Below are 99,557 nucleotides of genomic sequence, written 5' to 3' on the forward strand. Positions count from 1 at the left end.
ACACCGCCAAAAGCTAATATATCTGCAATTTTCAAGGTTCCGATGGAGCCATTTTTTCAGCTCCATTTTTTCATAGACTACTTTACACTACCTGGTTGGATCTTTTCTTACTTTTCCGATGAAAATCAAGCTTCGCACTGCTGCCATAATATCAATAGAACCAAGTCCTCGATAAGTGCTCTGTGTTCCGGAAGATTTATTCAGATGTCCGATCAGCACAATGGCACATCCGGTCTTCTCGGCAATCATTCCCAGTTTTCGGAACACCGGACGCACTTCATTTGCCCGGTTCATATCCACATCTGCTCCAATAAATGCCTGTACCGGATCAATGATTACAAGCCGCACTCGATTCTGTCTGACTGCTTTTTCAATTCGATCATCAGATAGGGTTAATGCTTCTTCCGTATCATCAATTACCATAACCCGGCTCAGATCTGCTCCTGCTTCTATCAGTCTTGGCTTGATAGTGTCACCCATACCGTCCTCTGCTGTCTGATAAATTACATTGAACGGTTCAATATCTTCCATATTAGGAAATAACTTTCGATTGGTACAAGCTGCCGTCAGCATCATTGCAAAATAAGTTTTTCCTTCTCCCGGATTGCCCTGAATGATTGTCAGTTTTCCAAATGGAATATAAGGAAACCACAACCACTCCACACTGGTCTGCTTAATATCTTCATAACATAACATCGGCACCAGTTCTTCTGCTTCTGGTACTTTTATTGTGATTGTTTCTGCGATTGCTTTCTTTCTGTCAGTATTTTTATCACAGAGGATTTCATTCCAGTCTTTTCGCGATGGTTTCAGACGAATTACACTGTATCCTTCTGAGATTTCTCCTGCCAGTTTCTCACAAGCCTCATTCCCTGCCTGGTCATTATCCAGGCACAGGAAAACAGAAGTAATCTGAGGGCGTTCAGAAAGAAAGGTCATCAGTGCCACACTGGAGACTCCACCCAGACTCAGGTAGCTGCGTTTCTTCCAGTCTTTGGGAAACAACTGAATAAAAGAGAGCAGATCAATGGCTGCTTCAAACACAAACAACTGATTATCCGTTCCTCTGTGGCAAAATCCAAAAGCTTTATCAGAACCGGCTACATCTCCACGATATTTCATTTCACCAGTTCCACGGCAATGTGCATATCTTGGAATACCATCTGCATCTCTGCCGATAAATACAACATTATGATGCTTCTTTTCTTCGTAAATATCTCCTCTGACAATCCATTCCATCACCAGATTTTTCTCAAGCTCTCTGCTTTCTGTCAGATACTTTACAATCATTTCATTATCTTTATTTTTCTCCGGTAATCGGAAGTCTTTTGACGGGGCGGGGCAGGACTTCTGCCTGCCTTCGCCTTCTTCCCCGATCAGCATTTTCACTGCTTCCGGGAATGTTGCATAATAAAATTCCATTACAAAATCTACCGGATAACCTCCTTTACTCTGACTATGCCGATACCATCGGTTTCCGGATATCGTTACACTGTCATGCTTTTTCCAACGGTATTCTCTGCCACTTTTTACCAACTGTTCTCCCTGTTCGTTCAGGAAAGAAACAAGATCGGTCTGGTTTGCTCTTGCAATCTGTTCTTCTGTATACTGCATTTTCATCATCCTTTCCTATCTGTCCTGTTGACAGACTGTTATAAACTCATCTCATGGTTCCGTTTTTCCCTCACTGCCTGTTGTTTTGCATCACGCTCTGCACACTCTTTCTTCTTTTCATCCAATTTTCTCAGAAGAGAAGTCTTCTTTTCTGGCTTCTTCTCCTGCTGATTCACCGGCTGTTGCTCTGCTTTACCGCTTTCTTCAAAAATATCTTCCGTCTGAGCTGCGTGAAATGCTGGGAACTTTGTCTGCTTCTCGCTTTTTTCTTCTGAACGCCCGGAAGTATCTGCTTCTGCCATTTCCCGGTCACGTCTGGCAATATCTGCACAGGTCTGTACTTTTTTCACAAAAGCCAACTCATCTTGATATGGCTGCTTATCTGCTTTCAGCTCTTCGATCGCTGTCCGGAGTTCTTCTTTTTCCCGTTTCCATCTGGCAGTTGGCACTTTTCCATTTTTATCCAGATGCTGTTTCAGCTCCCGTTCACATTTGCGATAGTAATTGATTTCTTTCTTATGCTGCTGGTAATATTTCTCCCTTCTTTTCTGAAAATAGAAACGGTTATATTCATCAATCAATGGCTGGTTTATCTTTATTACTTCTGCCATCTTTTGTAGATTTTCCAGTTTCTTTAACTGATCTCGCTTTTCGGAAATCTCTTTTTTACTGACTGATACAACACCATTCAGTTCATCAATCCGTTCCTTCAAGTCATCCATTGTCTCTATCTGATGTGTCTGAAGATAATTGATAGACTTTGCAAACTCCTGTAAGTTGGAGAGATTCTTCCCTCTCCGTTTCATCTCCGCATAGAAATTTGGGAGCGGTAGTCTGCCCTGTGTCTTTTTATCATAATAATCTTGCAGGCTTTCCAGAAGTGTAGGGTTCTGTCTGCGATCCAGTTCTACCTTCATTTCTTCATAAGCTGTCTTCATCCACTGAATGGATTCTTTCAAAGAAATAAACATCTGATTGAACTGTCGAATAGCTCTGTTCAGTTCCCCGATGATTGTTTTAATCCCCTTTTTCTCCATCGCCCGAACTTCATATCCCTCATGTATGGTCGGAATCAAGTCAATTCCCTGCTCTTTGTAAGAACGGTGATCAATTCTGGCTGCCATGTGGCACTCCCGGAATTTTTCATTTACTTTCTCCGTCCACGCTCTTCTCCATTCCTTTAAAAGCTCCGGATCATTCCACCCGGTAGTGGAAACAGCATTGAATATATCCTTCCCTTTAGCATCTTTTATCCGGTTTCCATCTTCATCCAGAACATATTCCCGTTTCTGCTTGTTGCCCCATCTTCCATCTTCTGTAAAAGGACGGATTGGAGCAAGTACATGAAAATGTGGATTATCTGGTTCATCCTCATTCTTTGATTTTCCCTCATGAACTGCCAGATCTACAATCATGCCATGTGCTACGAACTGCTCCCGGCAAAACGCTCTTGCCAGTTCTATATTTTCATCTAGCGTCAGTTCATTTTGCAAAGCAATATCAAAAGAATAAGCTAACTGTGCCCGTTTACTTTTCTCCACCTTTTCTACCTCATTCCAGAGTGTTTCCCGATCAGTCAGACGTTCCGGCACATATTCCGGCGTCAGAATTTCTGTGAAAACTACTCCAGACTTTTTTGTATAGTCATGCGTCTGTCCATAATAATCGTTATAAAGCTTCTGCCCCGAAATATACGCTGCGGAATTAACCACTGTCTGACCTTTTCCTCTGGACACCTGCTTTACCGAAAAATGATACAATGCCATTAACTGTCATCTCCTTTTTCTGCTCTTTCAACTGCTTCTGCAATCTGCTGTTGCTCTTTGTGTAAGGCTGCTATGTAAACCTGTCGCACAATACTCTTGTTGTAACTACTGTTCTGCAACTGTTCCATAACATCCTGAACTTCTTCCTGTTCCAAATCTCTGGATAATGGAAATGCTTTTTCAAACTCTGCTCCTTTAACGATCAATCTGTGGGAACGTTCCTTTCGCTCCACTATCCTTTTCCTCTGTTCAAGAATATTTTTATTGTGGATCGCATGTTCCAGTTCCTTTTTACTTTTTTCCATGTTGGCTCTCAGTTCTTCCAATGACATGGATTCATATTTCGGATTTTTTGCTCTGCTCACTTTCCTGTCCTCCTTTTTCTGTAAACAAAAAGAACCGGTCTTCTCATAAATGCCGATTCCTGGATATAAAAAACAGAGGTCGTTGTTTCACAATAAAGAAATACTGACCTCCGCAATTTTAAAATAGATTAGTTATTACAATAGGATAGGCTTCTTGCCGCAAGGGGAAATTATCCCCTTGTACGAAATCTATGATTTCGCTATATTCCCGGATTGAAATTCTTCAAAGTCAGGAATGGCACCGCAGGTCGCACGATACAGGCAGATGTAATTGCCTGTATAGAAGTGCGCTCTTAGCTTTGCTAAGAGAATTATGCCGTATCCGGCTTGCTATCTTTAATCTGTAAATTCCATCATCTCGTCAATAGTACAATCCATTTTCTTACAAATTTTCTCGACTGTTTCCATTGATACATATTGATTTTTTCCCATCCGGGCAAGGATATTTGCACTAATCCCGGTGAGGTGTTGCATTTCTATTCGCTTCATATTTTTATCAATGAGCTGTTTCCACAATCTGTTATAACTTACACTCATAAATAACCTCCACATTTTTATTAGACAGATTTCTGCTTTTATTAGTCAAACGGATTTTCTCCATCCTTCGCTTCCATAAATCCGTCTTTATCTGTTTTCGGAGTTTCTGATGAATCTGCTCCAGCACCGCTGTCCTTGTTCTGGGCAAATTCATGTTCTTCCACAATCACATCTGTGGTATAAATCGTCTTTCCATCCTTATCCTTATAACTGCCAGTGCTGATGCGACCACCGATCACAATCCGCATTCCCTTGTGAAGATATTTCTGTGCAAACTCTGCACTCTTACCAAATGTTACACACGAAATAAAATCCGCTTCCTGTTCACCATCACGTTTATATTTTCTGTTCACTGCCAGTGTATATCTTGCTACTGCCATATCATTATCTTTTCCGGCATATTTGATCTCCGGATTCTTTGTCAGTCTTCCCATTAAAATCACTCTATTCATAGTTTTTACGTCCTTTCCGGGTATGATACCCTTTAATCATTGTTATTAGTTACTTGTTGCATCAGCGGTCTATTGTGCGTTTCCCTGTCACCTGCAGCCGTCTCAGACTGCCTCTGCCTGCATACACAGGTCACTGATCATAAGGCTTTGATCAACCGCCCATCATCGGGAGTGTCATTATGATTCCGCTTGCTTTCAGAAAAAGAAAGGTCATGGCAGAACTCCTGGTAGGCTTTCAGGGTGCACTTATCAATTGTCAAGGTTCAACAAAGGAACATTCCAAAACGTCCTCTAATTACTAAAGTCAAATGACTTTGCAAGATGCAAAAGATTCGTGATATTTTTTTACATTTTTATCATTTTTTCTTTTACTTTCGTTAGTCCCTTCATATACTCTGTATTGGGAGCGACAAAATCGGACATGATTTTGGGAAATTTTGAAAAATAATTATTCCTCTACCTATAAAGCGTTGGAAATGGTATTTACCAACCCCTTTTTGCAAGTTTTTTGTACATAAATGAAATACTTCTTCGCTAGTTGCATATTCCAGAGAACGTGAGGACATGGATTTTCTTGAAAAATCATTTTTCCACTAATCACATGTGGCAGAATGTATAAAGTCAGATGATTTTGAAAAAAAGCAAAAAAATAGGACGTGTGAAAAAACGAAAGTTTTTCATGCGTCCTTTTTCTTATAAATACAACAGTAGTTATATTTCACAAAAAAGCGTATAATCCCCCTTCCCCCATGAGAATGCCATTATGAATCCTATGCGGCAGTTGCAACTTTTTTTTGCTTGTTGTGATATTTATAAAGATTGTGTCCGATAGAAACAAGAAATACTTCAAGCAGGACGGATTTTATTCCTCTTCGCACAATTCTTTTGTACCAACGATCGTTTTTTAGGATACCAAATGTACCTTCTGCCTGAATGGATCTGTTCATCCTTAGAAGTGCTCCCTGGATACTTTCGAGATTTTTAACTACTTCCTGGTGCATCGCTGTAAGTTCACGGTTAATCCTCACAGTACGATTCTTATCCGTCTTTTTACATTGTTCTGCGTACGGACATTCAGAACAATCTTCACACTGATATACTTCTTCCTGACGACCATACTTGTTTCCCTTTACGTTTTTACGATATTGAAGATAAAATTTTTTCCCGTTTGGGCAACGCATGATTCCGTCTTCACCAATTGGAAAATTTACTGCTCGGAATGGATCTTCATGATACTTCCTGTCAGTAGTCTCTTTTTTGAACATGGTGAATTTCATATACTTTTCCATTCCATGCTGCTCACAAAAAATATAATTGTTGTAAGAACCATATCCGGCATCTGCCACTGGATACTTCGGATAAAAGCCATATGTAGTATAAAACTTGTTCATCAACGGAACAAAACAATCCATATCTGAGCGATACTGATTTACATCAACAACAGCAATGTATTCATCTGCAACACCAACCTGTACATTATAAGCCGGAAGCAGCTGGTCATTTCCCATGTAATCTGTCTTGATTCGCATAAAAGTAGCCGAATGATCTGTTTTCGAGTAGCTGTTACGATCCTCCCCACAGATTTTGATTTTTTCCATGTATTCTTCTAACTTAGCAGCATACTCCCTGAGTTTCTCATAATGCCGTTGCTGTGTAGTTTTGCGATGTCCCCTGCCATGAACAAACGCAGTTTCATCAATCTGCCAGGCTTCTGCATACTGTTCTGCAGCTCCTTTCAGATAATCTGGCGCATACTCACTATTGATACAAAGCTTTATCCCTGTACATGTCAGTTCTTCATTGATTTCCTCAAAAAGTGTAGTAATCTTATCGAAGAGACGGTATCTAGATTTTTCTGTTGATTTTTTCCATACCCAGGAATATTTATTTGCATTTGCTTCAAACTTGGATCCATCGATGTATAGGTGTTGGAGATCCACATGTTCTGTCTCGAAAATTTTTTTGTTTATGTCTTGAAATATCTCTTCAATGGAATCAGCAAGTACCTCGTTAATGAAGTAACCGAAGGTACGATAAGAAGGTGTTTGATGATCCATGAGATACATGAAGCGGAGATTGACTTTACACTGATCCTCCAGTTCACGTAATGATATATAGCCATTCGCCATAAATCCAAACAAAACTGTCTTCAGCATGCTGACCGGGTCATATCTGAGTCTTCCTGTATAATGTTGCGGAATATTTTTCAGATATTTCTCCAGTTCGATTCCTCCCATAAATCTGTCAAAAGTCAGCACTGGATCACAGATGTCCAGATAATCTTGAATTAGCATTGGCAAAATTGCCTGTTTTGGGTTAGAATAGATTATGTTATTATTTTTTGTCACAAATTAATTATAACAGAAAGAAAGACCTTGAGTTCAATATAAACTCTTGGTCTTTCTTTTTTTCGGGACTATTCTTTTTTCACAGCCCCCTTTGGGGTAATCATTATTTTTCTTTTGTCAATTTCTGATACATTCTCATTAATTCAGCAACACAGTCTGCTTCTGACATTTTAATGCTAAATCCATAAGCATGCATCACTGCTCTGTTATTTGCTTTATGTGCTTTCAGTAATTCTGTTGGCATTGTCAAAGGATCATAAAGATCTGCAAGATTGCTATCTGTATAAAGTGCTCTAGCATTCAAGATAGCCTGTGCCGTTTTTCTTATCTTTTCCTTTTGATCATTTGTTGGAGAAGGCCAAGGGAAATTATTATAAACAATCATATTAGAATAACTATAATCACTCTTTAGTCGACCACATACTGCTCTGGTCCATGCCATATGAACATTGGACATTAGTATTCCAAACTCGTAACTTGTGGCTGACGGCATTGTAAAAAGTTTATCGCCTGGAATTATTTCTCCTTCAAGATAATCCATCGGAATATATCTTCTGTTTTGCGAAGACACCTTTGGTATTGCAATATATGGCGAATACTGTGCAAGTTCTTTCCGTTGTCTTTCATCAAGCAAAAGTATCAACTTTTCTCCAATCTCTCTGCCGGATTCAGATATATCAAATACAGCTAATTTCTCATATTTTCATCTCACAATTAACCCTATATATTTGCTGTGCGACGTTTTTTTTTCTTTTGCCGTCGAGTGGCAGATGTTTTATACTATGTCACTTTCATAAAGTTCTCTTTATCCTTTATTACTTTTCTGTTTTGTCTGATTTAAAAGCAAGATAACCAAAACAGAAATAGCTATACTGCATAGAATGTATGTCCAATTCAAATATGATAGATTGATTAAATTCTGTGCTGATTGATTTTTAATGAAGTTTGTGTATGATGCGTTACTCTTAATCGCTTCCATAACTCCTAAAACATTTATCGGGCTTAAATTGTATAAGTACGCACCAAATAAATATATCGCTATTTTTTCAACAATGGACGGTATTAAAATAGCCGATGCAGAAAGCCATAATGGACATTGCTTGTGGGATTTCTGTAAATATACTGCCCCCAAAAGATATGGCAATACCGCAAGGCAACAGCCCAAAATGACAATATTCTGATGAAGCCCAAAGAGGGCGAAGAATACACGGATAAAAAGATATGTTCCAAATATAATCAACCAATCAATGAGCAAGCCTTTTATTGGTGTGCGCTCTTTTATTGTTTCGTTTTGTAACTGCATTTCATTACCTCCCAAATGGACGCTCCACTTTCGGGAACGTCAAGGTTACAGTTGTTCCACCGCAAGAATTGTTTTTTAGCTCCACCGTGATAGACAGGTCAGTTGCCATTTTCTGAACAAGGTATAACCCCATACCCGTAGAACGACTAAGGTAACTGCCCGTATCTCCAGTAAACCCCTTGTCGAAAACAAAAGGTAAGTCAGACAACGGTATGCTTGTGCCGTTGTCTTTCATAGATAAAGAAATCTGTTCATTATCCGCACTATCAGCAATGGAAAAGAGAAGTCGAGGAGCAGGATTGTTCCCCGTATATTTCACACTATTGCTGATTATCTGTCCTAAAATGAACATCAAACCTTTTTTGTCAGAAATCACTTGAGCATCGTTTTCGGTATATTCAACAGAAAATCCAGCTTCTTCAAGAAGCGTTAAATTATCTTCAACTGCTTCACGACAAATTTCAAGAATTGAAAGCGGCTCAAAAAAGTAATCCTTATGAGTAGCCCCAAGCCTTGAAAAGTATAGAATTTGTTCTATATCCTGTCGGGTATGGTCGCGTACATACAGCATACGGGTATGAACCAAAGGGGACATTTCATCTTTTCGATTGTCCAGTAGCAAGGTCATAAGGGATAGCGGCTTTTTGATTTCATGTACCCAATTTTCAATGTAGTGTTGATAATCTGTAACTGTAATTTTCTGTTCGTTGATATATTCCTGCTGCGTCCTCAAATGCTGCCCCAATTCACAGATATAAGGGCGTAATACTGCGGGAACAGCTTCACACAGTAAGTATTCGTTGGTATCGTCTGGCTCCAATAGAAAACGCCGAAAAATAGCGTCTGTCTTGTTGCGTTTTCTGATTGATATAGCAAGCGGGATAGCAAGTGTGGCAAATGATACGAAAATGATCAATGCAACATAATTGATAAAATAATCTGGATTAGCCAGCCAGGCAAGGAATATAAAGAATACGTCCAAACAGGCAAGTGTGATAATCCATACACGATTAGAGGAAATATAGGTTAAAAATATTTTTAGCTTCTTCATAATCGCACCTGCTCTTTCAAGCGGTAGCCTTGTCCGCGTACTGTTTCTATCCGTTCTTCAAGACCAAATTCACGGAGCGTTTTCCTCAATCGCGTAAAAGTTACTTGCAGCGCATTTTCGTCAATGCATTCTTCCGTTCCCCAAAGCACGTTGCACAGCTCATGTTTGGTAACAAGATTAGGGCTTTTCTTCAAAAGCGCAAGCAATATTTTTCCCTCATTGGGTGGCATGAGGGAAGAACTCTTCCCCACATAAATTGTAAAGGTGTTTGGGTCAAGTAAAAATCCGTTCCCGTCCAGTAAGCCTTGCCGTATCTGTTCCTCTTTGCGTCGTAATAAATTTTTAATGCGGGCAAGCAGGCGCTCTATATTACACGGCTTTGTTAAGTAGTCATCAGCTCCCAATCCTAATGCGTGAAGTTCGTCCTGCAATTTATCTCTTGCTGTCAATACCAACACTGTTCCAAGCTGCTTTGCTTTTAATTCTTTGCAGATTTCAAAGCCGGAATGAAATGGAAGATTTATGTCGAGTAAAACCAAATCGGGGGAATACTCTGTAATTTCCGGTATTGCGTTTTCAAAATCAAATAACGAGGCTGTTTCATACCCCGACTTTCTCAATAAATCCGTCAGTTCTTCCCGCATATAAACATCATCTTCAACTACCATAATTCGTGCCAATACGACCACCTCCTTTCACGTAAGCCTGTTATGAATTAGGCTTGTAATTTATTTTTCCGATTTCCCGTGTAGCTGTCCGCGCAACAGCCACACCGTAAATTGCCATAATAAGAACGACAGTAAATGCCATAATAATCAACAACGGATAAGATTGCCCGATCCTTGTGCTGTCAGAGTATAAATGCTGCTGCATTGCATAAAGACCAACCGTACCACTTATACAAGCCAACATTAGGGGGAGTAGAAAATACCATAAAACTTGTTTATAAATTGACCGTTTTATCTGTTCTCGCCTCGCACCCAAAATTGAGAGTGTCAAATATCTTGATTTTGTCGATTGCATTTGTGTTAGGAATTGCAAAGCAAGCAATGCACACGCGATAATCAATAGCATAAAGCCCATATATAAAGTCATGTAACTCCCGGAGATAAGATAAAATAGTTGCCGCCCGAAATTATCAAGATAGCTTTCGTAATACAGACCGGACGGCTTCAGCAAATCGCGTGCTTCCATAACGGACAGCATCAGTCCGTTTGCTTCTACAATCTCATTCGGAATACAGAAATTCCAATATACAGAACAGGTGTCCGGGTCTACATAGTTATGATATATCTCGTCGGAAACAATCAATGCGGTTACAATTTTAACATTTTCATCAGCAGTAAGTCCTTTCATCGGTACAGACGGAACAAGTGTAACTGACTTTTTGTCAATGGAAATCAACGCATTACCGCTTGTCTGTGCGTTCTCTGCAATCCTGTCTAACAGAGCAACGGTATCTTCCTGTTCATCTTCTAAAAAGTCCGGGTTGAGGTAAAAAACAGCTTCGTCATTTTCAAGATTTATTTGCTTTTCTCCTGCGGCTTCCAACAGGCGATTATATGATGAAACTGGGAGCATATAAGGAGAAACACTCCCCGTATCAATAAATCCAAGCAGATTAAGGGCTGCGGGTTGATGTGAACCAAATTCGTAACTGGCAGCTTCTTGTGTCGCAGGGTCTATTACACCCTCTGGCAAGTTTTGAACAATCTCTTTTCTTAATACAGACCAGTCAACAAAGGATTTCATTTCCCCGGAAGCAGGACGTTTCATGTTCCCTGTTTCCATACGGTTAAGATTAGCTACATAAACTCGCATTTGGTCGTCGGAAAGGTATTGCTCAACATTCTGTTCTTCGCCCATTACTGTAAAATCATAAACAGCAGAAGTTCTTGTTAATTCATTCCCATGCGACATAATAGTTGCAGAACCATTTGCAATAAACATAATGGTAAGCATCATCAGAATAGACGCAACACTAATTGAAATATATTTATAAACAACATTCTCGTGAAGCTGTCGCAAAGTAAATACATAAAGTCCATTTGTCGCTTTCCGTTTGTTAGAAGCAGCTACTATACTTAAAAGCCGGGCAATGCCTCGGATAAAAAGAATTGTTCCAACAATTCCAAGCAGGACAGCAACAAGCAGCATTACACCACCGCCAGTCATGAAGTGTTCTATGACAACCCAGTATGCAACAAGTAAAACTGCCGTACCAATTACAAGGGATAGCAAACTTCCGTGTGTGCTGCCCGTGTGTTGTTTTTTTCCCATTTCTCCATAAAGCAGTTGGTGGACTTCTTTCTTAAACAATTTTCCGCATAGTATAAACAACGCCACACATTGGATGATTAAAAATCCCAATATCGTAAAGAAAACTGCGCTTAATGAAAAACTTGATTGATGTGCAATAACACCGTGTCCGACTAAACGTGCCGTTGCAAGGCTGATAACTTCGGATAGAAAACCACCGCAGATAAGTCCACCCAAGAGGGCGACAAGTGAAGTGATAAGCCCCTCCGTCATAATTTGCGTAAATAATCGGGTCTTTGTCATACCAAACATCAAATATAATCCTAGTTCCCGGCTGCGACATTCGAGCTGATACTTATTTGCAAATACTACAAGGAAAAATACAAATAATAATGCACAAACATAGACAGTAGGTAAAAGGTTTGTAAGCAGCCGTTCCACGGCATCGCTTTCAAGGCTGCTTAAAAAGCGTATAACGTCCTGCGCTCCGAGAGAAAGCACAATGTAAAATGCCGCTACCGCCGTTACCATTGTCAGAAAGTAAATCAGATTTTCATTGCGGCTACGTTTGGAATTTCTCCATGCAAGGTTAAAGAACATTTGCGCTCCCTCCTCCCATTTGCGCCATTACCTGTAATATGCGCGCATAAAATTCTTCCCGTGTTTCTGTCGGAACTTTGCGACGCAATTCATGGAAAATAACGCCGTCCTGTATGAACAAAATGCGGGAACAGAAACTTGCTGCGTTAGGGTCATGCGTAACCATTAAAATGGTACGTCCTTGCACTTGGTTGACTTCCTGTAATTTTTCCATAAGCAACCGTGCAGCTTTTGTGTCTAATGCGCCTGTCGGCTCATCAGCCAAAATAATATCTGGATTAGAAATCAAACTACGGGCTGCGGCTACACGCTGCTTTTGACCGCCGGACATTTGCGCCGGAAACTTTGAAAGAACATCAGTAATTCCAAGAAATCCGGCTATATCATTTAGGTGCTTTTCGGCTATGGAACTATCTATATTGTGAATGGATAAGGGCAACAGAATATTTTCTCTGCCTGTCAAATTATCAAGCAAAGCAAAGTCTTGAAACAGATAACCAATTCTATTTCCACGGTATTCCGCTAACTTAGCACCGTCAAAGGCACTTATATTCGCCCCGGAGAGCAAAATTTGTCCAGAGGTAGGTTTAATGACCGTAGCAATACAATTTAATAATGTTGTTTTCCCGGAACCGCTGGCTCCCATAATTCCCAAATATTCGCCACTTAGAACATCAAAGGTAATTCCGTTTAGTGCTTTTGTGGGAACGCCCTCTTTGGAATATGCTTTGTGCAGGTCGCGTACTTCTAAAAGTTTTTTTGTATAATCCATTCTTAACACCTCTTTTTTGTTCATACTTTTTTACAATTAAAATTTTACTACACAAAGCATAAATACACCACTTACATTTGATGTAAGGTTCCTTTGTTTGAATTTCACCGCTATTCTTTATGCTGCTTTTCATCTGTCACCAGACATTCTATCTTCTACAAAATATTCACTATATATCATAGTCGGTTGACCGAGTAATAACAACACACTATTTACCATCTATCATATTTATCCGCATTAAAAAAGGACGCAGGATTTCTCCCACGTCCTCACATCTATCTGGCTTTATCTTCTCTTACTTTCGGTGCTTCCTTATGTGCCGCTTCCTGCTTCCACCGGATCATATGGTTGGTTATGATAAGTTTCAAATAATCTTCCCCACTCAATCCCACGCATTTCACTTTCCACATCACTAAATACACCAGAAATCCAGTCTATCACACTTGTAAAATATGTTTTCAATTCCTGTATGTCTGTATCATGACGGTGCTGGCTCATATATGCTTCAACATCTTCATCTACCCCTTCACTATTTTAAATATCTTCGGTAACTATCCAGAACTAAATCTGTAACACCGCTTTTATAGATTTTACGGATATCAACAATCTGTTCATCTTTCAGAAGTTTCAACCAATCCAGTAAATCTTTTCTGCTGTTTGCGAAATTGCAACATCTTCCATCAGCATATTCAATCCTGTATCTCATACGCTCCTCCTATACATATACCAATTCACTCAATACAATTTCCTGCACACGATTCTCGACATTATTACACTGTCGCACCCACTCCATAGGATTACATGCTTTTAATTCCTCTGTAACTCCCTCCGCACTTCGTATTTGTGCCTCAATCAATTCATACCGTTCCTGTGCCTGTTCATTCAGATCTGCCAGATAGCTGTCCAATTTCCCAGTCAACAGAAGATAAGAATACATACCTGATTTATAGTTTTTCATATATTCTTTTCGAAGCATTCCCCAGTACCCAATCGGTCTGGTTTCTTCCGGTAATGATAGCACTGGCAGGTAATAATCTCCTACCAACACATAATCTAATCCATTCCTGTCATCATGTAGTATTTTTCTCTGATTGCTCATGTTCTTCTCCTCCATCAAATCTTTCTCTTCTCTCTCAGATATGCTTCAAATATACTTCTTCGAATCAACACCTTTTTCCCAATTTTATATACTGCCCCTGCTTCATGTGCCATACGGACAACGGGTTTGATTCCCAGTCTGTAGTATTCGCACGCCATGTTATAGGTCACGTAATCATGGCGCATAAATTCCAGATCTTCATCATCGATTTCATCTGAAAACATCCATACATTACCGCTCATCCGTCTTCTTCTCCTTATCATTTCCTGTTGCCGGTTCATGAAAACGCTCCAGATAGTCATCAAAAATATCCCGGTTAATCAATACGGTTCCATCTATTCTGTAAATTGCACCTGCATCACTGGCGAGTTCAAAAAGTTTCTTATGAGAAATGCTGTAAATAATCTCTGCCTGTTGATAACGCAGATACTGTCGGCGTAATTTTCTAAGCTGCTCTGGTACTTCCTTCATACTTGTAATTGGTTTATAACTTTTACCCATGATGTTTTCCTCCAAAATTAGATTTGCTGTTTTACAGAAGCTGACTGCCGGGATATAACTTTCCAGGGCCGAATCATCAGACGCGCCACTGGCGCCTCTTTGATATGCAACGCAAAAAAGCACCTCTTAGATTAACTCTAAGAAGTGCTCTTACTTCATTGCCAAACCTGTGTCCTTTCACCTGAAATTCGTCATGCTTCATAACGATTCATTATTATCCCAAATTTTGTTGTCAAATTGTTGTCAAATGCGGTCTGACATCATGGTTTTAGACATTTAATATTTAATTTTAATACAGCTTTGCACCAGCCGGAATGTGGTTATCAACCATCAGAAGATGAAGTTTTTCTTCGCCCTCTTCCTCATGAATTGCACTGAGAAGCATTCCACAAGATTCAATTCCCATCATGGCTCTCGGTGGCAGGTTGGTGATTGCAATTAAGGTCTTTCCAACCAGTTCTTCCGGCTCGTAATAAGCATGAATACCGCTTAAAATCGTACGATCTGTGCCTGTTCCGTCATCCAGAGTGAACTGTAACAGCTTCTTGGATTTCTTAACTGCTTCACATGCTTTTACCTTTACAGCTCTGAAATCAGACTTGCTGAAAGTATCGAAATCAACCATTTCTTCAAATAATGGCTCAACTTTTACTTTGGAAAAATCAATCTTCTCAACTGTTTTTTCAGCCTCTGCCGGAGCTGCTTCGGAAGTCTTGGAAGCTTTCTTGTCAGCGTCCAGTGACTTCATTGTCGGGAACAGCAACACATCTCTTATCGCCGCGCTGTCTGTCAGCAGCATACACATTCTGTCAATTCCAAACCCAATCCCGCCTGTCGGAGGCATCCCAATCTCCAACGCATTCAGGAAGTCTTCATCAGTCGTATTCGCTTCTTCATTTCCCTGCGCCAACTGTTCCTCCTGATCTTTGAAACGCTCACGCTGATCGATAGGATCGTTCAGCTCTGAGTAAGCATTTGCCATCTCCCAGCCGTTCATAAAGAATTCAAAACGCTCCACATACTCCGGATTCTCCGGTTTCTTCTTGGTAAGCGGAGAGATTTCAATCGGATGGTCTGTTACAAATGTAGGCTGAATCAGATGCTCTTCTGCAAATTCTTCAAAGAACAGGCTAAGGATATCGCCTTTTTTATGTCTCTTCTCATATTCTACGTGATGTTCATCAGCAAGCGCTCTGGCCTGTTCCAAAGTCTCTACTTCATTCCAGTCTACACCTGCATATTTTTTAACCGCGTCTACCATGGTAATTCTTTCAAATGGTTTGCCAAGATCCATTTCTACGCCGTTGTAAACAATCTTTGTTGTGCCCAGCACTTCCTGTGCTACATGGCGGTACATATTCTCAGTCAGGTCCATCATTCCGTTATAATCTGTATATGCCTGATACAGTTCCATCAACGTAAATTCCGGATTATGTCTGGTATCCAGTCCTTCGTTACGGAATACACGTCCGATTTCATATACCTTCTCCAACCCGCCGACGATCAAACGCTTTAAATAAAGCTCCAGGGAAATGCGAAGCTTGAAATCTTCACCCAGTGCATTAAAATGTGTCTCAAACGGCCTTGCGGATGCTCCGCCTGCGTTGCTTACCAGCATCGGCGTCTCTACTTCCAGGAATCCCTGAGCGTCCAGGTATCTTCTGATAGAGCTGATGATATGGGAACGCTTGATAAAGGTATCTCTTACCTCTGGATTCATAATCAGATCCACATATCTCTGACGGTAACGTATATCTGTATTCGTCAGACCATGGAACTTCTCCGGGAGAATCTGCAGACTCTTAGATAACAGTTTTACGGACGACGCATGGATAGAAATCTCTCCTGTCTTGGTCTTAAATACTTCTCCTTCGATGCCAACAATGTCTCCAATATCCATTTTCTTGAAATCTTTGTATGCCTCTTCTCCAATGCTGTCTCTTGCCACATATGACTGGATATTGCCTGACTGATCCAACACGTTACAGAAAGAAGCTTTACCCATAACACGTTTCTGCATAATACGCCCGGCAACGGATACCTGTTTGCCTTCCATTTCTTCAAAATTCTCTTTGATGTCCATGGCATGGCAGCTTACGTCATATCGCATTATCTGGTATGGGTCTTTTCCATTCGCCTGAAGCTCGCTGAGCTTCTCACGGCGGACTTTCCTTAACTGATTCAAATCTGGTTCCTGTACATTCTTCTGCTGTTCAGACACTTTCTTCCACTCCTATCTTCTTTTTTCACAATGCCTTACATAGATCGCTCAATCTTTAACACCTTGTACTCAATTTCTCCTGACTGGGTTTCTACAATTACACTGTCGCCTACTTCTCGCCCAATCAGCGCCTTGCCCACCGGGGATTCATTGGATATCTTGCCCTGAAGACTGTTTGCCTCGGTAGATCCCACAATCTTAAAGTCTATTTCTTCCTCAAATTCCACATCGTATACCGTTACAGTGCAGCCTACGTTAATCTTGTCAAGATTGATTTCATCCTCCACGACTACTTCCGCATTCTTCAGAATCTTCTCTAATTCTTCAATTCTTGCCTCAATGTCACGCTGCTCATCCTTCGCCGCATCGTATTCTGCATTCTCAGACAAATCACCCTGTTCTCTTGCTTCTTTGATTTTTCCTGCTACTTCCTTACGCCTTACGACTTTCAGATTCTCCAATTCATCTTCCAGTGCCTTAAGCCCTGCATACGTAAGAAGTCTTTTTCTTTCTTCCATACCCTTTCGTCTCCTTATATCTTTCATTATGTCTCTATTTTTCAAGAGGAATCCCTCTTGTCAGGTCCTTAAATAAAGATACTTTCACAATTTCATTATTATAACCAAACAGGAGGATTGTGTCAATATTTTTCTTCCAGAAGCTGCTCCAGTTCTTGGTAAGATTCGACCTTATTTATCTCATCCCTCAACTTGGCAGAACCGGGCATGCCTTTTGTGTACCATGCCACGTGTTTGCGCATTTCCCGGATTCCCAGATATTCCCCTTTAAATTCGATTTGAAGCCTGGCGTGCCTTAACATCGTTTCCCGAATTTCCTGTTTATCCGGTCCGGGTAATATCTCCTTCGTATCTTGATACGTTTTCAGTTCCCGGAATATCCAGGGATTGCCCCGCGCGCCCCGTCCAATCATCACACCATCGCATCCGGTCTGTTCCTGCATCTGCGCGGCCTTTCCGGCAGACGTTACGTCACCATTTCCAATGACTGGAATCGACACGGCTTCTTTCACCCGGCGGATGATCTCCCAATCAGCCTTTCCGGAATAATATTGTTCTCTGGTGCGTCCGTGGACAGTAACCGCCGCCCCTCCGGCTTCCTCAATAATCTTCGCAATCTCCACTGCATTTATACAAGTATCGTCAAAACCTTTTCTGATCTTCACCGTCACCGGCTTATGAATTGCCCTCACCGTCTCATGAACAATCTTATACACCAACCCGGGATTTTTCATCAATGCAGAACCTTCGCCATTTTTCACTACCTTCGGAACCGGACAGCCCATATTGATGTCTAATATCTGAAATGGCAGCTCTTCAATACGTTTTGCCTGCTCACTGATAATTTTCGGATCAGAGCCAAAAAGCTGCAGGGATACCGGATATTCCTCCGGATGAATGGAAAGGAGCGCTTTCGTATTCTTGTTATTATATTGCAGCGCTTTTGCACTAACCATTTCCATACACAAAAGCCCTGCTCCCTGCTCCTTGCACAGCAAACGAAATGGCAGGTCTGTAACTCCTGCCATCGGTGCTAAAATGTACGGATACTCTATGTTTAAATCCTTAATTCTCATTTGGGTACACCCCTTTCGTCAATTTGGTACACCACATTTGTTAGTTGGGGACGTAGTAAAACGTCGTTTTACTACGTCCCCAACCGTCTGTTTTTTTCATAAATAATCCGCAATCCTTCCAGTGTCAAGATGGGATCGTAAATATCAATGCTATCGGTTTCATTTGCCAGAATATTACCAAGCCCTCCGGTGGCAACTACTTTCGCATCGGTATAACCGGATTCTTCTTTTAATTTGCTAATGATATACTCTGTCTGCCCGATATAACCATACACCAGCCCTGCCTGCATACTGGAAACTGTCTCCTTTGCCAGGATGGAAGCCGGTTTTTTTATTTCAATCTCCGGAAGCATCGCCGCTCCGCCCCACAGAGCACGGGCCGACGTTCGGATTCCGGGAGCTGTCACTCCCACTCCAAAGGTTCCATCCGGCTCTACCAAGTCGTAGGTAGTGGCAGTTCCGAAGTCTACCACAATCACAGGTCCGCCATACAGATAGTAGGCTGCCACTGCATCTACAATACGGTCCGGCCCGGTCTGGCGCGGATTCTCGGTTGCCACGCGGATACCGGTCTTAATTCCGGCGGAGACTACGATCGGCTTATGTCCGAAATATTTGATAATTGCGCTCCCGAAGGAATGCATGATATCCGGCACAACGGAGGCAATGATAACTGCGTCAATCTCTGCCGGGTCTTCCCCTTGGTTGCGGATCAGCTCCCGCAATGTAATTCCATATTCATCCGATGTGCGGGGCTGCTTTGTCGTCATTCTGAATTTACACACCATCTTCTCGCCCCGGAAGATTCCCAGTGTTATATTGGTATTACCCACATCTATCGCAAGTAACATACGCATTTCCTCCCATTATATTGTAACAGTTCAGCCATAACAGCTCGAATTAGCTGCTTCACTATATTACTCTGCATCCTCTCCCAGGAAAAATACCTTATAGTACATCTGCAGGGCTTCCAGAAGATCTCTCTTCTCTGTCTGGAGCTGCTTAATCTTTAAATGGCTTCCGATCTCGTCAAACATCGGATCCCCTTCTTTAGACGTCACTTCAAAACACAGTTCTCCGTTTTCTTCATATACAAGCGTAAGGATTCCCCCCACATCATGTACATAGAGTACGCACATAATCTTCAGTTCATTCTTCACCGAATCCGGAAGTTCACTAAAATCGGGATTCAGATAATACTTCTCTTCATAAGAATTTGCTCCGCAGAGCACGATTTTCTCATCATACATAGCCATATATTCCTCTCACAGATACTTCACCGGCATAAATTTCCTCAATGCTTCCGTCAGCTTTCCGCACAATAAGCTCTCCGGTCTCATTAATCCCCAAAGCCGTGCCTCCAAATTCGTGTCCCGGCTCCAGTACCTGGATCTCTCTGTCTTTGTTGACCAGAAGACGATTATACCTTTCCTGCAGCGGCTTCAGATCCTGTGCCTCTGCAAACATGTTATAATAGTTCTCAAAATACCTCATCACTGCTGCTGCCAAATCCGGGCGTTTCCATTTCTTACCTGTCTCTATCGCAAGAGAAGTTGCCGTTTTCTGGATTTCCTCCGGAAAACTTTCCGTATTTACATTAATTCCCACGCCAATAACAACATGGTTAATGTAATCGATCTCTGCGCTCATCTCTGTCAGTATGCCGCAGATTTTCTTCTTATTTAGTACAATATCATTAGGCCATTTAATTCCTGCCGCCTCCCCCGTCACTTCCTGCACGGCCTCGGCAACAGCAAGCGCCATAACAAGCGTCAGCATGGGCGCCTTATCCGGCAGAAATTCCGGACGCAGCAGAATGCTCATGTAAATACTGGCACCGGAAGGGGACTCCCATCCTCTGCCCCGGCGCCCTTTCCCGGCCGTCTGACGGTCAGACACCACCAGGGTACCATGCTTTCCCCCGGCTTCTCCAAGCTTCTTTGCCTGGATATTGGTGGAATCGGTCTCATCCATATATATAACCGGATTCCCGGCCCACTCTGTTTCAAGCCGGCTCTCAATCTCCGCCTGGGACATGACGTCCGGACTCTCTGTCAAATGGTATCCCTTATTGCGGACTGCCTCTATTTTATATCCTTCTTTTTTCAGCTGTTCTATTACCTTCCAAACTGCAGTGCGGGAGACGTTCAGCTTATCACAAAGCTGCTGCCCGGACACATACCCTTCATTTTCCCGCAATATTGTTAGAATCTCTGTTTTCATTTTCTGATTTTACCTGTTCCCGAGTGTTGCCACCATGATTGCCTTAATCGTGTGCAGGCGGTTCTCCGCCTCGTCAAATACCTTAGACTTCTCGCTTTCAAATACTTCCTCTGTCACTTCTTTTCCTTTATTCGCAGGCAGACAGTGAGAGAAAATTGTAGTATCCTTGCCAGTTTTCTTCATCAGCTCTGTATTGACCTGATACGGGAGAGCAAGCTTAGTTCTTTCCTGCTCCTTCTTCTCTTCACCCATAGAAAACCAAACGTCTGTATAGAGGATATCTGCGCCCTCTACCACATCCAGCTTATCGGTTACTTCAATTGTGGAACCTGCTGCCTTCGCGTATTCTTCACATTCTTTCACCAATTCTTCATCTGGCCACAGACGTTTCGGAGCTGCAACGGCAATATTTACCCCTACTTTTGTACAGCCCACCAGAAGACTGTTAGCCACATTGTTGCGTCCATCTCCCAGATACACAAGCTTCAGCCCTTTCAGGTATCCGAAGTTCTCTTTTAATGTAAGGAAAGTTGCAAGAACCTGTGTCGGATGCCACTGGTCTGTCAGCCCGTTCCACACCGGTACTCCACTATACGCTGCAAGTGCCTCCACGAATTCATGGTCAAAACCACGGAATTCTATTCCGTCAAACATACGTCCCAGAACACGCGCGGTGTCTTCAATACTTTCCTTCTCACCCAGCTGCAGCTCGGAACCTGCCAAGTACGTGGCTGTTCCGCCTTCATCCTGTGCTCCGATGGTAAATGCACACCTTGTCCTGGTTGACGGTTTTTCAAAAATCAGCGCAATATTCTTGCCCTTTAAACTGTCTCCCTTGATTCCCTGCTTTCTCTTTTCCTTCAATTCCTGTGCCAGATCCACCAGATAAAGAATCTCCTCCGGTGTAAAATCCTTTAGTTTCAAAAAGCTGCGTCCCTTTAAATCCATCTCATAATCCTTCCTTATCTCCATCAGCACATGGATAAAACGCGGCAGGTATGCCTGATTCTCCAGTGCCTCGTATTTTGCCTGAACTTCCGCAAGAAGTTCATCTACCGTATAGATCCGGTATTTCTGTACCCGCAAGAGCTTTGCGCCGGCTTCCAACATAGCGTAAAATAGCTCCTGCTCTGAAAATCTGCGGGGAAGCTGCAGGACAAATGCCATCTCGTTCTTCTCCCTCTCCGTCAGATTTTTTAATTTCTCTTCATAATACCACTCTTCGTGGGTTTCTTCAATATAATAAATTCTGCCGGACAAGCCATAAATCATCCGCATTGCATCATAATACCCGATTTTCATATTCTGACGGCTGCGCCTGGCATTAAAATCCAGAATATTTCCAAGCTTTACCCTGGGGGCTATCTCATACCTCACCGCTCCCTGGGGAAGCTTTACCTTCGGCTCACGCCCCGGTCCATAAATGCGGATAGCAATGATATTTTCACACCCTCCGTCCACAAGAGAACCTACCGGGAGATTGTTGAACATACCGCCATCCATATAGCGCTTCCCATGAAGCTCTTCATTCTTGAAGCCCAACAGATAAGCGCTGGCAAGAAGATAATCTTCCAAAAGCCCTTCTGGAATATCCTCCAGACTAAGATCCAGCTCTTTCTTGTCTGTCAGCGAAAAAGTCAGCAGATTAAATGCTATCCCCGACTCGCGGATTTTCTTTTCATCAATGCATTCATGGATTAAACGCCGCAGAGGCGTAACATCCACACCGCCTTCGCCTATGATTTTCAAAAATTCATGGAAAAGTTCTTTAAACGGCAATTTATTGTCCATGAACCGTTCCATCAGGCTGTCATCGACTTCCATAACGGCAGAATACGTCATCTCGCTCCAGATTCGCTCTGCCTGACCTAAATCCCCCATACAAATCAGGGCGCCATTCAGCGCCCCGACGGAAGTGCCAGCCACCGCGTTTATTTTCACACCGGCTTCCTTCAGCGCCTTCCATACCCCTATCTGATAAGCGCCTCTGGCTCCTCCGCCCTCCAGCGCTAATCCATATTCCTTCGATAAATCTATGACAGGTTTCATCCCATCATCTCCTTATCTTCTATTGTTCTTCCTTTGCAACCTCTGTCACTGATTTCACCAGGCCTGCGATTCCCTGAATCTCGGACGGGATAATAATCTTTGTCGCCTTGCCGTCGGCCGCCTTTTCAAATGCTTCCAGGCTCTTCATAGTAAGGACAGCCTCATCCGCACCGGCTTCTTTCAGGAAACGGATACCATCTGCATTCGCCTGCTGAACCTTCAGGATTGCTTCTGCCTGACCTTCTGCTTCTTTAATCATTGCCTCCTTCTGCGCTTCCGCCCGAAGAATTGCCGCCTGTTTCTCCGCCTCCGCGTCCAGGATGGCAGACTCTTTCTTACCCTCTGCCACAAGAATGGTAGACTTCTTCTCACCTTCCGCCTTAAGAATTGCCTCACGGCGCTCACGTTCTGCCTTCATCTGCTTCTCCATAGCATCCTGGATTGCCGCCGGAGGAATAATATTTTTAAGTTCCACGCGGTTTACCTTAATCCCCCACGGATCCGTTGCCACATCAAGAAGCGCCCGCATCTTGGTATTAATCGTTTCTCTGGAAGTCAGCGTCTGATCAAGCTCCAGATCACCGATAATATTACGAAGTGTTGTAGCCGTCAGATTCTCAATCGCCATAATCGGATTCGCCACTCCATAGCAGAACTGCTTCGGGTCTGTAATCTGATAGAACACCACTGTATCAATCCGCATGGTAACATTATCCTTGGTAATAACCGGCTGAGGCGGAAAATCTACCACCTGTTCTTTTAAATCCACTCTTCTTGCAACCCTGTCAATAAACGGCATCTTGAAATGAATACCAACGCTCCATGTTGCCTGATATCCTCCAAGACGCTCCACTACCAGCGCCTGTGCCTGGCGTACTACCTTCACACAGGAAATCAACACCAAAATTACAAATACCAAAAAAATCAATCCAATTATCGTTCCTATAGAAATGCCTAACATATCTAACCCTCCTCTTTTTCTTTGATAATGAGTTTTACTCCCTGGATTCCTTCAATCGTAACCACTGTATTTTTTGCAATGACTCCAGACGGTTCTTCCGTCTTCGCCGACCACTCCTGGCCGTTCACCTCTACCACGCCTTTGTTATGAAGCGTATCCACCTCTTCCAGAACCAGCGCCTGCTTTCCGATCAGGCTCTCTGCGTTGGTTTTCTGGCGTTCTTTATTAAAATACTTCAGAGCAATAGGGCGTGTGCTCACCAGAAGTACGATTGACACAATTGAAAAGACAGCAATCTGTACGCCTGTGCCGAAGCCTATGATTCCCATGATAAATGCGGCAAGCGCACCTCCGGCAAACCAAATGGTAGTCAGCCCCATCGTACCGATTTCAATCACCAATAAAACAATAAAAATAAGCAGCCAATACATTGTTTCCATCTCTTACCCTCCTAACGTCTCTGCCTTCCGGCTTCAAACATAAGAACCGCCGCCGCAATCGCCGCATTCAAGGATTCCACCTGCCCTGCCATAGGAATCCGAACCCAGGTATCTGCAAGCTCTGCCACTTCCTGCCGCAGTCCATTTCCCTCATTGCCAATCAGGAACGCCGTCCCTTCCCGGTACTCCGCCTCATCGTAAACGACCGTCCCTTCCAAATGTGCAGCATACGTATGAATTCCCTGCCGCTTAAGCTCCCTGACAGCTTCACAGATATCCTCCGCATACCACAGCGGCATCCGGTATACCGATCCCATGGTAGAACGAATCGTTTTCGGATTATAAACATCCACACAATCCGCACTCATCAGAATCCCCGTCACTCCGGCAGCCTCCGCCGTACGGATGACCGTTCCCATATTACCGGGATCCTGCAAGTTATCCAGAACAAGGAAAAACGGTTTCTGCTGCTCTTTTTCTATCAACCTTTCCCACTTCTTCGCTGTTTTATTCCTCTGTCTTACCACACACATCACGCCCTGAGGTGTTTTGGTATCTGATACATATGCAAATACAGTATCCGAAAGAACCTCTTGGCGGATCTTCGCCTGTCGGCAGAGTATGTCTGTCAGCTCTTTCTCTTTCTTATAAAATCCTTCTGTCACATAGACTTCCAAAAGCAAGTCTGTCGGTACTTCCCTGAACATCCGGATCCCCTCTGCCAGAAAAACTCCCTCGTCATCCCTTGCTTTCCTTCTTTTCTTAAGATTCACAAGCCTTTTGACCTTCGGATTTGAAGTACTTGTAATCATTCCTTTATTCCTTTCCAAATTCCCGCAGCGCCAGATTCGTCCCAATTAAAATCAATATCATTTCCTCCTGAAGCGGCATATCCGGATCCGGATTGACCTCTGTCTTGCCCTGAAGGGTATACCCGACCACACTCACATCATGCCGCTTCCTTACATCCAGCTCACGCAGTGTCCTGCCAACCCATTTCTTCGGCACCGCAGTCTCCACAACACTGCATTCCGGCGAGAGCGTAATCCAGTCTGCGAAATCTGCAGATACCAGATTCTTCGCCACCCTGGCTCCCATCTCCCGCTCCGGGTAGACAATGGCATCCGCTCCAATCTTTCGAAGAATTGTAGCATGTATCTCATTTTGCGCCTTGGCAAGCACATACGGAACGCCCTCTTCCTTCGCAAGCATAGTTGCCATAATACTCGCCTCCATATTTTCCGAAATTGCAATAATTGCTCCATCCAGATTTCTTGTACCGATAGAATGCATCAACTCCGGGTCCGTAATATCTCCCTTCACTGCATAAGATACGGAATCTGCGATTTCCTGAATACGTTCCATAGAACCATCCGCCACAACTACCTCGCAGCCCAGGTTCTGAAGCGTGATTGCCACACTGATTCCAAAATTCCCCAATCCAAATACTGCAAACTGCTTCTTCATACTTTCTATTACCCTTTCTTTCTCCGACAATCTCTATCCTACCATAATCCGCTGCTCCGGCAGCTCTCTTGCCCGCTCTTTCGGCTTCGACATGCCGCCAAACAAAAGCGCCAGAGAAATAGGACCGATACGCCCGATATACATCATCACAATCAATACCATATGACTCGCACTGCTAAGCGTGGGTGTTAAATCCGCCGTCAGTCCTACGGTTCCCACCGCGGAAAACGCCTCATACAGGATATCAATAAATGGAACCTGCGGTTCAAAAACCGTAATCGCAATCGTCCCGGCAAAAAGCACAGTGACTGCCGTCATAATAACGGCAAATCCCATACGGATATTCTTTCCGGAAAGCCTGCGACCAAAACACTCCACCTGCTCTCCGCCCCGAAAGACGCTCAAGCAAGTCAGCACCACCATCGCTACTGTTGTTGTTTTCACACCTCCCGCAGTTCCTCCCGGTGATCCTCCGATAAACATCAGGATACAGCTTAAGAATTTTGACTGTGTATAAAGCCCGGACTGGGATACCGTGGCAAATCCCGCCGTTCTTGTGGATGTTGAATGGAAGAAAGCTGCCATCCATTTCTCTCCGGTACTCAAATTCCCAAGCGTAGCCGGATTGTTCCGTTCCATCAGGAAAATACATACGGTACCGCCAATCAGCAGGATGAGCGTTGTTACAATTGCCAGCTTAGAATGGAGCCTCAGCCTGGTAAACCACCATTTATTCGGTATCTCCCTCCTGCGGATACGCCTTCCATTGGAAATCAAATCCTGCCACACTGAGAAACCAATACCGCTGACTATGATTAACAGAACCGTCGTAATGTTTATAATCGGATCGCCTACATATTTCTGAAAACTTGTATCTCCCAAAATATCAATCCCTGCATTACAGAACGCAGAAACCGCATGAAACACCGCGTACCAGATTCCGCGAAGCACACCGAATTCCGGTATAAAACGGAATGCATACAAGACAGCTCCTGCCGTCTCCACTGCCAGCGTTCCCTTAATTACCCGGAGGATCATTGCCACCATGCCGCCCGGCGCTTCCATATTATAGGTTTCCTGTATAACAATCCTTTCTTTCACCGTAATCTGTCTTCTCAACAGCAAAAGGAATCCAACTGCGCAGGCAATAATTCCCAATCCGCCAATCTGTATGAGGATCAGAAGGATTATCTGCCCCGCCAGCGTAAATTGTACAGCAGGAGTTACCGTCACAAGCCCGGTCACACACACTGCCGTCGTAGAAGTAAACAATGCGTCACTGAATGTAATCGGCTGCCTGTTACAAAAAGGGAGGGAAAGAAGTACGCCGCCTGCCAGAATAACTCCCATAAAACCAAGCGCAAGTATCTGCATTGTATTCCATCTGATATTTCTTTTCTTCATAAGCCCTATACTCTGAAGCGGTATCCAACGCCCCAGATTGTCTCAATATACTGCGGATTGGATGTATCCAGCTCTATCTTTTCACGAATTTTCTTAATATGCACCGTAACCGTGGCAATATCGCCTATAGATTCCATATCCCAGATTTCACTGAACAATTCATCCTTCGTATACACATGGTTCGGATGGCTTGCCAGGAAGGTCAGAAGATCGAATTCCTTTGTGGTAAAGGTTCTCTCCTCTCCATTTACCCACACTCTTCTTGCAGTAGTGTCGATTTTCAGCCCGCGGATTTCAATTACCTTATTCACCTCCGCCGCACTGCCAATCAGCCGCTCATATCTTGCCAGATGCGCCTTCACTCTCGCCACCAGTTCACTGGGACTGAATGGCTTCGTCATATAGTCATCCGCGCCAAGCCCCAGTCCGCGAATCTTATCAATATCATCCTTCTTGGCAGACACCATGATAATAGGCGTATTCTTTTCCTCCCGGACCTTACGACAAATCTCGAATCCATCCACTCCCGGCAGCATCAGATCCAGTATAACCAGATTATAATCTCCCCGCAGCGCTTCTGCAAGCCCGGCCTCGCCATCTTTGGCAACCTCCACGTCAAAACCGCTCAGTTCCAGATAATCCCGTTCCAGGTCAGCAATCGCCACTTCGTCTTCTACAATCAAAATCTTACTCATAATTTGGTACCTCCTGATATTTTCTAAGGACAAAATACATGGTCGTTCCGGTTCCTTCCCTACTGGTCGCCCAAATCTTTCCACCATGCTCTTCAATAATTTTCTTTACAATAGAAAGCCCAATCCCGCTTCCTCCTTTGGATGAATTTCTGGATGCATCCGTCCGGTAGAACCGCTCAAATATATTGGTCAGATCCTTCGTCGCAATTCCTTTCCCGTTATCCTCCAGCTCCACCTGTACGAAATCTCCCACATCCTTCACTCTCAGATTAATCTTCGCTTTTTCTTTATCCATATATTTCATCGAATTATTTACGATATTATTAATGACCCGCTTTAACTGCTCAGCATCGGCAATGATTTTCACTTCTGCATCCACATAATTGAAATATCCGAATTCCACACCCCTGGATTCCAGTTCCAGAGAAAGCTCATCTGCACAATCGTCAAAATATGCATTCACCGGTATGGTATTAAAATTATAAGGAATACGGTTCGTGTCAATCTTAGAATACAGCGTCAGCTCATTAATCAGCCGATCCATCTCGTTAGCTTTATTGTAAATCGTCCGGATGTATTTGTCCATCTTTTCCGGCGTATCTGCCACGCCATCCATAATTCCCTCCGCATAACCTTTGATTGCCGTCACCGGCGTCTTCAGATCATGGGAAATGTTACTAATCAGCTCTTTGCTCTCCTTATCGAACTTCATATTCTCTTCCGCACTATCCTTCAGGCGCTTGCGCATATCTTCAAAATCCTTACAAAGCTGGCCGAATTCGTCATCAGCATCCGCACAAAGTTCAAAATCCAGGTTTCCTTCTTTGATATTCTTCGCTGCCACCTGCATCTTGGCAAGTGGCTGCTTCACCGAGCGGTATATCCACCAAATCAGAATGCTCGCCGTCAATACCAGCACCATAACGATTACCAACGCAATGTCAACCGTAAATTGACGGATTTCCGGAATCACCGCCCCCACATCCGTCACAATAAAGATGCTTCCTTCCGATTCATCTTCGTAACGGAAGTCAACCTGCTTAATCAGCACCTGGGCATCCCCACCAAGATAAATCCCATTCTCCGAAGCAGTATCCATCTCTCCATATCCGGGAAGCTGATCAATAATCGCATCCACCCGGGCATCCGAATTTCCCAGATAAACTATTGTATCATCTTTTCTCACTAAAAGATAGGACTTCTTTTGCTCCAGCGAAGCATTGAACTGCTCCAGCCAGGTAGCGTCTTCTAAGTTCCGGGGATTACTTCGCGCCATCTCTGCAAGCTCATGAAAAGATTTCTCCGTAAGCTGTCCCATGAGTTTGGTCGGGTTGGAGAAGGACTCCACCGTCGTGCCCTTCAGTTCATAATTCTTCTCTATCATACTCAGCTGGTACTGCCCCAGCATAAAAATAAACAACGCCCCTAAAAGAATCGGAAATGCGATTACCGTCACAAAAGCTATGATTAAACGAGTCTTTAATTTCATACTTGTCCTCCGTACATCCGTTATTCTTTTCTTATTGTATCACGAAAAAGAGCGCTTCACATCAAAGCGCCCTAAAAAATTTCCTAAAATTTTCTAAAATCAGATTACAGGTATTTCTTCAGTTCCTCCGCCTTATCTAATTTCTCCCACGGAAGCTCTACATCCGTACGGCCGAAATGTCCGTACGCCGCTGTCTGCTTGTAAATCGGTCTTCTGAGATCCAGCATCTTAATGATGCCCGCCGGGCGGAAGTCAAAATTCTCACGGATAATCTCTACCAGCTTCTCATCCGGCAGCTTTCCGGTTCCAAAGGTATCAATCATGATAGAAGTAGGATGTGCCACCCCAATTGCGTAAGACAGCTGAATCTCACATTTCTTCGCAAGCCCTGCCGCCACGATATTCTTAGCAGCATAGCGCGCTGCATACGCTGCAGAACGGTCTACCTTCGTACAGTCCTTGCCTGAGAATGCGCCGCCGCCGTGCCGTGCCATTCCTCCATAGGTATCTACAATAATCTTTCTTCCCGTAAGCCCGCTGTCGCCATGGGGACCTCCAATCACAAAACGTCCTGTCGGATTGATAAAGAACTTCGTATTCTCATCCGTCATGCCTTCCGGGATTACCGCGTCAAACACATATTTCTTAATATCCTGATGAATCTGCTCCTGTGTCACTTCCGGGTCATGCTGAGTGGAAAGCACCACCGCATCCAGCCTTGTCGGCACGCCTTCTTCATCATATTCCACCGTTACCTGTGTCTTGCCATCCGGACGCAGATAGGGCAGCGTACCATTCTTTCTTACTTCCGTAAGCTTCCGCGCAAGCTTATGGGCAAGGGCGATAGGGTACGGCATCAGCTCCTCCGTCTCATCAGAAGCATAGCCAAACATCATTCCCTGATCCCCGGCGCCAATTGCCTCCAGCTCTTCCTCTGACATCTTATTCTCTTTTGCTTCCAGCGCCTTATCCACTCCGAGGGCAATATCGGCAGACTGCTCGTCAATTGCAGTAAGTACGCCGCAGGTATCTGCATCAAACCCAAACTTTCCGCGGGTATAGCCAATCTCCCGTATTGTGTCTCTGACAATCTTCTGGATATCCACATATGCATTAGTGGTAATCTCGCCCATAACCATAACCAGCCCCGTAGTGGTACAAGTCTCACAAGCCACGCGGCTCATGGGATCCTGTGCAATCAGCGCATCCAGAATAGCATCTGATATTTGGTCACACATTTTATCCGGATGACCTTCTGTTACTGATTCCGATGTAAATAATCTCTTCTCCATGCTTTTTCTCCTTTCTTCTGACGGATAGCTCCCGCCCGCCGGACTTTCTCTTTACAGGATTTTATGAAAAAGATTGCGCCGTTCAGGCGCTCAAAAAACGGTCCGCCATAAGCGGACCGTCACATACATAACCAATCCTCTTATTGTTCGATTGCTCGCTCAGGTTGGCACCTTCCAAACATTGGGGTTGCCGCAGCTTCACAGATCCTTTGTATCTCCACTGCTCTGAATAAGAGAAAGTCTGATATTTATTTGTTAATCTCCAAGTACAAATGCTACTTTACACCACCTGTACAAAGAAGTCAAGACATATCGTACAATTTACCACATCTTATCTCCAGAATCCGAAAGTTAGCTTTCTTCCCCATACTTCTCCATAAATCTCTGGATAATGATGGCACACTCCGCACGGGATGCATTCCCCTGTGGGTCAAGCCTTGTTCCATAATCCTTACCTGTAATAATTCCGCTTCCCACAGCCCACTGCATCGCTTCCCCTGCAAATTCACTGACGCTTGCCGCATCGGTAAACTGACTATAATCTGCCTTTTCACTGACATCGTACTTCCGGTACTTTGCATAACGGTACATCATAACTGCCATCTGCTCCCGGTTAATATAATCGGATGGCCCGAACAGCCCCGTATCCGTATAGCCATTTACTACCTTCGTATCGGCCGCCCAGATAACTGCTTTTGAATAAAACTGTCCATCCGGTACATCCGGGAATCTCACTTTGTATGTCACATCCGGCTTGCCGCTCAGACGATGAAGGATGACGGCAAACTGCGCACGGGCAAGATTCTCATATGGGACAAAATGGGTAGTATCCTTACCCGTCATAATCTTTGCAGTGTAGTTATAGTATACACCGTCATAAAACCAATCATTCTCTGCCACGTCTTCATAGGGAAGTTCAACCGGTTCCTGTGGTTCGGTTGGATCCGGTTTTTTCTCCAGAGCCTCCAACGCTTCATTAAGCGCCTTTACCGCGGCGTCTATCTCTTCCTGTGATGCTTTTTCGTCTGCTTCTACTTCTTTTGCCTTTGACAGAACCTCTGCATAAGCCGCCCAGCTTTCTTCTGTATATTTTCCCTTTTCCGTATCCGGAATCACATTTTTCAGAAGTTCCTGAAGCCTTGTCTTATCCGGTTTCTCTGGTTCAGGCGGAGTGGGCAGGTCTGGCTCCTTTTTCTCCTCCAACGCTTCCCGCGCTTCATTAAGCGCTTCCACCGCGGCATCTACATCTGCCTGTACCGCCTCTTCATCTGAGAGAATCTTTTTCGCATTCTCTAAAGCTTCTTCGTATTTTGTCCATGTCGTTTCTGTATACTTCTCTTTTTCTGCTGCATCGATTGCTCCATTAAGTGCCGCCTGGAGAGCTGTTTTATCCACAACTACCGGATCCGGTTCCACTGCCTTTTTCTTTACCGCCAGCCTGGCTGTCATATTTTTGCCATTACCGCAATAGTACTTATAAATGACCTCCTCGGCATCTTCATCTACCGTAAGAATGTTATCTGCCACACTTCCGCCCTGCCAGTTGTAAGCTTTCGATACATCGAAATTACCCGGAAGCATCTGAAGATCAAATGTACCATCCTCACTTAACTCAATGGTATAGGTATTATAATTATCCTTGCTTTCACCCTGGACTTTATCTCCATAAAAATCAAAAATCTCAAGATTACTTAAATCCAGCGATGTCAGATGATTTCCACTGCAGGAAAAAACATCCAACTGCCGTCCACTGCCAAGGTCAAGCACCGTAAGCGCATTATCACTACAGTTCAGCTGTACTAATTCAGGATTGTTGTTAAGTTCAAGTGCCGCAATTTTGTTGTCACTGCAGTTCAGCCATAACAGTTTCTTGGCTCACATCCAACGCAGAAAGCTGATTGGACGCACAATTCAGATCGGACAGCTCCGGATTCTGGCTCACATCCAGCACCGTAAGTTTATTAGACTTACACGCCAATCCCTGCAACTTCTTATTGCTGCTCACATCTAAAACCATAAGATCCGTATTATTGCAGGACAAAGTACTTAACGCCGCGTTTTTGCTGACATCCAATGCCTTAAGGTCATTATCCGAACAATCCAGGAAATACAGCGGCAGGTTATTGCCCACATCCAAAGCCGTCAATCCGCAAGAGCCGCAATCCAGCCTTTCCAATTCCGGATTCTTACTGACATCCAATGTTTTTAGCATATTATTATCGCACTGCAGCTCTTTCAATCCCGCATTTTTACTGACATCCAATGCCGTCAGTTTATTGCTGCTGCAAGATAGGGAAGCCAGCTCCTTATTTTTGCTAACATCGATGGCCGTTAATTCATTAAAAACACAATACAGAGTTTTCAGCTTTTGATTCCTGCTGATATCCAATGATGTGAGCTTATTATTCGAACAGTTCAGCTCCTCCAATGCCGAGAAGAATTCAATTCCTTTCAGGTCAGAAATATCACTAAAAGATACATCCATATCCTTTACAGCTTTTATTTCGTCCACACTCAGGCTTCCATTCTGATTCAGATCCTTCTCTTCCGCTATATATGCCCGGAATTTTTCATCCGGAAAATGGATCGCATCAATCGCAATCCCGTCTTTCGTATCATCGACATGGAGCGTCATTTCTTTATACGCCCCGTCACTATCGGTTACCCGAAGTATCAGATCCGGATTCGCCCCTTCAGCCCGCGGCGTCCCTCTTATAGTTCCGCCTGCTGAAACAATCAGCCAGTCAGGCCCGGACACTTTACTGAATGTATACGGCAGAACTCCGCCGGATGCAGCTTCTGCCACAGAATAAGGCTCAATCGGTTCGTTCACATAATTGATTCCGACATCAAAAACTTCATCCTTCACAAACCGGAGTTCGCCTTCTACGTAATCCTTTATGACAAGCTTCACTGTCATATTCTGATTATTTCCACAATCGTATTTGTAAAGCACTTCTTCTGCATCTTTATCCACGAACAGCGTATCTCCTGATACCATGCCTCCCACCCAACCGTATGCACGGGAACTGTCAAAACCATCTTCAAAACCGGAAAGATTAAAGCTATTTTCCTCATCCAAAGTAATAAAACGCCGGTTATAATTGTATTCTTCCCCATCTGCTTCTTTATCACTGTAAAAATGCTCTGTAACACTTGTATTCTTCAGTTCAAGCCCGGCCAGTTGATTACCGCTGCAGGATAATTCCGATAAATATCTGTTATTACTAAGGTCAAGAGCTGCAAGTTCATTGCTGCTGCAGTTCAGCTTCTGCAAATTCTCATTTTTACTCACGTCCAAAGCCGTCAGGATATTAGAATTGCAGTCTAAAGCCTGCAATTTCCCATTATTGCTTACATCAAGAACCGTAAGATTGTTGTCCCCGCACCGCAGCTCTGTCAGCTCGCCAAAAAACTCAATCCCCTTCAGATCCGTAATTCCCCTGGAAGGCACATCTATAGCCTGCACTTCTCTGATCTCGGCAGGACTCAGCTTTCCATCGTGATCTAAATCCTTCTCTTCCGCTATATATGCTCTAAAAGTCTCATCCGGGAAGTTCGTTCCATCAATCACTGCTTCTTCTGCTGTATCAGCAACGTGAATGGTAATTTCTTTATATGCGCCCTCTCCATCGGTTACCCGCACAATCAAGTCCTGGTTTTCCCCAACTGCCTGGGGCGTTCCGCTTACAATCCCCTCCGAAGAGACCTGGATCCAGTCCGGTCCTGCGCTTTTTGAATAAACATAAGGCAATACTCCGCCCTCCGCGGACTCCGCAACAGAATAGGCATCTATTGGTTTTCCTACGTAGTTTTCTTCTATATCAAACTCAGGGTTCTGGTCAAAAGTCAACGGCACCGGCAATGTGGTATCCACGACTAGTTTTACCATCATTGTACCAGCAGCGTTCTCTTTACAAGCATACCAATAGGTAACCTCATTACTATCCTCATCAACCACAAGTGTATAACGTGACGCAGTTTTTGTTACGCTTCCTCCTCGCCATCCACTTGCCCTTTTCACGTCAAAACCATCAGGCAAAGCTGCCAAATTGAACGTACGACTCGCAGTCAAAGGAATCCGATAAACATTGCCACTTGTTTTGACATATATTGAACTCATCTGCAATGAAGTAGTTTCACACGAAAGAGAGGTAAGTTGATTATTTCTGCAATCCAATTCTATCAAATTTATATTATTCGTCAAATCAAGGGTAACCAACTGATTATCATGACAATCTAAATATCGTAAAGCCGTATAATCGCTTAAATCAAGCGCCTTCAACTGATTTCCATAACAGAGTAATTGCTGTAAAGAAGACGCACTGTCAAGATTAAGCGTTGTCAATCGATTATCCATACAATTCAGTAGTTCTAAAGAATTATTATTACCCAATTCCAATGTTGTCAACTGATTATACGAACAATCAAGGCTTTTTAAACTTGTACTGTTCAGTTTCATAGACGTTAGCTGATTATTCGAACACCACAATGTCTCCAAAGCACTGTTTTGGCTAAGATCAAGTGTCGTTAGCTGGTTGTAATCGCAAGACAAATATGATAATGATGTAAAATATTCTATCCCCTTAAGATTAGAAATTTTACCACCCAGTCCAGCTGAATTACCATATATGTCCATTTCAGTTACCGCATTTATTTCAGCAGCACTCAGTTTTTTATTATTGTCCGTATCATATTGCTTACGCATTCTCTAAACACCGCATCTGGGAAATTCGTTTCATCAATCGCAATCCCTTCATCCGCCGCTGCTGCCGTTATAGGTATAATATTTATCACCATAGCCAGGCAAAGCAAAAAGCTCCACCATTTTCGCACTCTATGTTTCACAATAACCCTCCTCAAAAGCAATAAATTTTTATATTTTTATAATATACTGCTTTATTATTTAAGTCAACACTCACCGCGAAACATCCATTTGGCTTGTTTCCTCCTTGCAAATAAGTTTTTCTTAATTTCAAGAAAAAAAGACCTCTGTACTATTTCTAGTATAGAGATCTCAATTCCTTATCTTAACTTAATGACATGGGGCTTCCACCTCGTCCTGAACTTCCTAACTCACTTTAAACTTAAATTTCTGAATCTCTTTCTCACTTGCCACCCGCTCAATCACCGCTCCCAGGCTCTTAAGCTTCTCTTCAAACCGCTCATACCCTCTCTGAATATAGACGATATCATCTACGATGGTAATTCCCTCCGCCGCAAGTCCGGCAATACAGAGCGCTGCTCCCGCTCTAAGATCCGGCGCACTGACACGGGCTCCTGATAACTTGCTGACGCCTTCAATGGTAGCTGAATTTCCCTCTATCTTTGCAACACCGCCCATTCTTGCCAGCTCATCCAGATATTTGAATCGATTTTCAAATATACTTTCTGTTACAATACTTGTCCCCTGACACAGAGATAATGTAACGCCTATCTGCGGCTGCATATCTGTCGGAAATCCCGGATAAGGAAGGGTCTTTACATGAGTGCTCCTGAGCCTTCCTTTGGATACCACCCGGACAGCATCGTCAAATTCTTCTACCTCGCATCCAATCTCATTCAATTTGGCAATAGTTGCCTCCAGATGCTTCGGAATAACATTCATTACGGTAACATCTCCTCTGGTTGCCGCCGCGGCAAACATAAATGTACCTGCTTCAATCTGATCCGGTATGACAGAATATTCTGTCCTATGAAGTCTCTGCACACCTCGGATCTTAATCACATCGGTACCGGCGCCTCTGATATTGGCTCCCATACTGTTGAGGAAATTCGCCACATCCACTACATGTGGTTCCTTGGCAACATTTTCCATAATCGTAAGTCCATCCGCCATGGCCGCCGCCATCATCACGTTGATAGTAGCTCCCACCGTCACCACGTCAAAATAAATATGGCTTCCTTTTAAACAATCTGCCTCCGCAATAATCTTGCCATGCTCAATGTCCACATCTGCGCCAAGTGCACGAAATCCTTTCAAATGCTGGTCAATGGGACGGCTCCCGATATTGCATCCGCCCGGAAGCGCCACTTCGGCCTTGTTGTATTTTCCCAGCAGTGCTCCCAGCAAATAGTAAGATGCGCGGATCTTCTTAATATAATCATACTCTATATCAAAATCATGAATACCTTTTCCATTAATCCTTACCGTATGCCGATCGATACGGTATACATCTGCTCCGATTCCGGCAATCGCATCCAACATCACATTAATATCATTCACATCCGGAAGATTTTCTATCAGTACCGGCTCATCCGTCATAATCGCCGCTGCAAGAATTGCCAGAGCCGCATTTTTCGCTCCTCCTATCTCAACTTCACCGACAAGCGGATTCCCACCCTTTATAATATATTGTTCCATACTGCACCTCGATTATTTCGATTACTCTCAAACATCACAAATACTCAACCTAAGTAAATCACCAGTCATTATACCAGTAATTTACCCGTTTGTAAAACATTTTTTATCTTATCGTAAGATTTCTGTAACATTTCCCAGTTCCGGAAGCAAATCGCTATCTGCTTTCCAGCGCTTCCAACACTTTATCAATAGTTTGCGCTAATGTCAACCCATCTTCGCAAATTGTAATATCTGCATATTTTTCAAAAAGTGCTGTACGCTCATCATATAGATCCTTCAGAGTCTGCCCTTCCTTCAGCACGACTCCTCTTTGCCTGGCGTCGCCAATCCTCTCACTTATTGTTTGAAAAGAGACCTGCAAATATACCACCGTTCCGATTTCTTTAAAATGTTTCATGGCATTTTTACAGTATATGGCACTGCCTCCCGGTGAAATGATGGCATGTTCCGCTTCTACTGAGGCATTCACGCTGTCCTCAATGGCGAGAAATCCATCAATTCCCTTTTCTGCAATAATATCTTTTAATAATCGATTTTCCTGTTTTTGGATTAAAAGATCCGTATCTACAAATTCATACCCCATACGCTTTGCCGCCACAACACCTATTGTGCTCTTCCCCGCAGACGGCATTCCGATAAAAATGATATTATCCATACTCCTGGTTCCTCCTCTTTTGTTCCGGCCGGCTGTCTGACTGCAGTCCGGCCGTCCTCGCAAACAGTATAGCACAAAATGTCGAAAAAAGGGATTTATTTTGACATATTTATTCCCTGGAAATACTTTTTCCCGTATTTTCTCCTGTCACTCCTGCGCTTATACACCTCCTGGTACATCATAACCTGTATCAGATCCCGCAGCCATTCACCCGGATTTTCTTCCTTTTCCTTCGCCCTGTCATAGATTCTTTTTCCCATCAGGTTAAGCTGAAGCTGATCGGGATATTCATCATAAATCATACTGCAGTCATATTCCATGCGGTCGCATTCGTCTTCAATATATGGAAGAAGCCGCCGGGCTGTCTCCGGGTAAAGACTCTTCATATATTCAAAATCCCTGCGGTCAATCCGCTCGTCATCATACAAAAGAGGCATTGGGTACGCCATGTAATAAGGCAGTTTTGTATCCATTGGCACACACTCCTGGAAATTATACTTCTGCAATCAGTATATGCAGTGAGCGGAAATATGCTATTTTTGCTTATAAATTTCTTTCAAATTGTCAATAGCCATTGTAACATCAAGAGTATGAAAGCCAAGCCAACATTCACGCATTGTTTTAGCATCAGCCATTTTATATATTTCATGACTTTTTTCACCCGTGTAATAATGCCAATAACGGTAGATATACCCTATCCAGTACATTATTTCCGAAGAATACGTTGTACCAGCCTTTCTGAGTCCCCTGACTTCATCATTCAATTCATCAAGAATATATTCCTCGCCCGCCCATTGCAAGCGATCATAGACGTCATCAAGGGCGGCAGCAGTTCTGCTGTTCATAAAAGCTTCTATAAATGCCGGACAATCTAATCCATTTGTCAGAGCAAGTTCAAAGAACCGACCCTTCCGACGATATTTTCTGCAAATTTCCTCTGCCATTGCAACGCCTTTTGAACGGTTGGCCTCACTTTCTTGTTTTAGTTTATCCCGATCCTTCTCGCTAAGTACCTGCTCATCAAGGATTTTTATTTTTTTGCAAGCCTTTTCTGTTAAAGCCACATATTGCTTACCAAGCTTTAATGCTGAAAGACTATGAATCAGTGCCATATCCGTAATTTCTCCATTAAAAAAGCGATCCAGGACAACAAACATCCTGTCATTGGCAATATATCCAATAATCATGTCGCCCCAATCTAATCCCACTTCTACATCAAGAATTTTAAGATCAGATAAATCGACACTTAACGTATACATTTTGGCATTCGGATAATTGCAAATTAAAGTAAGTGGCTGCGTTCGGTCAGTTCCCATATAAAATCCTTTTCCAAAATCACAGCGTTCCCGGCTTATAGGGGCAATCGCACCACAAATCCCTGATTTTGAACCATGATAAAGCGTTACAATTTCATTGGTTTCCATAGTAACCTCCTTGAGTCGCAGTATACAGTATAACATTTGAACATTTAAATCATAACATATGAGATACCTGAATACAATAAAAAGCAGCGTAACCGCCTTTCGGAGATTACGCCGCTTCTTTAAAATTACATCTTCAATTTTTACGCTCTCTCGCTGTAATGATGAGCTTCTTCCAGCATCATATCCTTAACTTTCATCAGTCGGATCTGTGAGCTTCTTTCATTCTCATCCAGTTTCATCGTAATATATTTAATCGTCTCCTGCGCTTCCGGAATCGTCACATGTTCCAACGCATTTACACGGCGCCTGGTCTTCTCAATCTCAGCCGCCATAAGCTGACACGCTTTTTCTGTTTCCGCAAGCTTCAGCATATCCGGCAGAATATCCGCCAGGGACTTCACCGCGCCATCCAGGTCACTGGAGGTAAAGGCGAATCCATAAGAATAAATATCATTTGCATCCGCTGTCCTGGTCTTAGTCTGGAAAACCGGGACGTCTACGCTCATAACATTCCGCTGTCCTACCTCCAGGCTTACCTCCTGTTTCGGCGCCATCAATGCGGTGTTCAGTGTAGCCGCATCCATACCGGCTTTTGCAATGACAAAATTCTTATTTGCCGAAGAAATTCCGGCTTCTACCTTCTGCCGAAGCGCCATATTCTCCCGAACCAGTTCCAGGAACTGACGCATCAGCTCATCCCGCTTATCTTTCAAAAGCTTATGGCCCTTTCTTGCGGTAGCCAGTTTCTTCTTCGTCCGGGTAAGCTCCATACGGGTAGGAGTAATCTGCTTAGACGCCATTGCCGCACCTCCTTATCATAAATTTTCTATACATCTGCGCACGGCTTACTGCTTTCCGTAGTACATATCCAGGTACTTATCATCGATACGTTTCAGTTCTGCTCTCGGAAGCATAGACAGCAGTTTCCAGCCAATTTCCAGTGTTTCCTCGATGGAACGATCCGTATTGTACCCCTGGGATACGTATTCTTTTTCGAATGCATCTGCAAATTTTGCATAGAGAAGGTCGATATCTGTAAGGGCAGCTTCTCCAAGAATAGTCATCAGTTCTTTTGCGTCTTTACCACGGGAATATGCGGCAAATAACTGGTTCATGGTATTGGCATGGTCGGCTCTTGTCTTTCCTTCTCCAATACCTTTATCTTTCAATCGTGACAGAGACGGCAGTACGTCAATCGGAGGCTGCAGTCCTTTCCGGTACAATTCACGGCTTAAGATTACCTGTCCTTCGGTAATGTATCCGGTAAGGTCAGGAATCGGATGGGTCTTGTCATCCTCCGGCATGGTAAGAATCGGAATCATAGTGATACTTCCGCTCTTTCCTCTCTGCCGTCCGGCTCTTTCATACAGACTGGCAAGGTCTGTGTACATATATCCCGGATAACCGCGGCGTCCCGGGACCTCCTTGCGGGCTGCCGACACCTCACGGAGCGCATCTGCGTAGTTTGTAATATCCGTCAGGATAACCAATACATGCATATCCTTCTCAAACGCCAGATATTCTGCTGCTGTCAGCGCCATACGCGGTGTGGAAATACGCTCAACCGCCGGGTCATTTGCCAGGTTAATGAACAGCACCGTCCTGTCGATAGCCCCTGTCTCCTTGAAGGACTCAATGAAGAAGTTGGATTCCTCAAAGGTAATACCCATTGCGGCAAATACAACGGCAAAGTTCTCGTCTGTTCCACGCACCTTCGCCTGTCTCGCAATCTGCGCTGCAAGCTGTGAATGCGGCAGACCGGAGCAGGAGAAAATCGGGAGCTTCTGTCCACGGACCAGGGTATTCAGGCCGTCAATGGCCGACACACCTGTCTGGATAAATTCCTCCGGGTACACTCTTGCCGCCGGATTCATCGGCAGGCCGTTAATATCTCTTCTTTCCTCCGGCAGGATTTCCGGCCCGTCGTCAATCGGACTTCCCAGACCGTCGAAGACACGTCCCAGCATATCGCCGGATACGCCAAGCTCCATGCTCCTTCCCAGGAAACGGATCTTGCTGTTGCTCAGATTGATACCGCTGGCATTCTCGAAGAGCTGTACAACCACGTTATCCCCGTCTACTTCCAGTACCTTGCAGCGGCGTTTCTCACCGCTGGCAAGCTCAATCTCGCCAAGCTCGTCATATTTGACATCCTCCACGCCTTTTACCATCATCAGCGGTCCGGCAACTTCCTGTATGGTTCTATATTCTTTTGGCATAATTAGAAGTCCTCCTTCCCGAACGAACCTGCAATCTCTGCATGCAATTCACCCATAATCTTCTCATACTCTGTCTCAATATTTTCTGCCAGTGTATATTTATAACGTCCGATTCTTTCTCTTACCGCCATTCCAAGCAATTTCTGAAGAGACGCGCCCTTCGCCAATGCTTCCGATGACAGCTCATAAAAAGCAATTACCAATTTCATCATCAGATATTGTTTACGCAGCGGCGTATAGGTATCTACTTCATGGAAAGAGTTCTGGTGCAGGAAGTCCTCGCGGATAGAACGGGCTGCTTCCATCTTCAGCCGTTCTGTCGGGGACAGTGCGTCCATACCTACCATCTTAACAATTTCTTCCAGTTCTGCTTCTTCCTGCAAAAGGCTCATCATCTTCTGACGATCTTCCATCCAGTCCGGAGCGACTTCACTGTTGAACCAGCCCTGCATATTATCTACATATAATGAATAACTAGTCAGCCAGTTAATTGCAGGGAAATGTCTCTTATACGCCAAAGATGCGTCCAGTCCCCAGAATACCTTAACAATACGCAAAGTTGCCTGGGATACCGGCTCGGAAATATCACCGCCCGGAGGAGATACGGCTCCGATTACAGAAAGCGCTCCCTCTCTTCCGTCTTTTCCCAGGGAGATTACATGACCTGCGCGTTCATAGAACTCTGCAAGACGTGATCCCAAATATGCCGGATATCCTTCTTCACCGGGCATCTCTTCCAAACGTCCTGACATCTCACGGAGAGACTCCGCCCATCTTGAAGTAGAATCTGCCATAAGCGCTACGGAATATCCCATATCACGGAAATACTCTGCAATCGTAATACCTGTATAGATGGATGCTTCACGGGCAGCGAAAGGCATATCGGAAGTATTTGCAATCAGAACCGTACGCTCCATAAGAGAACGTCCCGTCTTCGGGTCTTTCAGTTCCGGAAATTCATTCAGAACGTCTGTCATCTCATTTCCACGCTCACCGCATCCGATATAAACTACAATATCAGCCTCAGCCCACTTGGCAAGCTGATGCTGGATAACCGTCTTGCCGCTTCCGAATGGTCCCGGAACCGCAGCCACGCCTCCCTTTGCAATCGGGAAGAATGTGTCGATTACTCTCTGTCCTGTCACAAGCGGTTTCTCCGGCGGAAGCTTCTTTACATAAGGGCGTCCTTTACGGACCGGCCACTTCTGCATCATGGTAAGCTCTTTTACTCCGTCCGCAGTCTCCACCACTACCACAACATCTTCTACCGTAAATTCCCCGGCTTTAATTTTCTTTACTTTTCCTTTCACTCCATAGGGAACCATAATCTTCTGCTGAACAACAGGCGTCTCCTGAACCGTTCCCAGCACATCTCCGGCTTCCACCTCGTCTCCGGCTTTTGCCACTGGAACAAATTCCCATTTCTTATCTCTCTTTAAGGATGCAACCTCCACGCCACGCTTCAGGTTATTTCCTGAAACTCTCATAATATCATCAAGCGGACGCTGAATACCATCATAAATACTTGCAATCAGACCAGGCCCCAGCTCAACAGACATGGGGGAACCTGTAGACACAACCGGTTCGCCCGGCCCCAGGCCGGAGGTTTCCTCATATACCTGAATAGACGCCTCGTCCCCGTGCATCTCGATGATTTCCCCAATCAAACGCTGATCGCTTACACGTACAACGTCGGACATGTTTGCATCACGCATACCGGACGCGATAACCAGCGGTCCCGCTACTTTTTTAATCGTACCTGTACTCATAACGAACGAATCACCTCTTTCTTAATTTCCAAATAAAATATCAGAACCAACTGCTACTTCCACCGATTTCTTAACACTCGCCACTCCGGCTCCGGTATTGCCCGCAATTCCCGGAATCTGAATAATCGCCGGTGTCACCTGTCCCTGATATCTCTCAATTTCATGTTGTAAATCTGCCGCCCAGCTCTCCGTGATATAGATAATCCCATATTCACCTTCTGCAAGCCTGCGCAGCGTTTCTCCGGCCTCCTCGTGGGTATTTACAGGAAATGTGTCCAGCCCCAGCGCAGCGAAGCCATAAATACTATCGTAATCGCCTACTACCGCAATCCTATACATACATTTCCCTTACCCTTTCCCGGATGGAATCATCCGGCAGGTTATTTAATTTACCTGAAAGTATGATTCGTACCGTTTTAATCTCATTCTGTCTTGCTAATACATAGGCCACCACGGGACCTATGGTAAATGCTTCATATTTCTGCGGACTGATTGTCTGAATAATCCGGTTGTCACACCACCGTTCAAAAGCAGAAGGCGACTCAGCAAGCGCATCTGCGCCCTCTGCATAGACCGTTTCCGACAAATACTCCCGGATCGTATCCATTCCGCCAAGCGCCGCTTTGGCAAGCCGGTCAACATTGATGCTGCCGCATTCAGCCATAGCACGCTTCATAAACTCCAAAGATTTCGCGGTTTTCTGCGACCTAACGGCAATCTTAATGTCTGCGACCGCAACCGTGGACTCGGCATAATCACGGATAATAGCATCCTTTGCCTCTTCCCCCGCCTGATGGATTACAGTAAGCGCCGCCTTATCGATAATCACATCGCACAATTGACCGTCTCTCGTGTGAAGCAGTGTGTCATATGCTTCGCCTGCCGCCTCCCGCATATTGGGCGGAAGACGTCCAAAGTCTTTTTCTCTTACAATCTCCAGCATTTCTTTTCCCGGAATACTTACATCTTCATAGAAAATGTGGGGAGTCGTCTCTTCCGTACACACTTCTTTAATCGCAGCCTTCAGGTTATGGAAAAGCTTCGGGTAAGAAAGCACGTCGAACTTCTCCATATCAATGGACAGTTCTTCCACTATCTCCCAGATTTTCTCTTCCTCTCTGGCAAGCATAGCTTCTGCCTCCGGGTTCGTCTCTCCATCACCCCATCCACGCTCAGCCAAAAACTGCAGACATTGTTCGTAGGTCTGGCAAGCCATCAGCTGGTCAATGGTCGCATTGGAGAACAGCGAAACCTCCAGAGCACGTATGCGCGCAACCGCGTAGGTATATTGTTCACTCATTCTACTCCTCCATTACACTCTACGAAAACAGCAGCCGATGAGCCTCGTCCGACAGTTCATCTCTTTTTGCGTCAAACATTGCTCTTAAGGTACAGTTTTCTTCGATACCGCCATAAGCAAGGACAAACCCGCCTTCTATCCCTTTTTCCTGACTGCAGATCTTAAGGCTTCCGCCTTTTGCCTTCGCAATCTTCTCAATCTCCGCGCGGCAGTCCGCAGGCATCCTGTTAACGTCCGCCTGTGAAAAATAAATTTCTCCCGCCTGCGCAAGCACATACTTATCGAGTATTTTCATCATCATGGCAAAATAATCGGCCGTTTCCATTGCTTTCAGTTTCTCATAGGCTTTGTTCAGAACCTCCGCAATCACTTCCTGCTTTGCAGACAGGACTCTGGTTCTTCTCTGCAAATCAATAGAAGATGCGATACGCTCCGTATAATTTGCCACGTCCGCCTCTGATTTTTGGGAGATGCCGGCGGCAGTCTTCGCCGCTTCTGCTTTCGCTGCCTCAAGGATTTCCTGCGCCTGATTCTCTGCATCCGATACCTTCGCCTCTGCAAGCGATTTTGCCTCATCCAGAATCTGGTTTTTCATTTTCTCTAATCCAGTCATTCTCAGCTCTCCTTTTTCCTTTCTTCTCTTACTCTTCTACCCATCTTTGTGCCAGCCTAAACAGCTTATATCTGAATGGAGTTTACTGCAAGAATAGAGATCAAAAGTGCAAGGATTGCATAAGTCTCAACCATCGCCGGGAAAAGCATTGCTTTACCGAACTGATCCGGTTTCTTTGCAACAATTCCGATAGACGCTACTGCCGTCTTGCCCTGGTGTCTTGCGGAAATCAGTCCTACGATCGCGATTGGAAGGCAGGCTACCAATATCAGAAGACCTGTCTGCACATCCAGATCAGCCGGTTGTCCGCCCAGAAGTCCAACCTTAGAAAGCGTAATAAACGCTACCAGCAGCCCGTAAATACCCTGCGTACCGGGCAGAAGCTGAATAATCAATACCTTTGCGAATTTTGCCGGATCCTCCGTTACAACTCCGGCTGCCGCCTGTCCTGCGACACCAACACCATAGGCAGAACCCATACCTGCCAAAATAACAGCTAACGCTGCTCCCAATAATGCATAAACAAGCCCCATATTACTTAAAATATTCATTACAAATTTTCCTCCTTAATATCTACATATTTTGTATCTGCTTTAAACGGCTCGAACGCCTTCCCGCCGCCTTCATAAAATTTACCAAAGAATTCCACAAACTGAAGACGGTTCGTGTGTACATATGCTCCCAACAGGTTAATCGCCAGATTCAATGTATGTCCCACAAGGAACACCAGTATAAATCCGATTGCCCCCACAACTCCGCTGCCGAACATGCTTGCCATCTGGTTAATAACCGAAGCGATAACGCCTGTAGCAAGTCCCAGCGCCAGCAGACGGGAGTAGGACAGCACATCGCTCAGCCATCCGGTTACATTGTAAAGGTCGTAAGCCCCCAGTGCGATTCTCAGCGCCGGGTTCTTATTCGCCCGCCCTGACATAAGCAGCAGACCTACCGCGCCGAATATTGCCAGTCCTTTTGAAAATGTCTGCAATCCCGGCGAGAACGTAATCTTCGTCTGCGCAATGGATGCGAAAATATCTGTGGGCAGAAGCATCAGTATCAGTCCCACCAGAAATGCATACCAAAGAATTACGTCACAGAAAAAGTCCATCACTTTGCCATCTTTCAAATAAGCATAACCTTTGATTCCAAGTCCGGTAAAAAGATGAATAACGCCAAACAGCATGGAAAATACCAACAGCTTCATCGGGTCATCCAGCGGCACAAACCATAGCGCCGGAATGGTAACTGTCTTCCCGAAAAATGTCGCTGATACAATATCTACCACATTTCCAAAATATCCGCCAAACAAGATTCCCCATATCATTGTGGAAACTCCGCAATACATAAACATCTTCAATGATTTGTGCATTCCCTCGCTCATACGCGGGAACTTCTTAAGTGCGGCAAAGCATCCGATTGCAATAATCGCTCCGTACGCCGCATCTGAAAGCATCATTCCAAAGAAGAACACATAAAAAAACGACATAACCACCGTCGGATCTACTTCACCTTTATGCGGCAGTCCGTAAGATTCAAGCACGCCTTCCACACTGGAAGAAAACTTATTATTCTGCAGAATAACCGGCGCTTCTTCATCTTCTTTCAGTTCCTCCACATCCACAATGCAGTCAAACCTCTCACCAATTGCTTTCTGAACCGCCGGAACCGCCCTTTTCGCCACGTATCCGCTGATGACAAATGTCCGCTGAGACTGTGGAATTGTCCCCAGCACTTCATATTTTTCCGCTCTCATGCGGAAATAATCGGATATCAACTTCAGGTCTTCCCTGCTGCCCGCATACCCTTCAATCTCTTCCGTAAGCCTGGCAATTTTCTTATCTAAATTTTCTATTTCCGCCTCGAGCATTGCTTCCAGCTCTTTCGGCACCCTGTTCGTCATCTGTGACGGTCTGGCAAATCCTTCTGCCCTGAGAGCATTTTCTACTGTCTGTTCCTGCTCCTTCATACAGAATACTGCCAGATAGACTGCATCCTTGTCGGACTCCACAATCTGTACGTCATAAGCCTCAACTTCCGGCGCATGTCCGGCAACCGCTGCATAGATATCTTCCAGCGTAACACTGCCCGCCATCGTCCCCACAAGCATAGCGGTGGTTTTTGTGCCCGGATAATTCATAGGAACCTCCAGTCCAAGCCAGGGCTGCAGGCTTTCTATCTGATTCCGAAGCTTCAGAATGTCCGCCTTGCTTTCTGCAATCTCTTTGTCCAGGGCAAGTAAATGGTTTGCCCTGCCAATGATTTCCTCCTTGTCCGCTTCTGCCTTCCGGAACACTTCCTCTTCTACCAGCTTCTTCCCTTCCAGAGCAGCGAACAGCGAATGCTTTTCCGGAACGTAGCGTTCCAGTACGTCCAGCGCCTGATCCGTCAGCTGCGCTTTTTTCTCAAAGTTCTGCCTGGCATTCAGTGTATCCATTTTTGCAAAATCTTCGTCATCGTCTATGATCTGATTCATCTCCATAATTCCCATAGACTGGAGCTTTTCCAGGATAACCTTACGGTCTTTTTTAAGTGCGCAGATACTTACTCTTTGCATCTGCAATACTGACATAACCTCATCCCTCCTTTTTCGTTATTTTTCTGCATACTACATGAGGTTCGCTATCACCGCGTCAACGGCAGCAGCTTCCTTTTTTTTCGCGGCTGCTTTCAGCGCCGCCATCTCTTTCTCCACGCCGGAAAGCGCTTCCTGCATTTCCTTCTCCCCTTCTGCTTTTGCTGCATCCAACGCTTTTTCCGCTTTTGTTTTCGCATCTTCCAAAGCTTTTTCTTTGATTTTTCCGGCCTCTTCCGATGCATGATTCAGGATATCAGCGCATCTGGCTTCTGACTGTCTGACAATCTCTTCCGCCTGCTGCTCTGCCTCCCTTATCGTCTTAATGGTCTCTTCTACCATTTGTTCACCACCTCTCTTGTTGTACAAATTGTACTATGGAAGAATGAAAAAGTCTAGTAAAACTGGTTAATGTTTTATAAAATTTCATTTACTCCCACTCGAGCCTGTGCAGCTGTCCCTCCAGGTTCATCCCTGCAAATCCATTCTGCCTTAATGCCTCGTACAGGACGATTGCCACCGAGTTTCCGAGATTCAGGGAACGGATGTCTCCTACCATAGGTATACGCACGCTGTCTTCCTTATGTTTTACCAATATCTCTTCCGGTATTCCTCCGCTTTCCTTTCCAAACATAATATAACAATCCGGCTCATAGTTCACATCCGTATATACATTTGGCGCTTTCGTCGTTGCCATATAAATCTTCGCTCCCGGATTCTTTTCCATAAAATCATCAAAATCAATGTAAGTCTGCACATCCAGGTCATTCCAGTAGTCCATCCCTGCCCGCTTCAGACTCTTTTCGTCCAGCCGGAAGCCCAGCGGCTCAATCAGATGCAGCCTCGCTCCCGCCGCCACGCAGGTTCGTCCGATATTCCCGGTATTTGCCGGAATCTCCGGCTCATGCAATACAATATTAATCATTCCACCGCACTCCCTGCTGATTCCTGAGTCTTCCGATAAATGCCCCCAGACGCCCGATTGCTTCTTTCAGGTCTTCCAGCGAATACGCATAAGAAATCCGCAGGAAACCTTCTCCGCACGCTCCGAATGCAGTTCCGGGAACTACTGCTACCTTCTCTTCTTCCAGGAAGCGCGTCGCAAATTCTTCTGACGTCATGCCAAATTCCTGGATATTGGGGAAAATATAGAAAGCGCCGTATGGCTCAAAGCACTCCAGCTTCATCCGCTTAAATTCATGCACCAGGAATCTTCTCCGCTGGTTATAGGCTTCACGCATCTGCTGCACTTCACCGTCACAGTTACGCAGTGCTTCCACAGCAGCGTATTGACTGTTTGTCGGCGCACACATAATCGCGTACTGATGTATTTTCACCATCTGTTCGATAATAAGCTTCGGTCCGCACACATAACCAAGACGCCAGCCCGTCATGGCAAACCCTTTGGAAAACCCATTAATTACCAGTGTTCTCTCCCTCATCCCGGGCAGGGATGCAATGGAAGTATGGCTGCACTGGTATGTAAGCTCAGAATAGATTTCATCAGAAAGCACAAATAAATCATGCTTTTCAATCACTTTTGCAATCGGCTCTAAGTCTTCCCGGGTCATAATCGCTCCCGTAGGATTATTAGGAAATGGCATAACAAGAATCTTGGTCTTAGGCGTAATCGCTGCCTCCAGCTCTTCAGCCGTCAACTTAAATTCATTCTTCTGCTGCAGTGGGATTACCACCGGTACACCATCCGCCAGCACGGTACATGGCAGATAAGACACATAGCTCGGCTGCGGAATCAGCACTTCATCTCCCGGCTCCAGCATCGCCCGGAGCGCAATATCAATTCCTTCGCTTCCTCCTACCGTCACAATAATCTCTGTATTCGGATTATAAGAAACACCGATCTTTCTCGACTCATACTTCGCAATTTCTTCTTTTAATTCCTTAAGCCCCGCATTAGACGTATAGAATGTTCTTCCTCTTTCCAGAGAATAGATTCCTTCTTCCCGTATTCTCCAGGGCGTATCAAAATCCGGTTCCCCCACGCCAAGGGAAATCGCATCTTCCATCTCATTTACCACATCAAAGAATTTGCGGATACCGGATGGTTCGATTTCTACAACTTTTTTTGACAATGGATTTCTCATTACGGTGTCACCAGTATCCTTTCCTCTGTTTTTTTCTGTCCCATGACGGTGCCATGATCTTTATATTTTTTCAGAATAAAATGTGTAGCGGTTCCCACCACTTCTTCGATCGGCGAAAGTTTGTCCGATACAAAACGTGACACTCCCTGAAGAGTCTTTCCCTCCATCGTAACCAGGAGATCATAGTCACCGGAAATCAGATACACTGCCGTCACTTCAGGGTATTTGTAAATCCGCTCTGCAATCCGGTCAAATCCTTTGCCTCTCTGCGGCGTCACCCGCACTTCAATCAAAGCGTTTACCAGCTCTACGCCGGCCCGATCCCAATCAATCAGGGTATGGTAGCCGCAGATGATTTTCTCCTTCTCCATCGCCGCAACTTCATTGACAACTGTCACTTCGTCCGTTCCCAGAAGCACCGCAAGTTCCTTAAGGTCAATTCTGCTGTTTGTCTCCAGATAATTTAAAATCTGCCGTCTGATGTTTTCCATATTTCTTCCTCCATTATATCCATATTTTCATCCACTCATCCGGAGCCGGACGGTCTACGTACCGGAATTCTTCTCCGTTGGTAATTATTTTGTCATGATTATCTGTCAGCCGCCCGATGACGGCGGCTTCCATCCCTTCCTGCCTGAACCTTGCTGCCAGCGCTTCTCCGTCATCCGCCACCGCCAGGAAGCACCCGGCCGACATGAGCTGATAAGGATTCAGCCGGAAATGTTCACACACTTCTATAGTCTCCTGCTTTACAAACATTTTCTTCATATCCACAGAAAGTCCCGTTCCTGCATCCTGCGCCAGATAATGAAGCGCAGCCAGAATTCCGCCTTCATCTGCCTGCCGGATAAGCCCCGCTTCGCCTCCGATCGCCGCTTCTATCTTCTTATCTGCAAAAATCTGACTTCTGTAAGACCTGATCTGTCCTAAAAAGGTCCGGGTAAACCTTGCCGAAAGTTCTTCTTCCTTTTCCTCTAATATATAAAGCGTTCCTGCCAGTCCAAGCCATCCTGCCTGCACGATTTCCCCGCCTTTACGGTTCGCTTTCTCCCAAGAAGCGGTTTGCCTTCGGGGGGTAGCGTTCCCCTGCCCATACACAGTCACAATCGTCATGGGGCATTTCAGCGCCGGGTTAAACCCGGCTTCTATTTCCGCCGTCCCGATTCCCGCTTCCTCTGACAGCTTTTTCATGAACTTCCGCATCCCGTTCATCCGGGATTTGAACGTACTATCCGGCAGCATAATCTTTATCCGCGCGCCTCGCAGAGCAGCTCCTTTTGCTGCCGCTTCATTGACCGCAGCGGCAAATGCAAAACCGCCTGATTCTCTCGCGCTGCCGCAGGAAACCTTTGTCACACACACATATTCTGAAGCTTCCATCTCTGTCTGCTGCATTGCGTTCCCTCCTTCTTATCTGTCCGCCGGAGGTTATACCAGCAGATACGGTATCGTCATAGTAGCTACCATTGCCACAATGACCAAAAGGATTACAATGGCAACAATCCGCTTCGTTCTTTTATCATTAAACTTCATCCTTACCGCCTCTTTTCTCTATCTAACTGTGTCAACTCGCTCCGGTTTCCGAAGCGTGAGACACTTTCTAAGTATTGTATACTCTTTACTGTGATTTTGCAATCAGAATTACTTCCGCTTCTTTCGTAAGCGGATTTCTGTTTCTATAATCAAAAAGAATGGTCTTTCCCATCTGCAAAAAGCGCTCCAGATGGGTCATTCTCCGCATCTGATTCTTGTCATATTCTTCATATCCGGACAGATATTTGTGCTCTCTTGCCTCATTTTCATAAAATGTGCGCAGCTCTTCTTTCGCCATCCGGTACTCTCCCGCAAATGCCGGCCGGCTCTTCGCATTTTCCCGCAGATAATAATCGTAGGTCAGAAGCTCCCGGTAGAGTTCTGTCCTGCCTGCGTCCTTTTTTGCCGCAAACGCAAGGAATATCTCATATTTTGCCGCCCGGGAAGGGCTGGCGCCCCGCTGCGCATAAGCCGCATAATATACTGCCAGTTCTTCATACATAGCAAATGCTGACTCATACTTTTCTTCCAGTGCCTTCAAACTCTGCGTAAATTGTCCGCTATTATAGTACTCCTCCACCATCTCTTCAACGCCCTTTAATCGGAGCACATCCGCATAAGACAGCCATCTGGTACACAGCACTTCATAGGGCGGTGCATCCTTATATACCAGACCATAGTCCTCACGCCGCTCTTCCATATAGGAGCCTTTCAGCACTTTCAGGAAACCAAGCTGGAGCTGCTGGGGGCGAAGCGCGTATACATCATCAAATGACCGGGCGAAGCTTTCTATATCCTCGTAAGGCAGCCCCGCAATCAAATCCAGATGCTGATGGACATTCCCGTTTTTCTGAATCTCCCGCACCCGCTCTGCCACCCTTGGAAACTGCATTGTCCGCCGTATCTCCCGTATCGTGTCCGGGTTGGTGGACTGCACACCGATTTCCAGTTGAATCAATCCCGGCCGCATAGACTGGATCAGCGCAATTTCTTCATCATTCAGAAGATCCGCAGACACTTCAAAATGGAAGTTCGTAATTCCCCTGTCGTGCCGGACCAGATACTCCCAAATAGCCATTGCATGTTCATGCCTGCAATTGAAGGTCCGGTCAACGAATTTCACCTGCGGCACTTCTTTTTCAATAAAAAACTGCAGCTCCTGCTTCACAAGTTCCAGGTTCCGGAAGCGGAGCTTCTTATCCACCGAAGACAGGCAATAGCTGCAAGAAAAGGGGCAGCCTCTGCTGCTTTCATAATAAACAATTTTATTCTCAAACCTTTCCATATCACGGTAAATGAAAGGTACTCTATTTAAATCCATCACATCCCGCCAAGGATTTTCTATAATCCTGCCGTCTCCGGCACGCCAGGTAATGCCCTCCATGCTATCCAATTCGCTGTCGGACACCAGTGCCGCGAAGGTCTCTTCCCCTTCTCCTTTCATTACTCCCGCCGCCTGGGGAAGGCGCTTCAGCACATCCGGCGCATCGTAGGATACCTCCGGACCGCCCAGCCAGATAACAGTATCCGGCAGAATCTTTGCCGTCTCTTTCACCACATCTTCCACATATCTGATATTCCAGATATAACAGGACAGACACAGCACATCCGGCTTTCTCTTATAAATGTCCATCAGAATCTCGTCCATCTGCTGGTTAATCGTGTGTTCTGCAATCTCAATCCGGGGACATTTTTCTCCCAATACCTCCTCCGCATATGCTTTCAGACTATATACGGCAAGATTAGAATGTATATATTTTGCATTTATCGCTGTCAATAGTATTTTTTTCATAAGCTCTCCATAACGGTTGACATTTTTCTAAAAACAATTTATAATATAATCTCGTGCAGCCGGGGTGTTAGCGGTACCTTGTACCTGCAATCCGCTATAGCAGGGGTGAAGCTGTGCAGAGGGCAAAAGCTGGTGAGGCTGCCCTTAGTAAGCGGCGTTGATGTCTGGGTCTCACGCGACGGGAATCTATGAACCGTGTCAGGTCGGGAACGGAGCAGCACTAAGTAGAACCTTCCGGGTGCCGTGAGGGTGCCTGGGCTGAGTTAGCTGCTAAGGTAACGCTTGTTGGCCAAGTTCGAAGCACAGCGCACGAAAAAAATAATCCTATTTTATTGTACTCTGAACAGAACTCTTCCTTAAAGCGTCCTGTTCTTTTTTCTTCTTTCGGAGTTCCCGGAAAAATCCACTCATTAACTGACTGCATTCTTCTTCCAGAATCCCCGTTTCTATTTCTACTTTATGATTGAATCCATCCATCTGCAGCAAATTCAACACAGAACCCGCACAGCCTGCCTTGGGATTCATACAGCCAATCACCACCCTGGTTATGCGCGCCTGTACAATCGCTCCGGCACACATGGGACAAGGTTCCAGCGTCACATACATGGTACACCCTTCCAGCCGCCAGTCCCCCAGCTTCCTGCTCGCTTTCTTAATCGCAGCAAGCTCCGCATGGGCAAGGGTATTCTTGTCCACATTCCGGCGGTTGTAGCCTCTGCTGATAATCTTTCCTTCATATACAATCACACAGCCAATCGGCGTCTCATCAAGAGCATACGCCTTTTTCGCCTGTTTTAAGGCTTCTTTCATATATTTTTTATCCTGATCTGTCATTTGGGGACACCCTTTCCGTCAAATAAGGACACCACATTTGTTAATTGGGGACGTAGTAAAATGACATTTTACTACGTCCCCAATTATACCGTTTATGATCTCACTTGTCGACACCAATATCCAAAATCCTCTACGTCTTTTCCTTCGTCTCCCGTCAGCTCTATCTCCTGACTGTCTATTTTCACAAACCGCGGGAATCCGAATGCCTCTGCCGCCCTTGCTTCCCTTGGGTGGTAGATTCCCGGCACGCCAAGCCACCGCCCGTCCCCGTCATCCACAAATACCAGATGATGATAATTGCGGTAACCGTGCAGGAGAAAACTGTTATTCGCAAGACGCCATTCACATCTTGGAAGTCTGGCAATATCTTGCCTTTCTATCTTTGTATACTGCACCGCAGAAGGCTCGATATACGTCTCGATTTCCACTTCCTGCGGCAGTTCTTCCCGCTCTTCCTTATATTTCGCCGCTTCTGCAGGCTCAGACGCTGTTTCTGCAATCATCTCTGCGGGTTCCGGCTCCGGTTTCCACTCTTCCATCCCGCTGATATCCGCCGGCATATCGTTCCACACTGCCGCGAAACGCGGTACGCTGTCATTTTCCAGTATAATCCCTTCTATCAGCGGATAGTTATCCGGCTTACCGGTATCTTCGTCAGTATAAGTCAGGCAATAGCTTACCGTCGGTCCTGCCTTCTCTATCTCTCCCTGACATACGCCTACACATCTGCCATTTTCTGTATAAAAAAGAAACACGCGAAGGCTCTGATCTCCCTGCAGGCGCATTCCTTTTCCATGGATATGTACCGACGTACTTTTTTCATCCTGCTCCACCTTTACAAATCCGATATTCCTCACTCTCTGTCCCTGTCTGTATTCATACAGATAACGGATAAACCGTCTCATACCTCCACGTCCAATCCTATCTATTCTCCATAGTCTATTCCATTGTACGAATAAATATTCATAGACATTAAATCATTGCTTTCATTTCCTGATACAGCCTCTTTGCATAACTGTCTGTCATCCCGCAGATATAATCTGTTACAAGCAGAAGCCGGAGATAAAGCTTCTCCACGTCATTTTTTCCTCTGGAATGGTAATGGTAAGCATTTTTATAATTATCCGAAATAAATGACACCAGCCGCTTATCAATCGTCTCCAACTGCTCCGTCCTGTCATCGTATTTAATAATTGCCGTCACAAAGCGATCCATCAGATAGTCAATCATTACCGCCTCTGTCACTTCCATGCGGTAAATGAATTCGGACGTGAATACTTCCCTGTATGCCAGGTCTCCCAGCATATCCATCAGCCTTTCGGCAAAAGTCTGGTGAAACAGGTCATACCGATAGGTTCCCGCCATAATCGCCTCATAATTAGACGTAAATCCATAGGTTGCACAATTAATCAGGAATCCCTGCACTCTCACAATCCAGTTCTTAATGGCATATTCTTCCGGATTCTCCACATGGAGCGCCTTCCCTCTCTCATAAAGCTCCCGAAGCTTCGCCACAGGGCTGAACTGCGCACCACCCTGCCCATACCGCTCCTGAAGCTCATCCAGTTCTTCAGCAAGAACATTATAAGAAAGGAATCCTTTGACAAAAGCGTCCTCAATATCTGCCGTCTTATAAGCAATATCATCCGCCGCCTCCAGTATGAACGCCAACGGATGCCTGTTGCCTTCCGTCCCGGTTTCTCGCTGGATTTCTTTAAATATATCTTCATCCGCGTAATAATATCCCAGCTTTTTCTGCTTAATATCTCCCGATTTCGGATTCATCTCCAGGGATGATACCGGGTATTTTACAATCGTATTAAGCAGCGCATAGGTAAGGTTCATCCCCCGCTCATCCACAAGGAAATGCAGCTTGGAAACCAGCCGCAGAGCCTGGGCGTTTCCCTCGAAATGACAGAGATCCTCCCGCATCTGCGGCGTCAGCACCTCTGCAATGGGCTGCCCGTGATAAGTAAGCTCCGGGAGATTCCTTACAAACCATTCCCGGATTGCCAGTTCACCAAAATGACCGAACGGCGGATTGCCGATATCATGAATCAGACCCGCACACTGCAGGATATTGCCGATATCTTCCTTCATCTGCACGGTAAACAGCGGATCTTTCTTGTACGTCAGAATATACTCTCCGATGTTCTGTCCCAGCGACTTGGCAAAGGAAGATACTTCCAGAGAATGGGTCAGCCTCGTCCTGATAAAGTCGCTCTTATCCAGCGGAAATACCTGCGTTTTATCCTGCAGCCTCCTGAAAGACGCGCTCCCTATAATCCTGTGATAATCTTTCTCAAATTCACTTCTTAAATCTGTGTTTCTGGTATATTTCTGTCTCGCAGAGCTTCCCTTGTACCTCTTTGCAGACAACAATTGTTCCCAGTTCAATCTCTCTCACTCTTTCTCTTTACCGCCGGAAATTATTCCAGATAAATCGGCGGCTCATAGTCCTTGCCAAGCAGCGCCTTCTTACGTTCCTGATACCCCATGAACGCCCACTCTGTCATATCTGTCCATTGATGGTTCGCCCTATCATACACCTGCACATATCCAATACGCTTCGGATGAGATCTCACACTGTTTGTCTCATACTCATGCCCGGTATAAGGATTCACCTCTCCGCGTTCTAAGTCTTCTTCATCATTATCCTCTGCCTGCATTCCTTCTACAGACTCATAGATTGCCTCATAAGAAGAATTCGTCGTCTCCACAGTTTCCGGCTTCTTCTTCTCTTCCTTTTCTGCTGCCGCGGAATCCTTCCGGTTCCTTCTCTGGAAGTAGGCGCGCCACCCGCGTGGTTTCTTCTCTTCTCTCACCTTTTCTTCCTCTTTTCTTTCCTTTTCTTCCAGCTCAACTTCCTTCAGCACTTCTTCGATCGACTCTTCCTCCGGCTTCCATTCAGCCGCAGCTTCTTCTCCGTCGACCGCATCCAATGACGGTTCTCCTCCCACATCTTCCTGCCAGTGAGTCTCTTCCGCCTCATTTATCATAGTTTCCTCTGCCGCCTCTGATACCAAAGCTTCTGATGCGAGATTTTCTGCAGCGCCTTCTGACCGCATTTCTTCCGATCCGGCAACCTCTGCTTCAGCACTTTCCGTCATCCGTGCCTCTGTTTCAGCATCTTCTTCCATCTTCCGTGCACTCAGCTCGTCCAACTCTCTGTGGATATCCACCAGTTCTCCAATGGTAATATCCCGCTCTGCCCCTGCTGTCTCAGAATGTATCTTTTTCTTCTTTTCTTTCTTTTCTTTGCGCACTTTCGCCTTCTCAAGCTTCGCCAGCTCTCTTTCCGTCGGTTCCACGTCCTCTGCCAACGCAGCTCTCTCTGCCTGTTCACTGTCCCCCAGGATACTGAGTTTAAAAGGGCAGCCCAGGATATCTGCAATCATACGCATATCCTGCTCCTGAAAATTATCTCTTCCCAGGCGCTGTGTAAGATTCTGGCGGGACATCTTCTTACCCGTCCGTTCTTCAATTATCTCTGCGAGTTCTTTAATAGTCATGCCTTTGCGGCTTAAGATGATTTTGACTTGCTCTCCGAATGTAAGATCTAACATGATATTCCTCCTTATTTCATTAACTTATACTCACCCGGCAGATTTAGTAAACAAAATAATTTCTTCATAAACCTATCCTTTTCCCTTTTTCCATTTTAGCAAAACTCATCTTATCCGTCAATGCAGAAAACAGAAGTCCCGGCAGACCTAATAAGCAATTTCCTGCTTCTGCGCCATCTCAGGCGTCACCCAGGTATATCCTGTGTCCACTTCTGCCTCATTGCCTATGGAAAGCACAGAACGGGCTGCCGCTACGACGGCGGCATACCCCATCCCATAAGGATTCTGCATAACGATCCCGTCAATCTTCTCATCTGCAAGCGCCTGCACAATCTCTTCATTCACGTCAAACCCGGTAATAACCATCTCTTTCTTTTCCATTCTGTCACACAGGGCAAGCGCAGCTTCCACCGCTGATTCATTCGTAGCATAAATTGCCGCCACATCCGGATTCCGCCGCAGGATGTAATCCAACACCTGCTCGTCCGTAATATCCTCCGCCGTTACCGGCTCTGACGGAATCTCAAACAACTCTCCTTCCGCGACTCCCTGTTCCACAGAATAACTGCCCGCATTTATCTCGTCCGCCATATTCTTCTTCTTTTCGTCCAGTTGATCCAGATAATAAGTATTCGCCACCGAGATACCTGCATGATTTTCCTCTATCTCTCTGATAAATGCTTCCGTGCGCTCTTTCCCATTCTCTGATACAGAATCATGCGCCAGCACAATCACTTTCCCCCGCTCCTTCATAGCCTCCGCCGTGCGCGATGCAGCCGTCTGTGCCGCCGCCTCATTGTCTGTTCCTACCTTCGCCATCAGCCCTTGGTAGCCGCTTGCGGAATCAAATGCTACCACTGGGATATCATTCATCGCCGCCAAATCAAACTGCACTTCACAAGACTGGGTATCAATAATCGACATAGCAAGAGCCGACGGATATCTAGCCAGCTCTTCGTCCAGAATATTCACCTGCTCGTCCACGTCCTCCGGTTCACCCGGACCGCTGTAGACGATCTTAATCTTATCTTCTCCCTTATAACCCAGGGCTTCATCCAGATCAGCCCCCGCATCCTTCGCTCCTTCCTCCACAGCAGCCCAGAAATCCCCATCCGCACTTTTCCCAATGACAGAAATATAGGTTCCCGGCTCAAGCTCAATCCCTTCCACACTGCTATATGCATAAGGCCTGATCGCATCCAGGCACTTCTGCCGGCTATCCTCTTCCTCCTGTTCTTCACTGCTTTCTTCCACCGGTTTCTGTCCTTCTTCCGCTTTTTTCTCTTCCTGCTTCGCGCCGCATGCACATCCAAGCAGAGAAACACTCAGGATTACACTGATTATTTTAAATTTTTTACACATTTTTCCACTCTCCTGCAATCATAAAATACTCACTGAATACAAACACTATACACCAAATCAATAGGAAAATGTTGAAGTTTTTCTTAAAATTTTAAAAAGAAGTTACCATTCAAATCCGGCTTGTGGAACAGTCACCCCACCCACATAAGCAGTCTTAGCTCCGTCAGGAGCGGGACTGGAGCATCGAAGATGCGACGAGTGCGCATGCTGGTGGGGTGCTGTGAATGGTAACAAAAAGAATCATACGGGAGGCATCTATGGAAACAAACTGGATAACAGAATGCTGGGAGGGCTTTACTCCGGGAAGCTGGAACCGCTCTTCTGTCAACGTCAGAGATTTTATTCAATTGAATTATATACCCTACGAGGGCGACAGCTCTTTTCTTGCCGGTCCCACCTCGGCAACGAAGACTCTCTGGGAGCAGGTTCTTAAGCTGTCCGAGAAGGAACGCGAGGCAGGCGGCGTCCTGGATATGGACACCGACACCATCTCTTCTATTACCTCGCACGGTCCCGGCTACCTGAACCGGGAGCTGGAACAAATTGTCGGCTTCCAGACAGACAAACCCTTCAAACGCTCACTGCAGCCTTATGGAGGAATTCGCATGGCACAGAATGCCTGTCAGGAACATGGCTATGAAGTAAATCCCCAAGTAACCGAAATTTTCACCAAATACCGTAAGACCCATAACCAGGGCGTATTTGACGTCTATACAAACGAAATGCGGCTTGCCAGAAAAGCTGCTATTATCACCGGGCTCCCGGATGCTTATGGGCGCGGACGCATCATCGGGGATTACCGCCGGGTAGCATTATATGGATGTAAATGGCTGATAAAGGACAAAAAACGGCAGTTTGACCTTCTGTCCGGGCAGATGACGGAGGATACGCTCCGCCTCCGGGAAGAGCTTACTGAACAAATCCGAGCGCTAGAAGAGCTAAAAGAATTGGGAAACATCTACGGCTTCGACATCAGCCGCCCCGCAAAAAATGCGAAAGAGGCAATTCAATGGTTGTATTTTGGTTATCTCGCCGCTGTCAAAGAACAAAACGGCGCTGCCATGAGCCTTGGACGCACGTCCACCTTCCTTGACATTTATATACAGAGGGATCTGGAAAAGGGTCTGATTACAGAGGAGCTGGCACAGGAATATATCGACCATTTTATTATGAAGCTGCGGCTGGTAAAATTCGCCCGCACCCCGGAATACAATGCTTTATTTTCCGGTGATCCCACCTGGGTGACAGAATCCATCGGAGGCATGGGAATTGACGGACGGACACTGGTTACCAGAACCTCTTTTCGTTACCTTCATACACTGGATAACTTAGGAACAGCTCCGGAACCGAACCTAACAGTGCTCTGGTCCGCGAAGCTTCCGACGCCATTCAAAGAATACTGTGCCGAAATGTCTATCCGTTCTTCTTCCATCCAATACGAAAATGATGATCTGATGCGGGTCACACACGGCGACGATTATGCCATTGCCTGCTGTGTATCTTCCATGCGTCTGGGAGAAGAAATGCAGTTTTTCGGCGCCAGAGCCAACCTGGCAAAGTGCCTTCTTTATGCCATAAACGGCGGAGTCGACGAGCGCATGAAGGTTCAGGTAGGACCCAGATACCGCCCCGTCACCACGGAATATCTGGAATATGAGGATGTCATGCAGAAATTTGACGACATGATGGAATGGCTTGCCGGGCTGTATGTCAACACGTTGAACGCTATTCACTATATGCACGACAAATATTGCTACGAACGTATTCAGATGGCACTTCACAACCGGGAGGTAAAGCGTTATTTTGCAACTGGGATTGCCGGACTTTCTGTGGTGGCAGATTCGCTGTCTGCCATCAAATACGCCCGTGTAAAGCCTCTCCAGGACGAAAACGGAGTTGCCGTGGACTTCGAGATTAGAGGAGATTTCCCCAAATACGGGAATAATGATGACCGGGCAGACAGCATTGCCGTCATGGTGGTTCAGACCTTTATGGACAAAATCCGCAAACACAGCACCTACCGTCATTCCATTCCCACCATGTCCATCTTAACCATCACCTCAAATGTTGTATACGGCAAGAAAACCGGAAACACCCCGGATGGCCGGAAACTGGGAGAGCCTCTGGCCCCCGGAGCAAATCCTATGCACAAACGGGACTCCCACGGCGCCCTCGCATCCCTGGCATCCGTTGCGAAAATTCCCTTCCCCTATGCGCAGGACGGCATTTCCAACACATTTTCTATTATTCCGGGGGCGCTCGGCAAAGAAGACCGCATCTTTACCGGTGATCTGGATTTGGACAGCCTTGCCTGCGGTAGCAGCTCTCCCTGTCACATTCCAAATATTGAGGAAAGCCTGGATGAAGAAAGTGAAAGAGGATAGAAAGGAGATTTTATGAAAGAAAACAAACAACAGATTGACAATTTAATCACTATGCTGGACGGATACATGGCGCAGGGCGGCCATCATCTGAACGTAAATGTATTTACCAGAGAAACCCTGCTGGATGCACAAAAGCATCCTGAAAATTATCCCCAGCTTACCGTCCGCGTATCCGGATACGCTGTCAACTTCATCAAACTCACCAAGGAACAGCAGGACGACGTCATCGCCCGCACCTTCCACGAGGATATATGATGGAACAAGGATATGTACACTCCATCGAAAGCTTTGGCACAGTGGACGGTCCCGGCGTACGTTACGTAATCTTTCTAAGCGGCTGTCCCCTGCGTTGCCAGTACTGCCATAATCCGGATACCTGGGAGCCCGCCTCCGGCAGCTTGATGTCCGTCCCGGAAGTCCTTGAAGGCTTCTATAACAATCTCCCTTTCTACCGGAAGGGAGGCGTGACCGTAACCGGCGGTGAACCTCTCCTGCAGTCCGACTTCGTCACGGCAATTTTTCGCAATCTTAAAAAGCATCACATCCATACCTGCATAGACACCTCCGGCGCCGTCTTCACAACCGACAATCCTGCTTTTTTAAAAGAGCTTGACCGGCTGCTTTCGCTTACCGATCTGATTCTTTTAGATATCAAGCATATGGATGAAACAAAACACAAGATGCTGACCGGACAGTCCAACCAAAAGATATTTGCCTTCGCCAAATATCTGGAAGAAAAGAAAATCCCCGTATGGATCCGCCACGTCATTATTCCCGGCATCACTCTGTACCGGGAATACTTGGAAGAACTGGGAGAATTTATGGCAGACCTTGATAATATACAGGCGTTGGAAGTTCTCCCCTATCATTCTATGGGAAAGGAAAAATATAAATCTCTGGGAATCCCTTATCCATTGGATAACGTACGGGAACCTTCCGCCGAAGAAGCTGCAGCGGCACGGCAGATTATTCTCTCTGCATATCAGAAAAAGAAAGAACGCTTGTACTCAATTTAGACCACGATTTTCACTTGTATATTTGTACCTTTTGTATTATGATAAGAATAGACGAAAAAGGTTTTTTATGTCTAGACAATTAAAAGGAGGGTACATATTATGGCACACGTAATTAGTGATGAATGTGTAAGCTGTGGATCTTGCGAAGCTGAATGTCCAGTTGGCGCAATCTCTCAGGGCGCAGATCATTATGAAATCGACGCAGACGCTTGTGTAGATTGTGGCGCATGTGCAGCTCAGTGTCCTACAGGAGCTATCTCCCAGGGCTAATAGCTGTATCTATCGGTTGTAATAATGTATAAGACAAAAAACAGCGCAGGAGCTTTCGCTCCGGCGCTGTTTTTATTACGCAAAAAATGGCGGCTTACGAAAAGCCGCCATCTATCATATCTCTACTATACGTTCATCATTAGCCCTGCTTACGAACCTTCATGATAACACTCTGGATAACAAGGAAGAGACACAGCATAACAGCTGTTGTAATTCCTGTCCACCAAGCCTGATCCAATCCGGCTGAAGATACGATGTTCTTGATTGTGCTGAGTGAAAGAACTCCGAACAGAGTACCAATAATATTACCAACACCACCAGTCAGCATTGTACCACCGATAATGGAAGATGCAATAGCGTTCATCTCTTCTCCTGATGCATGGGACGGTGAACCGGAACCTACATGCAGGAAGTATACAAATCCGCCAATACCCGCCAGAATTCCGCAGAGTAACTGAGCAAAGAATCTGGTTCTCTTTACGTTGATACCAAGCATCAAAGCGCTCTGACGGTTACCGCCTACAGCGTATAATGCACGTCCGAACTTTGTCCATCTAAGAACACAGAACAGAATGATTACTACTAAAAGCGCAACAACTACACCGATTTCAACATAAGCATCTACATATTTACCAAGCTTATTTACAGAACCAAGTCCCGGAACTGTAATACGCGTACCCTTCAAAGCAACGAAATCTTCATTCGCAACATTGAACGGGCTTGAATTAACGATTGTCGTCATACCTCTGGCAAAGAACATACCTGCCAGAGTTACAATGAATGGCTGAATATCCAGGTATGCAACCAAGAATCCCTGTACGAGACCAAATGCAACACCAATTGCCAGAGCAATGATAACTGCTACAGCTACATTTCCGCCTTTGAAATCCAGGTAAACTGCACAGCACATACCAACCAGAGCTGTAACACCACCAACGGAAATATCAATACCGCCGGTAATCATAACAATACTCAGACCACAAGATAAAATAATCAGTGCAGCATTCGCGTTCAGGATATTCAGGAAAGTCTGTGCTTTCAGGAATCCTTTTCCCTGGAATATAATTGCCGCAATATACATAGCAAAGAAGATTACTACCGTGATAAGTAACAGCAGGTTTGTATCGGTCATATTCTTCAGCTTATTTCCAATACCGCCGCTCTTTGCTGCTTTTTTCTCTCCTGCCATATTAGCCAACCTCCTTTACATCATGTTTCTTAGGCGCAATTTTTTTCTTAATTCCTGCAATGAAGTCCTTCATACCAGGTGCGCTCATAACAACCAGCACAATTACGACAACTGCCTTGTATGCCGGAAGTGCATCTGACTGTACATTAAACTTGTAAAGTGTGGTTGTCAGACACTGAATTACATATGCTCCGATAACGGAAGCTGTCATGTTGAATTTACCACCGCTCAATGCATTTCCGCCAAGGGCAACTGCAAGGATGGCATCCATTTCAATATCCTTCGCTATAACTGAATAGTTAATAGAAGAAAGACGGCTTACTTTAATCAATCCGACAACAGCAACACACAGACCCAGGATTACAAAAGAAAGGATCTTAATGAAAGCCGGATTCAGACCATTCAGTCTGGATGAGTTCTCATTGATACCAACAGCTTCTGTATACAGCCTGAGGTTTGTAAAACGAAGCACTAACGCAATAACAATTACACAAATCATAGCGATAAAGAATGGCGTCGGAATCGGAATTCCCGGAATAAATCCACCAAAATATGTAAAGGTTGTATCGCTTACAATCGGAAGCTCATTGTTATTAATCCATGCCGCAATGGAACGTCCCGCCGTGTAAAGAATCAGGGTCGCTACCATCGGCTGAATCTTGAAATATGCTACCAGAACACCATTAAATGCTCCAAATAACATTGCTGCAACACATGCAACTAAAAATGCTACAATAATCGGAGCCTGCAGCTCATCCGGTCTGGAATCTGTTCCGCAGAGCACACGAAGAATCACACTACCTGCAATCGCTGTTGTAGCGCCGACACTGATATCCTGTCCGCCTGTAGCAGCTGTAACAAGCGTCATACCAATCGCAAGGATTGCAAGCTCTGAACCAGAGTCCAGAATTGTAATTAAATAACCTGACAGAACCGGGTCGCCGGCACTGTTATGTCCTAATGTAATCTTAAAGAAATTAGGATCGGCAATCAAATTGAAAATAAGGAGCAGAGCCAACGCAACCAACGGAATAAAGATCTGCTGCCTTGTTAAGTTCTTAAAAAATTCACCAACACCTGCTTTTTTCGTCTGCATAGTTATTTGTCACCTCCGGCAATTGTGCTCATAATCTTGCTCTGAGTCAGCTCTTCGCCTGAAAGCTCACCTACAACCTTGCGGTCACGCATAACGACCAGACGTGAACAGGTACGGAGCATCTCGTCTGTTTCAGAAGAAATAAAGGTAACGCTCATACCTTCTGAAGCAAGCTTAAGCACCAATTTCTGAATATCAATCTTAGTACCAATATCAATACCACGGGTAGGCTCATCCAGAATCAGATAGTCAGGATGAGTAAACAGCCAGCGTGCAAGGATAACCTTCTGCTGGTTACCACCGGAAAGTGATTTAATTGGTGTATCTGCCGAAGCTGTCTTAATATCCAGCAGCTTAATATATTCATCGGCAATCTTATAAGTTTCTGCTTTACTGAATGGTTTCATGAATCCTCTCAGTACCTGCTGAGCAAGGATAATATTGTCACGTACAGACAAATCGCCTACGATACCGTCTCCCTTACGGTCTTCCGGCAGGTATGCGATACCATTACGCATAGCATCTATTGGTTTTGTAATCTTTACAGATTTTCCTTTCATCTTCACGGTTCCGCCTGTCACCTTATCCGCGCCAAAGATTGCACGAACACTCTCGCTTCGTCCGGATCCAAGCAGTCCTGTAAATCCATTGACTTCACCTTTCTTAATATAGAAATCAAATGGCTTGATACCTGCATTGCTTGCAAGACCTTTTGCTTCATATACAGATTCAGTTTCATCACCCTGGTAAGTGGAGTAATCTCCCTTAATCTCTTCTGTATCATCCAGTTCCTTACCAAGCATCTTCGCAACAAGTACAACACGCGGACACTCTTTGATATCAAACTGTCCTACAAGCTGTCCGTCACGAAGTACCGTGATTGTGTCACACACCTCATATACCTGATCCAGGAAGTGAGTAACGAAAATAATACCAACGCCCTTTGCTCTCAGGTCGCGCATCAGCTTGAACAGCTTTTCAACCTCAGACTCATCCAGAGAAGAAGTAGGCTCATCCAGAATCAGAACCTTACATTCCATATCAACCGCACGTGCGATTGCTACCATCTGCTGTACAGCAATTGAACAGGTCGACAGCTGCTGCGTTGCCTTCGCCGGTATATCCAGTGACTTCAGTATCTTGTCCGTATCAGCGTTCATCTTTCTCCAGTTCTGAACAGCGCCCGCAGTACGGCCGATAAACATATTCTCAGCAACCGTAAGGTTCGGGCACAATGTAATCTCCTGGTATACGGTACTGATTCCGACTTTCTGTGCATCCTGCGGTGAATGTATTGCTACTTCACCTTCTTTACCCTTAATAAAAATCTGACCTTCATCCTTTCCGTACACACCAGTCAGAACTTTAATCAAGGTTGATTTTCCGGCACCGTTCTCACCCATTAACGCATGGATTTCACCTTCACGAAGGGTAAAATCAACTCCTTGCAAGGCACGCACTCCGGGAAAGCTTTTGTGAATATTTCTCATTTTCAATACGGTCTTATCTTCCACCAGTCCATTCCCCCTATAAAACTTTTTTTAAAAAAACAAGCGCAGTGCAAGCGTACAACACGCTGCGCCGCGCTTGTTTCATAATCTTAAAAAACTAAGTACTGTATATTACCTGTCGTAATATAATTAGATACCATACTGGTCAACGTCTTCCTGTGTAATTGTGGTAGCGTCGAATCCTTTCTCTTCCATAATGATAGTCTTCTCTGCAACTTCGTCGCCAGCTTCAAGAGTATTGATTACTTCCTCGATATAAGAAGCCTGGAATGGGTTACACTGTCCATCGTAGTTCCAGTTACCAGCAAGCAGTTCTTCAAGAGCCCACTTGTTGCAGTCAAATCCCATAACGATTACATCGCCATCAACACCATGAGACATATTAGCTTTGTCAAGAGCTGCTACAGCACCCTTAGCCATATCGTCGTTCTCTGCATAGATTACGTTGAAGGACTGTCCTGCATCGATAACAGACTGAACGATCTGCTGAGCTTTCTCTGCATTCCACTCTGCTGTCTGCTGTGTTACGATATTCCAGTTGTCCGTAGAATCAACCTTGTCCTGAAGAGCTCCTGTACGTCCCTGCTGAGCAGCTGATCCCATAACACCCTGAATGTGGATGATGTTGTACTCATCAAGTCCCTGGCTGTCTAACCAATCAACAGCTGTCTGTCCTTCTTTGTCCATATCGGAAACGATAGAAGCTGCATAAAGGCTTTCGTCAGCATCGATTGTACGGTCAAACAGGATTACCTGGATACCAGCATCTGCTGCATCCTGAAGTACAGAATCCCAACCAGCTGTATCTGCTGCGGAAAGAAGAAGATAATCTACACCATCCTGAATGAACTTCTGTGCAGCTGTGATCTGCTCGTCATTCTTCAGGCTGTATGCGAAGGATGCGTCATATCCGTTCTCTTCTGTAAATGTCTCTTTCAAATCCTTGTCGTTAGCTGTACGATATCCGGACTCATTCGGGTCGTTGTTGATGATACCAACTTTGATAAGGTCACCATTATCATCTGCCGGTTCTTCCTCATCACCTGTAGTATCTTCTGTCTGAGCTGAATCGTCAGAAGCTGAATCATCACTGCTTCCGCATCCAACTGCCATTGTTGCTACCATAGCTGTGCAAAGAAGCACGCTTACGAGTTTTCTTTTCATGGTTAAAACCCTCCCTAATATATTTTTTCTTGCCGAGGCCGACTTGTCCTCGGTTACTTGAATAAAGTTTATATTATTTTGAGTTTTTCGGCAAGAAAAAAATTTTGGTGAAAGGTATAATTTTTTACGTTTTTTATTTTTATACATTTTTTTGTTTGATTTTTTATGAAAAAAGTTAGTTTTCTTACGTTTTTAATTATCTCGACACCTTTCTACGATTTTTTTCAGCCGGACATGCTATGCTGGCTCCACACTCAATAATTAAGGGGGTATGATTTTATGGGAAACGCACTGAACGCATTAAGCAGCGCTACAAAAGAGGATACTAAACTCTATAACTGTATCAAAGAACTGTACGAGCAGGGAGTTCCCTTCAGCGACCTGAAGGCGCTGATTCCTGATATGAAGCGCACCCGGGAACAATTACAGATAAAAAGAATGTTAGAAAATAATAATGAAGTCCTGGTATCCATGCTGAGCAAAGAAATGGGATTCCTCTTAGACGCCAGGGAACGGGCGCAGGAGGAGCAATTCCGGAAACTGGATCAGCTCATACGCCAGCAGCAAAACTACCGGAAAGAATTTGCCAGGCCTGCTGCAGCAAAGCGGCTGAAGAAACTTCTCTTTCAATCATAACAAAGCGGACAAGTCCGCCTTGAACTTCCTATATCATAAAAAGATTGCGCCTTGTGCGCAATCTTATATCTGCAAATTTGCGAACTTGGTATAATCCGGCAGCCACGCCAGGTTCACCGTCCCAATCGGGCCATTCCTCTGCTTCGCAATAATAATCTCCGCCTGGTTCGGCGTATCTGTGTCCTTATTATAATAATCATCGCGGTATATAAACATTACCACGTCCGCGTCCTGCTCTATGGCGCCGGACTCACGCAGATCTGACAGCATAGGCCTGTGCTCCGGCCGCTGTTCTACTGCACGGCTAAGCTGCGACAGAGCAATCACCGGCACATTCAGCTCCCTCGCCAGACCTTTTAAAGCTCTTGAAATATCAGAAATCTCCTGCTGTCTGGAGTCTGAACGTCGGCCCACGCTCCCTGACATCAACTGCAGATAGTCAATGATAATCAGATCCAGGTGATGCTCCAGCTTGTACTTCCGACATTTGGATCGCATCTCAGAAATAGAGATCCCCGGCGTATCATCAATAATCAAATTGGACTTTCCGATAATTCCGGCGCTCTCAATCAGCTTCTCCCAATCCGAATCCTTCAGATTCCCGGTACGCAGAGCCTGGGAATCCACCTGGGATTCCAGCGAAAAGAGACGGTTCACCAACTGTTCCTTCGACATCTCAAGGCTGAAGATTGCCACTGTCTTCTTACTTTTAAATGCTACATGCTGCGCAATATTCAGCACAAACGCCGTCTTTCCCATAGAGGGTCTCGCCGCCACCAAAATCAGATCTGACGGCTGCAGTCCGGACAATTTATAATCAAGATCCAAAAATCCGGTAGGTATCCCCGTAACCGTGCCCTTGCTCTTTGACGCCTTCTCTATCTTCTCCAGCGCATGCAGCACGACTTCCTTAATCGGGACATAGTCTCCGCTGCTTCTGCTCTGCACAAGCTCAAACACCCGTTTCTCCGTCGTCTCCAGAATCGATTCCAGCGGTTCATTTCCCACATAACAGATATTGGCAATCTCTTCATTCAATTTAATCAGCTTTCTTAAAACCGCCTTCTCCTTCACAATTTCAGCATAATACTTCACATTCGCAGAAGTAGGAACCGCTGCAATCAAATCTCTCGCAAAAGAAAGACTGGAAATCTCTTCCGGCACATCCTTCTCCTTCAGCCTCTCCTGCAGTGTAATCAGATCCACCGGCTTTCCTTCGTTAAATAACTCTGTCATAGAATCGAAGATTGTTCCGTATGAAGTTTGATAAAAATCCTTGCCGCTTATGATCTCGGATGCCGTCATAACAGCATCCTTGTCCATCAGCATAGCCCCCACTACGGATTGCTCCGCTTCTATACTATGGGGCAGTACTCGCTTAATGAGCGCTTCCTCCACATTCATTTCCTCCTAGGCTTCTTCTTTCACAACAACTTTCAGTTCTGCCGTCACCTTCGCATGCAGTTTCACCGGAACCATATGCGTTCCCAGCATCTTAATCTGCTCTTTCAACTGAATCTTCTTCTTGTCTATCGTAAGTCCCATCTGCTCTTCCACAGCCGATGCAATTTCCTTTGAAGACACAGAGCCGAATGCCTTTCCGCCTTCTCCGGTTTTTATAGACACTTCCACCTGCCCTGCCGCAAGCTTTCTGCCCAGTTCCTGGGCCGCCTCAAGATTTTCCTGTGCTTTCTTCTGTTCATTGGCTCTCTGAAGCTTCAGGTCATTCATATTTTTGCTGTTAGCTTCCACGCCCTTCTTTCCTTTTAAGAGGAAATTTCTGGCATACCCATCGCTTACATCCACAACGTCTCCTTTTTTGCCAAGAGACTTTATGTCTTCCATTAAAATTACTTTCATAGCTATTATATGTCTCCTTTCTCGATCATCATATCCAGCGTCCGCTTCACTTCTCTGACCCCTCTGTCCAGATCCGTATAATCAAACTGTGCCCCCGAAGCATTCATATGACCGCCTCCGCCCAGTTTTTCCATAATAATCTGCACGTTCACCTCATCAATGGATCTTGCACTGACATAGACTCTTCCATTATATACCGTCAATACGAAAGATGCTTTAATCCCTTCAATATCCAAAAGCTCGTTGGCTGCCTGCGCTCCGACGATGGTAGGGCTCTCCACATTCAGATGTTCGCCCTTCGCAATGGCGAATTCCTTCCGGTACACCTCTGCCCGGCTGATAATCTCCGCCTTCGCCCGGTAACTGTCCATATTGTCCCGTAGGAGCTTGCGCACATAAGAAATATCCGTTCCGCAGCGGCGTAAGAATGCCGCAGCTTCAAAGGTACGGACTCCTGCACGATTCATAAAATTGTTCGTATCTATCATAATTCCGGCGTACAGACAATTCGCTTCTATGACCGGAATCTTAATATCATCCACAATATACTGCAGTACCTCCGACACCATTTCACACGCCGAAGACGCATAAGGCTCAATATAAGACAGTAAAGCATTGTCAATATTATCACTGCTCTGCCTGTGGTGATCCAGAACGACAATCGTCTTCGTCCTTCCCAGAAGCTCTTCACATTCCGTCATCTTAGGCCGGTTCGTATCTACTACTACTACCATGGAATTGCCATCCACCATCTCTTTCGCCTCTGCCGATGTTACAAACAAGTCGTCAGGATACTTAGAATTCTTCATGAATTCTTCATACAGCGGCCGGACCGACACGGATATATCATTAATGACAATGTGCGCCTTCTTCTGAAGTGCCGCGGCTGCACGGTAGATACCGATACTTGCGCCAAAAGAATCCACATCCGTCATCTTATGCCCCATTACAAAAATATTGTCCTTCACCATCATGAATTCCCGCAGCGCCTCCGCCTTCACGCGCGCCTTCACACGGGTATTCTTAGCCGTCTGTTCCCTCTTACCACCATAATAGGTAATCCCGTGGCAGTCCTTAATCACCGCCTGGTCTCCTCCCCGGGCAAGTGCAAGATCAATCGCAGCGCGGGCATAGTTATAGCTCTGGGCATAGGTATCCTTGCTTAATCCCCAGCCAATACTGAGCGTCGCAGGAATCCCATTTCCGATATTGACAGACTTCACATCCTCCAGCAGAGAAAACCTGTCTTCTTCCATCTGCTTAAAATAATGCTTCTTCACAACGATAAAATATTTATCCGGCTCCATCTTCTTGACAATTCCGTCAAGCCTCGCAACATACTGGTTAATCTTACGTTCAATCAACGCCAGCAGAAGGCTCTGGCGAACCTCCTCCACCGTATTGATAACTTCATCATAGTTGTCAATATAAATCAGCCCGGCAACCAAACGCTGCTCTTCATTTTCCTTAATATAAACATTCAGTTCCGTCACATCCTGCAGATAGACCGCAATAAAATACTCCTTCTCCTCAGGAAGCTGCAGGAGCTGTTCCGTATCGCTGAAGCCTTCTACCGACACTCTGCGAAGCTCAGCACGGTACTCCCGGTCCTCATAATATACCTCCATTGTCACCGTCTGCGCCTCATCCTTCGGGAAAATGCTCCGGTTCAGCTCCGGTACATATTTACTCAGGTGTGCGCCCTTCTTAAATCTGCCGCCAATAATCTTCTCAAACTGATCGTTCATCCAGAGCAGCCTGCCGTCATCCAGCAAAATCGCGTAGGGCACTGCCAGCTCCTTCAAAAGCGTATTCTGCACAATCCCATACTGTGCGGCAAATTCCACCAAATCCTTTAATATCAGGGATTTATTATAGAAATACAGGATACCGACCACCACCATGTAGACCAGCACGAAAATCAACATAATCGTTCCCGCCCTCCGGTCCGTCCGGTATATCCAAACAGTCATTGCAATCAAAACCACTATCATGACTGCCGGCCACTGCATATATAATCTCAGCTGCCCTTTTAATCGTACATTCGGTTTTTCTTTCATAGCCTGTCCCTCAAAATTTAAAAACTGCACATCGTATTATAACATCTTTTCGTTTAAATGAAAAGCTTAGTTATATCCGTTTGGATTCTGAGACTGCCACCTCCAGGTGTCCCTGCACATCTCATCCAGGCCTCTCTTTGCCTTCCATCCGAGTACTCTGGCCGCTTTCGTCGGATCTGCGTAGCACATATCAATGTCCCCCGCCCTTCTCGGCTTAATCTCGTAAGGAATTTCTTTCCCGCATGCCTTAGAAAAGGCTTTCACCATATCCAGCACCGAGTACCCGGTACCGGTTCCCAGGTTGATAATATCCAGCCCCGGATTGGTGAAAATGTATTTAATCGCCTTCACGTGCCCGTCCGCAAGGTCCACCACATGGATATAGTCTCTCACGCCCGTTCCGTCCGGCGTATGGTAATCATTTCCAAATACCCCCAGTTTCTCTAGCTTCCCGACAGCAACCTGTGAGATATAAGGCATCAGATTATTGGGGATTCCCTTTGGATCCTCTCCGATTCTTCCACTCTCGTGAGCACCCACCGGGTTAAAATAACGCAGAAGAATGACGTTCCATTCCGGATGCGCCTTCTGTAAGTCTGTCATAATCTGCTCCATCATGGATTTCGTCCAGCCATAAGGATTGGTACACTGTCCCTTCGGGCAGTCTTCCGTAATCGGCATCACTTCCGGGCTGCCGTAAACGGTAGCGGAAGAACTGAACACAATGTTCTTAACTCCCATTTTCTCCATCACGCCAAGAAGCGTCAGTGTCCCCGTAATATTATTCTGATAATATTCCAACGGGTTCTGCACAGACTCGCCTACCGCCTTAAGCGCCGCACAGTGGATGACCGCCTCGACCTCTTCTGCAGCAAACAGCTTCTCCAGGCTCGCCGCGTCCAGAACATCTCCCTCGTAGAACCGGATGGTTTTCCCCGTCAGTTCCTCGACTCTGCGGATGGATTCCCTGGAAGAATTGCAGAGATTGTCGTAGATTACCACCTCGTACCCTTCCTTCAAAAGCTCCAGCGCCGTATGGCTTCCGATGTAGCCTGCGCCTCCTGTAATTAAAATAGCCATGATTCATACCTCCTGCTTTTATTCATTATTCCCACAGATGTACCGGATATTTCCCGGTTTCTTTCATTTCCCGGATCGCAGCCACTACCACCGGCTTATCCTCTTTGTAGGTCACGCCGTACCATTTATCCGCAGACTTCAGCACGGCTACCGCCGCCCTGTCTGTCTCCACCAGACGGCTCACCACCGCCGGAAGGAAATATTCACACTTCATAGGATTCGTTTTCAGTCCTTCTTCCAAAAATGCCGGGAAGCCTTCCCGAATCTCCTTCAGTATGCTTGCCGTAAATCCCCACATATTCATGGAAACCACCGAATCTGCCGGAACAGACTGCCAGGTTGCGCCATCATCCTCTGTAAATGCAATGCCGCCGTCACGCTTTTCAATCCTTGTGCGCTCCCGGATTGCAGTCAGTTCACCATTTTCATTCATACTGCAGATGCCGCGGGCCACATGCCCGTTATCTGTAACCGTATTGCCAAGCTGATAGCCTACCATGGTATAACGGTATTTCTCATCATCCCCATGAGAAGCAAGATAATCATAAATCAGACGGAACGCCTCCTGCCCATAATAATCGTCTGCGTTAATTACAGCGAACGGACCGTCCACTTCGTCTATACAGCTAAGGACTGCATGCGCCGTCCCCCAGGGCTTCACCCGTCCTTCCGGCACGGCAAACCCGTCGGGAATGTTAGAAAGTTCCTGATAGACATACGCAGTTTCCATATATTTTGCTATACGGTTGCCTACAGCCTCTTTGAAATCTGCTTCATTCTCCCTCTTGATAATAAAGACCACCTTCTCAAATCCGGCACGTCTGGCATCATACATGGAAAAATCCATGATAATATGTCCCTCATCATCTACCGGATCAATCTGCTTCAGCCCGCCGTAGCGGCTTCCCATTCCCGCCGCCATAATTACTAATACTGGTTTTTTCATCACTGTCCTCCGTGTTTCACTATTTTTCATCCAGAACTTTCTTAAGAACCGTAATTCCCTTATCTATCTCCTCATACGTAATGGTAAGCGGCGGCAGAAAACGAAGCCTTGTCTTCGCTGTCAGTACCAACAGTCCCTCCGCTGCGCATCTTCCGGCCACTTCGCCTGCCGTATAGCCTTCCGCCAGTTCTGCGCCCAGCATGAGTCCCATTCCGCTCACTTCCACTACCTGCGGAATTTCCAGCAGCTTCCTCCGCAGATATTCTGCTTTTTTCTTCACTTCATCCAGAAATTCCGGCTGCAATACCTTATCCAGCACATACCGCGCTCCTGCGCATGCTACCGGATTTCCGCCGAACGTAGAACCATGCTGGCCGTATCCCAACACTTCCTCCACCTTCTTTGACATTAAGATTCCGCCGATGGGCAGTCCTCCGCCCAGCCCTTTCGCAAGGGTCACCACATCCGGCTGCACGCCATACTGTTCATAGCAGAGGAAGGTTCCGGTACGGGAAATCCCTGTCTGGATTTCATCAATCACAAACACCAGATCCTTCTCCCGGCAGATTTTCTCAATTTCTTTCACGAATTTCTCAGGAACCGGAACAACACCGCCCTCTCCCTGGATCAATTCCAGCATAATACCGCACACACTGTCATCCAGCGCCGCATACAGCCCGTCAATGTCTCCCGCATCCACATAGCGGAATCCTTCCGTCAGCGGCAGAAAATACTGGTGGAACACTTCCTGTCCGGTTGCCGCCAGCGTGGTAATGGTTCTTCCATGGAAAGAATTATTCAGCGTAATCACCGTACTACATTTCTCCCCGTGTTTCTCCATTCCGTACTTTCTTGCAATCTTGAGCGCGCACTCATTCGCCTCTGCTCCTGAATTTCCAAAGAATACTTTCGAAAATCCTGTATACTCACAGAGCTTCTGCGCCACGTCTCCATCCGGCTGCGAATAATACAAATTGGAAATATGCTGCAGCGTATGAGCCTGCTCTGACACTGCATCTGCCCAGCCTTGATCCGCAAAGCCCAGACTGTTCACTCCGATACCGCTGGTAAAATCTATATATTCCTTTTCCTCCGCATCATAGCCCGTGGTGCCCTTGCCACGTATGATGGAGACCGGAAAACGGTTATATGTATGACAGATATATTTTTTATCTTTTTCCTGAATCTTGTCCATTCTCTTCTCCTCCTTTTCATGCGTCTATTATAGTACGTTCCGCCTTTTATTACAATGGTAAAAAAGACCGTCGATGCGCCGACGGTCTTTTTCTTCCATTATCTTCTATTAATCCTGAACATATGGCATTAACGCAATATGTCTCGCTCTCTTGATTGCTACGGTAAGAGCTCTCTGATGCTTTGCACAGTTTCCTGTGATTCTTCTCGGAAGGATCTTTCCTCTTTCAGAGATATATTTTCTTAATTTCGCTACATCCTTGTAATCGATTTCGTTATTCTCTTTCCCACAGAATACACATACTTTTTTTCTTCTGCGTCCGCCGCCTCTTCTCTTGAAGCCGCCTTCCGGACGATTTCCTTTATCGTAAGCCATGATGCTTTACCTCCTATCCTATTTCTAATGAAACTCTTAACTAAACGGCAGCTCCTCATCAATTCCATCCGGAATATTCATGAAACCGTCTCCTGCCGGTGCACTTGGCGCCGGAGCCGGAGCCGCCTGATAGCCGCCTGCATTAGCGTCGCTTGCAGCTTTGCTCTCTGCAAATTCCTGTTCTTCTACAACAACCTCTGTCGTATAGACCTTCACGCCATCCTTATTCGTATAGCTTCCCGTCTGGATGCGTCCGCTGATTGTAACGCGGAGTCCCTGATGGTAATATTTCTCTGCGTGCTCCGCCTGTCTGCCAAAAGCGACACACGGAATAAAATCTGCGGTTGCTTCTCCGTCTCTTCTAAAACGCCGGTCTACTGCTAACGTATATCTGGCAATCGCCAGTGGAGTCGCTCCCTGTGAATATCTCACTTCCGGGTCTCTTGTCAGGCGTCCCATCAAAATAACTTTATTCATTCTTCTACCTCACTGTCTTATGCTTCCTGTTTCACGCATAAATATCTGAGTACGTTGTCCATAATGCGAATTCTCTTCTCAACTTCGCCCGGAACTGTAGCGTCAGATTCGAAGTGGACGAAGTAATAATATGCTTCTCTCATTTTCTGAATCTCGTAAGCCAATCTCTTCTTACCCCATTCATCAACGTCTGTCACATTGCCGCCGAAACGGGTAACTAATGCCTTTACCTTTTCGATCACCTGCGCTCTTTCGTCATCTTCGATCTTTGCATTGACTACAACAGCTAACTCATACTTATTCATGTAGTTTGCACCTCCTTCTGGTCTTTTGGCTCCCGGATGTATCTGGGAACAAGGATATCCGTCCCTTTACCGGGACAAACATATCATATCACGATTTAAAATAATAACATAGTTTTTCATCTTCCGCAAGCACTTTTTTACTTTTTACGCAGCCCCTTCGTATTTTTTTCCACCAGCTTCCTGGAAATCATAATCTGATGGCCGCACCCCATACATTTCATCCTGAAATCTGCTCCCACGCGGAGAATCTCCCATTCCTGGCTGCCGCAGGGATGCTTCTTTTTCATTTTCACAACATCGCCCACTTCATATATATATGCCATACCAAATCTCCTTCCAAATTGTCTATTCTATGATTTCTTCCGACTCTTTCACACCTCTTACCACAAACCGGTCTTCGTTGCTGTCTTTCGTGCAGGTGGAAAGTGTCACAATCTGATCCCCCACATCCGGCATAATCCCCGTGTCATACGCCGCAACATCCCGGGTCATATTAAGAAACTCCTGATATTCCTCATCCGAAGCAAATTCTGTCAGGTACGTATCTGAGGTGTCCTTCACCACTCCTGCCGAATAAATGTGATACACAATCTCTCTGCCGTCCGGCGTATAGATGTAAAAATAAGGATTTGCCTCCCAGAAAGATTTATCTTCATACCTGGCAAGGTCATGAAACATAGAATTGTCTTTCATCCGGTGTCCGTAAATAATGGTATTTCTGTCATTAAAATCCGACTGGTTATATACATTCACAAAAATAGCTCCCACCGTATTATCATTTGCGGAAAATGTTTTATTCAGATAAAGACTATTGTCCTCCCCCTGAACCAGCGGATAGTTAATCTGAGCCGGTTCCGGGTAAAACCGCAGCCACCCTACCGTATCTGGATTTATTTTCAAAAGTTCCTCAAAATTCACGCGGAACCTGCCGTCTTCTCCGTCGTTTTCCCCGTCTTCTCCTTCTTCTGTGTCCTCATTCGTCAGCGCAAGCTTCCGGATATAGTCATACTCTGACTGCCCTTCCTGATATCCCTTAAATATCCGGAACAGTTGAAATGCCGAAACACAGAACACAATCACTGCCACAATCAGTATGATTGTGCTGAATATCCCGCCTTTCTTCCTGCGCCGCCGTCTTCCTCTGTGGTGCCGTTTTTTTTCAGCCATTTCCATCCCTTCCTGTCCTTATTTATTCTGCATAATCTTTACAATTGTCTCTTCTGTTTTCACCATTCCCGGCGATGCAATCAGTCCCATGTTGCGCATGGTTTCCTCCGGTGTCTTCCCATTGATGCCATGTATACTATCAATACAAACGCCATTCTGCGCCATGTCCACGGCGCGGAACGCCGCGTCCACTGCCACAATTCCTTTCATGGCGCACCCCTGGTTACCGCCGTCGCAGATCATCCCCGTAAGCCCGGATGCCATATTACGGATAACCATGGCAATCTGTTCTTCCGAAGCTTTCCGCAGGTAAGCCAGACCACACGCCATCCCTGTGCCTGCCGCAATCCCGCATCCGCAGAATGCAGAAAGCTTGCCGGAATATTCCTTGATATACATGGTAATCAGATAGCTGAGCGCCGTCGCCCGCAGCAGGGCATCCTCCGTGACCTCCCCATAGTTCACCTCATACCAGGCAAACAGCGGCATGGAAGCAATAATTCCGTGCGCTCCGCTCCCGGTAATGCTCATTGCCGGACGGGAAAGTCCCAGCACTCTTGCCTCGATTGCCCCGTTGCACAGAAGCTGCGCCGTCCGCAAAGCATCTTTAGACACAATTTCATTTCCATTCTCCTTCAGGAGCATAGGACCTATGGTGGTCTTCTTTGACCGGATGCCTTCTTCCAGAAGCTCCATATTCATAGAAAACGCATTCCGGATAAAACTGATTTCCTGAACCGGCACATTTGCCACATATTCCAGAATCTGCGCCAATGTATATCTGTGAATGACAGCCCCATCCTCCTGACCATCTTCTCCTTCGGCCCGTGCATGCGTTTTGCATGCCGTCTCCTTTTGAAAAACGATTTCGCCATTTTTCTCAATCTTCTGTACATCAGTGTGGCCGCCGCTGATGCTGACCCTGCAGCAATCTCTGTCTGTTCTCACCTCGGCGTCAATGGTAATTTCCGAGCCCATGTGATCCAGTCTCACATCTATCCGGCCTTCCTCTACCATCTGTTTCGCTTTCTTATTATCTTCCTCTGTGATACTTCCTAATGATTCCAGCCCCCGATTTGCATCTGCTGCCACTGCTCCCAGCGCCGCCGCATACAGATTGCCGTACTCCGATGAATTGGGAATCCCACAAGTGAATGCGTTCTTATACATGCCGGAGTTCAACGCCACTTTAACAGATGCCACTTCTCCCTCCGTGCGCTCCCTTGCCAGCGCCACCGCGAACGCAATCGCTCCCGGCTCCGTAACTCCAAGTGCCGGCCGCATATCTTCTTTGATTAATCTCGTAAGCTCCCGCATACCATCTCCCCTTTCTCTGCAGCGCCCTCCACAAATTCCTGAATTATCCTTGTATTACGCTTCATTTACTAAGTGTATCACATCTTTGGATTTTTTTATATATTTTTAATTGTAAGTTTATTGACTTTATCCGTGGATACGATATGATTCTTTTATACACGGGAAGCATTCCCGGCATATTAGACAGAATTTTTTAATAGAAAGGTGATTCGATTGAGAGAGAAATTAACACGCTTTATGATGGGACGTTACGGACTGGACTCTTTCGGGCAATGCACGCTGATTACAGCGGTTATCCTGATGCTTCTGTCCTCTTTTACAAGGAGCGAAATTTTATCGCTTCTGGCATGGGCGCTTATTTTTTACACATACTTCCGCATTTTCTCGCGGAACATTTACAAACGGTCGGCGGAAAACCAGACGTATCTTACCAAAACCTATAAACTCCGCTGCTGGTTCGCAAAGACAAAGAACCAGCTTGCCCAGCGCAAGACCCACCACATCTACCGCTGCCCTTCCTGCAAGCAGAAGATACGCATCCCAAGAGGCAAAGGCAAGATTGAGATACGGTGTCCCAAATGCAATACCACATTCATAAAAAGAAGTTAAAAAAGATTGCGCACGAGGCGCAATCTTTTTTCATTTTATTTCTCGAACTTCTCCATGAACCGCTCAATAATGATTGCACATTCTGCACGGCTCGTGCTGCCCTGCGGGTCGAGACGGTAACTTCCGTCTTCACTCTCTTTACCGCTGATAATCTCGTTCTCTACCGCCCACTTCATGGCAGTTTCTGCGAATCCGCTTACCTTATCCGCATCGGAAAATCTTCCAAGGTCTGCAGTCTTTGACGTATCGTATTTCTTATAATCCGCATAACGGTACATCATAACCACCATCTGCTCACGGGTAATCGGATCGTTCGTTCCAAAGTATCCGGAGTCTGTATATCCAGTAATAACCTTCACATTAGCCGCCCAAAGAACTGCCGTTGAATAAAACTGTCCATCCGGCACATCCGGGAATCTGTTTGTATACGCTGCATCCGGCTTCCCTTCCATTCTGTGAAGAATGGTTGCAAACTGCGCACGCGGCAGGATTTCATATGGTGAGAAATGCGTAGGATCTGTACCCGTCATGGTTTTCTCAACATAATTGTAAGCTACTTCGTCATAGAACCAGTCGCCCTTCGCAACATCCAGATAAGGAAGCTCCACTGTCGGTTCCGGGTCAGGATCCGGTGTTGGGTCAGGATCCGGTGTTGGGTCGGGATCCGGCTTGGTCTCTGCCTTCAGTCCGTCAATTGCTTTCTGCAGCGCTTCCACCGCCGTGTCTACTTCTTCATTAGACTTTGCGGTTTCCAGCACGCCCTGCGCTTCTGTGATTGCCGTCTTAAGAGCCGCATAACTCTCTTCCGTATAGCCCTCCGCCTCAATAGCAGAAGCTTCTTCTATTTTCTCTTTCAATGGGTAAGTATCAACATACGTCCCATCACCGTACGCTCTCTGCAGCGCGCTGTATTCCTTCTCCGTAATCGGCATTACATAGCCATGGCGGTATTTTACACCATTCGGGAAAGAATACTCTGACTCCTCCAGCATCCGGAACTCGCCGGACCCAAGATCTGTGGTAATCAGCGGATAATATCCCTGTCCTCTTGCAAAACGGTCAACCATAAGACACCACTGATCTTTGCCATCCGCCGTCTTCTCATTCATCTTGAAGATAATAGGACCTTCCACGGCTCCCTGTGCTGCCGGAAGCGCAGAAGACAGAGTCGAGGATGCGACATCCGTATACTCGCCCAAAACGGCATCCGACTTATCAATCATAATGGTACCATTTGACTCATTCTTCGTATAACGATAGTAGGTTCCATCATGGTAAATCATGGTGGAGTCAATCACTTTTACCGGATAACCATTTGCCTGCATCTCGCCTGCGTGATACAGCTTCGCATCGGTAAATGTACGGAAATCGCGAGTCTTGCTGTAATAGATTGCATGATTTTCATAATTCTGTGCAATCTCGCCTGCGTCGTTCAGCTTAATGCTTGTCGCAGACCAGTATACGATAAACTCACCCGTCTTATCATCATAAATGAATTCCGGTGCCCACGTACATCCCGCATTCTCCGGCGCAATCTCTGCAAGCCACGGCTCGCTCCAATTCACAAGATCGTCAGACTCCCATACAACAATACTGTGGCTTCCATTAGAGCCTGCCTCTGCCCAGGTAGCACTGGTTCCATTGGTGGCAATACTTAAATCCGTTGCGATCATATAGTACTTGTCGCCTTCCGGCGTCCTTGCAATATAATGATCTCTCAGTCCGCTCTCGCCAATCGTACTGGTTAAAACTGCCTCATTCTTATTCAAGTCCTTCCAGTTCAATCCATCTGTACTGATAGAGAAATAGGTCTGTTCCTTTGTAACATTCTCCTCTGTCCCCGTAAAGCGAACGAACAGATAACCAACGTAATCATCTTCCGTAACCTCTTCTGCCTTAGCCTTAACGGTTACATCATAATTCTTTGTCACATCTTCCTCGCCGTCCTTAGAAAAGGTTGCCGTCAGTGTGACTTTGGTATCTTCATCCTGTCTGGTAACTACACCTGCCGGTGTGTCATCATAGCCGGCATTCTCTTTAACCTTTGTGCTAATCACTTTCTCATCGGAAGATTTCCATGCAATCTTCACACCGTCCTTTTCTGAAGGAAGTGTGATGTTTCCTTTGATACTGTCCGCATTCGGAATAGAAAACTTCTCCGCAACATAATGCAAATCACTCATTGCCGCTTCACGTTCTGCAGCTTCCTGCTCCGTTACTGACTTAACCTCTGCGGCCGTCAGGGCACGGTCATACACTTTCACATTGTCAAAGTATCCGCGGAAATATTTATCCGCAGTGTAGAAAGATCTGCCAAGATAAGCCTTCAGGTTTGTTCCCAGATCCGACAGCTTAATGCCTGTCGCCTCATTTTCAGCAAGCAGCTCGCCATCCTGATACAGCGCAATGGATGTAGGCGTGATAACCATCTTCACATTAATCCACCTTCTGCTGTTGTTAGGATGTATGAAGGATGTACTGGCTGTCTTCTCATTCGACCAGCTTCCGGTAGTAATCGCCAGCTTCATGGTAGTCGGATGTGTCTTCAAAAACAGATATTTCTGGCTGTCCTGGCCTACCGTAAAAGTAAAATAATTACCGGTTCTTGTCACTTCATTAACATCCATAGAAACCGTCAGGGAATCCTTGCCGTCAAAAAAGCCCTCGGGGAACGCAAGGAAACTATTGCTTCCGCCAAGATCGGTTCCTCCGTCCAGATACAGAACCTGTCCATAATCCGCATCTTCCACATAGACCGCTCCGTCTGATAAGACTGCATCATTGCTGCCTGCACTGTCCTTTGCCTTGCCCGTTTCAAATGTCTCGTCAAAATTATATTCCAGAATCGGCTGAATCTCAGATTCCGCCGCCCGGCTGACTGAAGCTCCAAGTCCCGTGACTCCCGTTCCGCCTGCAGCAATTGCAGCCGCCGCCAGGAGCGCCACGCTCTTTTTCATCATTTTCATCATGATTCATTTCTCCTCATTCTCATTTCGCCGTCACGCCTACTCTTCAAACTTCTCCAGGAACCGCATAATGATAGTTGCACATTCCGCACGGTTTGCGCTGCCCTGTGGATCAAGGCGTACGGTACCATCTTCATTCTCTTTACCGGAAATAATTCCGTTTCCTACTGCCCACTTCATAGCTTCCTGCGCAAAGGTATTCACCTTGTCCGCATCCTGATAACCGCTGATGTCAGCAGGCTGCTCAGAAGCATACCCCTTGTAATTCACATAACGGTACATCATCACTGCCATCTGCTCCCGGTTGATATAATCTGCCGGTCCAAAAAGCCCTGTACTATCATATCCCTTTACCACTTGCGTCTCTGCCGCCCAGAGAATTGCATTGGTAAACCATTCTCCTTTCGGCACATCCGGAAATACCGCTTTATACTCTACCGGCGGCTTGTCGTTCATTCTGTAAAGGATCGTAGCGAACTGCGCACGTGCCAGAGGGTCTGCCGGTCCAAAAGTGGTTTCATTCAGCCCGGTCATAATGCCTCTTTCATAGACACCGGACACATATGCATAGTACCATCCGTCAACCGACGTGTCCGCATAAGGAAGTTCTTTACACCAGCATGCTGTAAATACATAATTCTCAAAATATCCGTCATACGCCCGCTCCGTTGTACTCTCATATCCGCCGGATACGTCGCTTCTCTTCCATCCCAGGAAAACATATCCTTCCTTACTTGGAGCAGCCAGCGTAACCGGATCTTCTCCCGCACGGTAGGACGCCGGATTGCCCGGCGCATTCGTTCCGCCGTCCAGCTGATAAGTGATCTGGTAGGTATTTCCCAGATAAAACTCTATCTGATCTGCGCTTACCTTAAACCGTTCTGCCAACTCTTCTCTGGTTGAATAATAGTCCATTGCTGCACTTCTCGGAACAATCCGGATCTTCGTTATACTCGTATTTTCAAATACACTGTCTTTCGGATTATCTGTTGTATCATATCCATCCCAGTAATAATTCGGATTCATATTCTCCGGAAAAGTAAGGGAAGTAAACTTGCAGGAATCAAACGCATACAGATAAATGCACTGGGTGTTGGCAGGCACATCATAATTACCCGCCCAGCTCTTTCCTGCAGGATATGTATAGAGATCATTATTCCACCACAGCACGCCGTCTTCGGAGTGAAACTCACCGTTAGGATCTGTAACATTGATTGCCGTTAAGTTCGGGCAGTTCAAAAATGCATCCTTATCATTCCAGGAAGACCCGGTAAGTCTCAAAGTAATGGCCGTAATTCCGCTGTTGGAATAATCGTCCTGAATTCCTGACACGGTTCCCGCATTTACCGGAATACAAAGTTTCGGACAATTGCGGGTAGACGTCACGATAATCTGCTCTATTGGCTTAGAACAATTCAAGGCAGACAATTCCGGCGCGTCCGACCAGCCGAATTTTTCAATGCTGTCCGGCAGGTTAATGGTAGTCAAATTCGTTCCGCCATAATCCCTTACTTCTGTAACACCATCGTAATAAGTAACTGTCTTTACACTATCGTAAACAGGCACGCCATAGTCATAGCTATTGGCATAAATGGTCTCAATTTTCGTGCACCCCTCAAAAGGATCCGTATAACTGTTCGGTCCGTCATATTCCGTATTATCCGGACAATAGATCGTAGTTAGATTTCCAAACTTGCTAAAAGCCTGATCCTCAATTGTAGTAACAGTATCCGGGAATTTAATCGTAGTAATCAGCTCCGGGGAGAAAATCCGAAATCCACTATAACCAACTCCTCCCACGCCAATAACCGTCCTTCCGTCCACCTGGGCAGGTATCTCCAGCACACCGTCGGAAGCCCAATCCAGCGTGTTGCTTCCCACGATTATAATCTCATCATCATCCCAAAGAACGCCTTCCCATTCGTAATTGTCACCACAATTAATCACGTCTTCTTCAAAATAAGCAGGTTGAATGGCTTCTTCCTGATTTTCTGTCTGTACTCCTTCCAAAGCTGCACCGGCGGCGGACAAATGTCCGCCGCACATTCCGGTCAGCATAAATATGGAAAGAATCGCTCCTGTGAATCTTTTCGCATTTTTTCTCATATACTAATTCTCCCATTTCCTGATTCTATAGCTTACTCGCCGAATGTCTCCATGAATCTCTGGATAATAATTGCGCATTCTGCACGGCTCGTGCTTCCCTGCGGGTCAAGGCGATCGGTACCATCTCCGTTCTCTTTTCCTTCAATGATTCCGTTTCCTACTGCCCACTTCATAGCAGTTTCTGCGAATTCGCTTACCTGTTTTGCATCAGAAAAGCTGCTGAGGTCTGCTGTCTTTGATATATCGTATTTTTTATAATCCGCATAACGATACATCATAACCACCATCTGCTCACGGGTAATCGGATCGTTCGTTCCAAAGTATCCGGAATCTGTGTAACCCGTAACAACCTTCGCATCTGCCGCCCAGAGAACTGCCGTTGAATAGAACTGTTTATCCGGTACATCCGGGAATCTGTTCGTATACTCTGCAGCCGGTTCGCCTTCAATTCTGTGAAGGATGGTTGCAAACTGCGCACGTACCAGTGTTGCATATGGTGAGAAGTGCGTAGGATCTGTACCCGTCATGGTTTCTGCAAAGTAGTTGTAGTATGCTGCATCGTAGAACCAATCGCTTTCTGCTACATCCACGTATGGAAGCTTCGGAGCAACCGCTACTTCCTTAACCGTAACCTTAAAGGTCGCTGTCTTTCCTTCATATGTTACCGTTACCGTCTGCTCACCGGTCTTTGTCTTATCATAGCCGGTTACTTCGCAGTCCGTTACTGCAATATCTTTCGTTGTACCATCGCTGTATTTTGCGGTAACCTTCATTCCGTCAAGGTCAAGCTCTTCCCCTGCAGTATACTCGGTCTTCGTCGGTGCTGTTACCGTAATGGATTCCAGAGTAACAGGGGTCGCTGCTTCTTTCACTTCCACCGCCACCGTAACTTCTACTGCCGTGGAACTGTAAAGCTGCTTGTCTTCTGCCAGATAGCTGGTAGAATTATTCTTGCCAACCCACTGATTCTTATTAGCGCCAATGGACTGTACAACACCTATCACCTCATAACTTCCTGCATTTTTCAAATCCACTGCGGAAAGATCCCATACAACCGGAAGCTCGGATGTACCTCTGTTATATGCAAGGTTCACTTCCGCTGTTTCCGGAAGCATAGCTTCCAGTTCTTCCTCGGATACACCTACGGTAGTCTCTACCTTTCCGAGATTTTCTTCTACAGCTGATGTAGCGTCAGCATCTCTGAGCGCATCATACTGTGCCTTTGTAAGGGAAATCACGCCACCATGCTTCGTGTAAGTAGTAAGGAAATAATCTGAGCTATCCAGATATTCCCATCCTTCATCCGGATTAGAAGTATACATCGGCTGATACCCCGGCGTCGGCAGATCGTCCACAAACAAATAGAAGCTGTTCTCGTTGCTGTGGTCTACAAATGTTGCAGGACCTTCTACTGAACCGAATCTGCTCTGTCCGATATTCGTCTGAATCTGGGTCCATTCTGTTCCCGGCTCCCACCATCTCTCTGCCGTCGTAGACTCCATATAAAGCTGTTTGCCGCTTTGATTATCTTTTGTAATATGATAAGTCTTATCTCCTGCCTGAAGAATTGTGGTATCAATTACCGTATGTCCCGGATCAAGGAATACGCCGCCGAACTCATAGGTGTCCTGCGTAAAGTCTGTGGTGGATCCCCACATAATCTTACTGTATCCGGAATCCGTCATGGAAGACCAGTATACCACGAACGCGCCTCTGCCATCTTCGTAGAAATCATCTACCCAGGTCGCCTCCGGCGCCCACATCATACCCATGTAGGTGTCTTCCTTCTCACCTTCTGCGTTAAGCGCCACATCGTACTGGCGAACCTCACCCCAGTGGATCAAGTCCTTAGACTCCCACACATTCATCTTGGTACTGTAGTGATCCTGCCATACTCCCCATCCTCCGTTATCTCCGCCGAACACACGCAGGTCGGTAGCGATAATATAGTAAGTCTCTTTCTCCGGGTTATAGGTCAGGAACGGATCTCTGGAACCGGTAGTTCCCAGATTAGAAGCCACGATTGGCTGTCTGCCATTCAGCGGATCCCACTGCTGTGGATTATCCCCTCTGGAAATATCCAGATAAATCTTCTCCTGGTATCCTGCAGAGTCTTCCACGAAATGTACCATCAGGTATCCGTACGGATCATCCTGAGCTACTGCCGGCTGAATGGTTGCATTCACCTCTTTTCCCAATGTCTTGCCATACACGCTGATAACTGCCGTCAGCTTACCTGTCAGAGCCTCTTCTCCTTTTGCAGGCTGTGTAACCTTTGCCGTCAGTCCATTCTCTTCAATCACCACTTCCGGCATGGAAGACTTCCAGGTAACAGCGCCGTCATAATCCGGAAGCACCACCTTAGCGTCATCAAGAGTCACGTCCTGAATCGTCGCCGCAGTCTGTGCGATTACAATACCTGCATAAGCGTCCGAAACAACCTGCTGAACCTCTTCTGCTGTAAGTGCCTTATCATAGACCTTCATATTATCAATCCAGCCCTTGCAGTATTCTCCGTTACCCCAATTTGCCTTCCCAATCTGAAGAATCGGAGAACTGCCCAGAATACTGTCCAGCCCATTCGTGCTCTCCACACGTGACTTTTCAATACCGTCAATATAAATCGTTGTGTCAGACTCACTGACAACAACATCCACATGGCTCCATTCACTGTTCATCGCGGTCGACGCACAGGTAGACCGCCCGTTCAGATAACGCTCTGCCGTAATATTTCCGCCATTTACCAGCAGTCCAAAATACAATTCCCTGCCGTTGCCGCCGATTGGCTGTGTAGTTGTACTTGGCGCTGCATAGAACGGCCAGTTCGTAGCGGTTCGATCTGACTTCATCTCAAAAGATACCGTCATCTCCTTTAATCCGGCAAGCAGACTGGTTCCATCCTCTTTCGTCGCATTAAGGAACTGCGATGTTCCATCCAGATAGAGCGCCTTGCCTGCGCCTGCATAACTATCCTGCAGTGAATAACTTCCTGTTGCCTTTGCTCCTCCTCCGGTAATTTCAGACCCTGCTGTCAGATTCTCGAAATCAAAATCCAGAATCAGATGGTCGTCGATGCCTTCTGCATGTACTGCTGTCATGCCGACTCCGGCAGAACCGGAAAGACCTGCAAGCATAGCCGCAGCCGTTATACATGCCATTGCTTTTTTTAATCTAAACTTTTTCATATCCTTCTCCTTTCTTAAGTATAGATTTTCCTTTTATACTATAACACAGAATGCACCTTTTTAAGATGGTTTATTTTAATCTTTTTGTGCAATATTTTATGATACTGGAAATTTCTCCAAAAACCGCATAATAATCGTGGCACACTCTGCACGGGTGGCATTTCCCTGCGGGTCAAGCACAGTTTCACCGTATTTCCCGGTAATAATCCGATTCCCTACTGCCCACCGCATCGCTTCATCGGCAAATGCACTGACGCTGGCCGCATCGCTGAATTTGCTGAAATCTGCCTTCACGCTGGTATCATACCCCATATAATCTGCATACCGGTACATCATAACTGCCATCTGCTCACGGTTGATACGATCCCCCGGGCCGAAAAGTCCCGTATTATCGTAACCTCTTACCACCTTCGTATCTGCTGCCCAAAGAACCGCATTGGTAAACCATTCTCCATCCGGCACATCCGGAAATGCTGCTTTATATTCTACCGGAGGTGTATGGTTCATTCTGTAAAGAATCACAGCGAACTGCGCGCGTGCCAGCGGCTCGTCCGGCCCGAAATGTGTCCCGTCAAGTCCCTTCATCGTCTCAACAACATAGTTATAATAAACTGCGTCGTAATACCATGCGCCACTTGCCACATCTTCATAAGGTAATTTCACTTCCGGCTTTTCTTCCGGCTTCTCTTCTGGTTTTTCTTCTTCCTTTTCTTTCACGGTTACCACAAAGGACTGGCTCATTCCCTTGTAAGTAACCGTCACCGTCTGCTCGCCTGTCTTATTTTTATTATATCCTGCTACCGTACATTCTCCGGTAACATCTTTTGTACTCTGGTCACTGTACACTGCTGTCAATACCATCCCTTCCAGTTCCAGTTCTTCACCCCGGATATAGGCTGTCTTCGCCGGAGCTGTAAGGTTGATAGAGCGGAGCGCCGGAGAAATCGTTTCTTTGTATTTTCCCCAGATTCCAATACCACTCCTTTCTTCCGTCAATGCTTCGTACTGCGTCTTCGCCTCTTCTGACAAGCCGGTAAAGATCAGACACTCTTTCCAGTTTTCCCAATCCCACGCTGTCGCCACAGTAACCGTATACACTACACCTCCCAAATCCAGCTTCAGAGTATTGTCTCCTGTCTGAATCCAGGTTCCCTCATACGCTCCTGTAATCCTGTGATCTTCCAATAGCTGAATCTGGCTGCTTTCCCGTTTCACAGCTTCCACCGGGTCAGTAGGAAGATCTTCGCGGAGTAATTCTATAATTTCATAAGAACCGCAAATGAATCTTGTGGGGATTTTCTGCTCCGTCTCCGTGCCTGTATAAAGCTCCGGCGAGACAACCGGCCACCCGTCTTCTGTCCAATATATTTTCCGGATATTCAGCCTTGCCCCTTCTATCGACTCCTGCCTTGCATTATGTGACAGGAAATATTCGTTCGTATCCGGATTATAAAGGAAAGCACTGTGTCCCGTGCCATACCAGCCATTATCCGATTCAAATGCATATGGGGTTGTAATCTTCGTTCCAATCTGATCTACCACATCCGCTGTATATCCTTCATTATCCATCGGCATCCCATTATAATCATAATAGGGTCCTTCCACCTTCCTGGAACGCCCGATCCGCACATTGTAAGTATCACTCAGGCTTCCGTAAGACACATTGAGATAATAGTAATCCGTATCAGGATTGTACAGGATCGTGGCGCCCTCTATACTGTTCATATACTGACTTCTGTATGCAATCCTCTTTCCCGGGATCCCATCTGCATCCTTCGGCATACAAGTCGCCGGATCCAGCTCAATCAGGTAGATTCCTCCAAAAAACGATCCATAACACATCCACATCGTACCCTCTTTGTCATAGAAGACGGTCGGATCAATGGCATTATGCTCTTTTCCATCATCCAGCCGGGATGTAACCGTATCCCCGGCATAGACGAACCCTTCCTTTGGAGAATTAGACAGCCACAGCCGGATTTGCGACTGCCTGGTTCCAAATGTTGACAGAGAGTCCCATAATGCATAAGTGTATGTATTTCCCTCAAATTCTACTGCCTGCCTCAATTTCACAATACAGGGCGCCCAGGCATTCCCGCCTCTGTCAGTCTCCTCCAGCGTCCAGTTTACCAGGTCTTTACTGGAACGTATTTCACTGGAATTTGTCACATAATAATACCAGGTCTTTTCTTCCTGATCATAATAAAACTCCGTATCATGTATCTGTCCGGTATGATTCCTGTAATCGTCATAATCGGAAAATGCCGAAGGCGCCTGCGGCCACACCGGATTCTCTCCCTCGACCTCCACATGATCTTCTAAGTTAATACTCGCAGTCTCCACCACTTCCGCTGTTTCTCCTGCCGTATCCACTGCCGCTTCCGTTGTAAATGCAGCTGCGGATACCGTCTGAACCAGCAGTGCGGCTGTTAAAATACAGCTTCTTAATCTTCTCATAACACATTCTCCCTTCCTTCTTTTAAATTTGCGATAACCGAAGCCGGTCATTCTATCCTTGATTATACCAAAACAGGCAGTGGTTCGCCACCACTGCCTGCTCAAAAAAGCACTTATTTATCAAATGTCTCCATAAATCTCTGGATAATAATCGCACATTCTGCACGGCTTGTGCTGCCCTGCGGGTCAAGTCGATAGGAATTATCCGTATTCTCTTTTCCTTCAATGATTCCATTTTCTACTGCCCACTTCATAGCAGTTTCTGCGAATCCGCTTACCTGCTCTGCATCAGAAAAGCTGCTGAGGTCTGCTGTCTTTGATATATCATAGTTCTTATAATCCGCATAGCGGTACATCATAACTACCATCTGCTCACGGGTAATCGGATCGTTCGTTCCAAAATAGCCGGAATCTGTGTACCCCGTAACAACCTTCGCATCTGCTGCCCAGAGAACTGCCGTTGAATAGAACTGTTTATCCGGTACATCCGGGAATCTGTTCGTATACGCTACAACCGGTTCGCCTTCAATTCTGTGAAGGATGGTTGCAAACTGCGCACGTACCAGCGTTGCGTATGGTGAGAAGTGCGTAGGATCTGTACCCGTCATAGTTTCTGCGTAATAGTTATAAGCCACTTCATCGTAGAACCAGTCAGTTTCTGCTACGTCTTCGTATGGAAGTTTCGGAGTGGCTGCTGCTTCTTTCACTGTAACCTTAAAGGTGTTCGTCTTTCCTTCGTATGTTACTGTTACTGTCTGCTCGCCGGTCTTTGTCTTATCATAACCGCTTATTTCGCAGTCCGTTACTGCAATATCTTCCGTTGAACCATCGCTGTATTTTGCGGTAACTTTCATTCCTGCAAGTTCAAGCTCGTCACCTACTGTATACTCCGTCTTCGTCGGAGCTGTTACGGTGATGGATTCTAATACAACAGGTTCTGCCTTCTCCTCCAGACCTATTCTTGCATCCCGCAGTTCTTCCAGTCCTTCGTCAACTGTTCTCTGCGTTGCCGCATCATTTGCCAGAATTCCCTCTGCCTTTTTCAGTGCATTCTCATATACTGTCCAGCTTTCTTCCGTATACTTATCCTTATCATCCACACTGACGGCGTTCTCTGTCTCAGCCTGAAGTGCAGTCATATCACTTGGCAAGTCTTTTTTGCCGATTTCCTGCATAATCAGATTATACTCTGCTCTCGTAACCGGAAGGATTGTCCCGTGGCGCTTTTTCAGACTGCCGAAATTCACGTCACTTGCCGGAGACCAGCTTGCCGTTGTCTGATCTGCAATATTCGTTGTACGGAATGGAAGATAGCCTTTGCCTTCGGAATACTGGTCGCACATTAATCCCCAGGTCTCCACCGGATTGCCATCCGCATCTGTCAGATAATCATCCTCATTGTATTTAAAGAACTCAGGTCCTTCCAACTTTGACCCACTGTAATTATTATTGTTGAAAATATCTTTCAGTGTTCCGATAATTTTCCATCCTTCATAAATGGAGTCGCTTTCTTCAATCGTAATCTGCCCGTCACCCGACGCACGGTAATACTTATCACCGACCTGAATCATCGTCGTGTCAATGATAGAATGCTCTCTGTCAATCCAGAGTACCGGATCTGAAAACGTCCGGAAATCACGGGTGGTTGCATAGTACATGTTCATACGGTCGCCATTTACATTGCTCTCGTCGGATGCAGTCGCCCAGTATACAACATAATTGCCGGTATTGGCGTCATACATTGCTTCCGGCGCCCATGCGCAGCCCGCTCCCGGTATGTTGCCTGCCACATCTACCAGACGCGGCTCGGACCAGTCTACCAGATTATCCGATTCCCATACTACCAGATTCGTACTTCCCTGGGTCGTTGCATTTGCTCTTCCCCAGCCTCCCCGGTAATAGATACTCAGGTCAGTTGCAATCAGCCAGAACCGGTCACCCTCTGCCGAACGGATCAGATACGGATCACGCACGCCTTTATCACCAATCGCAGAGCTTAAAACCGGGCTTCCATTTGCAGTTAGATCCGTCCACTGCGCGCCATTTTCACTGGTAGAAAAATAAATCTGCTCATCCGTCGCGCTTCCCTCGCTTCCGGTAAAGTATGCAAAGAGATACTCCGTTGTCTTAGGCCTCTGTGTCGGAGCCGCCTTTACCGTAAGCGTAATTTCTTTCGTTCCGCTTTCCTTTCCGCAGGTCACAGTAGCAGTCATCGTAACCTTCACATTCTTCTCCTGTCTGGTTACAACTCCCGCAGCCATACCGTCTTTCTCCATGTCAGTAACCACTTCTGCATTCGAAGACTTCCACGCTACCGTTACATCCTTGTCCGTCCCTTCCACTTCCAGCTTCTCAGGCAGCGTTATATTACCTTGCACTTCATCCTTGTCTGCAATGTCCAGCGCTTTCAGCGCATCAGCCACTACATCAGCATCATCCATATTCTTACGTACAGCGACAGCAAAGCTCTTCGTGTCTGTTACCTTTCCCATGGTAAATGTTCCTGTAAAGGTTACCGTCACATCCGCATCATCGGCGCGCTTTACCTTCACAGTATAGCCATCCGTGCCAATCACTGCATTTTCACTGGCTGTGGCCGTCCATGTGATCTCTGATCCGTTCTGTCCCTTAGCCGGAAGGGTGAAATCTTCCGTCACTGTCTCCGGAATTGTCAACGCTTCTTTATCAGCTACAACCGCTGCCTTTGCCACATCCTCATCGACAAGCTGTTCATCCGCCAGCGCCCCGTCATAAATCCTGAAATTATCAATCCAGCCTTTGTAGCTCTCTCCATTGCCCCAGTTTGCCCTTCCAATATAGAGAATGCTATTATCTTTCAGAATATCCGTAAGCTGTGCATTGCTGTTCTCCACGGATTCTTTCTTTAAACCATTCACATAAACCGTAGTAACATTTTCATCATACACAATATCCACATGCGCCCAGTCCGTTCCCGTGGAAGCCGTAAATCCAACGGTACGCCCGTTGTTGTAACGCTCTACCTTGGTATTCCCTCCGTTTGCAAATGCTCCGATATAATATTCTTTCCCATTTGTCTGCGTCTTGGTATCCGGTGCCGCATAGAATACCCAGCTTGTACTTGTTCTGTCCGGCTTTGCATCATAAGAGATGGTAATCGCTTTCTTTCCGGTCAGAAGACTTCCGCCGTCTGCATCAGTAACAGTAAGATAATTAGATGCGTTTCCGTCAAGATACAGCGCTTGTCCATTCTCTGCGTCCTTGCTGTCCTTAAGTTCATAGGTTCCCTTTACTTCAGCCTTGGCGTTACCGCCCCCGGTCACATGTGCCGCATCGTCAAAGGTAAAATCAGCAAGCAGTGCTACACTGGTTTCTTCCTGTGCCTTTGCTGTTGCCGGAATCATGGTTCCCACCATCGCTGCGCCAAGTGCAAGGGATATCCATCTCTTCCATAATAATTTTCTTTTCAATTCTCTTCCTCCTTTTTTTAGAACCGGCGGCAGAAAAACTGCCGCCGGTAAATTTCAAAAGCTTTCCTTATTCTCCGAATGTCTCCATGAATCTCTGAATAATAATCGAGCATTCTGCACGGCTTGTGCCTCCCTGTGGGTCAAGACGATAAGAACCATCTTCATTTTCTTTTCCTTCAATGATTCCATTTTCTACTGCCCACTTCATGGCAGTTTCTGCGAATTCGCTTACCCGTCCTGCATCGGAAAAGCTGCTGAGGTCTGCTGTCTTTGAAATATCATATTTCTTATAATCCGCATAACGATACATCATAACTACCATCTGCTCACGGGTAATCGGATCGTTCGTTCCAAAGTATCCGGAATCTGTATATCCGGTAACAACCTTCGCATCAGCCGCCCAGAGAACTGCCGTTGAATAGAACTGTCCATCCGGTACATCCGGGAATCTGTTCGTATACGCTGCAGCCGGTTTTCCTTCAATTCTGTGAAGGATGGTTGCAAACTGCGCACGTGGCAGGATTTCATATGGTGAGAAATGCGTAGGATCTGTACCCGTCATGGTTTCTGCAAAGTAGTTGTAGTATGCTGCATCGTAGAACCAATCGCTTTCTGCTACATCTACGTATGGAAGCTTCGGAGCAACCGCTTCTTCTTTCACCGTAACCTTAAAGGTCGCCGTCTTTCCTTCGTATGTTACCGTTACTGTCTGCTCTCCGGTCTTAGCCTTATCATAGCCGCTTACTTCGTAGCCTTCTGTGATTTCTTTTTCTGTATCATCAGAATACTTCGCAACTACCTTCATTCCTGCAAGGTTCAGCTCTTCTCCTACCGTGTACTCCGCCTTCGTCGGTGCTGTTACTGTAATAGATTCTAATACAACAGGTTCTGCTTTCTCTTCCAACGCATTCTTCGCATCTTTCAAAGCTTCTGCTGCGTCATCAATTTCCTGCTGCGTTGCTTCCTCATCTGCCAAAACAGCTTCTGCTTTCTTCAGTGCTTCCTGGTACGCTTCCCATGTCTCTTCTGTGTATTTCTCTTTCTGGTCTTCTCCAGGAGCGCTGTCAATTTCTTCCTCAAGCACATCCTTTGTTATATTCACCAGAACCTCCGGTACGCCCTGAAGCGTCGGTTCTGCCTGCATATAACCATCTTCACCGAATGTAACTTCATCAATACAGGTCTCTCTGTGGTAGCCAAGACCGGATGTATAGATGCCAAGCGGTGTGTAGAATCTATGGTATGCGATGAAATAGCGGTCTTTGCCATATGCATCCTTTATATGCAGCATAGACTGGTGCGCTGTTCCAAGAAGCCCATTTGCCTCATCCTTGGAAAGCAGTGTTTTCACATATGTAATATTTCCGTCAATGGTATCGGATACACCATAATTTACATGGTAATTCGGGCTTCCCGTATCATCGCAGGACCATGTCCAGTGATACTTGCCATTTGCCTTGATTACTACAACAGATTCACGGAAATCTCTCAGTCCGTTCAACTGTTTTAAGCTGCCGTCTTTGATGCTCATCATATCATCATTCAGCTCTGCAATTGCTGCACTGCCGTTACCAAATGTAATATAAGAGGTTCCATCATCGTCTGTAAAGACAGAAGGATCAATTGCCTGTCCCATACTTACACCTGCGTTCCTGCACATGGAAACGGTCAGCAGCGCTTCTCCCTTATCTACATATGGTCCCGCCGGATTGTCTGCAACAGCTACGCCGATTGCTGACTGTCCATTTGAGAACTTGCCGCAATAATAGAAATAATATTTTCCGTTCTTTTCTTCAATAGATGGCGCCCATGCGCTTCCTACTGCCCAGGTGGATGCTGCAATCTGCACGCCCTTGTCGTTGGTGCCCGGATTGTCATTTGCCAAATCCAGGATAACGCCTTCATCCGTCCAGTTCACCATATCCTCGGAAGAGAATGCATGGAACACGGTTCCGCTCCATCCGGAATAACCGTCGGTCGTCGGGAAGATCCAGAACTTACCGTCAAAGTAGTCAATATCCGGGTCTGCATACTGTCCCGGAAGTACCGGGTTGTTGGAGGATACTGCCGCCTTGATGGTCCAGGTTTCTTCTCTGCCCGCTGTGTTCTTAACCTTTACTTCCACATCCTTAGACAGATTCATCTCGCTGCCATTGGTAAATGCCTTGCCATCCACAGTAATCTCAGAAACTCCGTTCAATTCCAAAGTTACCGGAAGCTTTGTAACATCAGCCGCTTTTCTTACATATGGAGTCAGTACATTCTTCTCAGTATCTACCATTGTAATAATTGCTGTATGATCATCTGTTCCCTGATAATCGGCCGCCTCGTCCTTTGTCGGCGCCGTTCCTACAACTGCTCCGTCTACCATCGGAAGTGTACTTACGAAGTCACTTGCCTCTTCCTCCACTTCCTCTCCGGTCAGCGCATAGTTGCGAATTGTCATATTGTCAATCAGGCCTTTGAAATATTCTCCGCTTCCCCAATTTGCTTTACCAATCTGAAGAATACTGGAATTGCCGAGAATAGCATCAACCCCATAACTGCTTGCTACTTCTGATTCTAAAGTTCCATTGATATAGACAGAAGTCTTGCCGGATGTCAGCACAACATCAACTCTTGTCCATTTATTAGCAGCAACAGAAGCTGACGGATTGGCCGGACGGCTTCCATTTTGGTTATAACGCTCCACTGTAAGAGAGCCATCTTTCATCAGCAGACCGACGTAATGCTCAGACACTCCGTACTGCTGCGCATTTCCGTTAGGCGCTGCATAGAACGGCCAGTTCGTGCTTGTATTCTCTACCTTTACTTCAAAGGAAACGGTAAGTTCTTTTGCTCCTGTCAGAAGGCTCTTGCCATTCTGATCCGTCACATTCAGGAACTGGCTTCCATTCAGGTACAATGCCTTGCCATTTTCTTCATTCCAGCTATCCTGCAGAGTATGATTTCCCTCTGCCTTTGCATCCTCGCTGGTAAAGCCTGTCTCTTCATCGTCAAAATCAAACTGCGCCAGAACTTTCTTCTCTGTCGGTTCCGGATCTGGATCCGGATCAGGATCTGTTGCTTCACCGTATGCTTCCAGAAGCCGCTCCTGCTCCGCTTTAGAAAGCCGCATTACCGTACCATGGCGGAAACGGTCCTTTCCGAAATTCGCAGTTACTTCCGTAGTAAACTTACCGGAAGACAGATCGTCTGTCACGAACGCCTTATATCCGCCGTTATCGCCCATTGCACACCATCTTCCGTCCGGAAGCTTGTATACCGTAAAACCTTCTCTTCTGTCAAAGCCTGCTGCACTGGAGCCGGAACGCTTCACGATACGGGTCCAGTCGCCATTAACGCTTGCATTTTCATTCACTCTTACATCCAGCAGATCCTCGGAAAGGGTATCGCTTACGTCGATAACCGTATTCCAATCTGATGTAGAGAAACGGTAAAACTTGCCGTTGTCTTCCACAATCGTGGAGTCAATAATATTTACTTCACTGCCGGAATCCCGGTCTTCACTTAACCACACCTTCGGCTCTGTGAAGTTTACAAAGTCTCTGGTTCTGCATACATACACTCTTAATGCATTCTCCTCTGTTCCTTCCTTGCTGTTATCTCTGGAGGACCAGTATACCAGGTAATCCCCTGTACTCTCGTCATAGATTGCCTCTGGCGCCCACACGCATCCTGCATTGTCGAATCCTGCATACACCAATCTTGGCTCACTCCAGGTCACCAGGTCGTCAGATTCCCATACCACCAGGTTCTGGCTGGCGCTCGACTGGTTCCAGCCGCTTCCGCCTGCTCCGCCGCCTTCTGCATGAAGGTCAGTTCCGAGGATCCAGTACTTGTCGCCCTCTGCGGAACGAATCACATGTGGGTCGCGCACGCCAAGGTCGCTTCCTTCTGCATCATTGGTAAGTATTGGCTGTGCTGTACCGCTTGCATCCTTATTCAGCTTCTCCCAGGTAAGCCCATCCTCGCTGTATCCGAAGAAGATCTTCTCATAACCTCTCTCGGTTCCGAAATGTGTCCACAGATAGCCTGCCGTATAATTATCATCCAGATTCTTCGGCGCTGCCACCACATTCAGAACGATTTCCTCTGGCACCATCGTCTTGACGCCGCCGCAACTAAGAGTCGCAGACATGGTAACCTTTGTATCCGTCTCCTGTCTGGTAACGACGCCCGCCGCCTTGCCATCCTGATCCTTATCGGTAACAACAGCCGTATTGGAAGACTTCCACTCTACGGTTGCTACTTTATCTGTCCCTTCCACTTCAATAGTTGTAGGAAGGGTTACATTACCCTTTACCGCATCTTTGCCCACAATATCAAGCTTATCCCTCGCCGCCGCTATAACTTCCGCATCCGACAGCTCTTTCTTTACTACAACATTAATGGTTTTTGTATCCGATATACCTGCCATTGTAATCGTAGCTGTAAATTGGACAGTAACCTCAGCTTCTTCTGACCTTGTAACCGTTACCGAATATCCATCCTCACCAATCTTTGCACCGGCATTCTCTGCAACCGTCCATGTAATATTACAACCATTGCTTCCGGTTGACGGAAGTGTAAAGTCATCGTCCACTTTCTCCGGAAGTGTCAGTGCCTCCTTATCTGCCGCAACAGCCGCAGCAGCTCTCTCTGAATCCACAAGATCATCATCCGTCAGTGCACCGTCATAAACCTTAAAATTATCAATCCAACCCTGATAGCCTTCCCCGGAAGCGGTCCAGTTGGCTCTTCCGATATAAAAGATTCCCTCGTCGCCCAGGATGTCCGTCAGAGCCACATTGCTGTTCTCCACGGATTGCTTCTTCTCTCCATTTACATAGATAGACGTAACACCTTCAGCGTATACAATATCCACATGCGACCAGTCCGTTCCCGTAGGAGTCGTAAAGGAAACAGTACGCCCGTTGTTGTAACGCTCTACCTTCGTATTTCCTCCGTTCGCAAATGCTCCGATATAATATTCTTTCCCATTTGTCTGCTGCCCGTTATCAGGCGCTGCATAGAATACCCAGTTTGTTCCTGTTCTGTCCGGCTTCGCATCATAAGAGATAGTAATTTCATCCTTGCCTGCCAGAAGGCTTCCGCCGTCTGCATTGGTAAGTTCGAGATAATTTGACGTTGTTCCGTTCAAATACAAAGCCTTCCCACTTGCTGCATCTTTACTGTCCCGAAGTTCATAACTGCCATGGACAGTTGCTTTTGCACTGCCGCCTGTAAGCACATGAGCTTCATCGTCGAACGTAAAGTCTGCCAAAAGCGGTGCATCCGCCGCTTCAACCGCTGCCGGAAGAAAAGGACTAACCATCGCTGCGCTGAGTGCAAGTGCGAGTCCTCTTTTCCACATTCTCGTCTTTTTCATTCGTCTTCCTCCCTTACACAAAAAAATTATCACTTTATTATAACAGTTTCTTAAAACTATCCATATGTAATATTTTTGGTTTTTTGGTACTTTTTTTGGTAATCGTTACGATTCACAATCGAATACTTTTGACATTTTTTAACACAACAAAGAAAGGTGTAACCCATTCACATGGGTTACACCTTCTTCTAATTTTGTCGTTTCTCTCTTTGCTTACTCGCCGAATGTCTCCATAAACCTCTGAATAATAATCGCACATTCTGCACGGCTTGTGCTGCCCTGCGGGTCAAGACGATAAGAACCATCTGTATTCTTTTTCCCTTCAATGATTCCATTTTCTACTGCCCACTTCATAGCAGTTTCTGCGAATCCGCTTACCTGTCCTGCATCGGAAAAGCTGCTGAGATCTGCCGTCTTTGAGATATCGTATTTCTTATAATCCGCATAACGGTACATCATAACTACCATCTGCTCACGGGTAATCGGATCGTTCGTTCCAAAGTATCCGGAATCTGTATAACCCGTAACAATCTTCGCATCTGCCGCCCAGAGAACTGCTGTCGAATAGAACTGTTTATCCGGTACATCCGGGAATCTGTTCGTATACTCTGCATCCGGCTTTCCTTCCATTCTGTGAAGGATGGTTGCAAACTGTGCACGTACCAGCGTTGCGTATGGTGAGAAATGCGTAGGATCTGTACCCGTCATGGTTTCTGCAAAGTAGTTGTAGTATGCCGCATCGTAGAACCAGTCGCT

The 99,557-nt window shown here is 45.8% G+C and carries 84 protein-coding genes, 1 other RNA gene, 2 pseudogenes and 1 riboswitch; of the genes and pseudogenes, 6 read left to right on the plus strand and 81 right to left on the minus strand.

Features of this window, described 5'->3' with window-relative positions:
• Positions 1-93: 93 nt before the first annotated feature.
• The 53 genes and pseudogenes from OCV99_RS06445 to OCV99_RS06705 form a co-directional block, all read right to left on the minus strand.
• Positions 94-1,614: pseudogene (locus OCV99_RS06445) on the minus strand (AAA family ATPase); the annotation flags it as partial.
• 38 nt (positions 1,615-1,652) lie between these two features.
• Entirely contained in the window at positions 1,653-3,380 is a 1,728-nt protein-coding gene (gene mobQ, locus OCV99_RS06450) for a MobQ family relaxase (RefSeq protein WP_148872499.1), read from the minus strand.
• The gene (locus OCV99_RS06455; RefSeq protein ID WP_055282090.1) at positions 3,380-3,745 is read right to left on the minus strand and encodes a DUF3847 domain-containing protein; all 366 of its coding nucleotides are present in this window, start codon (positions 3,743-3,745) and stop codon (positions 3,380-3,382) included. Before OCV99_RS06455 ends, mobQ begins: the two co-directional genes overlap by 1 nt.
• Positions 3,746-4,081: 336 nt before the next feature.
• Complete coding sequence (locus OCV99_RS06460; RefSeq protein WP_055282092.1) at positions 4,082-4,282, minus strand: helix-turn-helix domain-containing protein; 201 nt, start codon at positions 4,280-4,282, stop codon at positions 4,082-4,084.
• 41 nt (positions 4,283-4,323) lie between these two features.
• Entirely contained in the window at positions 4,324-4,734 is a 411-nt protein-coding gene (locus OCV99_RS06465; RefSeq protein WP_148872503.1) for a single-stranded DNA-binding protein, read from the minus strand.
• A 770-nt stretch (positions 4,735-5,504) separates the two neighbouring features.
• A complete protein-coding gene (locus tag OCV99_RS06470; RefSeq protein ID WP_055297391.1) occupies positions 5,505-7,028 on the minus strand; it encodes a transposase in 1,524 nt (507 codons plus the stop codon).
• A 157-nt stretch (positions 7,029-7,185) separates the two neighbouring features.
• Complete coding sequence (locus tag OCV99_RS06475) at positions 7,186-7,716, minus strand: type IIL restriction-modification enzyme MmeI (RefSeq protein WP_055282097.1); 531 nt, start codon at positions 7,714-7,716, stop codon at positions 7,186-7,188.
• A gap of 171 nt (positions 7,717-7,887) precedes the next feature.
• On the minus strand, positions 7,888-8,385 hold the full coding sequence (locus OCV99_RS06480) for a hypothetical protein (protein WP_055282100.1): 498 nt from the start codon (positions 8,383-8,385) through the stop codon (positions 7,888-7,890).
• A gap of 4 nt (positions 8,386-8,389) precedes the next feature.
• On the minus strand, positions 8,390-9,436 hold the full coding sequence (locus tag OCV99_RS06485) for a sensor histidine kinase (RefSeq protein ID WP_055282102.1): 1,047 nt from the start codon (positions 9,434-9,436) through the stop codon (positions 8,390-8,392).
• Positions 9,433-10,116 (minus strand): response regulator transcription factor, encoded by a 684-nt coding sequence (locus OCV99_RS06490; protein WP_226838039.1) that lies wholly within the window; start codon positions 10,114-10,116, stop codon positions 9,433-9,435. The genes OCV99_RS06485 and OCV99_RS06490 overlap by 4 nt, the downstream gene beginning before the upstream one ends.
• A 28-nt stretch (positions 10,117-10,144) precedes the next feature.
• Complete coding sequence (locus OCV99_RS06495; protein WP_055282104.1) at positions 10,145-12,295, minus strand: ABC transporter permease; 2,151 nt, start codon at positions 12,293-12,295, stop codon at positions 10,145-10,147.
• Positions 12,285-13,067 (minus strand): ABC transporter ATP-binding protein, encoded by a 783-nt coding sequence (locus OCV99_RS06500; RefSeq protein WP_055282106.1) that lies wholly within the window; start codon positions 13,065-13,067, stop codon positions 12,285-12,287. Before OCV99_RS06500 ends, OCV99_RS06495 begins: the two co-directional genes overlap by 11 nt.
• 312 nt (positions 13,068-13,379) lie before the next feature.
• Positions 13,380-13,565 (minus strand): hypothetical protein, encoded by a 186-nt coding sequence (locus tag OCV99_RS06505; RefSeq protein WP_055282109.1) that lies wholly within the window; start codon positions 13,563-13,565, stop codon positions 13,380-13,382.
• A 31-nt stretch (positions 13,566-13,596) separates the two neighbouring features.
• Positions 13,597-13,773, minus strand: a complete 177-nt coding sequence (locus OCV99_RS06510; protein WP_172679858.1) for a hypothetical protein — start codon at positions 13,771-13,773, stop codon at positions 13,597-13,599.
• 9 nt (positions 13,774-13,782) lie between these two features.
• On the minus strand, positions 13,783-14,166 hold the full coding sequence (locus tag OCV99_RS06515) for a TnpV protein (protein ID WP_055282232.1): 384 nt from the start codon (positions 14,164-14,166) through the stop codon (positions 13,783-13,785).
• A 14-nt stretch (positions 14,167-14,180) separates the two neighbouring features.
• Positions 14,181-14,408: a DUF6462 family protein gene (locus tag OCV99_RS06520; RefSeq protein WP_055282111.1), complete on the minus strand. Its 228-nt coding sequence runs from the start codon at positions 14,406-14,408 to the stop codon at positions 14,181-14,183.
• On the minus strand, positions 14,398-14,667 hold the full coding sequence (locus OCV99_RS06525) for a DUF6462 family protein (RefSeq protein WP_055282113.1): 270 nt from the start codon (positions 14,665-14,667) through the stop codon (positions 14,398-14,400). The genes OCV99_RS06520 and OCV99_RS06525 overlap by 11 nt, the downstream gene beginning before the upstream one ends.
• Before the next feature lie 289 nt (positions 14,668-14,956).
• On the minus strand, positions 14,957-16,888 hold the full coding sequence (gene lysS / locus OCV99_RS06530) for a lysine--tRNA ligase (protein ID WP_158369290.1): 1,932 nt from the start codon (positions 16,886-16,888) through the stop codon (positions 14,957-14,959).
• A 35-nt stretch (positions 16,889-16,923) separates the two neighbouring features.
• Positions 16,924-17,406 carry a transcription elongation factor GreA gene (gene greA / locus OCV99_RS06535; RefSeq protein ID WP_158369292.1) on the minus strand — a complete coding sequence of 161 codons (483 nt, stop codon included), beginning with the start codon at positions 17,404-17,406 and terminating at the stop codon, positions 16,924-16,926.
• Between the two features lie 122 nt (positions 17,407-17,528).
• Entirely contained in the window at positions 17,529-18,482 is a 954-nt protein-coding gene (gene dusB / locus OCV99_RS06540; protein WP_158369294.1) for a tRNA dihydrouridine synthase DusB, read from the minus strand.
• 71 nt (positions 18,483-18,553) lie between these two features.
• Positions 18,554-19,333: a type III pantothenate kinase gene (locus tag OCV99_RS06545; protein WP_158369296.1), complete on the minus strand. Its 780-nt coding sequence runs from the start codon at positions 19,331-19,333 to the stop codon at positions 18,554-18,556.
• Between the two features lie 66 nt (positions 19,334-19,399).
• Positions 19,400-19,732, minus strand: a complete 333-nt coding sequence (locus OCV99_RS06550; RefSeq protein ID WP_158369416.1) for a DUF6145 family protein — start codon at positions 19,730-19,732, stop codon at positions 19,400-19,402.
• The gene (locus tag OCV99_RS06555) at positions 19,725-20,705 is read right to left on the minus strand and encodes a biotin--[acetyl-CoA-carboxylase] ligase (protein ID WP_158369298.1); all 981 of its coding nucleotides are present in this window, start codon (positions 20,703-20,705) and stop codon (positions 19,725-19,727) included. Before OCV99_RS06555 ends, OCV99_RS06550 begins: the two co-directional genes overlap by 8 nt.
• A 9-nt stretch (positions 20,706-20,714) precedes the next feature.
• The gene (gene argF / locus OCV99_RS18215) at positions 20,715-22,754 is read right to left on the minus strand and encodes an ornithine carbamoyltransferase (RefSeq protein ID WP_158369300.1); all 2,040 of its coding nucleotides are present in this window, start codon (positions 22,752-22,754) and stop codon (positions 20,715-20,717) included.
• A gap of 19 nt (positions 22,755-22,773) precedes the next feature.
• Positions 22,774-23,715, minus strand: a complete 942-nt coding sequence (locus tag OCV99_RS06565) for an SPFH domain-containing protein (RefSeq protein WP_158369301.1) — start codon at positions 23,713-23,715, stop codon at positions 22,774-22,776.
• Between the two features lie 2 nt (positions 23,716-23,717).
• Complete coding sequence (locus OCV99_RS06570) at positions 23,718-24,155, minus strand: NfeD family protein (RefSeq protein ID WP_158369303.1); 438 nt, start codon at positions 24,153-24,155, stop codon at positions 23,718-23,720.
• A gap of 11 nt (positions 24,156-24,166) precedes the next feature.
• Positions 24,167-24,967, minus strand: a complete 801-nt coding sequence (locus tag OCV99_RS06575) for a TrmH family RNA methyltransferase (RefSeq protein ID WP_158369305.1) — start codon at positions 24,965-24,967, stop codon at positions 24,167-24,169.
• Positions 24,968-24,971: 4 nt separating this feature from the next.
• The gene (locus tag OCV99_RS06580) at positions 24,972-25,622 is read right to left on the minus strand and encodes a potassium channel family protein (protein WP_158369307.1); all 651 of its coding nucleotides are present in this window, start codon (positions 25,620-25,622) and stop codon (positions 24,972-24,974) included.
• 33 nt (positions 25,623-25,655) lie between these two features.
• Positions 25,656-27,026, minus strand: a complete 1,371-nt coding sequence (locus OCV99_RS06585; protein WP_158369309.1) for a TrkH family potassium uptake protein — start codon at positions 27,024-27,026, stop codon at positions 25,656-25,658.
• Positions 27,027-27,031: 5 nt separating this feature from the next.
• Positions 27,032-27,721, minus strand: a complete 690-nt coding sequence (locus tag OCV99_RS06590; protein WP_158369311.1) for a response regulator transcription factor — start codon at positions 27,719-27,721, stop codon at positions 27,032-27,034.
• Positions 27,714-29,210: a sensor histidine kinase gene (locus OCV99_RS06595; RefSeq protein WP_158369313.1), complete on the minus strand. Its 1,497-nt coding sequence runs from the start codon at positions 29,208-29,210 to the stop codon at positions 27,714-27,716. The genes OCV99_RS06590 and OCV99_RS06595 overlap by 8 nt, the downstream gene beginning before the upstream one ends.
• A gap of 104 nt (positions 29,211-29,314) precedes the next feature.
• A complete protein-coding gene (gene metK, locus OCV99_RS06600; RefSeq protein ID WP_158369315.1) occupies positions 29,315-30,502 on the minus strand; it encodes a methionine adenosyltransferase in 1,188 nt (395 codons plus the stop codon).
• 137 nt (positions 30,503-30,639) lie between these two features.
• A riboswitch (SAM riboswitch) is annotated at positions 30,640-30,738 on the minus strand.
• Positions 30,739-30,853: 115 nt separating this feature from the next.
• Entirely contained in the window at positions 30,854-32,242 is a 1,389-nt protein-coding gene (locus OCV99_RS06605; RefSeq protein ID WP_262575063.1) for an S-layer homology domain-containing protein, read from the minus strand.
• A gap of 103 nt (positions 32,243-32,345) precedes the next feature.
• Positions 32,346-34,964, minus strand: a complete 2,619-nt coding sequence (locus tag OCV99_RS06610) for a leucine-rich repeat domain-containing protein (RefSeq protein ID WP_158369318.1) — start codon at positions 34,962-34,964, stop codon at positions 32,346-32,348.
• Positions 34,965-35,170: 206 nt separating this feature from the next.
• Positions 35,171-35,350, minus strand: coding sequence for a hypothetical protein (locus tag OCV99_RS06615; protein ID WP_158369319.1), 180 nt, complete (start codon positions 35,348-35,350; stop codon positions 35,171-35,173).
• Between the two features lie 223 nt (positions 35,351-35,573).
• Positions 35,574-36,866: a UDP-N-acetylglucosamine 1-carboxyvinyltransferase gene (locus OCV99_RS06620; RefSeq protein ID WP_158369320.1), complete on the minus strand. Its 1,293-nt coding sequence runs from the start codon at positions 36,864-36,866 to the stop codon at positions 35,574-35,576.
• Positions 36,867-37,020: 154 nt separating this feature from the next.
• Complete coding sequence (locus OCV99_RS06625; protein ID WP_158369321.1) at positions 37,021-37,521, minus strand: shikimate kinase; 501 nt, start codon at positions 37,519-37,521, stop codon at positions 37,021-37,023.
• A gap of 95 nt (positions 37,522-37,616) precedes the next feature.
• Positions 37,617-37,994 (minus strand): hypothetical protein, encoded by a 378-nt coding sequence (locus OCV99_RS06630; protein ID WP_158369322.1) that lies wholly within the window; start codon positions 37,992-37,994, stop codon positions 37,617-37,619.
• Between the two features lie 60 nt (positions 37,995-38,054).
• The gene (locus OCV99_RS06635; protein WP_262575067.1) at positions 38,055-38,945 is read right to left on the minus strand and encodes a DUF3990 domain-containing protein; all 891 of its coding nucleotides are present in this window, start codon (positions 38,943-38,945) and stop codon (positions 38,055-38,057) included.
• Positions 38,946-39,085: 140 nt separating this feature from the next.
• On the minus strand, positions 39,086-39,745 hold the full coding sequence (locus tag OCV99_RS06640; protein WP_158369324.1) for a V-type ATP synthase subunit D: 660 nt from the start codon (positions 39,743-39,745) through the stop codon (positions 39,086-39,088).
• Positions 39,746-39,790: 45 nt separating this feature from the next.
• Positions 39,791-41,164: a V-type ATP synthase subunit B gene (locus tag OCV99_RS06645; RefSeq protein WP_158369325.1), complete on the minus strand. Its 1,374-nt coding sequence runs from the start codon at positions 41,162-41,164 to the stop codon at positions 39,791-39,793.
• 2 nt (positions 41,165-41,166) lie between these two features.
• A complete protein-coding gene (locus tag OCV99_RS06650; protein ID WP_158369326.1) occupies positions 41,167-42,933 on the minus strand; it encodes a V-type ATP synthase subunit A in 1,767 nt (588 codons plus the stop codon).
• Positions 42,934-42,954: 21 nt separating this feature from the next.
• Positions 42,955-43,272, minus strand: coding sequence for a V-type ATP synthase subunit F (locus OCV99_RS06655; protein ID WP_158369327.1), 318 nt, complete (start codon positions 43,270-43,272; stop codon positions 42,955-42,957).
• Positions 43,265-44,233 carry a V0D/AC39 family V-type ATPase subunit gene (locus tag OCV99_RS06660; RefSeq protein WP_158369328.1) on the minus strand — a complete coding sequence of 323 codons (969 nt, stop codon included), beginning with the start codon at positions 44,231-44,233 and terminating at the stop codon, positions 43,265-43,267. The genes OCV99_RS06655 and OCV99_RS06660 overlap by 8 nt, the downstream gene beginning before the upstream one ends.
• A gap of 19 nt (positions 44,234-44,252) precedes the next feature.
• Positions 44,253-44,846, minus strand: a complete 594-nt coding sequence (locus OCV99_RS06665) for a V-type ATP synthase subunit E (protein WP_158369329.1) — start codon at positions 44,844-44,846, stop codon at positions 44,253-44,255.
• Between the two features lie 65 nt (positions 44,847-44,911).
• Complete coding sequence (locus tag OCV99_RS06670) at positions 44,912-45,397, minus strand: V-type ATP synthase subunit K (RefSeq protein WP_158369330.1); 486 nt, start codon at positions 45,395-45,397, stop codon at positions 44,912-44,914.
• A complete protein-coding gene (locus OCV99_RS06675; RefSeq protein WP_158369331.1) occupies positions 45,397-47,415 on the minus strand; it encodes a V-type ATP synthase subunit I in 2,019 nt (672 codons plus the stop codon). The genes OCV99_RS06670 and OCV99_RS06675 overlap by 1 nt, the downstream gene beginning before the upstream one ends.
• A gap of 36 nt (positions 47,416-47,451) precedes the next feature.
• Positions 47,452-47,760 (minus strand): hypothetical protein, encoded by a 309-nt coding sequence (locus OCV99_RS06680; RefSeq protein ID WP_158369332.1) that lies wholly within the window; start codon positions 47,758-47,760, stop codon positions 47,452-47,454.
• An 88-nt stretch (positions 47,761-47,848) separates the two neighbouring features.
• On the minus strand, positions 47,849-48,343 hold the full coding sequence (locus OCV99_RS06685; protein WP_158369333.1) for a tRNA (cytidine(34)-2'-O)-methyltransferase: 495 nt from the start codon (positions 48,341-48,343) through the stop codon (positions 47,849-47,851).
• Positions 48,336-49,523, minus strand: a complete 1,188-nt coding sequence (locus OCV99_RS06690) for an aminotransferase class I/II-fold pyridoxal phosphate-dependent enzyme (protein ID WP_158369334.1) — start codon at positions 49,521-49,523, stop codon at positions 48,336-48,338. The genes OCV99_RS06685 and OCV99_RS06690 overlap by 8 nt, the downstream gene beginning before the upstream one ends.
• Entirely contained in the window at positions 49,523-50,014 is a 492-nt protein-coding gene (locus OCV99_RS06695) for an Lrp/AsnC family transcriptional regulator (protein WP_158369335.1), read from the minus strand. Before OCV99_RS06695 ends, OCV99_RS06690 begins: the two co-directional genes overlap by 1 nt.
• 13 nt (positions 50,015-50,027) lie before the next feature.
• Positions 50,028-50,918, minus strand: coding sequence for an AIR synthase-related protein (locus OCV99_RS06700; protein ID WP_158369336.1), 891 nt, complete (start codon positions 50,916-50,918; stop codon positions 50,028-50,030).
• 223 nt (positions 50,919-51,141) lie between these two features.
• Positions 51,142-52,848 carry a B12-binding domain-containing radical SAM protein gene (locus tag OCV99_RS06705; RefSeq protein ID WP_158369337.1) on the minus strand — a complete coding sequence of 569 codons (1,707 nt, stop codon included), beginning with the start codon at positions 52,846-52,848 and terminating at the stop codon, positions 51,142-51,144.
• A gap of 51 nt (positions 52,849-52,899) precedes the next feature.
• Between OCV99_RS06705 and ffs the strand changes: the two genes are divergently transcribed.
• An RNA gene (gene ffs, locus OCV99_RS06710) (signal recognition particle sRNA large type) lies at positions 52,900-53,161 on the plus strand.
• Positions 53,162-53,172: 11 nt separating this feature from the next.
• Here ffs and tadA read toward each other — a convergent pair.
• The 5 genes from tadA to OCV99_RS06735 all read right to left on the minus strand — a co-directional run bounded on the left by tadA (position 53,173) and on the right by OCV99_RS06735 (position 58,610).
• Positions 53,173-53,682 carry a tRNA adenosine(34) deaminase TadA gene (gene tadA, locus OCV99_RS06715; protein ID WP_158369338.1) on the minus strand — a complete coding sequence of 170 codons (510 nt, stop codon included), beginning with the start codon at positions 53,680-53,682 and terminating at the stop codon, positions 53,173-53,175.
• Positions 53,683-53,774: 92 nt separating this feature from the next.
• A complete protein-coding gene (locus OCV99_RS06720; RefSeq protein WP_158369339.1) occupies positions 53,775-54,587 on the minus strand; it encodes a DUF6128 domain-containing protein in 813 nt (270 codons plus the stop codon).
• A gap of 67 nt (positions 54,588-54,654) precedes the next feature.
• Positions 54,655-56,079, minus strand: a complete 1,425-nt coding sequence (locus OCV99_RS06725) for a deoxyguanosinetriphosphate triphosphohydrolase (RefSeq protein WP_158369340.1) — start codon at positions 56,077-56,079, stop codon at positions 54,655-54,657.
• 32 nt (positions 56,080-56,111) lie between these two features.
• A complete protein-coding gene (locus OCV99_RS06730) occupies positions 56,112-57,248 on the minus strand; it encodes a prolipoprotein diacylglyceryl transferase (RefSeq protein WP_158369341.1) in 1,137 nt (378 codons plus the stop codon).
• 147 nt (positions 57,249-57,395) lie between these two features.
• The gene (locus OCV99_RS06735) at positions 57,396-58,610 is read right to left on the minus strand and encodes a substrate-binding domain-containing protein (RefSeq protein WP_158369342.1); all 1,215 of its coding nucleotides are present in this window, start codon (positions 58,608-58,610) and stop codon (positions 57,396-57,398) included.
• 257 nt (positions 58,611-58,867) lie between these two features.
• Between OCV99_RS06735 and pflB the strand changes: the two are divergent.
• The 3 genes and pseudogenes from pflB (at position 58,868) to OCV99_RS06750 (ending at position 62,280) form a co-directional block, all read left to right on the plus strand.
• Positions 58,868-61,249 (plus strand): annotated as a pseudogene (gene pflB / locus OCV99_RS06740) (formate C-acetyltransferase).
• A complete protein-coding gene (gene pflA / locus OCV99_RS06745) occupies positions 61,249-62,010 on the plus strand; it encodes a pyruvate formate-lyase-activating protein (RefSeq protein ID WP_158369417.1) in 762 nt (253 codons plus the stop codon). Before pflB ends, pflA begins: the two are co-directional and overlap by 1 nt.
• A 99-nt stretch (positions 62,011-62,109) precedes the next feature.
• Positions 62,110-62,280: a DUF362 domain-containing protein gene (locus tag OCV99_RS06750; RefSeq protein ID WP_101695893.1), complete on the plus strand. Its 171-nt coding sequence runs from the start codon at positions 62,110-62,112 to the stop codon at positions 62,278-62,280.
• Between the two features lie 139 nt (positions 62,281-62,419).
• Here the strand turns inward: OCV99_RS06750 and OCV99_RS06755 are convergent, their stop codons facing one another.
• From OCV99_RS06755 to OCV99_RS06770, 4 genes are all read right to left on the minus strand, one after another.
• Positions 62,420-63,469 (minus strand): ABC transporter permease subunit, encoded by a 1,050-nt coding sequence (locus tag OCV99_RS06755; RefSeq protein WP_158369345.1) that lies wholly within the window; start codon positions 63,467-63,469, stop codon positions 62,420-62,422.
• Between the two features lies 1 nt (position 63,470).
• Complete coding sequence (locus OCV99_RS06760; RefSeq protein WP_158369346.1) at positions 63,471-64,565, minus strand: ABC transporter permease; 1,095 nt, start codon at positions 64,563-64,565, stop codon at positions 63,471-63,473.
• A 2-nt stretch (positions 64,566-64,567) separates the two neighbouring features.
• Positions 64,568-66,055 (minus strand): sugar ABC transporter ATP-binding protein, encoded by a 1,488-nt coding sequence (locus tag OCV99_RS06765; protein ID WP_158369418.1) that lies wholly within the window; start codon positions 66,053-66,055, stop codon positions 64,568-64,570.
• A 150-nt stretch (positions 66,056-66,205) separates the two neighbouring features.
• Positions 66,206-67,240, minus strand: coding sequence for an ABC transporter substrate-binding protein (locus OCV99_RS06770; protein WP_158369347.1), 1,035 nt, complete (start codon positions 67,238-67,240; stop codon positions 66,206-66,208).
• Positions 67,241-67,519: 279 nt separating this feature from the next.
• Between OCV99_RS06770 and OCV99_RS06775 the strand changes: the two genes are divergently transcribed.
• Positions 67,520-67,876 (plus strand): hypothetical protein, encoded by a 357-nt coding sequence (locus OCV99_RS06775; protein ID WP_158369348.1) that lies wholly within the window; start codon positions 67,520-67,522, stop codon positions 67,874-67,876.
• A 63-nt stretch (positions 67,877-67,939) separates the two neighbouring features.
• Here OCV99_RS06775 and dnaB read toward each other — a convergent pair whose 3' ends face one another.
• The 12 genes from dnaB to OCV99_RS06835 all read right to left on the minus strand — a co-directional run bounded on the left by dnaB (position 67,940) and on the right by OCV99_RS06835 (position 78,658).
• Positions 67,940-69,274 (minus strand): replicative DNA helicase, encoded by a 1,335-nt coding sequence (gene dnaB / locus OCV99_RS06780; protein ID WP_158369419.1) that lies wholly within the window; start codon positions 69,272-69,274, stop codon positions 67,940-67,942.
• A gap of 12 nt (positions 69,275-69,286) precedes the next feature.
• A complete protein-coding gene (rplI, locus tag OCV99_RS06785; protein ID WP_158369349.1) occupies positions 69,287-69,736 on the minus strand; it encodes a 50S ribosomal protein L9 in 450 nt (149 codons plus the stop codon).
• A gap of 5 nt (positions 69,737-69,741) precedes the next feature.
• Positions 69,742-71,796 (minus strand): DHH family phosphoesterase, encoded by a 2,055-nt coding sequence (locus OCV99_RS06790; RefSeq protein WP_158369350.1) that lies wholly within the window; start codon positions 71,794-71,796, stop codon positions 69,742-69,744.
• Positions 71,797-71,862: 66 nt separating this feature from the next.
• Positions 71,863-72,876: a UDP-glucose 4-epimerase GalE gene (gene galE, locus OCV99_RS06795; RefSeq protein WP_158369351.1), complete on the minus strand. Its 1,014-nt coding sequence runs from the start codon at positions 72,874-72,876 to the stop codon at positions 71,863-71,865.
• 25 nt (positions 72,877-72,901) lie between these two features.
• Positions 72,902-73,822: a nucleotidyltransferase family protein gene (locus OCV99_RS06800; protein ID WP_158369352.1), complete on the minus strand. Its 921-nt coding sequence runs from the start codon at positions 73,820-73,822 to the stop codon at positions 72,902-72,904.
• 19 nt (positions 73,823-73,841) lie between these two features.
• Positions 73,842-75,017, minus strand: a complete 1,176-nt coding sequence (locus OCV99_RS06805; protein WP_158369353.1) for an acetylornithine/succinylornithine family transaminase — start codon at positions 75,015-75,017, stop codon at positions 73,842-73,844.
• Between the two features lie 108 nt (positions 75,018-75,125).
• Positions 75,126-75,392 (minus strand): 30S ribosomal protein S18, encoded by a 267-nt coding sequence (gene rpsR, locus OCV99_RS06810; RefSeq protein WP_101695879.1) that lies wholly within the window; start codon positions 75,390-75,392, stop codon positions 75,126-75,128.
• Between the two features lie 36 nt (positions 75,393-75,428).
• Complete coding sequence (locus OCV99_RS06815; RefSeq protein ID WP_158369354.1) at positions 75,429-75,869, minus strand: single-stranded DNA-binding protein; 441 nt, start codon at positions 75,867-75,869, stop codon at positions 75,429-75,431.
• Between the two features lie 17 nt (positions 75,870-75,886).
• On the minus strand, positions 75,887-76,174 hold the full coding sequence (gene rpsF / locus OCV99_RS06820; protein WP_158369355.1) for a 30S ribosomal protein S6: 288 nt from the start codon (positions 76,172-76,174) through the stop codon (positions 75,887-75,889).
• Between the two features lie 137 nt (positions 76,175-76,311).
• Positions 76,312-76,497, minus strand: a complete 186-nt coding sequence (locus OCV99_RS06825) for a DUF951 domain-containing protein (protein ID WP_158369356.1) — start codon at positions 76,495-76,497, stop codon at positions 76,312-76,314.
• A 22-nt stretch (positions 76,498-76,519) separates the two neighbouring features.
• Complete coding sequence (gene srtB, locus OCV99_RS06830; RefSeq protein ID WP_317247905.1) at positions 76,520-77,341, minus strand: class B sortase; 822 nt, start codon at positions 77,339-77,341, stop codon at positions 76,520-76,522.
• 18 nt (positions 77,342-77,359) lie between these two features.
• Positions 77,360-78,658 (minus strand): L-cysteine desulfidase family protein, encoded by a 1,299-nt coding sequence (locus OCV99_RS06835; protein ID WP_158369358.1) that lies wholly within the window; start codon positions 78,656-78,658, stop codon positions 77,360-77,362.
• Positions 78,659-78,871: 213 nt separating this feature from the next.
• Between OCV99_RS06835 and OCV99_RS06840 the strand changes: the two genes are divergently transcribed.
• The gene (locus OCV99_RS06840) at positions 78,872-79,267 is read left to right on the plus strand and encodes a zinc ribbon domain-containing protein (RefSeq protein WP_158369359.1); all 396 of its coding nucleotides are present in this window, start codon (positions 78,872-78,874) and stop codon (positions 79,265-79,267) included.
• A 35-nt stretch (positions 79,268-79,302) separates the two neighbouring features.
• On the opposite strand, the gene OCV99_RS06845 is transcribed toward OCV99_RS06840, so the two are convergent.
• The 7 genes from OCV99_RS06845 to OCV99_RS06875 all read right to left on the minus strand — a co-directional run.
• Positions 79,303-82,236 carry a LamG-like jellyroll fold domain-containing protein gene (locus OCV99_RS06845; protein ID WP_158369360.1) on the minus strand — a complete coding sequence of 978 codons (2,934 nt, stop codon included), beginning with the start codon at positions 82,234-82,236 and terminating at the stop codon, positions 79,303-79,305.
• 36 nt (positions 82,237-82,272) lie between these two features.
• Positions 82,273-84,339: an S-layer homology domain-containing protein gene (locus tag OCV99_RS06850; RefSeq protein WP_158369361.1), complete on the minus strand. Its 2,067-nt coding sequence runs from the start codon at positions 84,337-84,339 to the stop codon at positions 82,273-82,275.
• Positions 84,340-84,371: 32 nt separating this feature from the next.
• A complete protein-coding gene (locus tag OCV99_RS06855) occupies positions 84,372-87,524 on the minus strand; it encodes a LamG-like jellyroll fold domain-containing protein (protein WP_158369362.1) in 3,153 nt (1,050 codons plus the stop codon).
• Positions 87,525-87,620: 96 nt separating this feature from the next.
• Complete coding sequence (locus OCV99_RS06860; protein ID WP_227192183.1) at positions 87,621-89,981, minus strand: family 43 glycosylhydrolase; 2,361 nt, start codon at positions 89,979-89,981, stop codon at positions 87,621-87,623.
• Between the two features lie 113 nt (positions 89,982-90,094).
• Positions 90,095-93,430 carry an immunoglobulin-like domain-containing protein gene (locus OCV99_RS06865; RefSeq protein WP_158369364.1) on the minus strand — a complete coding sequence of 1,112 codons (3,336 nt, stop codon included), beginning with the start codon at positions 93,428-93,430 and terminating at the stop codon, positions 90,095-90,097.
• 67 nt (positions 93,431-93,497) lie between these two features.
• Positions 93,498-98,801 carry a family 43 glycosylhydrolase gene (locus OCV99_RS06870; protein WP_158369365.1) on the minus strand — a complete coding sequence of 1,768 codons (5,304 nt, stop codon included), beginning with the start codon at positions 98,799-98,801 and terminating at the stop codon, positions 93,498-93,500.
• Between the two features lie 213 nt (positions 98,802-99,014).
• The coding region (locus tag OCV99_RS06875; protein WP_262575088.1) for an S-layer homology domain-containing protein at positions 99,015-99,557 on the minus strand (543 nt) is incomplete at its 5' end.

Source organism: Dorea acetigenes (genome assembly GCF_025567385.1).
GTDB classification, from domain to species: domain Bacteria; phylum Bacillota; class Clostridia; order Lachnospirales; family Lachnospiraceae; genus Claveliimonas; species Claveliimonas acetigenes.

Excerpts from the sequence above, each read along its gene's own strand:
- metK (WP_158369315.1), bottom strand. The coding sequence starts at position 30,502 with ATGGAGAAGAGATTATTTACATCGGAATCAGTAACAGAAGGTCATCCG.
- OCV99_RS06735 (WP_158369342.1), bottom strand. The coding sequence starts at position 58,610 with ATGTGTAAAAAATTTAAAATAATCAGTGTAATCCTGAGTGTTTCTCTG.
- OCV99_RS06835 (WP_158369358.1), bottom strand. The coding sequence starts at position 78,658 with ATGCGGGAGCTTACGAGATTAATCAAAGAAGATATGCGGCCGGCACTT.
- OCV99_RS06550 (WP_158369416.1), bottom strand. The coding sequence starts at position 19,732 with ATGTATGATGAGAAAATCGTGCTCTGCGGAGCAAATTCTTATGAAGAG.
- rplI (WP_158369349.1), bottom strand. The coding sequence starts at position 69,736 with ATGAAAGTAATTTTAATGGAAGACATAAAGTCTCTTGGCAAAAAAGGA.
- OCV99_RS06855 (WP_158369362.1), bottom strand. The coding sequence starts at position 87,524 with ATGAAAAAGTTTAGATTAAAAAAAGCAATGGCATGTATAACGGCTGCG.
- OCV99_RS06760 (WP_158369346.1), bottom strand. The coding sequence starts at position 64,565 with ATGCAGACGAAAAAAGCAGGTGTTGGTGAATTTTTTAAGAACTTAACA.
- OCV99_RS06860 (WP_227192183.1), bottom strand. The coding sequence starts at position 89,981 with ATGAGAAGATTAAGAAGCTGTATTTTAACAGCCGCACTGCTGGTTCAG.
- OCV99_RS06555 (WP_158369298.1), bottom strand. The coding sequence starts at position 20,705 with ATGAAAACAGAGATTCTAACAATATTGCGGGAAAATGAAGGGTATGTG.
- mobQ (WP_148872499.1), bottom strand. The coding sequence starts at position 3,380 with ATGGCATTGTATCATTTTTCGGTAAAGCAGGTGTCCAGAGGAAAAGGT.
- OCV99_RS06850 (WP_158369361.1), bottom strand. The coding sequence starts at position 84,339 with ATGAGAAAAAATGCGAAAAGATTCACAGGAGCGATTCTTTCCATATTT.
- OCV99_RS06655 (WP_158369327.1), bottom strand. The coding sequence starts at position 43,272 with ATGTATAGGATTGCGGTAGTAGGCGATTACGATAGTATTTATGGCTTC.
- OCV99_RS06815 (WP_158369354.1), bottom strand. The coding sequence starts at position 75,869 with ATGAATAAAGTTATTTTGATGGGACGCCTGACAAGAGACCCGGAAGTG.
- OCV99_RS06470 (WP_055297391.1), bottom strand. The coding sequence starts at position 7,028 with ATGCTAATTCAAGATTATCTGGACATCTGTGATCCAGTGCTGACTTTT.
- dusB (WP_158369294.1), bottom strand. The coding sequence starts at position 18,482 with ATGAGAATTAAGGATTTAAACATAGAGTATCCGTACATTTTAGCACCG.
- OCV99_RS06770 (WP_158369347.1), bottom strand. The coding sequence starts at position 67,240 with ATGAAAAGAAAACTCGTAAGCGTGCTTCTTTGCACAGCTATGGTAGCA.
- OCV99_RS06775 (WP_158369348.1), top strand. The coding sequence starts at position 67,520 with ATGGGAAACGCACTGAACGCATTAAGCAGCGCTACAAAAGAGGATACT.
- OCV99_RS06460 (WP_055282092.1), bottom strand. The coding sequence starts at position 4,282 with ATGAGTGTAAGTTATAACAGATTGTGGAAACAGCTCATTGATAAAAAT.
- OCV99_RS06660 (WP_158369328.1), bottom strand. The coding sequence starts at position 44,233 with ATGAGTGAACAATATACCTACGCGGTTGCGCGCATACGTGCTCTGGAG.
- OCV99_RS06640 (WP_158369324.1), bottom strand. The coding sequence starts at position 39,745 with ATGGCGTCTAAGCAGATTACTCCTACCCGTATGGAGCTTACCCGGACG.
- OCV99_RS06525 (WP_055282113.1), bottom strand. The coding sequence starts at position 14,667 with ATGGGTAAAAGTTATAAACCAATTACAAGTATGAAGGAAGTACCAGAG.
- OCV99_RS06665 (WP_158369329.1), bottom strand. The coding sequence starts at position 44,846 with ATGACTGGATTAGAGAAAATGAAAAACCAGATTCTGGATGAGGCAAAA.
- OCV99_RS06825 (WP_158369356.1), bottom strand. The coding sequence starts at position 76,497 with ATGGCATATATATATGAAGTGGGCGATGTTGTGAAAATGAAAAAGAAG.
- OCV99_RS06870 (WP_158369365.1), bottom strand. The coding sequence starts at position 98,801 with ATGAAAAAGACGAGAATGTGGAAAAGAGGACTCGCACTTGCACTCAGC.
- argF (WP_158369300.1), bottom strand. The coding sequence starts at position 22,754 with ATGAAACCTGTCATAGATTTATCGAAGGAATATGGATTAGCGCTGGAG.
- OCV99_RS06700 (WP_158369336.1), bottom strand. The coding sequence starts at position 50,918 with ATGCAGCAGACAGAGATGGAAGCTTCAGAATATGTGTGTGTGACAAAG.
- tadA (WP_158369338.1), bottom strand. The coding sequence starts at position 53,682 with ATGACAGATCAGGATAAAAAATATATGAAAGAAGCCTTAAAACAGGCG.
- OCV99_RS06675 (WP_158369331.1), bottom strand. The coding sequence starts at position 47,415 with ATGTCAGTATTGCAGATGCAAAGAGTAAGTATCTGCGCACTTAAAAAA.
- OCV99_RS06505 (WP_055282109.1), bottom strand. The coding sequence starts at position 13,565 with ATGAGCCAGCACCGTCATGATACAGACATACAGGAATTGAAAACATAT.
- OCV99_RS06685 (WP_158369333.1), bottom strand. The coding sequence starts at position 48,343 with ATGATTAATATTGTATTGCATGAGCCGGAGATTCCGGCAAATACCGGG.
- OCV99_RS06595 (WP_158369313.1), bottom strand. The coding sequence starts at position 29,210 with ATGAAATTAAAGACTCGTTTAATCATAGCTTTTGTGACGGTAATCGCA.
- OCV99_RS06670 (WP_158369330.1), bottom strand. The coding sequence starts at position 45,397 with ATGAATATTTTAAGTAATATGGGGCTTGTTTATGCATTATTGGGAGCA.
- OCV99_RS06630 (WP_158369322.1), bottom strand. The coding sequence starts at position 37,994 with ATGGATACAAAACTGCCTTATTACATGGCGTACCCAATGCCTCTTTTG.
- rpsF (WP_158369355.1), bottom strand. The coding sequence starts at position 76,174 with ATGAATAAGTATGAGTTAGCTGTTGTAGTCAATGCAAAGATCGAAGAT.
- OCV99_RS06755 (WP_158369345.1), bottom strand. The coding sequence starts at position 63,469 with ATGGCAGGAGAGAAAAAAGCAGCAAAGAGCGGCGGTATTGGAAATAAG.
- OCV99_RS06705 (WP_158369337.1), bottom strand. The coding sequence starts at position 52,848 with ATGAAAAAAATACTATTGACAGCGATAAATGCAAAATATATACATTCT.
- greA (WP_158369292.1), bottom strand. The coding sequence starts at position 17,406 with ATGGAAGAAAGAAAAAGACTTCTTACGTATGCAGGGCTTAAGGCACTG.
- OCV99_RS06510 (WP_172679858.1), bottom strand. The coding sequence starts at position 13,773 with ATGAGATACAGGATTGAATATGCTGATGGAAGATGTTGCAATTTCGCA.
- pflA (WP_158369417.1), top strand. The coding sequence starts at position 61,249 with ATGGAACAAGGATATGTACACTCCATCGAAAGCTTTGGCACAGTGGAC.
- OCV99_RS06495 (WP_055282104.1), bottom strand. The coding sequence starts at position 12,295 with ATGTTCTTTAACCTTGCATGGAGAAATTCCAAACGTAGCCGCAATGAA.
- OCV99_RS06690 (WP_158369334.1), bottom strand. The coding sequence starts at position 49,523 with ATGAGAAATCCATTGTCAAAAAAAGTTGTAGAAATCGAACCATCCGGT.
- OCV99_RS06500 (WP_055282106.1), bottom strand. The coding sequence starts at position 13,067 with ATGGATTATACAAAAAAACTTTTAGAAGTACGCGACCTGCACAAAGCA.
- OCV99_RS06480 (WP_055282100.1), bottom strand. The coding sequence starts at position 8,385 with ATGCAGTTACAAAACGAAACAATAAAAGAGCGCACACCAATAAAAGGC.
- OCV99_RS06575 (WP_158369305.1), bottom strand. The coding sequence starts at position 24,967 with ATGATTACAAGTACTTCAAATCCGAAGGTCAAAAGGCTTGTGAATCTT.
- OCV99_RS06620 (WP_158369320.1), bottom strand. The coding sequence starts at position 36,866 with ATGGAACAATATATTATAAAGGGTGGGAATCCGCTTGTCGGTGAAGTT.
- OCV99_RS06650 (WP_158369326.1), bottom strand. The coding sequence starts at position 42,933 with ATGAGTACAGGTACGATTAAAAAAGTAGCGGGACCGCTGGTTATCGCG.
- OCV99_RS06680 (WP_158369332.1), bottom strand. The coding sequence starts at position 47,760 with ATGGTAGAAGAGACCATTAAGACGATAAGGGAGGCAGAGCAGCAGGCG.
- OCV99_RS06625 (WP_158369321.1), bottom strand. The coding sequence starts at position 37,521 with ATGGATAATATCATTTTTATCGGAATGCCGTCTGCGGGGAAGAGCACA.
- OCV99_RS06545 (WP_158369296.1), bottom strand. The coding sequence starts at position 19,333 with ATGTTACTTGCGATAGATGTGGGTAATACCAATATAACACTGGGAATC.
- OCV99_RS06720 (WP_158369339.1), bottom strand. The coding sequence starts at position 54,587 with ATGAGACGGTTTATCCGTTATCTGTATGAATACAGACAGGGACAGAGA.
- OCV99_RS06485 (WP_055282102.1), bottom strand. The coding sequence starts at position 9,436 with ATGAAGAAGCTAAAAATATTTTTAACCTATATTTCCTCTAATCGTGTA.
- OCV99_RS06465 (WP_148872503.1), bottom strand. The coding sequence starts at position 4,734 with ATGAATAGAGTGATTTTAATGGGAAGACTGACAAAGAATCCGGAGATC.
- OCV99_RS06565 (WP_158369301.1), bottom strand. The coding sequence starts at position 23,715 with ATGTTAGGCATTTCTATAGGAACGATAATTGGATTGATTTTTTTGGTA.
- OCV99_RS06695 (WP_158369335.1), bottom strand. The coding sequence starts at position 50,014 with ATGGAAAACATCAGACGGCAGATTTTAAATTATCTGGAGACAAACAGC.
- srtB (WP_317247905.1), bottom strand. The coding sequence starts at position 77,341 with ATGGCTGAAAAAAAACGGCACCACAGAGGAAGACGGCGGCGCAGGAAG.
- OCV99_RS06845 (WP_158369360.1), bottom strand. The coding sequence starts at position 82,236 with ATGATGAAAATGATGAAAAAGAGCGTGGCGCTCCTGGCGGCGGCTGCA.
- OCV99_RS06635 (WP_262575067.1), bottom strand. The coding sequence starts at position 38,945 with ATGGAAACCAATGAAATTGTAACGCTTTATCATGGTTCAAAATCAGGG.
- OCV99_RS06590 (WP_158369311.1), bottom strand. The coding sequence starts at position 27,721 with ATGAGTAAGATTTTGATTGTAGAAGACGAAGTGGCGATTGCTGACCTG.
- rpsR (WP_101695879.1), bottom strand. The coding sequence starts at position 75,392 with ATGGCTTACGATAAAGGAAATCGTCCGGAAGGCGGCTTCAAGAGAAGA.
- OCV99_RS06515 (WP_055282232.1), bottom strand. The coding sequence starts at position 14,166 with ATGAGCAATCAGAGAAAAATACTACATGATGACAGGAATGGATTAGAT.
- galE (WP_158369351.1), bottom strand. The coding sequence starts at position 72,876 with ATGGCTATTTTAATTACAGGAGGCGCAGGCTACATCGGAAGCCATACG.
- OCV99_RS06765 (WP_158369418.1), bottom strand. The coding sequence starts at position 66,055 with ATGAGAAATATTCACAAAAGCTTTCCCGGAGTGCGTGCCTTGCAAGGA.
- OCV99_RS06790 (WP_158369350.1), bottom strand. The coding sequence starts at position 71,796 with ATGAAAGAAAAACCGAATGTACGATTAAAAGGGCAGCTGAGATTATAT.
- OCV99_RS06750 (WP_101695893.1), top strand. The coding sequence starts at position 62,110 with ATGGCACACGTAATTAGTGATGAATGTGTAAGCTGTGGATCTTGCGAA.
- OCV99_RS06585 (WP_158369309.1), bottom strand. The coding sequence starts at position 27,026 with ATGAAGAAAAGAAATATCAGATGGAATACAATGCAGATACTTGCGCTT.
- OCV99_RS06805 (WP_158369353.1), bottom strand. The coding sequence starts at position 75,017 with ATGGACAAGATTCAGGAAAAAGATAAAAAATATATCTGTCATACATAT.
- OCV99_RS06570 (WP_158369303.1), bottom strand. The coding sequence starts at position 24,155 with ATGGAAACAATGTATTGGCTGCTTATTTTTATTGTTTTATTGGTGATT.
- OCV99_RS06520 (WP_055282111.1), bottom strand. The coding sequence starts at position 14,408 with ATGAGCGGTAATGTATGGATGTTTTCAGATGAAATCGATGATGAAGAT.
- OCV99_RS06580 (WP_158369307.1), bottom strand. The coding sequence starts at position 25,622 with ATGAAGAAGCAGTTTGCAGTATTTGGATTGGGGAATTTTGGAATCAGT.
- OCV99_RS06730 (WP_158369341.1), bottom strand. The coding sequence starts at position 57,248 with ATGTTAGATCTTACATTCGGAGAGCAAGTCAAAATCATCTTAAGCCGC.
- OCV99_RS06800 (WP_158369352.1), bottom strand. The coding sequence starts at position 73,822 with ATGAAAAAACCAGTATTAGTAATTATGGCGGCGGGAATGGGAAGCCGC.
- OCV99_RS06610 (WP_158369318.1), bottom strand. The coding sequence starts at position 34,964 with ATGAAACTGAACAGTACAAGTTTAAAAAGCCTTGATTGTTCGTATAAT.
- OCV99_RS06645 (WP_158369325.1), bottom strand. The coding sequence starts at position 41,164 with ATGCCAAAAGAATATAGAACCATACAGGAAGTTGCCGGACCGCTGATG.